This is a genomic window from Paludibaculum fermentans, from assembly GCF_015277775.1.
Classification (GTDB): domain Bacteria; phylum Acidobacteriota; class Terriglobia; order Bryobacterales; family Bryobacteraceae; genus Paludibaculum; species Paludibaculum fermentans.
The window spans coordinates 1,210,721-1,326,063 of record NZ_CP063849.1; the positions used below are offsets into that span (position 1 = coordinate 1,210,721).

General features: G+C 63.6%; 101 protein-coding genes and 2 tRNA genes (2 of these 103 running past the window's edge). 39 read left to right on the forward strand and 64 right to left on the reverse strand.

The features are described 5' to 3' along the window. A protein-coding gene (locus tag IRI77_RS04850; protein WP_194450951.1) for a serine/threonine-protein kinase crosses the window boundary here: on the forward strand, positions 1-1,162 show its 3' portion. Its footprint begins 1,406 nt before the window's first position; only the last 1,162 of its 2,568 coding nucleotides appear in the window; the start codon falls outside the window, past its left edge; the stop codon is at positions 1,160-1,162. Here IRI77_RS04850 and IRI77_RS04855 read toward each other — a convergent pair. Further along, entirely contained in the window at positions 1,159-1,395 is a 237-nt protein-coding gene (locus IRI77_RS04855; protein ID WP_194450952.1) for a hypothetical protein, read from the reverse strand. The genes IRI77_RS04850 and IRI77_RS04855 overlap by 4 nt on opposite strands. A 289-nt stretch (positions 1,396-1,684) precedes the next feature. Between IRI77_RS04855 and IRI77_RS04860 the strand changes: the two genes are divergently transcribed. The 5 genes from IRI77_RS04860 (at position 1,685) to IRI77_RS04880 (ending at position 8,118) form a co-directional block, all read left to right on the forward strand. After that, complete coding sequence (locus IRI77_RS04860; RefSeq protein ID WP_194450953.1) at positions 1,685-3,904, forward strand: acyl-CoA dehydrogenase family protein; 2,220 nt, start codon at positions 1,685-1,687, stop codon at positions 3,902-3,904. Positions 3,905-3,931: 27 nt separating this feature from the next. Beyond that, the gene (locus tag IRI77_RS04865; protein WP_194450954.1) at positions 3,932-5,707 is read left to right on the forward strand and encodes a 4Fe-4S binding protein; all 1,776 of its coding nucleotides are present in this window, start codon (positions 3,932-3,934) and stop codon (positions 5,705-5,707) included. Between the two features lie 24 nt (positions 5,708-5,731). Beyond that, the gene (locus IRI77_RS04870; protein ID WP_194450955.1) at positions 5,732-6,532 is read left to right on the forward strand and encodes an electron transfer flavoprotein subunit beta; all 801 of its coding nucleotides are present in this window, start codon (positions 5,732-5,734) and stop codon (positions 6,530-6,532) included. Positions 6,533-6,543: 11 nt separating this feature from the next. Further along, complete coding sequence (locus IRI77_RS04875; protein ID WP_194450956.1) at positions 6,544-7,527, forward strand: electron transfer flavoprotein subunit alpha; 984 nt, start codon at positions 6,544-6,546, stop codon at positions 7,525-7,527. An 87-nt stretch (positions 7,528-7,614) separates the two neighbouring features. After that, complete coding sequence (locus tag IRI77_RS04880) at positions 7,615-8,118, forward strand: transposase (RefSeq protein ID WP_194450957.1); 504 nt, start codon at positions 7,615-7,617, stop codon at positions 8,116-8,118. A gap of 124 nt (positions 8,119-8,242) precedes the next feature. Here IRI77_RS04880 and fabG read toward each other — a convergent pair whose 3' ends face one another. Continuing rightward, positions 8,243-8,977 carry a 3-oxoacyl-[acyl-carrier-protein] reductase gene (gene fabG / locus IRI77_RS04885; protein WP_194450958.1) on the reverse strand — a complete coding sequence of 245 codons (735 nt, stop codon included), beginning with the start codon at positions 8,975-8,977 and terminating at the stop codon, positions 8,243-8,245. Between the two features lie 59 nt (positions 8,978-9,036). Here fabG and IRI77_RS04890 point away from each other — a divergent pair, with 59 nt between their 5' ends. Together IRI77_RS04890 and IRI77_RS04895 are read left to right on the forward strand one after the other, a co-directional pair. Further along, positions 9,037-10,485, forward strand: a complete 1,449-nt coding sequence (locus IRI77_RS04890; protein ID WP_194450959.1) for a menaquinone biosynthesis decarboxylase — start codon at positions 9,037-9,039, stop codon at positions 10,483-10,485. 23 nt (positions 10,486-10,508) lie between these two features. Then, positions 10,509-10,585: transfer RNA gene (locus IRI77_RS04895), tRNA-His, on the forward strand. Between the two features lie 73 nt (positions 10,586-10,658). Here IRI77_RS04895 and IRI77_RS04900 read toward each other — a convergent pair. Next, a complete protein-coding gene (locus IRI77_RS04900; protein WP_228486603.1) occupies positions 10,659-12,008 on the reverse strand; it encodes an NTP/NDP exchange transporter in 1,350 nt (449 codons plus the stop codon). A 180-nt stretch (positions 12,009-12,188) separates the two neighbouring features. Here IRI77_RS04900 and IRI77_RS04905 point away from each other — a divergent pair, with 180 nt between their 5' ends. After that, positions 12,189-13,328 carry a metallophosphoesterase gene (locus IRI77_RS04905; protein ID WP_194450961.1) on the forward strand — a complete coding sequence of 380 codons (1,140 nt, stop codon included), beginning with the start codon at positions 12,189-12,191 and terminating at the stop codon, positions 13,326-13,328. Between the two features lie 78 nt (positions 13,329-13,406). On the opposite strand, the gene IRI77_RS04910 is transcribed toward IRI77_RS04905, so the two are convergent. The 21 genes from IRI77_RS04910 to IRI77_RS05010 all read right to left on the reverse strand — a co-directional run bounded on the left by IRI77_RS04910 (position 13,407) and on the right by IRI77_RS05010 (position 34,892). Then, positions 13,407-17,318 (reverse strand): phage tail protein, encoded by a 3,912-nt coding sequence (locus tag IRI77_RS04910; RefSeq protein ID WP_194450962.1) that lies wholly within the window; start codon positions 17,316-17,318, stop codon positions 13,407-13,409. A gap of 3 nt (positions 17,319-17,321) precedes the next feature. After that, positions 17,322-18,074, reverse strand: a complete 753-nt coding sequence (locus tag IRI77_RS04915; protein WP_194450963.1) for a hypothetical protein — start codon at positions 18,072-18,074, stop codon at positions 17,322-17,324. A gap of 1 nt (position 18,075) precedes the next feature. Continuing rightward, on the reverse strand, positions 18,076-18,432 hold the full coding sequence (locus tag IRI77_RS04920; RefSeq protein ID WP_194450964.1) for a hypothetical protein: 357 nt from the start codon (positions 18,430-18,432) through the stop codon (positions 18,076-18,078). Between the two features lie 10 nt (positions 18,433-18,442). Further along, entirely contained in the window at positions 18,443-18,994 is a 552-nt protein-coding gene (locus IRI77_RS04925; protein ID WP_194450965.1) for a hypothetical protein, read from the reverse strand. After that, entirely contained in the window at positions 18,972-19,223 is a 252-nt protein-coding gene (locus tag IRI77_RS04930; protein WP_194450966.1) for a hypothetical protein, read from the reverse strand. Before IRI77_RS04930 ends, IRI77_RS04925 begins: the two co-directional genes overlap by 23 nt. A gap of 68 nt (positions 19,224-19,291) precedes the next feature. Next, complete coding sequence (locus IRI77_RS04935) at positions 19,292-19,678, reverse strand: hypothetical protein (RefSeq protein WP_194450967.1); 387 nt, start codon at positions 19,676-19,678, stop codon at positions 19,292-19,294. After that, the gene (locus tag IRI77_RS04940; protein ID WP_194450968.1) at positions 19,662-20,831 is read right to left on the reverse strand and encodes a hypothetical protein; all 1,170 of its coding nucleotides are present in this window, start codon (positions 20,829-20,831) and stop codon (positions 19,662-19,664) included. Before IRI77_RS04940 ends, IRI77_RS04935 begins: the two co-directional genes overlap by 17 nt. Positions 20,832-20,879: 48 nt before the next feature. Next, positions 20,880-21,374 (reverse strand): hypothetical protein, encoded by a 495-nt coding sequence (locus IRI77_RS04945; protein WP_194450969.1) that lies wholly within the window; start codon positions 21,372-21,374, stop codon positions 20,880-20,882. A 2-nt stretch (positions 21,375-21,376) separates the two neighbouring features. Then, positions 21,377-22,114: a hypothetical protein gene (locus IRI77_RS04950; RefSeq protein WP_194450970.1), complete on the reverse strand. Its 738-nt coding sequence runs from the start codon at positions 22,112-22,114 to the stop codon at positions 21,377-21,379. A 5-nt stretch (positions 22,115-22,119) separates the two neighbouring features. Next, positions 22,120-22,443, reverse strand: a complete 324-nt coding sequence (locus IRI77_RS04955) for a hypothetical protein (RefSeq protein ID WP_194450971.1) — start codon at positions 22,441-22,443, stop codon at positions 22,120-22,122. Positions 22,444-22,909: 466 nt separating this feature from the next. Next, positions 22,910-23,821, reverse strand: coding sequence for a P22 phage major capsid protein family protein (locus tag IRI77_RS04960; protein WP_194450972.1), 912 nt, complete (start codon positions 23,819-23,821; stop codon positions 22,910-22,912). Between the two features lie 64 nt (positions 23,822-23,885). Next, positions 23,886-24,479, reverse strand: coding sequence for a hypothetical protein (locus IRI77_RS04965; RefSeq protein WP_194450973.1), 594 nt, complete (start codon positions 24,477-24,479; stop codon positions 23,886-23,888). 28 nt (positions 24,480-24,507) lie between these two features. Next, the gene (locus IRI77_RS04970) at positions 24,508-25,890 is read right to left on the reverse strand and encodes a hypothetical protein (RefSeq protein ID WP_194450974.1); all 1,383 of its coding nucleotides are present in this window, start codon (positions 25,888-25,890) and stop codon (positions 24,508-24,510) included. 13 nt (positions 25,891-25,903) lie between these two features. After that, positions 25,904-27,190, reverse strand: coding sequence for a terminase large subunit domain-containing protein (locus IRI77_RS04975; protein ID WP_194450975.1), 1,287 nt, complete (start codon positions 27,188-27,190; stop codon positions 25,904-25,906). Beyond that, complete coding sequence (locus IRI77_RS04980) at positions 27,187-27,504, reverse strand: hypothetical protein (RefSeq protein ID WP_194450976.1); 318 nt, start codon at positions 27,502-27,504, stop codon at positions 27,187-27,189. Before IRI77_RS04980 ends, IRI77_RS04975 begins: the two co-directional genes overlap by 4 nt. Before the next feature lie 186 nt (positions 27,505-27,690). Continuing rightward, a complete protein-coding gene (locus tag IRI77_RS04985; RefSeq protein ID WP_194450977.1) occupies positions 27,691-28,806 on the reverse strand; it encodes a DUF362 domain-containing protein in 1,116 nt (371 codons plus the stop codon). A gap of 5 nt (positions 28,807-28,811) precedes the next feature. Next, complete coding sequence (locus IRI77_RS04990) at positions 28,812-30,149, reverse strand: glycoside hydrolase family 28 protein (protein ID WP_194450978.1); 1,338 nt, start codon at positions 30,147-30,149, stop codon at positions 28,812-28,814. 21 nt (positions 30,150-30,170) lie between these two features. Beyond that, positions 30,171-31,319 carry an iron-containing alcohol dehydrogenase gene (locus tag IRI77_RS04995; protein ID WP_228486604.1) on the reverse strand — a complete coding sequence of 383 codons (1,149 nt, stop codon included), beginning with the start codon at positions 31,317-31,319 and terminating at the stop codon, positions 30,171-30,173. Beyond that, the gene (locus tag IRI77_RS05000; RefSeq protein ID WP_228486605.1) at positions 31,309-31,620 is read right to left on the reverse strand and encodes a putative quinol monooxygenase; all 312 of its coding nucleotides are present in this window, start codon (positions 31,618-31,620) and stop codon (positions 31,309-31,311) included. Before IRI77_RS05000 ends, IRI77_RS04995 begins: the two co-directional genes overlap by 11 nt. A gap of 17 nt (positions 31,621-31,637) precedes the next feature. Then, the gene (locus IRI77_RS05005) at positions 31,638-33,956 is read right to left on the reverse strand and encodes a hypothetical protein (protein ID WP_194450980.1); all 2,319 of its coding nucleotides are present in this window, start codon (positions 33,954-33,956) and stop codon (positions 31,638-31,640) included. An 81-nt stretch (positions 33,957-34,037) separates the two neighbouring features. Continuing rightward, positions 34,038-34,892, reverse strand: a complete 855-nt coding sequence (locus IRI77_RS05010; protein WP_194450981.1) for an energy transducer TonB — start codon at positions 34,890-34,892, stop codon at positions 34,038-34,040. Positions 34,893-35,182: 290 nt separating this feature from the next. Between IRI77_RS05010 and IRI77_RS05015 the strand changes: the two genes are divergently transcribed. From IRI77_RS05015 to rnk, 6 genes are all read left to right on the forward strand, one after another. After that, positions 35,183-35,521 carry a hypothetical protein gene (locus IRI77_RS05015; RefSeq protein WP_194450982.1) on the forward strand — a complete coding sequence of 113 codons (339 nt, stop codon included), beginning with the start codon at positions 35,183-35,185 and terminating at the stop codon, positions 35,519-35,521. A gap of 103 nt (positions 35,522-35,624) precedes the next feature. Beyond that, positions 35,625-37,364, forward strand: coding sequence for a TOMM precursor leader peptide-binding protein (locus IRI77_RS05020; RefSeq protein ID WP_194450983.1), 1,740 nt, complete (start codon positions 35,625-35,627; stop codon positions 37,362-37,364). Between the two features lie 51 nt (positions 37,365-37,415). Beyond that, positions 37,416-38,174, forward strand: coding sequence for a tRNA pseudouridine(38-40) synthase TruA (gene truA / locus IRI77_RS05025; RefSeq protein ID WP_194450984.1), 759 nt, complete (start codon positions 37,416-37,418; stop codon positions 38,172-38,174). A 35-nt stretch (positions 38,175-38,209) separates the two neighbouring features. After that, entirely contained in the window at positions 38,210-41,368 is a 3,159-nt protein-coding gene (locus tag IRI77_RS05030) for a glycoside hydrolase family 2 TIM barrel-domain containing protein (protein WP_194450985.1), read from the forward strand. A gap of 20 nt (positions 41,369-41,388) precedes the next feature. Beyond that, complete coding sequence (locus tag IRI77_RS05035) at positions 41,389-42,537, forward strand: aldose epimerase family protein (RefSeq protein ID WP_194450986.1); 1,149 nt, start codon at positions 41,389-41,391, stop codon at positions 42,535-42,537. 206 nt (positions 42,538-42,743) lie between these two features. Further along, the gene (gene rnk, locus IRI77_RS05040) at positions 42,744-43,145 is read left to right on the forward strand and encodes a nucleoside diphosphate kinase regulator (RefSeq protein WP_194450987.1); all 402 of its coding nucleotides are present in this window, start codon (positions 42,744-42,746) and stop codon (positions 43,143-43,145) included. Between the two features lie 468 nt (positions 43,146-43,613). Here the strand turns inward: rnk and IRI77_RS38305 are convergent, their stop codons facing one another. After that, positions 43,614-43,745 carry a hypothetical protein gene (locus tag IRI77_RS38305; protein WP_267239371.1) on the reverse strand — a complete coding sequence of 44 codons (132 nt, stop codon included), beginning with the start codon at positions 43,743-43,745 and terminating at the stop codon, positions 43,614-43,616. 344 nt (positions 43,746-44,089) lie between these two features. Here IRI77_RS38305 and IRI77_RS05045 point away from each other — a divergent pair, with 344 nt between their 5' ends. Then, positions 44,090-44,779 carry a hypothetical protein gene (locus IRI77_RS05045; RefSeq protein ID WP_194450988.1) on the forward strand — a complete coding sequence of 230 codons (690 nt, stop codon included), beginning with the start codon at positions 44,090-44,092 and terminating at the stop codon, positions 44,777-44,779. A 371-nt stretch (positions 44,780-45,150) separates the two neighbouring features. Here the strand turns inward: IRI77_RS05045 and IRI77_RS05050 are convergent. From IRI77_RS05050 to IRI77_RS05075, 6 genes are all read right to left on the reverse strand, one after another. Next, positions 45,151-45,227 (reverse strand) — tRNA-Arg (locus tag IRI77_RS05050). A gap of 21 nt (positions 45,228-45,248) precedes the next feature. Then, complete coding sequence (locus IRI77_RS05055; RefSeq protein WP_194450989.1) at positions 45,249-46,067, reverse strand: 3-keto-disaccharide hydrolase; 819 nt, start codon at positions 46,065-46,067, stop codon at positions 45,249-45,251. A gap of 5 nt (positions 46,068-46,072) precedes the next feature. Continuing rightward, positions 46,073-46,630, reverse strand: a complete 558-nt coding sequence (locus tag IRI77_RS05060; protein ID WP_194450990.1) for a TlpA disulfide reductase family protein — start codon at positions 46,628-46,630, stop codon at positions 46,073-46,075. Between the two features lie 5 nt (positions 46,631-46,635). Beyond that, complete coding sequence (locus tag IRI77_RS05065; protein ID WP_194450991.1) at positions 46,636-47,223, reverse strand: peroxiredoxin family protein; 588 nt, start codon at positions 47,221-47,223, stop codon at positions 46,636-46,638. Between the two features lie 32 nt (positions 47,224-47,255). Continuing rightward, positions 47,256-48,500 (reverse strand): hypothetical protein, encoded by a 1,245-nt coding sequence (locus tag IRI77_RS05070; protein ID WP_194450992.1) that lies wholly within the window; start codon positions 48,498-48,500, stop codon positions 47,256-47,258. Continuing rightward, entirely contained in the window at positions 48,485-49,702 is a 1,218-nt protein-coding gene (locus IRI77_RS05075; protein ID WP_194450993.1) for an MFS transporter, read from the reverse strand. Before IRI77_RS05075 ends, IRI77_RS05070 begins: the two co-directional genes overlap by 16 nt. A 63-nt stretch (positions 49,703-49,765) precedes the next feature. Here IRI77_RS05075 and IRI77_RS05080 point away from each other — a divergent pair, with 63 nt between their 5' ends. Further along, on the forward strand, positions 49,766-49,906 hold the full coding sequence (locus IRI77_RS05080) for a hypothetical protein (protein WP_194450994.1): 141 nt from the start codon (positions 49,766-49,768) through the stop codon (positions 49,904-49,906). An 83-nt stretch (positions 49,907-49,989) separates the two neighbouring features. Continuing rightward, complete coding sequence (locus IRI77_RS05085; protein ID WP_194450995.1) at positions 49,990-51,291, forward strand: enolase C-terminal domain-like protein; 1,302 nt, start codon at positions 49,990-49,992, stop codon at positions 51,289-51,291. Here IRI77_RS05085 and IRI77_RS05090 read toward each other — a convergent pair whose 3' ends face one another. The 3 genes from IRI77_RS05090 to IRI77_RS05100 form a co-directional block, all read right to left on the reverse strand. Next, complete coding sequence (locus IRI77_RS05090) at positions 51,292-53,076, reverse strand: TonB-dependent receptor (RefSeq protein WP_194450996.1); 1,785 nt, start codon at positions 53,074-53,076, stop codon at positions 51,292-51,294. 50 nt (positions 53,077-53,126) lie between these two features. Beyond that, on the reverse strand, positions 53,127-54,809 hold the full coding sequence (locus tag IRI77_RS05095) for a GWxTD domain-containing protein (protein ID WP_194450997.1): 1,683 nt from the start codon (positions 54,807-54,809) through the stop codon (positions 53,127-53,129). A 138-nt stretch (positions 54,810-54,947) separates the two neighbouring features. Beyond that, complete coding sequence (locus tag IRI77_RS05100) at positions 54,948-55,715, reverse strand: queuosine precursor transporter (protein ID WP_194450998.1); 768 nt, start codon at positions 55,713-55,715, stop codon at positions 54,948-54,950. 196 nt (positions 55,716-55,911) lie between these two features. Here IRI77_RS05100 and IRI77_RS05105 point away from each other — a divergent pair, with 196 nt between their 5' ends. After that, complete coding sequence (locus IRI77_RS05105) at positions 55,912-57,468, forward strand: Fic family protein (protein ID WP_194450999.1); 1,557 nt, start codon at positions 55,912-55,914, stop codon at positions 57,466-57,468. Here IRI77_RS05105 and IRI77_RS05110 read toward each other — a convergent pair. The 6 genes from IRI77_RS05110 to thiE all read right to left on the reverse strand — a co-directional run bounded on the left by IRI77_RS05110 (position 57,443) and on the right by thiE (position 64,058). Beyond that, positions 57,443-57,913: a hypothetical protein gene (locus IRI77_RS05110; RefSeq protein WP_194451000.1), complete on the reverse strand. Its 471-nt coding sequence runs from the start codon at positions 57,911-57,913 to the stop codon at positions 57,443-57,445. The genes IRI77_RS05105 and IRI77_RS05110 overlap by 26 nt on opposite strands. A gap of 105 nt (positions 57,914-58,018) precedes the next feature. After that, entirely contained in the window at positions 58,019-59,383 is a 1,365-nt protein-coding gene (locus tag IRI77_RS05115; RefSeq protein WP_194451001.1) for a M24 family metallopeptidase, read from the reverse strand. Next, on the reverse strand, positions 59,365-60,543 hold the full coding sequence (locus IRI77_RS05120) for an alginate lyase family protein (protein ID WP_194451002.1): 1,179 nt from the start codon (positions 60,541-60,543) through the stop codon (positions 59,365-59,367). The genes IRI77_RS05115 and IRI77_RS05120 overlap by 19 nt, the downstream gene beginning before the upstream one ends. A gap of 9 nt (positions 60,544-60,552) precedes the next feature. Next, a complete protein-coding gene (locus IRI77_RS05125; protein ID WP_194451003.1) occupies positions 60,553-61,989 on the reverse strand; it encodes an amino acid permease in 1,437 nt (478 codons plus the stop codon). Positions 61,990-62,052: 63 nt separating this feature from the next. Next, positions 62,053-63,447 (reverse strand): APC family permease, encoded by a 1,395-nt coding sequence (locus IRI77_RS05130; RefSeq protein ID WP_194451004.1) that lies wholly within the window; start codon positions 63,445-63,447, stop codon positions 62,053-62,055. After that, positions 63,429-64,058 (reverse strand): thiamine phosphate synthase, encoded by a 630-nt coding sequence (thiE, locus tag IRI77_RS05135; protein ID WP_194451005.1) that lies wholly within the window; start codon positions 64,056-64,058, stop codon positions 63,429-63,431. The genes IRI77_RS05130 and thiE overlap by 19 nt, the downstream gene beginning before the upstream one ends. A gap of 137 nt (positions 64,059-64,195) precedes the next feature. Here thiE and IRI77_RS05140 point away from each other — a divergent pair, with 137 nt between their 5' ends. Continuing rightward, positions 64,196-65,428, forward strand: a complete 1,233-nt coding sequence (locus IRI77_RS05140; RefSeq protein ID WP_194451006.1) for a glycosyltransferase family 39 protein — start codon at positions 64,196-64,198, stop codon at positions 65,426-65,428. A 2-nt stretch (positions 65,429-65,430) separates the two neighbouring features. Here IRI77_RS05140 and IRI77_RS05145 read toward each other — a convergent pair whose 3' ends face one another. The 7 genes from IRI77_RS05145 to IRI77_RS05175 form a co-directional block, all read right to left on the reverse strand. After that, positions 65,431-66,933, reverse strand: a complete 1,503-nt coding sequence (locus tag IRI77_RS05145; protein ID WP_194451007.1) for a sialate O-acetylesterase — start codon at positions 66,931-66,933, stop codon at positions 65,431-65,433. Positions 66,934-66,966: 33 nt separating this feature from the next. Then, complete coding sequence (locus IRI77_RS05150; RefSeq protein WP_194451008.1) at positions 66,967-67,428, reverse strand: peroxiredoxin family protein; 462 nt, start codon at positions 67,426-67,428, stop codon at positions 66,967-66,969. A gap of 7 nt (positions 67,429-67,435) precedes the next feature. Beyond that, positions 67,436-67,870 (reverse strand): arginine repressor, encoded by a 435-nt coding sequence (locus IRI77_RS05155; RefSeq protein ID WP_194451009.1) that lies wholly within the window; start codon positions 67,868-67,870, stop codon positions 67,436-67,438. Beyond that, positions 67,867-69,231, reverse strand: a complete 1,365-nt coding sequence (argH, locus tag IRI77_RS05160; RefSeq protein ID WP_194451010.1) for an argininosuccinate lyase — start codon at positions 69,229-69,231, stop codon at positions 67,867-67,869. The genes IRI77_RS05155 and argH overlap by 4 nt, the downstream gene beginning before the upstream one ends. A gap of 115 nt (positions 69,232-69,346) precedes the next feature. Next, positions 69,347-70,303: an ornithine carbamoyltransferase gene (gene argF / locus IRI77_RS05165; RefSeq protein WP_194451011.1), complete on the reverse strand. Its 957-nt coding sequence runs from the start codon at positions 70,301-70,303 to the stop codon at positions 69,347-69,349. A 133-nt stretch (positions 70,304-70,436) separates the two neighbouring features. After that, a complete protein-coding gene (locus IRI77_RS05170) occupies positions 70,437-72,947 on the reverse strand; it encodes a TonB-dependent receptor (RefSeq protein WP_194453574.1) in 2,511 nt (836 codons plus the stop codon). After that, on the reverse strand, positions 72,847-74,484 hold the full coding sequence (locus IRI77_RS05175; protein ID WP_194451012.1) for a glycosyltransferase family 39 protein: 1,638 nt from the start codon (positions 74,482-74,484) through the stop codon (positions 72,847-72,849). Before IRI77_RS05175 ends, IRI77_RS05170 begins: the two co-directional genes overlap by 101 nt. A gap of 279 nt (positions 74,485-74,763) precedes the next feature. Here IRI77_RS05175 and IRI77_RS05180 point away from each other — a divergent pair, with 279 nt between their 5' ends. The 4 genes from IRI77_RS05180 (at position 74,764) to IRI77_RS05195 (ending at position 80,267) form a co-directional block, all read left to right on the forward strand. Next, positions 74,764-75,432, forward strand: coding sequence for a DUF1345 domain-containing protein (locus IRI77_RS05180; RefSeq protein WP_194451013.1), 669 nt, complete (start codon positions 74,764-74,766; stop codon positions 75,430-75,432). Positions 75,433-75,565: 133 nt separating this feature from the next. Further along, positions 75,566-76,705 carry a c-type cytochrome gene (locus IRI77_RS05185; protein ID WP_194451014.1) on the forward strand — a complete coding sequence of 380 codons (1,140 nt, stop codon included), beginning with the start codon at positions 75,566-75,568 and terminating at the stop codon, positions 76,703-76,705. Continuing rightward, the gene (locus IRI77_RS05190; RefSeq protein ID WP_194451015.1) at positions 76,702-78,294 is read left to right on the forward strand and encodes an acido-empty-quinoprotein group A; all 1,593 of its coding nucleotides are present in this window, start codon (positions 76,702-76,704) and stop codon (positions 78,292-78,294) included. The genes IRI77_RS05185 and IRI77_RS05190 overlap by 4 nt, the downstream gene beginning before the upstream one ends. A 59-nt stretch (positions 78,295-78,353) precedes the next feature. Beyond that, complete coding sequence (locus IRI77_RS05195) at positions 78,354-80,267, forward strand: SIR2 family NAD-dependent protein deacylase (protein ID WP_194451016.1); 1,914 nt, start codon at positions 78,354-78,356, stop codon at positions 80,265-80,267. Positions 80,268-80,289: 22 nt separating this feature from the next. Here the strand turns inward: IRI77_RS05195 and IRI77_RS05200 are convergent, their stop codons facing one another. From IRI77_RS05200 to IRI77_RS05230, 7 genes are all read right to left on the reverse strand, one after another. Next, on the reverse strand, positions 80,290-81,411 hold the full coding sequence (locus IRI77_RS05200) for an AI-2E family transporter (RefSeq protein WP_194451017.1): 1,122 nt from the start codon (positions 81,409-81,411) through the stop codon (positions 80,290-80,292). Positions 81,412-81,532: 121 nt separating this feature from the next. Further along, positions 81,533-82,111 carry a DUF5655 domain-containing protein gene (locus IRI77_RS05205; protein WP_194451018.1) on the reverse strand — a complete coding sequence of 193 codons (579 nt, stop codon included), beginning with the start codon at positions 82,109-82,111 and terminating at the stop codon, positions 81,533-81,535. Between the two features lie 10 nt (positions 82,112-82,121). Beyond that, positions 82,122-82,871 (reverse strand): tetratricopeptide repeat protein, encoded by a 750-nt coding sequence (locus IRI77_RS05210; protein WP_194451019.1) that lies wholly within the window; start codon positions 82,869-82,871, stop codon positions 82,122-82,124. Beyond that, entirely contained in the window at positions 82,868-85,012 is a 2,145-nt protein-coding gene (locus IRI77_RS05215) for a hypothetical protein (protein ID WP_194451020.1), read from the reverse strand. The genes IRI77_RS05210 and IRI77_RS05215 overlap by 4 nt, the downstream gene beginning before the upstream one ends. Continuing rightward, positions 85,009-85,953: an amidohydrolase family protein gene (locus tag IRI77_RS05220; protein WP_194451021.1), complete on the reverse strand. Its 945-nt coding sequence runs from the start codon at positions 85,951-85,953 to the stop codon at positions 85,009-85,011. The genes IRI77_RS05215 and IRI77_RS05220 overlap by 4 nt, the downstream gene beginning before the upstream one ends. A 24-nt stretch (positions 85,954-85,977) precedes the next feature. Continuing rightward, positions 85,978-86,616: a methyltransferase domain-containing protein gene (locus IRI77_RS05225; RefSeq protein ID WP_194451022.1), complete on the reverse strand. Its 639-nt coding sequence runs from the start codon at positions 86,614-86,616 to the stop codon at positions 85,978-85,980. Further along, entirely contained in the window at positions 86,613-87,164 is a 552-nt protein-coding gene (locus tag IRI77_RS05230; RefSeq protein ID WP_194451023.1) for a bactofilin family protein, read from the reverse strand. The genes IRI77_RS05225 and IRI77_RS05230 overlap by 4 nt, the downstream gene beginning before the upstream one ends. A gap of 169 nt (positions 87,165-87,333) precedes the next feature. Between IRI77_RS05230 and IRI77_RS05235 the strand changes: the two genes are divergently transcribed. The 14 genes from IRI77_RS05235 to IRI77_RS05300 all read left to right on the forward strand — a co-directional run bounded on the left by IRI77_RS05235 (position 87,334) and on the right by IRI77_RS05300 (position 104,079). Beyond that, complete coding sequence (locus tag IRI77_RS05235; RefSeq protein WP_194451024.1) at positions 87,334-87,948, forward strand: GAF domain-containing protein; 615 nt, start codon at positions 87,334-87,336, stop codon at positions 87,946-87,948. Then, complete coding sequence (locus tag IRI77_RS05240; RefSeq protein ID WP_194451025.1) at positions 87,932-89,203, forward strand: WD40/YVTN/BNR-like repeat-containing protein; 1,272 nt, start codon at positions 87,932-87,934, stop codon at positions 89,201-89,203. The genes IRI77_RS05235 and IRI77_RS05240 overlap by 17 nt, the downstream gene beginning before the upstream one ends. 15 nt (positions 89,204-89,218) lie before the next feature. Continuing rightward, positions 89,219-90,136 carry a sugar phosphate isomerase/epimerase family protein gene (locus IRI77_RS05245; RefSeq protein WP_194451026.1) on the forward strand — a complete coding sequence of 306 codons (918 nt, stop codon included), beginning with the start codon at positions 89,219-89,221 and terminating at the stop codon, positions 90,134-90,136. Positions 90,137-90,337: 201 nt separating this feature from the next. Next, a complete protein-coding gene (locus IRI77_RS05250) occupies positions 90,338-91,849 on the forward strand; it encodes a methylmalonyl-CoA carboxytransferase subunit 5S (protein WP_194451027.1) in 1,512 nt (503 codons plus the stop codon). A 100-nt stretch (positions 91,850-91,949) separates the two neighbouring features. Next, entirely contained in the window at positions 91,950-93,503 is a 1,554-nt protein-coding gene (locus IRI77_RS05255) for an acyl-CoA carboxylase subunit beta (RefSeq protein ID WP_194451028.1), read from the forward strand. A gap of 13 nt (positions 93,504-93,516) precedes the next feature. After that, positions 93,517-93,864 carry a hypothetical protein gene (locus tag IRI77_RS05260; RefSeq protein WP_194451029.1) on the forward strand — a complete coding sequence of 116 codons (348 nt, stop codon included), beginning with the start codon at positions 93,517-93,519 and terminating at the stop codon, positions 93,862-93,864. A gap of 14 nt (positions 93,865-93,878) precedes the next feature. After that, on the forward strand, positions 93,879-94,265 hold the full coding sequence (locus tag IRI77_RS05265; RefSeq protein WP_194451030.1) for a biotin/lipoyl-containing protein: 387 nt from the start codon (positions 93,879-93,881) through the stop codon (positions 94,263-94,265). Positions 94,266-94,276: 11 nt separating this feature from the next. After that, the gene (locus IRI77_RS05270) at positions 94,277-94,726 is read left to right on the forward strand and encodes a VOC family protein (RefSeq protein ID WP_194451031.1); all 450 of its coding nucleotides are present in this window, start codon (positions 94,277-94,279) and stop codon (positions 94,724-94,726) included. After that, positions 94,719-96,074 (forward strand): methylmalonyl-CoA mutase family protein, encoded by a 1,356-nt coding sequence (locus IRI77_RS05275; protein ID WP_194451032.1) that lies wholly within the window; start codon positions 94,719-94,721, stop codon positions 96,072-96,074. Before IRI77_RS05270 ends, IRI77_RS05275 begins: the two co-directional genes overlap by 8 nt. A gap of 3 nt (positions 96,075-96,077) precedes the next feature. Then, entirely contained in the window at positions 96,078-98,219 is a 2,142-nt protein-coding gene (gene scpA, locus IRI77_RS05280) for a methylmalonyl-CoA mutase (RefSeq protein ID WP_194451033.1), read from the forward strand. Next, the gene (gene meaB, locus IRI77_RS05285; RefSeq protein WP_228486606.1) at positions 98,209-99,261 is read left to right on the forward strand and encodes a methylmalonyl Co-A mutase-associated GTPase MeaB; all 1,053 of its coding nucleotides are present in this window, start codon (positions 98,209-98,211) and stop codon (positions 99,259-99,261) included. The genes scpA and meaB overlap by 11 nt, the downstream gene beginning before the upstream one ends. Before the next feature lie 15 nt (positions 99,262-99,276). After that, on the forward strand, positions 99,277-100,779 hold the full coding sequence (locus tag IRI77_RS05290) for an acetyl-CoA hydrolase/transferase family protein (RefSeq protein ID WP_194451034.1): 1,503 nt from the start codon (positions 99,277-99,279) through the stop codon (positions 100,777-100,779). A gap of 368 nt (positions 100,780-101,147) precedes the next feature. Continuing rightward, positions 101,148-101,891 carry an SGNH/GDSL hydrolase family protein gene (locus IRI77_RS05295; RefSeq protein WP_194451035.1) on the forward strand — a complete coding sequence of 248 codons (744 nt, stop codon included), beginning with the start codon at positions 101,148-101,150 and terminating at the stop codon, positions 101,889-101,891. 7 nt (positions 101,892-101,898) lie between these two features. Further along, entirely contained in the window at positions 101,899-104,079 is a 2,181-nt protein-coding gene (locus tag IRI77_RS05300; protein ID WP_194451036.1) for an alpha/beta hydrolase family protein, read from the forward strand. 2 nt (positions 104,080-104,081) lie between these two features. Here IRI77_RS05300 and IRI77_RS05305 read toward each other — a convergent pair whose 3' ends face one another. Continuing rightward, the gene (locus IRI77_RS05305) at positions 104,082-104,996 is read right to left on the reverse strand and encodes a pseudouridine-5'-phosphate glycosidase (protein WP_194451037.1); all 915 of its coding nucleotides are present in this window, start codon (positions 104,994-104,996) and stop codon (positions 104,082-104,084) included. After that, positions 104,993-105,838 carry a tRNA glutamyl-Q(34) synthetase GluQRS gene (gene gluQRS, locus IRI77_RS05310; protein WP_194451038.1) on the reverse strand — a complete coding sequence of 282 codons (846 nt, stop codon included), beginning with the start codon at positions 105,836-105,838 and terminating at the stop codon, positions 104,993-104,995. Before gluQRS ends, IRI77_RS05305 begins: the two co-directional genes overlap by 4 nt. A 172-nt stretch (positions 105,839-106,010) precedes the next feature. On the opposite strand from gluQRS, the gene IRI77_RS05315 reads away from it, so the two are divergent. After that, the gene (locus IRI77_RS05315) at positions 106,011-108,665 is read left to right on the forward strand and encodes a M1 family aminopeptidase (protein ID WP_194451039.1); all 2,655 of its coding nucleotides are present in this window, start codon (positions 106,011-106,013) and stop codon (positions 108,663-108,665) included. A gap of 8 nt (positions 108,666-108,673) precedes the next feature. On the opposite strand, the gene IRI77_RS05320 is transcribed toward IRI77_RS05315, so the two are convergent. From IRI77_RS05320 to IRI77_RS05355, 8 genes are all read right to left on the reverse strand, one after another. Then, positions 108,674-109,429 (reverse strand): DeoR/GlpR family DNA-binding transcription regulator, encoded by a 756-nt coding sequence (locus IRI77_RS05320; protein WP_194451040.1) that lies wholly within the window; start codon positions 109,427-109,429, stop codon positions 108,674-108,676. 7 nt (positions 109,430-109,436) lie between these two features. Next, positions 109,437-110,516, reverse strand: coding sequence for a class II aldolase/adducin family protein (locus IRI77_RS05325; RefSeq protein WP_194451041.1), 1,080 nt, complete (start codon positions 110,514-110,516; stop codon positions 109,437-109,439). Between the two features lie 28 nt (positions 110,517-110,544). After that, positions 110,545-111,993 (reverse strand): aldehyde dehydrogenase, encoded by a 1,449-nt coding sequence (locus IRI77_RS05330; RefSeq protein WP_194451042.1) that lies wholly within the window; start codon positions 111,991-111,993, stop codon positions 110,545-110,547. Between the two features lie 23 nt (positions 111,994-112,016). Further along, entirely contained in the window at positions 112,017-112,292 is a 276-nt protein-coding gene (locus tag IRI77_RS05335; RefSeq protein WP_228486607.1) for a BMC domain-containing protein, read from the reverse strand. 21 nt (positions 112,293-112,313) lie between these two features. After that, complete coding sequence (locus tag IRI77_RS38465) at positions 112,314-112,889, reverse strand: BMC domain-containing protein (RefSeq protein WP_323745317.1); 576 nt, start codon at positions 112,887-112,889, stop codon at positions 112,314-112,316. Positions 112,890-113,039: 150 nt separating this feature from the next. Further along, entirely contained in the window at positions 113,040-113,774 is a 735-nt protein-coding gene (locus IRI77_RS05345) for a polysaccharide deacetylase family protein (protein WP_194451043.1), read from the reverse strand. Then, a complete protein-coding gene (locus IRI77_RS05350) occupies positions 113,761-115,104 on the reverse strand; it encodes a glycosyltransferase family 2 protein (protein ID WP_194451044.1) in 1,344 nt (447 codons plus the stop codon). The genes IRI77_RS05345 and IRI77_RS05350 overlap by 14 nt, the downstream gene beginning before the upstream one ends. 117 nt (positions 115,105-115,221) lie before the next feature. Continuing rightward, on the reverse strand, positions 115,222-115,343 hold the end of the coding sequence (locus IRI77_RS05355) for a glycoside hydrolase family 2 protein (RefSeq protein ID WP_194451045.1). The gene runs 2,539 nt beyond the window's last position; the window shows 122 of its 2,661 coding nt (coding positions 2,540-2,661); its start codon lies off the right edge, out of view; it ends in the stop codon at positions 115,222-115,224.

Here is a 115,343-nt window from a genome sequence, read left to right on the forward strand (position 1 = left end):
CTACGCCCAATACCTGCGAGGCCGCGGCTACCTGGCCCGCTACGACCTGCAGGGCAATGTCGATCGGGCCCTGGCGAGCTTGCAGGACGCCGTCAAACAGGATCCCAATTACGCCCTGGCCCATGCCGCCCTGGCCGAAGCCTATTGGTGGAAGGCCAAGATGACCAACGACCGCCATTGGGCCGACCGGGCCCTGGAGAGTGGCGAGAAGGCCGTGCAGCTCAATCCCACCCTGGTGGTCGCGCGCGTGAAGCTGGGCGAAATCTATAGCGACAGCGGCCGCGTCGACGACGCCATTCGCGAACATCTCAAGGCGTTGGAGATCTCGCCCGGCAATGCCGAGGCTTACCGCATGCTGGGCCTCGACTACTCCGCCGCCGGGCGCTACTCCGAAGCCGAAGCCGCCTTCCAGGAAGCCGTGAAACGCCGCCCCACTGACTGGGAGGGCCGCATGCTGCTGGGCATCTTCTATTACCAGCGCGGGCGCTACGCCGAGGCCAAGTCCGCTTACCTCAGCGCGCTGAAGCTCACGCCCGACAACGAGCTGCTGATCCGCAACCTGGCCGGAGTCCATATGCGGCTGGGCCAATATGCCGAAGCCTCCAGCCTGATCCAGAAGACGCTGGCCACCGGCTCCAGCACCCGCGGCTACAACATGCTGGGCATCGCCTATTACTATCAGCGGCGGTTCAGCGAGGCGGCGTCGGCCCTGGAGTCTTCCCTCGATATCGACAACAGCATCTACACGACGTGGGGGAATCTGGGTACGGTTTACCGGTGGGTTCCCGGCAGCGAGTCGAAGGCGCAGGCGGCCTTTCAACGCGCGATCGAGCTGGCCGAGAAGGCCCAGCGCATCACGCCGGCGGATAACAACATCCACGCCAATCTGGCGGAGTACCACGCCAAGCTGGGCGATCAGAAGAAAGCCCTGGCCGAGATTCAGGCGATCCCGGAAACCGCCCGCAGGCCATACATGGCGCGGATCGCGCTGGCCTATGAGATGCTGGGCGATCGCAAACACGCCATCGACACGGTCCGCACCCAGGCTGTCGATGCTTCCGCCTTGAGTGATCTGCGGAACGATCCCGACCTGGCCAAGCTATGGAAGGACCCGGAGTTCCAGTCGGCCATCCGGGCCTCCCAATCTACTGCGGCGCATTAACGGCCCGGCAGCCGGGTGCCGCCGCCGTCGTCCGGCCCCTGCGACTCGGGCGCGACAATCGGTACCAGCAGCCGCAAAGCCGCCCCGACCGACGCCCTGGCCCCCGCGGGATCGGAAGTCGTTTTGGCGGAAGCGTCCAGCAGGATGCGGATCGCGTCCAGAATCGTACTGTGCGTATCGACCGGCGTGGTAGGCGCGGCGGCGGCGGAGGCGTTTTTTCTTGAGGGCGGCAAGTGGGAACTCCTTCAGGACCAAACTAATCCTGACGAGTATATAAGCAATCCGCTGCGATGAGTACGCAAATTCTTCTCCCCGCGTTTGTGCTGCCCAGACAGTCCTCAAATAGGTGCAGATTCCCCTCCGCGCACTTTACCCCGAGGTGCAGATTCTAACCCTACTGGACTGCGCGTTATCCCGCAGGTAAAATGGACTGTCTGGTCTGAAACACTGAAATTGCGCGATGTCGCCCACTTCGTGGTCTTGGACCTCGAATTGCACAGCGACAGGGGAGAAGGAGAATCGATGCCGGCCACAAGTACTCTCAGTTCCGCCGAGTTTCTGAAAACACTGCCTGGGGATGACGTCCGGCAGATCCTGTGGCGCTTCCAGGACCGCTTCGACCTGCAAATGCTGGTGCAAAGCGTACGTGGCGTCGCGCGCGGACCCGTCGCCCGCCTCGTCGCCCAGGGCGGCCGCCTCACCCACGACTGGACACCCGAGAAGAACAGCCTCCTGCTGGAGTTCGACAACGCCGGCATCACGGCCGCGTTCATGGAACCGCACGAGGGCGGCTACATCGAAGGGCCCAAGAACCTCGCCCTCTCCCTCATTGCCTTCGAACTGGCCTGGGTCGACGGCGGCGCCGCTACCGCCTCCCTCGCTACCCACCTCGGCTTGGCCCCCATTCACGAAAAGGGTACGCCCGAGCAGCAGGCGTACTACATGAGCATCGCCGCGCCCCAGCCCGGCCGTCCGCCCAAGCGCGCCGCCTTCGCCCTCACTGAGCCTATCCCCTACGTCGGCGTCGAGACCGGCATCCTGTGCGGAAAAGTCCGCATTGCCGAGTGGCCTGAGGGCGGGGAACCTATCCTCGAAGTCTCCAAGCGCGGCCGTTTCATCACCAACATGGGCTTCGCCAACTTCGTCACGGCGGCGGTGGAATCCGACGACCCACGCCTGAAGGGCACCATGATGGTGATCCTGCACGAAGACGACCCCGGCATCTTCGATCGCGGCACGCCCACCCGCAAGCTGGTCCACCAGCTCTCCTCGACGGCAGACCCCGTCTTCCAGTTGAAGGTCCCGGCCAACCGTATCATCGGCGGCTACAAGGTCGTCGACGGCACGGTGATCCCGACCTACGACCACGGCAACGTCATTGAGGCCGTCTTCCGCCGCACGCGCGTTGGCGTCGGCCTGATGACCTCGGCCAAGCTCCTGTCAGCGATCGAGCCGCTCATCCGCTACCACCGCGACCGTTTCCGCGGCTCCGGCGCTGTCGCCCCCGGCTCCCCCCGTTACGAACTCGGCCTGCAGCAGAAGGAAGACGTCACCCATCGCCTGCTGGACGTCTGGGCCACCGGCGAGGCCGGCTCCTCCCTGGGCTTTGCCACGGCGCGCATCTTCGATGCCATCGACCCCGTCGAGAAGGCCAAGGACAAGGTCTTCGCGGAGCAGGGCATCGGCGGCGGCACCACCGCCTTGAAGGCCCTGCGCAAGCGGATCCCCGACGCCCTGGAGTTCATTGAACTCAACGGCAAGGGCGAGCTGGCCCGCCAGTCGGCCCGCTACGCTGAACTCGCGGCCGACCCCGTGGTCCAGTTCATGATCGTCGACGCCGAAGCCAGCGTCCTGTGCCCGGCCACCAAGCTCTGGAACACCGGCAACGGCTCGCGCGTCATGCGCGAAGCGGTCAGCCTGATGGGCGGCTACGGCATTACGGAAGACTGCCCCGGCTTCCTCGGCTACAAATGGATGGACACGCAGCTCGAAGCGACCTACGAAGGCCCCGAGGCCGTCCAGCGCCGCCAGCTCTCCGTCACCATGACCAGCGAGGTCTTCCTCGCCCAGTTCCGCCAGTGGACCCAGGAGATGCGCAAGGTCGCCGCCCAGGCCCCGGGCACCGGAGCCTGCACGCTCGCCTCCGCCATGAACCTCTGGGCCTGGACGCTCGACTACCTGCAGCACGGCAAGGACGCCTCCGGCCAGCGCCTCTACCAGGGCACCCGCCAGGGCGTCACGTTCCCCATGGCCGACGCGCTCTGCTGGCTGGTCTCTTCCCGCTGCCAGATCCTCGACGTCGAGAACCTGCGCAAGAATGCTGACCAGTTGCAGGACGGCGCCGAAGGCACCATTCAGTTCCTCACTGATCTCTGCCACATTCAGACGGCCCGCGCCGCCGGCGAAGTCGCCCGCATCTGCACGGAGCTCGTCTACGGCTACATGCTGCACCCCTCCTGGACCCGCCCTGAGGACTGCAACAACTGCTTCCGCGAGGAAGAGCTGCAGCAGATCGAAAGCATCATCCCCGGCTCCTCCGGCTTCGTGGTGGATGTCAGGAACGACGACGGCACGCACTCCCGGAAGGCGGGCCCCTGCGTCCACGCCAGCGGCCTGAACGACTTCACGCGCCTGCGCAACAAGCTCGACGGGTGCCTGGCCGGAGCCATGCTCGCCAAGGACCGCGCCGGAGAGTCCCTCCAGAAGGTGATGATTCCGGCCGCCCTGGACTACCCGCTCTAAACCGCGCCGCCGCGGAAAGGAACTCGCATGAATCCTCTGCCCAGCGACGAGCCCGAAGTCAAACCGCTTGACGCCGATATCGTGTGTGTCGGCTACGGTCCGGCGACAGCGGGCTTCCTCACCACGCTCACGCGCGGCCTGCAGGAAGAATCCGGCCAGGCCCTCGAGTCCCGAGCCATGCCCGGCCTGCCGCCGCAGGTCCTCTGCTATGAGCGCGCCGACGACATCGCCTTCGGAGTCTCCGGCGTCGTCACCCGGGGCCGCGCCATCCGCGCGACCTTTCCCGAACTGCCGCTGGAAGAGATCCCGATGGCCACGCGGGTCAGCGACGAGAAGCTCGTCTACCTGCTCGACCCCGTCGGCGCCAGCCGCCGCCCGGCACTGATGCAACTGGCCGACAAGGTGCTGCAGGCCTTCGGCGTGAAGCAGAGCGGTTGGGAGCTGCCCTACTGCCCGGACTTCCTCCACAAGCGCGACGGCTTCATCCTCTCCCTGGGCCAGTTCAATCAATGGACCGGCCAGCAGGTGATGATGTCCGGCCTGGCGCAGATCTGGCCGTCCACGCCCGTGTCGGAAGCGCTCATCGAGAACGACAAGGTCGCCGGCGTCGTCCTGGCCGGCGATGGGACGGAAGTGCGCGCCGAGCTCACGGTGGTCGGCGACGGCCCCGTCGGTCCGGTCGGCCGCCGTCTCGACGAAGTCATGGGTATGCCCGCCGGCCACGCCCGCGACGAGTGGGCCGTCGGCATGAAGATGGTCGTCGAGCTGCCTGAGTCCTGCACGCTGCCCGAAGGCACGGTCTTCCACACCATCGGCTATCCCGAACCCGAGATCTTCGGCTTCTTCTACGTCCATCCGGGCCGCGTCGCCTCGGTTGGCATCTTCGTCCCGTCGTGGCTCGAAACCCCGGCCCGCACGGCCTACCGCTACCTGCAGCACTTCGTCCAGCACCCCTACCTCTGGCAGCATCTCGAAGGCGGACGCATGCGCAGTTGGGGCGCCAAGTCCTTGCTGGAGAGCGGACGCCGCGGCGAACCGCATCTGTGCGGCGACGGCTATGCCCGCATCGGCGAAGGCTCCGGCTCGACCAACGTGCTCACCGGCTCCGGCGTCGACGAAGCCTGGCTCACCGGCACTCAACTAGCCGAGGCTGTGCTGGAGATCTACCGCGCCGGCCTGCCGTTCTCCCAGGAGAATCTGAAGACCCGCTACGAAGCGCGCCGCCGCCGTTCGTGGCTCGAAGAGGAATCGATCATCGCCGAGAGGGCCCGCAACGGCTTCCAGCGCGGAGTCCTCACCGGCTTCATCGGCATGGGGCTGGCCGGCCTCACCAAGGGCCGCGTCTACGTGCCTCGTCCGGTGGAGGACAAGAAAGCGGCGCGGTTGGAAGACTTCTATGTCGGCCGTGTGTCGCACTCCCAGATCGAGAAGATCCGCGAGCGCTGCGCCCGCGACGGCAAGCCGCTGCACGACGCCCTGATGGACGCCGCCGGCTGGCCGCCCATCCAGTTTGACGGCCAGTTGCTGGTCTCCCACCAGGACGCCCTGCTGATGGGCGGGAAGGTCCAGGCCCCGTCCGATACGCCCGACCACGTCGTGTTCCTGGAGCCGGATGTCTGCATCGCCTGCCACGACAAGATCTGCATCGAGATCTGCTCCGGCGAAGCGATCCACCCGGGCTCCGGCGTGCCCGCCTTCGACCACGAGAAGTGCGTCCACTGCGGCGCCTGCCTCTGGAACTGTCCCCTGGAAAACATCGAGTTCTGTGCCGCCCCCGGAGGCCTGCACAGCGCGGAGAACTGAGCCCCGCGCCCAAGCGAGTTACTTATGCCATACCAAATCATCGTTTGCGGAGGGCTCGCGCCCGATCCGCTACAAACCCTGGAACCGGTCACCACACCGGCGGGCCCGGGCCTGAAGAACGAGTTGATGCTGCCCGCGGTTTTCGATCCCTGGGCCGGCCACGCGCTCTATGAAGCCGCCAACCTGGCGAAGAACGTGCCCGGCTCCGTCATCAAAGTCGTGAGCATCGCCCCCAAAGCCAAGCTGCAGCAGGTAATGATGACCGTCGCGCAGAAGCTGCCCTTTGAACTCGTCCCGCTGGATGGACCCGGCGGCGGCTTCACTGATTCCGCTTCCGTTGCCACCGCCCTGGCCGACGCCATTGCGGCCATCCCCGGCCTCGACAAGTCCCAGATGCTGCTCTTCGGCGGCTGGGAATCGGCCACCCGCGGAGCCGGCGTCGTCATGCAGATGGTGGGCGAGAAGCTCGGCATCACTGAGCAGTTCCTGGCCGTCGACGAACTGAAGGTCGACGAATCCGGCGCGCTGATCATCAAGGAACGTGTGGAAGGCGGACGCCACCAGGTGTCGAAGTGCGCCGCGCCGCCGGCCGTCCTGGCCTGGGCCACCGGCAATCTGCCCGAGCCCTCCAACCACCCCCAGACCGGCATGGCCAACATGCGCGCCATGATGCCCGCCCTGCAGAAGGCCAAGGCCGCGGCTTTGACGTCGACCCTCAGCTACGCCTCGGTCGCCCTGCCCGCCGTCACCCGCCAGACGAAGATCGTGAAGGATGTTCCGGCCGCCCAGATCGCCCAGGAACTCGCCGACTGGATCAAGCAATAAGGAGCGCGCCCATGGAACCCATTCTCGTCCTACTTCACACCACCGACGAAGGCGCTCTGCCCAAAGCGGCCCTGGAGACCCTGGCCGTCGCCCAAACGCTCGGTACGTATCATCTGGCTGTCCTCGGCGCGAATGCCGCGGCCGCTGCCCAGTCCGTTTCCGCGGGCGCCCTCAGTGTACGCGCCATCGAAGGCGATGCCGTGGCGGTCTCCCGCTACGCCACCGACGCAGTCGCGGCCCAGGCCCTCGCCACGGCCAGCGGAGCCACGGTGATCCTCGCCCCGTGCACCCTGCGCTTCCAGCGCGCCCTGCCCGGCGTGGCCGCCCGCCTCAACGGAGCCTGCGACACCCACGTCGTCGCGGTCGACCCGGATCTCTCGATCCACCGCTGGTACTACCGACAGCGCATGGAAGCCACCCAGAGCCGCACGGCCCGTCCGTGGTTCGTCCTGATCGAGCCCGGAGCCGCCGACCCCTGTGCCGCCCAACCCGGAGCCGCCGCCGAAGTGCTGCCCTGCGCGGTGGAGACCCGAACCGAAGTCATCGGCTACCAGTCGCCCAACGCCGACCAGCAGACGATCCGTCCCGACGCGCAACTTCTCTTTGTGGCCGGAGCGGGCTGGACCAAGAAGCAGAAGGACGGCCAGACGCATACCGACGAAGCGGGTAGCCTGATCCTGAACTTCGTCCAGCACAACAAGACGTCCTTAGGCTCGTCGAAGTCGCTGGTGGATCTCTCCGGAGAAGGCCAGGCGGTGCTGCCGTTCCTGACGCATCTCCATCAGGTAGGCCAGACCGGCTCGACCCCCCGCCATCGCAAGGGCCTGTCGACCTGCTGCCACGGCGAGGAACCGCACGTAGTGGGCTGGCGCTTCATCAACGAGCGCCGGGCGATCAACTTGGACGCTGCCTGCGGCTGGGCAAGAGGCAAAGCCGATGTCCTGTATGTCGCCGACGCGTTTGAAGTGATGCGCGAGCTGGCCAAGTTGCTGTAGCTGCCCGTAAACGGAGCCGTGAGCGTAAGCGAGCGGATATCGACGCAATCGGCTCCCAGCCCTAAAACTAACTAAACAGCGCGAACCGTGACCTACCTGATCACCTTCGCCTGCTATGGATGCCATCTCCACGGCAGCGCCAGCGGCTCGGTCGACCGCAACCATAACAAACCCGGCACACCGGTCCTCCTGGCCAACGCCCTACGTCATTCCGCCGACGCGGCGCGCATGGAGCAGCCAGCCTACTTACTGGACGCAACGCGGCGGGAAGCAATCCTGGCGACGACGCGTGAAGTGTGCGCCTACCGAGGTTGGACTTTGCTCGCCGCCCAAGTCCGCACAACCCACGTCCACCTCGTCATCCGTGCGGAGGCGCCGCCGGAGCGGGTCATGAGAGACATCAAGGGCTACTCCAGCAGGCGTCTGAATGCTCTGGACCCGGACGAACCGGACCGCAAGCGCTGGGCCCGCCACGGCAGCACGCGTTGGCTGTGGAAGCCTCTGGAAGTGGTTGCCGCCATTCAGTACGTGGTGGAGGAGCAAGGTGCCCCGATGTCGGTCTATCGGGCAGACGAGGAAACAGAGGCGTGAGCGCAGGAGAGCGGCGGAACCCGCGAAGTACTTCGAAGTCCCACGAAGGAACTTGGGAGTTTGCGTGAAACTATCCGCTCTCTGACGATCGCGGCTCCGTTTAGGGCGGCTCCGCGCCGCCCCCCTACATATACATCCCGCCGTTCACCTTCAAAACCGACCCCGTAATATACCCGGCCTCCTCACTCGCCAGGAATTTCACTGCCGCCGCCACATCCTCCGCCGACCCAAGCCGTTTCAACGGGATAGACGCCAAAAGCTTCTGCTTTACTTCATCACTTAAAACAGCAGTCATGTCGGTAGCAATGAACCCCGGAGTCACGGCATTCACCGTCACGTTCCGGCTGCCCAGTTCGATGGCGAGCGACTTGGTCAACCCGATCAGCCCCGCCTTCGACGCCACATAATTCGCCTGTCCGGCGTTGCCCGATTCCCCCACCACCGACGCGATGTTGATGATCCGCCCCCAGCGTTCCTTCAACATTCCCTGCATCACGGCCTGGATGCACAGGAATCCGCCTGTCAGGTTCGTGTGCAGCACGGCATCCCAGTCGGCCCGCTTCATGCGCATGGCGAGCCCGTCCTTCGTGATTCCCGCGTTGTTGACGAGGATCGTGATGGGTCCGGCCTCCTGCACGGCCTGCGCGAACGCCGCCTTGATCGAATCTTCCGACGCCAGGTCGAGCGAGACGACCGACGCCGATCCGCCAGCGGCCTGGATCTCCTCCTTCACTGCTTCCAGCTTTTGAACATCACGAGCGGCCAGAACGACCTTGTGCCCGGCCGAGGCCAGGCTCAAAGCGCAGGCGCGGCCGATACCGCGGCTAGCGCCTGTGACAAATGCAATACGGGATGACATAAGAGTGCCTCAAAGCTCCGAAAAGATTCATCATAGTAGAACGAAGGTTTCATTCATACATGGCTTACGCGGATTTGCGCGAATTCGTTCGCACACTGGAAAAGGCGGGAGAGCTCAAACGCATCCCATTCGAGGTCGATCCCTATCTGGAGATCACTGAGTTTGCTGATCGCGCCGTCAAGACAGGCGGGCCCGCCCTCCTGTTTGAGAAGCCCAAAGGCTACTCGGCTCCGGTCCTCATCAACGCGTTCGCCAGCCACAAGCGCATGCGCCTGGCGCTGGAGTGCGACTCGCTGGACGACATCGCCGGCCGCATCTCCGAGATGCTGGAAATGCGCATGCCGCAGGGCCTCATCAACAAACTGAAGATGCTGCCCAAGCTCGCGGACATGGCGAACTTCTTCCCCAAGATGGTCGATCGTGGTCCCTGCAAACAGGTGATTCGCAAGGACAACTTCTCGCTGAAGGAACTGCCCGTCCTGCACTGCTGGCCCCAGGACGGCGGACCGTTCATCACGCTGCCCATGGTCTTCTCCCGCAACCCGGAGACCGGCAAGCGCAACTGCGGCATGTACCGCATGCAGGTCTACGATGACCGCACCACCGGCATGCATTGGCAGATTCACAAACAGGGCGCCGAACACTACCGCCGCCTCCTGCGCGAGGGGAAGACAAAGCGAATGCCGGTCTCCGTGGCCATCGGAGCCGATCCGGCCACCATGTACTCCGCCATCCTGCCCCTGCCGCCCGACCTCGACGAAATGATGATCGCCGGCTTCCTGCGCAACAAGCCCGTCGAAATGGTGCGCTGCGAGACCAACGACCTGGAAGTGCCCGCCAACGCCGAGTTTGTCCTCGAAGGCTACGTCGAGCTGGGCGAAACCCGCACCGAGGGCCCCTTCGGCGATCACACCGGCTTCTATTCGCTGGAGGACCCCTACCCGGTCTTCCACGTCGAATGCATGACCCATCGCAAGGACCCCATCTATCCGACCACCATCGTCGGTCCGCCCCCGATGGAGGACTTCTTCATGGGCAAGGCGATCGAACGCGTCTTCCTGCCCCTGATGCGCCTGCAATTGCCTGAGGTACGAGACATGTCGATGCCGCCCGAGGGCGTGTTTCACAACCTCATGCTGATCTCGATCCGGAAGTCTTACCCAGGCCACGCGCGCAAGGTGATGCACTCCATCTGGGGTCTGGGCCAGGCCATGTTTTCCAAGGTGATCGTGGTGGTCGACGAGGATGTGGACGTCCAGAACTACAGCGAAGTCGCCTGGCGCGCGCTGAACAACATCGATCCTCAACGCGACATCGAATTTGCCCTGGGACCTGTCGATTCGCTCGACCACGCCAGCCGCCTGCCCGACTTCGGCTCCAAGATGGGCATCGACGCCACCCGCAAATGGCCGCAGGAGGGCTTCACCCGCCGCTGGCCCGATGTGATCAAGATGGATCCGGCCGTCGTCCAACGTGTAAGCGACCTATGGAAGAAAGCCGGCCTTTGATGGTAAGATAAAGGGGTATTGCGGCGGGTGTAGCTCAGTTGGTAGTAGCGCCAGATTGTGGTTCTGGATGTCATGGGTTCGAATCCCATCACCCGCCCCAAAAGCCCTTCAGACCCCACCTTTCCACCAAACCGGCGGAATCCCTTCACAACCTGGCAGCCTTCCAACGTCCCCTAAACGGATGGCCCGTGAATCTTCCGCTGCCGTGCTTCCAGCGCCAGATGTTCCTTGAAGATCAGGCCCGCCACCGTCAGCCACAACACAGTCATCACCATCGTCACCGCCGCGAAGCTCTGCAGCCCTAGCGCGAACTTCGTACCCGTGAACACCAGCGCGGCCTGCAGCATGTCGCCCATGCGCACGACAAACGTGTCGATGGCCGTCTTCGCTTTGTACTTCGCCTCGCGGCTGGTCAACAGGAACAGCGCCTGTTTGGTCGTGCTCTGAATCGAATAGTCCGTACTGTTCTCCAGGATCTTGACCATGCGCACAACGGCGAGCGCCGGGTAGACCAGCAGCAGGCCGTACGCCCCAAACGCGATGATGGGCAGGATGAACAGCGCCCCGCGCACGCCCAGGTACTTCAGCACCCGCGAGGCCAGGAAGACTTGCATCAACAGGCCCAATAGGTTCACTGCTCCGAAAAACTCGCCATAGAACTGCCCGATGTACTTGCCGCGAGCGGCCGCCAGCGCCGCACCGGCTCCCACGTGCTTGATCGCCTCGGCCGTCACCAGTTTGCCCAGCAGGAATTCACCCGTGCTGTTGACGATGTTCAGCAGCAGCACCAGCGTCGCGATTAGCAGCAGATAGCGGTCGTGGAAAATCAGCTCGAAGCCCCCGTCGGAGCTCAGCGGCTTGGCCGCCGATCGCTGTTGCGCCGCGCTGCCGCTCACCGCCCAGTTGTTGCTGACCCGCGTCATCAGCACGCACAGCACCAGCACCACGGCCACCACCAGCATGGTCGGGTACGGGCCGAAGATCCCGATCGAGTACTTCGCCGCCTCCGCGCCCAGCCACGCGCCCAGCGAACTTCCAATCCCGATCACCGGGAACAGCCGCTTGCCCTGGTCCTCTGTGTAAATGTCATTGGCAAACGCCCAGAACTGGGCAATCACGAAATTGTTGTAGATGCCCAGCCAGAGGTAGAAAACCACGCCCTCGCGAATTCCGGCCTGACCAGCCAGGTAGAACAGCACCAGGTTGCCGGCGAAAAACAGCGAAGTCCAGGTGATAAGCTTGATGCGGTTCATCCGCGACGCCAGCGCGCCATAGGCGGGAATCACAAACAGCAGCAGCAGCGCCTGGCCGGCGGAAGCGTAGCTTTTTACCTCCGCGCCGCTTTCGCTGAGAATCAGCGCCTCGCGCACCGTTTTCAACAGGTAGTAGGAGCCCAGCAACAGGAATACGTTCAGCGCCAGCAGCAGCGCCGCGGCGCCTTCGCCGGCCCGTACCTCTGTCGCCAGCGCCATCAACCGGTCCACCCAGGACCGGCGTACCGCCGGGATTACCGCCGTACTCATCTCCGTCATTCTCGCCGATCTTCGCCTCTGTCCGCTGGGCCCCCGTTTTCGTTCACACTGGAATGGATGGGTGATTGCGCAAGCAGACTTCTAAACATTACCGTCTGGTCCATTATCCTCTCGGCAACGGCACCGGCGGCTCCCCAATTCGTGTATGTCGGACCTACCCAATCACGTAGCGTGCTCATCGCCTGGGGGACCACCGAAGGTGGCGGCCGCAACACCATAGGCCGGGGCTCCAAGCCGATGGGTAACGCCGTATTGCGGCTCAACGGCGACCACGCGGTCACCGGACGCAACTGGGAAGAGGTGGGCGGACTGACTCCGGACACCGCCTACCCCTACGAGGTCCTCATCAATGGCAAACGCATCGGCGGCGGCATGGTTCGCACCCTGCCCGAGCGGGCCACCGTCCTGAATTTCTTCGTCATCGGCGACTACGGCACCGGCGACCTGAATCAGTTGGAAGTAGCCAAAGTGATGTGGCGCGAATACCAGCGCCTGGACGCTGCCGGCAAGCACGTTCGGTTCGTCATCACCAACGGCGACAACATCTACGCCCGAAAAATGTTCGGCGTGCCGACGCGCCGCGGCACCGGCAACGACGACGCGCATTGGGAGAGCCGTTTCTTCCTTCCGTATAAGCCGCTGATCGAGAGCATCCCCTTCTACCCCAGCCTCGGCAACCACGACGGCAACGAATCGGAATCGACCCGCGACCTGCCCGTCTACCTCGACAACTTCTTCTTCCCCGGCAATGTCCCGGCGCGTTACTACACCTTTTCCGTACCCGGCCTGGCCGATTTCTTCGCCCTCGATACCACCCGCAGCGTCGCGCCCAACTGGCCTGTGCCGGGCTTTGACGTCCGCTCAGTCCAATACCAATGGTTGAAGAAGACCCTGGCGGCTTCCTCCGCGCCCTGGAAGATCGCCTACGGCCACCACCCGCCCTTCACCGCCGGCCCCAATCACCCGGCCTCCTACAACGACCTGCTGCCGTTCATGAACCTCTTCCGCGACAATCGCGTGGCGGCCTACTTCTGCGGGCACGAACACAACTTCCAACTCGCCACGCCCCACCCCGAAATGGGCAAGGCGATCATGATCCTCTCGGGAGCGGGCGGGGAACTCCGAGCCGGCGATGTCCGCAACCGCATGAAAGCCTCCGGCATCGCGGCCTGGGCCGATACCGTCCACTTCCTCAGCGTGGAAATCGAGGGAGACGAGATGCGCATCACCCCAATCTCCCCCTATCCCATGCAAATCAAGGACCCCGAAGGCCACGAAATCCCCCTGCCGATCCTAGTCCGCAAACCCTAACCCAACCCGGAATTGAGCCGCGCATGTTAGTGAGCGGGCACGACGCACTACCTCCGCACCACCATCCATCACCCCACCTCACACCCGTACCGTCACGGTCAAATCCCGTCCCGGATCACTCCCTCCATTCCGACCCACCGAAACAACATCCACTCTCAACTCATCCCCCTCACCCAGCGGAGCCCGGCCCCACCCGTCCACCACGTTCGATCTCCGGCTCCCGGCCGCCACCGTCAACTCGCAATAGATCGAGCCATTCACCAGCACGCGAGCCACCACCGGCTCCCCGATCGGAGCGATGCCCATTCTCGCGGTGACATCCCGCACGGCCGTCCGCCCATCCACCACCAGCGGAGGCGCCACCGAGGTCATCACCGCCGGAACCCCCTCATACTGCATCGTGTACTGCCCGCCCGACATCGTCCGCAGTCCACCCGCGATCAAACCCGCGAACGACAGCCCCGCTGCCGGCCCGTCCCCGCGCGAGTTCGTGAAATACAACTCCGCCGCCGCGATCCGCGTGTTCGGCAAGGCCACCCGTTGCGAGTACCCGGCCGCAATCGCACTCCCGAAGAACCCAATGGGGAAGGGCAGCACCACGGCCCTCTGCGTCAGCGGATAGACACTCTCCCCTGCCATTCGACCGGCCACGCCAGACTCGAAGCACCCCCGTTCCACTTCACAGGACATCCGGTCCCCGGCCACAGTCAACACCCGCATCAACTCATCGCCCACCTGCAGCAGTGTGCCCACCTCCACATCCGCCGGCCTGTTGAACGACACCGTCACCGCGTCCTCCGCCACATCCCCGGCCAGGGCCAGCAGACTCGGGCTCGCCAGTTCATCCCAATAGTGAACCCGCAAAGTCCCAGCCTGGATGCCGTGCGTATTCTCCAGGCTCTCAAACCCGATCCCCCCCACCTCAAACTCGCCGCGACCATCCGCCGACAACCCAAACGTGGCCAGTCCCGGCACATCCGGATCCCCACCTTCCGCCGAGCCGCCCACCTCAAACCGCGTGACAATCGCCTCGCGCAAGGCGCTCTCCACACCCAACGCATTGACGGCGACCCCCGTCACCTGCACCCACTGTCCTGCCAGGTTCGGAACCAGGAAATCGATCGAGTCCGTCTGCGTAATCCCGATCGGCTTCCACCCTGATTCCACAATCGTGAAGAAACTGGTCCCGTCGGGAACCACCACCCAATCCTCGGTCAGCGTCAGCACCTCAGCGGTATGCCCGGCGATCGTCCGCTCCTGCCCAGCCCCACGCCCCCGAGTAATCCGCACAACACAACCCGCCCATAGGTCCCCTTCCAACCCCAACCCGTCATGCCCGATCACCCGAGCCCCGTAAGTCGTCGCCGCCACCTCCGGACCCAGCTCAAACCGCCACTGGAACCGCGCATGGTCATAGTTCCCATCCGGAGCCGCGCTAGCCTGCGCCGCCAGTCCCGTATCCACAAACGACCCGTTCGCCGCCGCCTCCTCCGCGATCAAATCCAGGACCCCCGGCTTCGTCCCCCGGTACACTCGCATCCGCTCACTCCCCGCGGCAAACCGCAACCCCGTCAACTCCACCGAGTACGTCGCAGCGCCCGCCGGCACGGTAGCCCGCACCACAAACGACAACCCCGATTCATCCCCGTGTTCGTTCACCGCGCTCACCGCGTAGTAGTACGTTGCACCCGAGGCCAGGGTCCCGCCGCCCGCGTGTAGCGCGGCCGCCAACCCCACCACCGGAGCCGCTAGCCCCGTCAACGCTGGCCGCCGCGGCGGGCTGAACTTCGCCGTCAACTCCACGAAGGCGCCCACTCCCTCTTCGCTCTCCATCACGCCGAAGTCCTGCCCGCCATCCGCCCGCACCACCGTCCCGCACAACGGCCGTGGCGTCCCCAAGCCACCCTGCGGCTCGTTCCCTCGACCCTGCGCATCCTGTGGATCTCCGCCCGCCAGCGCATACCATTCATCCTCGTGCCGCTGCGCCGCAATCCTCACCCGCTCGAAGTTCACCGAGGGCGTCAGCCGCAGCACCCGGTACACTGCCCGATCCAGTCCCTCCTTCGCATGCGACAGCGCAATCAGGTCGCCCGGCCGCAGCCCAATCGCCTGCACACTCGTCTCGAACTCCACATAATGATTCCCCTGGATGTTCTTCGAGATCTGCAGCCGCATCACCCGAGCCGCCTGGTCGAAGTGCGGCAGCCCCATCGCCCCAAACGGAGCCGCCACTTCGCACCCCGACGCCGCCGCATCTTCAAAGTCCACCAGCGACAGGCTGTCCTGCTGATACTGATTGAACTCATCCTGGAACTCGACACTCAGCCGGTTCGGGCTCTCGCTCTGCCCCTTCCGCGTGATCCGGAACGTCGACCGGCCCCGCCCATCCCGGGCAATGCCCGAGAACCCGTTCAGCCCATCGCCAAACTCGTAAGCCGGCCACCCGCCCGCCAGCGGCGCAACCGAATTCGTCACCTCGCTCTGGACCCCCTGCTGCCGCGCCATGGTCGTCTCCGGCGACACCTGCACCTGCCCGCCTTCGTCCACCGTGATCATCAGCGCCGACGCCATCCGCAGCCCGCCAATGACATCGTTCAGACTCCGCCGCTGCGTCAGCAACAGATTCGTCTCAAACCGCGGCACCTGCACCTCCGCTCCTTCCGGAGTCCGCGCCGTCACAAACTCATCGCAATACGCCGCCGTCGCCGCGAAGCTCTTCAGGTTCAGTTCGCTCTTCGTCCACCCGCTGCGCCGCAGCAGATCCAGCAGCACCCACGCCGGATTCTTCGTGAACACCACATCCAGCGCCGCGCCCTCGGCGTCATACCGCCGCAGCTTCAGCCCATTCACCAGTACATCCACCTTGGGCAGTGCCCCCGTCTTCAACAGTGAGTTCGGCAACACTACTTCGAGACACGCCATACCCCCATGCGGATCGCCCAACGCCTGACCCTGCGCATCCGCGAAGCTCAGGTTGAAGCCGCCATTCCGCTCGCCCAGGCTCAATACGTTGTACCAGCCCGTCCCCGTCATGTCCTGGCCCGCCTGGCCCAACGGCAGCTCGACTCCATTCGCCACCACCTTCAGGACACCCTCCAACGGACCCGACCCCACCAGCACCTCGGCGTGTGTCAGATTCCCATCACTCCGCGCGAAGATCACCGGAGCCGCCAGCCACCCCGTCCCATACATAACCGGCACCGCGTCGTTCGCCCGAGCCCGCCCGTCCACCGCATCGGCGACCTTCGTCTGCTCTCCATGCGGCCGCACCGCAATACTCGGAGGGATAAACGCAAACCCGCCAAACCGCGCCGTAGCGTTGCCCGCCGCATCTTTCGAGAACATCCCCCGAGCCGCGCAATCCCCCCGCGTCCGGTTGCACCCCGTGAACGCCGCGCCATTCTCCAGATTCCCAACACCACCCTCGACCCCAGCCGAGTACCCGCAATGGAAGAACGGCGAGTAGCCCTCGCCACCCGCCGCCTCCGTCCGCTCCTCTTCACTGGAGGGAAACCGCCACGGGCAGCGCGCCTGAATCCGCAGCGTCGGCACCGCCAGCCGCTGCAGGCTCAGCCGGTTCGTAAAGCTCAGCCGCGCCGCCGTCTCGGTCAGCTCGTCCACCGGATTGGCGCTACCCAGAAACACACCCGTCAACTCCGACACCGGCGCACCCGCTTCAATGTCGAAGAACCCGAACCGCACCTTCAGCCGTGCGCCCTTCCAGCCAACACTCCGGTCGATCTGCGACACCACGCCGTCCACATTCGACAGCTCCAGCCAGAACCGCGACCCCGCGTCAATCGCGTCGTCCCCCGCCAGCCGCAGATCGAATCCACCATGCCGCAGCAGCCGCGGGGCATACTCCTCGCCCCCCACCGTCACCCGGTGCGTCGCCCACCGCTCCACGCGCCCTTCGGCCAGCGTGCAATCGAACACCAGCAGCGGAGTGTCCAGCACCTCCTGCCTCTTCCTGCTATGAATCGTCCCCATGGTTCACTCCGCCACCTTGCTCTTCAAAATCACGATCACCGCATTCCGGTTCGGACCCGTCGCCGAAACCTCCAAACCATCCGTCGCGAATCTTGTTTGTGGATACACGCCGCCCGGGCCGTACGTTGGCTTATAAGGCGACGGCGCGGCCTGCGCTTCCAACTGCAGGCCGCGCACCATCGCCTGGCCCCCGCCGTCCACGTCCAATCGCGCGGCGGTCCCTTCGCCAATCCCGAATCCGCTCACCCAAATCCGCCGCCAACCGCTCGCCGCAGCGAAATGCCGCGACACGCCACCCAGCGACAACGTCACACCCGCTCCCTTCACTTCCGCGCTGAGGCAGCAGGGGGCGCCCGCCGGCATCGCCACACCCTGCTGCACCCCTTGCGCCGCCAGGCTGCCGTTCGACAAGGCGAACTCGCCCGGCGCCGTGACGCTCACATTCAGCAGCGCGTCCCTGTTCCACCCGCCAGTGGTCAGGTCCTCGCTCGCCGCCAGCAGATTCGCCAGCGGATCCACAAATGTGAACGCCATCAACCCGCCCCGAGCCGCCGCATACAGCGCTTCAATCGCACCCGCTTCGCTGTCCGACAACTCGGCATATTCCAATCGCCAGGTCACCTCCGCCGGGCCGCCCGCCAACATCCGCGACACATGCCCGCCCGGACTCACCGTCTCCACTCTCTTCCTGCGCGCCGTCCGTACCATCGGATACTGCGCCACCGCGCCCGTCGTCAAAAATGGATAGACCAACATCTCAACCCACCTCCTCGGTCACCACCAGCGCGACCCCGCATTCCATCCGCGACACCGCCCTCACCGCGGCCTCGTCTCCCTCCAGGACGCATCTCTCCGACACCGCCCCATTCCACGGATCCGTAAATCGGAACGGCTCCAACGTGTTCAGGTACTGCTCCGCAAAGGCCGCCACGCGCAGCGCCTCGCCCTCGTCCAACTGCTCCATCCGCACCACCCACCGGCGCCTTATCCGCTGGGACGCAAACCGCTGCTCGCCCCCATCCAGGAACTCCACTACGGTCGTCCCCGTCCGGAGCCCCCGTCCCAGCGGATACTGCGCCACCGCCCCCGTCTTCAAACCTGGAAACTCCGGCATCGTCTTTCTCCTAGAACTCCTGCATCACTCCGCTCAACCCCTGGGACTCCAGCAGCGCCCGCTTCACCGCCTGCGCGATCTCCGGAGCCCGGTCCACAAACGACCGGCTGTCCATCGCCTCCACCTGCACCACCACATTCGCCCCCGCACTCCGCACCCGCCCGTCCTCGCCCCGGTCCAGCGGCATCATCAGATCTCCGCCATTCTCCGAAAACGCAACGTCATACTTCTGCTTCGCCGGCATCACAAACGGAGCCAACGCCGCCTGCGTGTCGTCCGAGCCTCCGTCGAACAGGCTCATCAGCCCGCCCACCAGCGGATTCACCCACGACACCCAACTCGCCGCCCCGCCACTACTGCTCTTCGAAACAACTGGGGCCAGGCTGCTCGAAACCATTGAGGACAGCAGCGAGGAAGAGAGCGGCGACCCGCCCGTCGCCATCGTCTCCTCCATCTGCCGCATCAGTGCCGGCCCGTCCAAATCGGACGACACCGGCACCGCCACCTCCTCCACCACCCGCCGCAAAACCTCCGACAAGTCACTTCCTGTGTTGTTGCTCATCTCGCGCCTTCTCCCATTCCCGGTCCAGCAGGATCATGGCTTCCACGTCCCGCGCCCACTCCACCGCTTCCTTCCGCGCCTGCCACACCGGATACAGCTCGAGCCACGCCAGGCTCTCCGCTGTGATCTCCGGCTTCGGACACGCAAACCGCACGACATCTCCGTGCGCCCACACGATCTTCGACCCCGGCTCGTGCCCCATCCAGGCACACCGCCGCCGCTTCTCCAAACCCTGCCGCCTGCACTCCCCGCACCTCCACCCGGCCGCATTCGCAAGATGGTAATGGAAGGCGAGGATCAGTTTTTTCTTTCTTCTCCGGTCAAGTGGCACTGCTGCCGCACGCACCCCGCGATCTCCCGGCACAGCGCCTCCGGACCCTTCTCCACCAAAGACTCCACCGTAGCTGCCGCCCCATCGATCGCCAGCCCCGTCACCTCCAGCAGCCCCCACTCGATGTACACGCGATCGATCCGCGCCTCCAACTCCGTCGCCGCCAGCCGGTCCGCCAGGCCCTCGCCCGCCGCGCGAAACTCCAACTCGTTCATCAGTTCGCGCATCCGCCTGCTGATCTCCGCCCGCCGCGCCAGCGAAATCTTTGCGACGGCGAAGTGGACCCCCGGCATCACCCGCGAATCCACCATTTCGCCGCTCGTCCACTCCACACGCTCATCCAAACGCGACATAGATCTCGTCCTCCCCGCTGCCCATTGCCTGCGACCCCTTCAGCCGCCACCGCATCCGCGAGTCCTCGCTATCGAACTCCGGCACCGCCGGCACGAAGCTCGGCAGGAACACCCCGCACAGCGCCCCTGCCTGCTCACCCAGTTGCAGCATCAGCGGGATCGGGCTCCTCTGCCGCGCCGCCTGGTAGATCTCCTCAAACACCGGCTGGTCCTGCCCGTACATCTCGAGATCCACCGTCACCTCACGCTGTCCCGACACCAGGCATCGCGGCGCCAGCGTCCCGAAGTCGCGCGTCCGGAACTCCATGTTGTTCTTCACCACCACCCGCGCATCGCTCAGCGTGAACAACCGGTTCGCGCCATTCCCAATCCACACCTGGCCCAGATGACCCGGCACCGGCATCTCGCTCAAGCCCTGCAGCGCCGGCTCCACCGGGAACTGCGTCAGCCCGCCCTCGCCGCTCTGGAAACTGGTGCTGTCGATCACATCCGCGGCCTCGCCCGAGAACCGGATCTCATGGAAATCCCCATTCACCCGGATCTCCATCTCATCCACAGCCGCACCACGCAGAATCCGCTGCACCGCCGTACCCGGAGTCCAGTAGTCGTGGACACTCACCGTAGGCAAGTCCACCGCCGGCGCATAGACAATCGAACCCCCGGCCACCGCCCCTGCGGCCTGCCCCTCAGTAAACGGAGCATTCACCACCACGTTCAACGCATCCGTCACGCCGCAAACAAACCGCAACTCGCTCCCGATCACAACAGCGGACCCCGGCTGCAGCCCATGCGCCTGCGCGAAAGTGATCACAGTCCCGTTGATCGCGCTCACCCCCAGCTCCATCGAAGCCACCGGAGCCGCGCCCAACGCCGCCTGCAGCAAGGCCCCATAACGGGGAGCCTCGCTACCCGATCCGCGCCCATACACATAGGTCCGCAGGTCGAATGGCGTCCGCCGCCGCAGTCCACCCTGGATCCCCTGAATCGTCCGCGACCCCGTCTTGTCCTTCCGCCGCGGAGTCTCCGTCTCCTGTCGCGCCGCCAGGCTCATCGCCGTGAACCGTTCGGCCGCCGTTACGCCCGCCACCACGCCAAAGCCACTCTCCAGCGCCGCATACAGGCGGTTGTTATTCGAACTGATATAGCAAGCCATCTCTTCATCGCCCTTTCAAATTCCAACCAAATCACCACCCACCCCGTCCTACCGGCTCACCCCCAGCCAGCAAACAACCCGCCCCACCTGCATGAAATTCAATCCGCCCTTCTTCACCGCATCGAAGCCCACCTCATACCCGGGCTCCAGAAACACGCCCTCCCCCAGGCACCCGGCATTCCGCTCCAACACATCCCGTACCGCATCTACATAGAAGTGCAGCTTCTCGCCGGTGCCCTCCAACCGGTCCGACGACACCCGTACCTCGGTCACCACCCGCATCCGCCCCGAGAACACCCGGAACTGCTCGCTCCGCTTGTTCTCGATCTGGTCGCAGTACGTCTGGATCACCGGATACCTCGTCGACCCCGCCTTCTCCTGCAACTCCGCCGGAGCCCGCGTCACCCCCACGCCCACACCCTCCACCACCTCCGGGCCCAGCCCGTAGTAGCCCTGCAGGGCCGTCATGCTCGGGCCCAGCCCCCACTCGCCCGCCAGCAAACCCCGCAGGCGCGACACCGCCTCCATCGTTGGGAACGTCATCGTCAGCCCCTCCTCAGCAGTCCGCTCCGGACGACCCGGAAATCCGCCGTCTGGCCGTTACCGGGAGGCCGGCCCGAAACCAATCCGCTCGCCGGCAACATCCATGTCTCGCCCACCGGCAACGGCTCGGCATTCTGCAACCCAACTGACGCTTCATCCGCCCCCGCATACAAATTCCAGTGCGTGGCATTCTCTTCCGGGAACAGCACCGAAACCAGCAGCGAATGCGGCACGGGCGAACTCACGGCCACAGCCGCGCTGGCCGCACTCTCGCGCCTCTCCGCATCCAGCAACGTCGCCTGCACCCAATAGGTCGCCGCGCCGGTCACCCCTTCGCCAATCTCCGCCGACACCCGCGAGGGCCGCCGCACCGGTTGCGCCGCCATCTGCACCCCGCTCTCGAAATACCGCCGCCGCTGCTCCTCCGCCAGCGCCTCGAAGTGCCGCCACTTCTGCCCGTACCGGTCGTTCAACTGGCTGAAATAGGCATCGCGGTAGACGGCCTCGAGGGTCTTCAACACGTGCCAGCGCTTCAGGCTGACACTGGCCACCACCTGGTCCACGCGACCCGTCTCCTCCCAGTCCAGAAACGCCTCCACCTCTTCCTGAATCTCTCCGGCCGCCAGATCCAACTTGGCCCGCGGATCAAGGCCCTCGCCGTTCGCCACGTCGAGTACGCCCGCATCCTGCGCCTTCAGATCGTCCAGGCGGCTCAAATCGCCGTCTACCAGCAATGCCATGACACTTACTCCTTTTCTGTCTCCGTACCGGTCCGCAGCAGGCCCATCGGATCCGAGATCACCTGTACCTGGATCCGGCTGACGGCCTCCTGTTTTTCGTGCGCCAAACGCCGCGCCGCGAGGTCCGCCACAAACTTGGCGATCTCGTCCTCGTCCGCTTCGCGCGCCTTGCCCTCGACAATCAACTGGCAACCCACCCGGCGCGAAACCTGCGTCAAAACGCCGGCCTTCCCGCCATCCTGGGTCGCCAGGCTCACGATGTAAAAATCCCGGGCCTGGATCTTCTTCTCCAGGTCCTTCACTTTCTTGAAATAGCCCTTCAAATCCATGCCAATTCCTTTCTCTCCGAAGCCAGAACCCTGGCTCGGCCCATCCATCCACCAACCCGAACCCAAGCAACGAACCACGGCCGCAAACCGAACCACGACCCCATTGCGCCGCGTCCGGAAACCGAGCCGCAACCGCAAATTGAGCCGCGACCGTAAGGGAGCGGTGGAGCCCGCAAACGACCCCACCCCAACCCAAAACGAAACACAACCCAGGAAGCCCGGCCCACCCCCACGCAGCGAACCCCGAATGGAAAGGAGCGGGCCACGGCCAATCAAGCGTTTCAACGCAGCGGGCCTCGGATCCGCCCGTCATCGACGGATCCGCGGCACCCCCCCAGTCCCGGAGCGTAAGCGACGGGCTAACCCGGCCCGCAAAGCACAGCCCCGACAGCCAGGACGGCGGACCCCCAAGTCCGCGCGGGGTCCCCTGACCCCGCCCGCGGCCAACCCGGGGAAACCCGCCCGCCTAGCTCCTCACCTGCACGCCATGAGCGTTCCTCAGAACACCCACCCCGTACAGCATGTCCACCGTGAACTGCTGCGCCAAAGTATTCGGCTGGTAGCTCATCGTGATGCGCATGCCCAGGTTGCCCAACTCGGCATACTCAGCAATCGCCCCCGTACCCGGCAGCGGCTTCGGCAGCCGGCGAATCGCCAGGCCCAGCGCATTCTTCGCGAACGCGATGTTATTGGTCGTCGTCGGACCCGTCCCCGTCTTCTTCACGAACTGCGAGCGGAACACATAGAAGTCCTTGATCCGCCCGATGCTGCCGTCGATCAAAGCGCGCAGCCCGGCATCGCCCGACGTCGCATACTCGCTGAACCGCGAAATCTGCCGCAGTTGCGAATACGCATTGCCGTCCACCACCAGGTACTTCTGCTCGCTCGCCGGAACCTTCGCATTGAACAAGGCCGTCTCGGCCGAATCCACCACCGACTCCAGCAGCGCCGTCCCACCCGTACCCAGCGGAGTGTTCGCCGTGAACTGGCTGTACAGGTTCAGCAGGTCGCTCTCCACCTTCTCGGCCAGTGCGATCATCGCCGGCTGCATGTACAACCGGAGCAGATCCGGCACCGCGATCACCTTCGTCACATCCGGAATCTGGAACGTCGCCTCGGCGTGCGTATTGAGCACGATCTGCGCATTCGCCACATCCGGATTCTGGCTCTGCACCGAGCCGCCTTCGGCGATGTTGTTCGCCACCATCGTCGGCGGAATCGGCACGTTCACCGTGTCGCCGGCCTGCGCCAGCGTCGGTTCGAAGTCCCGGTTCACCAGATTGCCCATCACCAGTTGGCCCGACAGGGCCGGCAGGGCGTCCACCGCCACAAGCTTCACAATCGCATTCGCCAGATTGGCTGAAGTAATAGCTGACATTTCTCTTTTCCTCTTTCTCTTTCTTCTGTCTCTCAACCGCGCCGCGTCTCTGCAGACCGCCGCGCTACTCGCCCCGCAGGCTCTGTGCCGCCACCTGCGAGATCTGCTCACGCACGCGCTGCAGCTCGTCCGCGCTCATGCCCGGATGAATCCGCTCCAGCTCCACGCCGTAGCTTCCACCACCCGCTCTCTGCGGGCTCAACGCACCCGAACCGCCGGCAATCCGCGCCGGCAGAAACTCGGGGTTCTCCTGTACGAACGACGTCAGGTGCTCGCGCAATCCGCGCTCACCCTCCGCCGTCTTCGCGATCAGCGCGCCTTCCGCCGTGCGGACAATCTCGTCCTTCACGATCTTGAAAGCCAGGTCGACCTTGGCCACGCCCAGCCGCTGCAACTCCGCGCGGATCTGCGAGCCACGGTCCGTCTCCTCCGCCGCCTGGCGGCTGCGCTTGTTCTCTTCCACCAGTTCGTTCACACGCCGTTCCAGCGACTCCCGCCGGCGGCGCTCTTCCACGAGCTCGTTCTTGTAGGCCGGCTCCGTCTGGCGCCGCTCCACCGTCACGTACTCCTGAATCACTGAACGCACCACGTTCTTCCAGTCCTCACCCTGTGTCTGTGGAGACACCTCGGGCGTCTGGTCTTGCGACTTCTGCTCCATTGCTGTCCTTCCTTGTTTGGTCGCGCGCCTAGGCGGTCGCCTGCGCGTCGATCTCTTGTGCGATGCGGTCCTTCACCTGTTGGCTCGCATCGCAGAGATACTTCATCGCCAGCTTCTTCTGGATCTGCGTCTCCAGGGTCTTCGAGGGAATCCCCAGCGACAACAGCCGCTGCGCATCTTCCAGCTCGCTGCTGAACTCACCGATGTCGAATTCGTCCAAACCCGACACCCCAATCTCGATCTCGTCCTGACGGGCCGCCGCCAGCGTGCGCAGCAGCTTCTTCAGCGTGTCCTTCACCTTGTCGCCGAAGCCGCGCAGTACCTCCTGGGTCACCAGGTAGTCCCTCTGCTTGCTCAGGCCCGTCAACGCCGAGTTCTTCGAGAGCGCGCCGCCGGCCTGGCTCATCATGTAGCAGATCCGGTAGATCTCCTCCTTCAGCCGGTCCGTGTTCTGCAGCGCAATCTCGAATACATGCCCCTCCGGCTCGGTCCAACCAAATCGGTCGTCCTTGCCGAGCTGCACGTAATAGCTCTCCCCCATCGTCTGCTTGAACTCTTTCTCCGAGTAGATCACCGGCATCGAGAACAAGCCCATCGTCAACGCCCAGGCCAGCGCGTTCGACTTGTTGAAGTGCTCCAGCTGCAGCGACGATGCTTTGTTCATCAGCCACATGCCGTCCCCCAACGTGAATTCGAACACCGGTACCTTGCCCAGGCCGGCCAGCCCATGCCGACCCTCGTCCACCTGCACAATCGCCGCCTGGCTGCCGTCCCGGTCGTCCTGCCGGAAAATCGTGAACCGCTCCCGGTCATACCGCACCCACTGCCGCTCAATGTGGCCCACTGCCTCGCCGCCGCTCACCAGCCGCTCGCCCCGCAGCACCACCCACTCATACTCCCCGCTCTCGTCCTTCTGCCAGTGGATCGCGCTCTGCGCCGGATACTGGCTGAAGTAGCCGCGCGACAAGCCCAGCGCGTCCTCCTCCGCCTTCGAGCCCGCCTGCACCCCCAGCCTCGGGAAGTCCAGCACGATGTAACTCCGCCCCATCACCAGGGCCTCAATCACCTGCTTGCGGAAGAAGTCGCTCAACGTCGACCCCTGCCGGTCACAGTCCTCCGCCAGCCCGTTGAAGAACTGCCGCGCCCCCTCATCACGCCCTTCCAGCGTCACCAGCGGTTCCCGCCGGAACAGCGTCGCCGCATACCAGTCGATGATCGAGCCGATGTAGTTCTCATAAAACGCCCGGCTCACTCGCTCCTGGTAAACCTCAGGCGGCTCCTTCTGCCTCGGAATCAGATAGCGGTCCGCGTTCGCCGTGAACTGCTCACCGCCCAGGTAGAGGTCGCGGTACCGCGGCCACACTCTCTTCCACGCCGTGTATTCGGGATGTTCCCGGTTAATATCGAACACTGCCTTTTCTCCCTTACCAAAACAGCCGTCTGTTTCTCTCCCCGACACCGTGTTCCGGCTGGCTGTCCTGCCACAGCAGGTAGCCCACCGCATCGCTCAGGTGCGTCCGCTTCAGGTCGCGAGCCTTGTCGATCTCGCCCGTCCCCTCCAGCCACCGCACCCGCTCGAAATCGAGCATCAGCTCCTTGCACCGCGCATCCACCACCAGCCCCGTCTCTCCGTTCGCCGATCGCAGCTTCGCGTTCACCAAACCCACCCGGTCCCGCACCGGCGGATTCCTCTTCGGAATTCGAAACACCGGTGCGGAACCCCCGTAGTCCTCGAAGAATCCCTGCAGAATCTCCCGGTCCGTCGTCCCCGCTGTCTGCAGGTGCGACGCACAGGCGTCCGCAAAGATCTCCAGCCCCGCCGGCCACTCCGGATACCGCCTGACAAACTCCAGGCACGCATCCCGCGTACTGGCCCGCGGCAGCACGATCTCGTCCAGCACCACCAGCCGCTCCGCCTGCTGCTGCGCCACAATCGAACTCATCGGATTCACGTTGAAGTCCAACGCCCACAGCACCGGCAGCTCCGGATCCCACTCCGCCGCCCCCACGTTCACCTTGCGGTCGAACGCGTGGTACACCAGGCCGTCCTTGGGGCTCACATACTGCCCCAGCACCTCCTGCGCGAAGAAGGCTTCGTCGTAGCTCCGCTTGAGCCGGTCATAAAAATCCGGCACCTGCTTCAACAGGTGCCGGTTCTCATTTGGCTCCGCTTGCACACACTCATACCCGTCTACCGGGTTCTGAATGAATCGTTCGTACACCCAATCGAACCCCTTCGGGGTCCATACCGCGAATCCGCACAGCCTCCTTGCCAGCGGATCTCGCAGGCGCCCTTCCAGCCGGATCCAAGCCTGCTCGGGCGAGTAGGTCAACTCGTCCACCCCGAACCAGGCAAGATTCGTCCCCCGCAGCCGCTCGAAATCATCGAGCGGGCGGAAAATGATCTTCGAACCCGTGTCCTTCAGCGTCAGCTGGTTCTCCGCCTTGTTGAAATCGAACGGCAACCCGTTGTCCCTCAAGACTTCGAACAGCGACGTTTGCGTCGCGTCCCGCAGCATCGGGTACGTCGGAGCCCCAATCAGCCCCGCCCGCCCCGGATTCAGATACGCCAGTTTGATCGCTTCATTGCACAGCGCCTGGCTCTTTCCTGACCCAATCGGGCCTGAAAATCCTTTAAATCGCGCCGCCGAGTCGTGAAAACGCAACTGCGACGGCAGAGGCTCGTATTGGATTTCGCGGCGGATCTTCATTTGTCCTTCCGCTCCACCCACTCCACCTTCACTGAACTCGGCTTCTCCGGCTCCACACTCTCCCTGAGCTGGATCAGCTTGAAAGCATCGTTCACTGAGAACGACATGCTCTCGTCTTCCACCTGCTCGGCAAACTGGACCAGCATCCGGTCCATCAGTTGCCGCATCTGCTTCGCCCGGAACCTTCGCTTCCGCGGCGTCTTCTGCGCCTCTTCCACTGGTTTCACCGCGACGGGGGCCACAGCCTCCGCCACCGGTTCGCCCGCTTTCAGGAAGCGCCCGTTCTTTGCCCGCCCAACCGTTCTCTGTTCCATCAGCCTTTCTCCGTGCGAGTTGCCTCGACGCAGAAATCCTACAGCACCCTAACCGGCGATTTTGAAGGGAATTCTCCTAAGTGATTGAAAACAAGCGTGCGATATTTTGCGAAATCCGGAACAGATTCTCGGGCGGGCTCCAAAAAGGCCGACTTCCGCCGTTTGTTCGCCTGTTTTAAAGGGGATTTACCCGAACTGGTAGGTCGCTTCGGACAGCTTCAGGCCCCGAATTTCGATCTGCTTCAGGTCCGCCGTCCCCAAACCCAGCCCTTCGGCCAGCAGCAGCATGTTGTCGCAGTTCTTGAACGGACCCGTGCCCTTCGGCGACCGTGGATCGTACCCCATCGCCGCCGTCCCCACCGTGTCCGTCGTCACGGCGTTCGTCCCCAGAATCAGCAGCCCCGGGTTCACGACCTTCAACCCGCGGATCCACGGTCCTTCGCCGCCGCTTACCGTCTCGATCCCGTCGATAAACGCGATGTCGATCGGCCGCGCCGCATTCAGCTCCGCCACAATCCTGGGCATGCGATGACCCGGAACCCGGCTCGACTTCACATCCAGTTCGCCTGCCGCCGCCGTCGCCGGCTGCCGCTTACCCTCGTGACACACGCTCACCCGGCCATTGCCCGGCTTCTCGTTGGGCTCGTCCTTGCCCGCGTCATCGCCATAGATCGACGCCGGAGTGATGCCGAACATGTTCTTCATCGCCAGCGTCACGCCGCACGTCTCGTGGTTCTTCAGCTTGGCCATCGAGACCATGACGTCGGTCTCTTCATAGGCCATGTTCAGGTCATAACTGGGGAAGATCAGCCCCCCGCCCGGCACCTTGAACCGCGCATACTTCCTGGCCGACCCCAGGGCATTCGTGTTCTCGAAAACCACATTCTGCGCGGCCGACTTCAGCGTCCGCACATTCCAGCCCGACTCCAGCAGGTACTCTTCCAACGGCCCCGACGACGCCCAGGCGCTCTCCACAAACCGGATCCGCTTCGCCCCGGCCCGTCCCAGCAGATGCGTCATCGCGCCCGCGGTCTTGGGGTGAGTGTAGTGCGTGACGCCCAACGGCCGGCCCTGGAACCGCAGGCCCGGGCTCCCGGTCAGGTTCAGCTTGATGGTGACGGTCTTGCCCTTCACCAGCCGTTCCAGTCCGCCCAACTGGTCGAACATCGTCCCCATGGTGGAGACCAGGTCTTCGTCGTAACTACGGCAGCGCGCCAGCGCAACCGGAGCAGTGGGAGGGGCGGCCTGCAAAGTGCCTGCGGCGGCCGTGCCCAGAACGGCGAGCAGTTCACGTCGGGTCATTGACCCTATTGTAAAGCTTTGCCGTTCACCTGGACGTTGGTCAGCTTCAGGCCCTCGACATGCTCCAGCGTGTCCGGCTTCGCCGCGCTCTCGAAGACGGAATCCTTCACCGTCAGGTCCTTGATCGGGGCATTGGCGTACCCCCGCAGGTACAGCACCGACCGCATTTTCTTCACCGTCAGCTTCTCGACGTGAATCCCCCGGATCACCGGTGGGAACTGGCCCTTGTCGCCCTCTTCGTACGTCAGGTCGACGTCGATGGCACCCCCCGCCACCTGGCCCACAGTGACATTCCGCAGGTAGATGTCTTCGATGAAGCCGCCGCGCACGGAGTTCGTCTTCAACCGCAGGACCCGGTCCAGATGGGGACTATCCATGCGGCAGTCCTCGATGAAGACATTCCGGCACCCGCCCGAGATCTCGCTGCCGATCGTCACTCCGCCGTGGCCGTCCTTCATGTCGCAATTCCGCACGATGATGTTCTCGCTGGGCACGTTGATCCGCCGCCCATCCCGGTTGCGGCCCGACTTGATCGCGATACAGTCGTCGCCCGTGTCGAACTGGCAGTTCTCGATCAACACGTCCGAGCAGCTCTCTGGATCGCAGCCGTCGTTGTTCGGACCATGGCTGTTGATCTTCACCCCGCGGACGATCACGTTCCTGCAGTGCAGCGGGTGGATCTCCCACATCGGCGACCCGATGATGGTCACGCCCTCGATCAGGACGTTCTGGCACTCGAACGGATGGATGAAGTTCGGGCGAAGATTCGAACCCTCGCCAAAGACCCGGTCCTTGGCGGGCACGTCCCGCTCCGCCATCTCGGCCAGGGCCAGCCTGGCCCTGTTCTGGTTGGGACCACCGCCGTTGCCCCGCGTGCCCTTCCACATCCACCAGTGCTGGGCGTCGGCCTGCCCGTCCAGCGTGCCTTCCCCTGTCACGGCGACGTTCTTCTGGCCGCGAGCGTAGATGAGGGGCGAGTAGTTCATGCACTCCAGCCCCTCCCAGCGCGTCAAGACCAGGGGCAGGTACTTCTTCGGATCCGTGTCGAACTTCAATGTCGCGCCCTTGGCCACGTACAGGTTCACGTTGCTCTTCAGGTGCACCGGCCCGGTCAGCCATTCCCCTGCCGGCACCACTACCCGTCCACCCCCAGCCTGGGCGCAGGCCTCGACCGCCTGGCTGACCGAGTTCCCATACTTCGTGATGACAAAGTCCTTTTTTGGAAACACCGGAGCCTTGATCCTGGCCAGGATCTGGTCGCGCAGCGCCCAGCCCTTGGCATCAGCGGAAAACAGCGGCAGCGCAGCCAGCGCGGCGGAAAAGCGGCGGCGGGTTACAGACATATCAGTCAGATCATACTGAAATCAAAGCGCCGCGGCGAGCGTGGCCCGCAATTCATCGGGCGTCAGCACAATCGGGTTCGCCTTCATGCTGCTCGCCTTGGCCGCCTTGTCGCAGACATCATCGACCTCAGCCGCTGACAGGCCATACGAGCCCAGCCCGGGAATCCGCAAGTCCTTGGTCAACGCCAACAGCCACGGCACGAGGTCGTCGGCCTTGGCTTGGTCGCCAATCAGGATCCGCGCAGCCTCGTCATAGCGAGCCAGGGCAGGACTATCGGCTTGCCTTGCACGCAGGGCGGCCAGATTCGTCGCAGTGCAATGCGGCAGCAGCGCGGCGCAGACAGCGCCATGCGGGGCAAGGAACATCCCCCCAATCGGAGCCGCGAAGCCATGCACCGCGCCCAGCCCGGAATTGGCCAGGCACAGCCCGCCCAGGACACTGGCATAGGCCATGGACGTACGGGCCTCCAGGTCCTTGCCATTGTCGTGGGCCCGTCTGAGTGCAGTAGCCTGGCGCAGTCCATCCCGAGCCCAGGCGTCGGTCATCGGATTCGCCCGGATCGACGTCAACGGTTCCAGCAACTGCGTCAAAGCGTCCAGGCCGGTGCTCGCCGTGACGCCGGCAGGCAAGTCCAGCGTCAACTCGGGATCGACCACAGCCAAGGTGGGCAGCATATGCGGACTGCGCAGGCTCGCCTTCACACGATGAGCCGGCGACGCCAGCACGGCATTCCGAGTCACTTCGCTGCCCGTCCCCGCTGTCGTGGGGACAGCGATAAACGGAGCCGAGGGATTGGGCAGGGCCTTGCCCTTGCCAACGACCTCCAGGTAGTCAAGGAGTTCGCCAGGATTGGCCATCAGTGCGGCAATGGCTTTGCCCGCGTCAATGGAACTGCCCCCGCCGCAGGCGATCACGAAATTGCATCGATCCCGTTTTGCTGCAGCGACCCCCGCCGAGACAACCTCCAGCGTCGGTTCCCCATCAATCGGGAAATGCGCGGCGCCAACGCCCACCGCGTGCAGTTCCACCACCAACCGGGCCGCATGGCGCGGGGTGCGGCCGCTGACGAGCAGCGCACGCGCACCCATCGCTTTCGCGGCCGGCGCTACCTCGCGCAGTGCCCCCGCACCGAAGACGATGCGGCGGGGCGTGGCAATGTCAAAGCGCATAGCCGTCATCGCCAGGGAAGCAGTTGGCGTACTTCACACTGGATCTCGGTTCGGCCATCATGTCGGCAACGGCATCCCGCCAGGTGGCGTAATGGGCCGTTTCCTTGTGAGCGGCCGCGGCCGCGGTGTCGCGATAGACCTCGACCAGCACGAAACGCGTCGGGTCATCCAGTTGCCGCAGGACATCGAATCGCGCGATGCCCGGCTCCTGGACGCTGTTCCTCGCATTCTCGAGACTGGCCTGGTGGAAGGCGTCAACGCACTCGGCCTTGACGTGGACATGCACATGAACGATGAACATTGCCTTCATTATGCCGCTTACGGCTGCCGGATGAGCCACACCTCCGCCACCTGCGTCCCCCGGCCGTTTCCAGGCAGGCCGGGCGTCTTCTCCCACCTCAGCCGCAGCGAACCGCTGGCCGTGGCCTGCTTCGGAATCTCGAACTCCACCGGTTCGGTGACGTTCTCGATCTTGCGGAACGGATGCAGCTCGAAACTGCCGTTGGCCGTCAACCGCAGGATGCGGCTGGACGACACTTCGCCGCCATAGATGATGCGTACCTTGTAGCTGGCCGTAGGGTCCAGGTGTGGGTAGAGCATCTCCATGGGACCGTCGTACATCACCTCGGCATGGCTCATCGTGGAGATGCGCCAGTCGACACCCGGAGCGGAAGTCCGGGCAAAGGCGTTGCGCGGTGACAGCAGGCTGCCAGGGTCTTCTTCGTAGGTCTTGGGCCGGACCAGGTGGGACTGGGCGGCCGGGTTGCCCAGGTCGTCGTAATAGCCGCCCGGACCCGGGTCCGTCCACTGCACGATTTCGCGCAGCGCGTTGCGGCGGCTGGGTTCGTCCGGCAGCGAGCGAATCGCGGCGAAGCGTTTGTCGAGCCAGTTGCGATTGTTGAAAGGCGTGTCGATGTTGTCGAGCGTGGCGCCGCGGTCGCGGCCGATCGCCTTGTAGCGCTCCACACTCAACTGCATCCGTACAGACTGATACAGCGCCTCGGCCAGTTCGAAGACCCGCTGGCGCAGGGGGGACACCTGGCCCGGTTCGTGCAGGATCCGCGAAGCAGCGTCCATCGCGGCGAGCGACCCGCTGCGCGAAGCGTCGCGCAAGGCGTTCATGGCCGACTCTTCGGTAGCCGTCTCGGCGAGCCAGCGGCGGCGGTTCAGGGCATCGTAGTACGCCCGGTAGAGCGCCTGCTGGAAGCGCCAGTTCAGCAGATCGGCCGGCGAGGCCTGCCGCTCCAGCGATTGAAACAGGTTGAAGGTGGGCTCGACGCTGGTGCTCGTCGCCAGCGCGCCCTGCCAGTTGCGTTCCAGCCCCTGCAGGCCTTCCGCGAAGGATTCGTCGAAGCGGGCGTCAATGAAGTAGCGCGCATACTCGCGCAGGGCCGTCGTCAGGTCGACGTCTGGGTTCCAGCCCATCTCGCTCCACAGGATCTTGTTGACGTCGTCGTTGCAGCCCTCCGAATAAGTCAGGAAGCCGATCGTCGACGGCTGCTGATCGCGGAAGATGGCCCGCATCTCGGTGGGCCTGGGGTTGATGCCTTCGCGAGCATGCGTGAACGCCTCGGGCGCGTCCCAGTTGGGCACGGCAAACTGGCACTGCACGCTGTGCGTGATGTCCGGATAGTTGCGGATGCCATAGCGCGCCGGAACGCGGCGGCGCAGTTCCTGAATGGAGACGCGTACCTGCGGCCCGTGCACGATGCCGGTGAGCCACGCGGGCTGCTTGTCGAGGATCGAGTAGAACTCGTCCATCCACTTCTGGTCGAAGCCCTGCGGCGAGACCCACATCTGGGCCTTGGGGTGGTACTTGCGGAGGCTGGCGGCCTGCTTCTCCAGCAGCGCCATCAGGGCGTCGGGCTTCGTGTGGCCGGGATCGCCGCCAGGCACCATCACGGCGTCAATACGGGGCAGCTTCTTGAAGACTTCAGCCCACTCGTCGATCGCCTTGGTCACCGTTGCCGGATCGTTGTAGTCGCGATCCATGGCCGGATACCACACCCAGACATCCATGCCGTACGAGTCGAGGATCCTCGACATCTCGACCATCATGGGCATCTGGGGGATGGGGAAGTGCGGGCTGTCGGAGTCGTCGTCGGAGCGCGGCGGAATCAGTTCGACGGCGTTCGTGCCGAAGATGGCGAGGTCCCGGATGTACTGGTCCCACATGGCCGCGGTCCAGGCGTCGTAGCTGTTGGTCTTGGGGCGGTAGCCCAACTGGTGGCCGCGCAGTTTGTATTTGGGCGCGGTAGTGATCTGAAAGCCATCGGGCAGGATGACGGAGTCGCGATACATGCGCAGTTCGCGCAGCAGGCGGCCGGCGCCGAAGAGCGTGCCGCGTTCATCATTGCCCAGGATCTCGATAGAGGCACCCGAAGTGCGGATAGTGAAGCCGTCAGCCGGACCACCGGCTGGATTGCGCCGCAGCGTGATGGAAGGCCGGCCGGTTGTGGGCGCGGCCACGATGGGCCATTGGAGGCGCGAGCGTTTGGCGACCTCCTCGACCAGGACCTGGGCGGCTTTCTTCTCGACAGGCGAGAGGGCGGATGGCGCAACAACAACGGCCTGGGAGAGATCGGCCGCTGTAAGCGTAGAGACAGTAAGAGCCAGAAGGGCGATGCGTTGGATCATGGGCTCCAATCATCATATGCAACGGCGGGGGCGGATGATGGTGGAGGCACGCATCGCGATCCTCAGGTTCGGGTGGCAGGACTACAGAAGCTGGAAAGTGACGACGATCTGGGCTTCGACGGGAATGGGGCGGCCGTTCTTGAGGCCGGGCCGGAAGCGCCACTTGCGGACCGCCTCCATCGCCTTCTCGTCGAGACCCATGCCCAGCGGGCGAACGACCTTCACATCCACCGTGCGGCCCACTTCGTCGACGATGATCGCCAGACGCACGGCGCCCTGGAACTTGGCTTTGCGCGCCTCTTCCGAGTACTCGGGTTCGACGCGGAAGATTGGCACGGGCGCACTGACTCCGCCTGTGCCGACGCGGGCAACGGTGCCGCCGAAGGGGTCGGGCCCCGGGCCGTAGCCGGGGCCGTGGGAGGGACCGACTCCGTTGTGGTCGCCGTCGCCGATGCCGCCGTACCTGCCTCGGCCATCGGAGGGGATGGTGGCTTTGCTGAACGGGTCGCCGAAGTTGGGTAGGACGATCTTAGGCAGCTCGGCGTCGGGCGCGGCAAGAATGGTGGCTTCCATCAACAGGCGCGGAGCCGGGTTGTTGTGTTCGGCTGAAGGCGGCACGAACTGGCGCGGTGCGGCTCGTGCCAGGCGGCCCACGCTGGCCGGAAGAGTGGAGCCCGCGCCGCCACCACCGCCAGCGAGGGTGTCGTGCTGGGGTGTGCGCGGCATCAGGTCCGGAGGCCAGTAGGGCGCGACCACGGGGACGAAGCTTTTCACGGCCTGCTGCATCTGGCGGCTGCTGCCGACAGTGAAGAGCAACGCGACGACGCCGACGTGCAAGGCGATGGAGAGCAGTTGCGAGGGGCCGCGCAGAGGATCGCGCGAGTGGAGTTCGGCCACCTGCACAGGCCGCGCGGTGACGGCCAGCGGAGGTAGCATCGCGGGGCAGAAGAGTTCCCTGCAGGACTCTCCGAAGCGCTGGTACCAGGGCTCCGGAGTGATATGGGCCGGCGAAAAGGATGTGGCGGAGTGGCGTTGATTCGAGGTCGGATCAGGGTCGGGCAAACGAGTGGCGGGCTGCTCGGGCATGCGGGACGGCGGTCCTTTCCGGCCACGCACTCCCTGCGCCAAGAGAGCGTCGGCTTCGAGTGGATGGACGCATGCCAAGGCACCCGGTTTCACGAAAGTGAACGTTGGTCCCGATACATTTCTCCTTGACATGATTTGAAATGGACTCCACAATCATCGAAGTTTCACACTTTTTTGGGGATTTCCCCTTGATTCACGGAGGTAGTGTAGTGCCTGGTCCAGATCCTAAAATTCTCAAGCCCAAAGTGGTTGCGCTACAGCGCGACACGGCTGCTCTTCTGAAGCTCCTGGGAGGCGACGGGGAAGACCGCCTGCGCTTCTGGGAGATCATTAAGGGCATTACGACGCCGGTACAGTTGGAGATGGCAAGCCACCAACTCGACGTCATGCAGAACATGCTCAAGCAAGTAGCCGCCAGCACCAAGGCCCTGGAAAAAGCGTCCAAGCCCGCAGCCAGAGCCGCCAAGGGTGGCGCGTAGAGACACTGTCTCCAACCGGCGGGCGAACCCTGGGGCTCGCCCGCCCCGGTTGGGCCGAACCAACATCTTTATCCTCGGACCTCCGACTGCAAGTGCAGTGGCCGTGTGCCTTCGCAGGGCCTTCGGCTCCGGTGTTGCCTATGGCGCCGAATGGCCGGATGCTGCGCCGCCAAAGCTGGTTGTGTGCCTGCGCGGCTGCGAGCAGCTAGCCTCACGGGCCGCGGCAGCGGGTGTCGTGTGCCTGGGCGCCGACTTTCGGAATGCGGAAGCGTTCCTTGGCCCGGTGGCAATTCCCGGCCGCGCTGGATGCCCGGCCTGCGCACAGGCCCGGTTGTATGCGGCTTCGCAGCAGGATCCGGTGGACGACGACGTGGAAGAGTCCGTGGCCGTGGCCGCGCCTGAATTGATCCGCGCCATCCGTTTGATTCTGCGCAAGGGCCCGCAAGCTTCGCCCCTCCTCGATCACATCCTGGCCATCGACACGAGAGCGTACACTTCGTCCCTGCATCGGGTGGTGCCGCTGCCGGTATGCGCGATGTGCGGAGGCGCTTCCGTGCATCCACGCTCCGCCTCGCGAAACAGCGGCGGCGACGTGATGCAGCAACTCTCAGGGGTGCTCGATTTCCGCACAGGAATTGTTTCCCGGCTGGTGATTGAGAGTCCCGCCGAGTTGGGGGTCAGCATGCCGATTGTCGCGACGGCCGCTCCGCCGCACGTGCTCAGTGCGGATGGAACCTTGCGCCAACTGCCCATCGGCTGGGGCAAAGGACTGGACTTGCCGGGCGCCATCTTCTCGGCGGTGGGCGAGGCAGTGGAACGCTATGCTCCTTCGATTCCGGAGCCCTGGTGCATTGTCTATGCCGCCGCTCAGGACTTGCCGGGTGACTGCCTGGATGGGCATCCGCTGTATTCGGACGAACAGTACACACGGCCCGGCTTTGCCTACGTGCGCTTCTCGAAAGAAGCCAAACAGCCCTGGGTCGCGGGCGAGTGGCTGGATACGCGGGAGCCTGTGTGGATCCCGGCAATTTCCGCGTACCTCGCCATGACGGTGACCGCGGAGCAGTTCCTTTGCCAGGGAACCTCGAACGGCCTGGCCTCGCATCCGGACCGCGAGGAGGCCGCGCTGCGAGCCGTGATGGAACTGGTGGAGCGCGACGCGTTCCTCGCCTGCTGGCTGACAGGCACGCCCGGCACCCGCATCGAATTGGATGCTGCGCTGGAGCCTGCTCTGGCAGAGGTGATCGAGGCGGTGCGGAGGCTGGGTGCGCAGGTGGAACTGTATCTCCTGGAGACCGCCGCCTGCGGGACCGCCGTGATGTGTCTCGCCCTGGGCGATGGATTGGAATACCCGGGCGCCACCATCTCTCTGGGTGCGGACCTGGATCCGGCGGGCGCCCTGCGGCAGGCGATTCTTGAGCTGGGGCAGACCGGTCCGCATCTGCGGAAGATGATGCGGGGGGGCGCCCTGGCGGTGCCGGCGAGACCGGAAGAGGTCCACGAGATGATGGACCACGCGGCCTGGTATTTTGATGCGGGCCGGTCTGGCGTGTTTGACCGGATGCGGGCCGGCGGTGCGATTCCGTTGCGGACTGTGCTGGAGCGGCGCTGCGAACGTTCGCTGGCCTCCTGCAGCGCGGAATTGGCGCGGGCCGGCGTGCGTGTGGCGCTGGTGGATGTCACGTCATCAGACATTGCGACGACGGGTTTGACAGTGATGCGGGCGGTCAGCATGGATCTGCAGCCACTCTGGTACGGCTACGGAATGGAGCGGAGCGTAGTGCCCCGGATCCAGCGGATGGGACTGCGCACGGACCTGCCCGCCGTACATCCCATCTGGTGATCGGTAGGGCAAAGATGCTGGAGATTCGCGGCTCCGGGGTAAGCTCAAGTAGTGAGAACGTGGAAGCTTTTTATTGAGTACGACGGCACGCAATACCGCGGCTGGGCGGAGCAGACGAATGCTCCCAAGACGGTGATGGGCGAGTTGCGCAAGGCGGCCGAGGAACTGTTTGCCGGGCCCGTGGAACTGATGGGGTCGGGCCGGACCGACGCCGGAGTGCATGCGGCCGAGCAGGTGGCGCATCTACGGGCGAATCCGAAGCGCGCCGTGTCGCCGGAACTGTTGGCCCGGAAACTGAACGAGGCCCTGCCCGCCGACATCGCCATCATTGCGGCGAAGGAGGCTCCGCCGAAGTTTCATGCGCGGCACGACGCGGTCTCGCGCAGCTATGTCTACCAGATCTCGAGGCGCAAGACGGCGTTCTCGAAGAAGTACGTCTGGTGGATCAAGGAGCCGTTGGACATCGAGCAGATGAAGGCGGCGGCGGCGTTGATTCCGGGGCGGCACGACTTTGCGCGGTTCCGGGCGAAGGATCCTTCGAAGCCGGGGGAGTCGAGCATCGTGGTGGTGGAGTCGGCCACGATCGAGGAACAGGACGACCTGATTCTGTTTCACATCGAGGCCTCGCACTTCCTGTGGAAGATGGTGAGAAGGCTTGCAGGAACCCTGGTGAAAGTGGGCAAGAGCGAAGTGACGGTGGCGCAGTTTCAGGACCTGATCGAAGCACGCGGGCCGCAGTTGGATGTCGCGGCATGGACAGCGCCGGCATCCGGTCTTTTCCTGGAGAAGATACGCTACCCGCAGGTGTGATATTTTCGGATGCGGTAGTCCCCGGAGCCTAATTCATGCGGAATGTACTGACCTCGTCTGTCTCACTAGTTTTACTTGTAAGCGCTTGCCTCGCGGCCGACCGGCCCGAGTGGGATAACCCCGCCATCTACAAGATCGGCGAGGAGAAGCCTCACACCACGATGATGGTGTATCCGACGGCCGATCTGGCCCGGACAGGCCAGATGGCGCAATCGCCGTGGTTCCAGTCGTTGAACGGCACCTGGAAGTTCGATGGCGTGCTGCGGCCCGCTGATCGTCCGCTGGATTTCTTCCGGACGGACTTCAACGACTCGGCCTGGCGCACGATGCCCGTGCCGGCGAACTGGCAATTGCACGGCTTCGACATTCCCATCTACACCAACCTAATCTACCCGTTCCCGCAGGATCCGAAGAAGATGCCGACGCCGCCCAAGGACTTTAATCCCGTGGGCAGCTACCGGCGCACGTTCAACGTCTCGCCGGCCTGGAAGGGCCGCGAGGTGTACCTGCACTTCGCCGGAGTCGACTCCGCCTTCTATGTGTGGGTGAACGGCGTGATGGTGGGCTACAACGAGGACAGCCGCACGCCGGCCGAGTTCAACATCACGAAGCACCTGAAGCCGGGCTCGAACGTGCTGGCGGTGCAGGTCTACCGTTTCGGCGACGGCGCCTACCTGGAAGACCAGGACATGTGGCGGCTGAGCGGCATCTACCGCGAGGTCTACCTGTGGTCGACGGCGCCGAGCCATGTGCGCGACTACGAAGTGCAGTCGCCGATGGACGGGTCGTTGAAGGTGAAGGCCGAGATCCTGAATCCGGAGAAGTGCACGCTGCAGGCGGACCTGTACGACGCGGCCGGGGCCGCTGTCGGCAAGGCGCAGGCGCCGTGCTCGGCCAATGCGGAACTGGCGCTGCAGGTGAACGCTCCGAAGCTGTGGTCGGCTGAGTCTCCGTACCTCTATAAGATGCTGCTGACGCTGAAGAGTGCGTCGGGCGCGGTGATCGAAGTGATCCCGCAACGAGTGGGCTTCCGCACGATCAAGATTGAGGGCGGCCGGTTGAAGGTGAACGGCCAGGTGATCCTCATCAAGGGCACGAACCGCCACGAGCATTCGCCGGAGACGGGCAAGGTGGTGGACCGGGCGCTGATGATCAAAGACATCGAGATGATGAAGCAGTACAACATCAACGCGGTGAGGACCTCGCACTACCCGAATCACCCCGACTGGTATGAGCTCTGCGACGAGTACGGCATCTATGTGATGGACGAGGCGAACATCGAGTGCCACCACTATGGCAACGACGGTCCGGGGAATCTGTTGACCGAATCGCCGGAGTGGACGGGCGCTTACCTGGATCGCGTGCAGCGCATGATCGAGCGCGACAAGAATCATCCGTCGATCTTCTCGTGGTCGATGGGCAATGAGAGCGGCGACGGGCTGAACGCGAAGGTGACATATGAATGGGCGAAGCAGCGAGATCCGTCGCGGCCCTGGCATTACGAGGGTTCGACGTCGCACGGCGGGTCGAATGCGGACATCAACTCCTTCATGTATCCGACGCCTGAGCGCGTGAAGGCGGCCGCGGCCAAGCGCCCCGACATGCCGCTGATCCTGTGCGAATACACGCACGCGATGGGCAACTCGAATGGCGGGTTGAAAGAGTATTGGGACATCTTCTACAGCGGCACGAATGCGCAGGGCGCGTTTGTGTGGGATTGGGTGGACCAGGGCCTGTGGGTGCCGACCCCGCAGGAGTACAAGCAGAACTGGCCGTCATCGCGCTTCCTGGCCTATGGCGGCTGGTGGGAAGACAAGACGGGCATCCGCAACGACAACAACTTCAACAACAATGGGCTGGTGTCGGCGGACCGCAAGGCGCATCCGGGCCTGTCGGCGATCAAGTATGTCTACCGCAACCTGCACACGTCGGCGGTGGACCTGGTGGACGGCCGGATCAAGGTGAAGAACTGGTTCAACTTCACGAACGCGCAGGACATCGCGGAGGCGACGTGGACCGTGTCGACGGCGAGCGGCGCGGTGCTGGCGTCGGGCCGGATCGCGGACCTGAACATTGCTCCGGGGGCGGAGCGCGAGTACGCCCTGGTGATCCCGAAGTTGAAGGCCGGGCCGGGCAACGAGTACTGGCTGAATGTCAGCTACAAGCTCAAGAGCGACCAGTCGTGGGCGAAGCGCGGGCACGAGATCTCGTACGATCAATTCCCGCTGCCGGGCAATGAAGACCGCAAGCCGGCCGATTTCACGAAGGCTCCGGCCTTGACGGTGACGGAGGAAGGCGAGTGGGTGGCGCTGAAGGGCGGCAGCTTCTCGATGATGTTCAGCAAGAAGGAAGGCGTGATCACGTCCTATAAGTACAAGGGCGTGTCGCTGCTGGACCGCGGGCCGCGTGTCGACTTCTGGCGCGCCGAAACGGACAACGACGTGGGCGGGCGGAAGGCCCTGGGCAAGCGCCCGGTGGAGTCGGATACCAAGGTCTGGCGCGACGCCGGGACGTGGTGGGATGTGCAGTCGGCGCAGGTCGACAAAGTGGATGACCGCACGGCGAAGATCACAGTGAAGGCCGAGCCGGCCAATGCGGGCGGGGCGGTGGTGACGATGACCTACACGGTGCATGGCAGCGGCGATGTGATCGTGGAGACGTCGTATCAGCCGGGCTCGCAGAAGCGGGCGATGATGGAGCGGTTTGGTACGGAACTGGTGGTGTCGCCGGGTTTGGAGAATCTGTCGTGGTACGGACGCGGTCCGGCCGAGACGTATATTGACCGGCCGTTCGAGCGTGTGGGGCTCTACAAGAGCACTGTGGCGAAGGAGTGGGTGGACTACTCGCGTCCGCAGGAGAACGGCAACAAGACCGACGTGCGCTGGGTGGCGCTGACGAACGCCCAGGGTGTCGGGTTGCTGGCTGTGGGGGCTCCGCAATTGGGCGTGGGCGCCAAACACTTCACGAAGGACGACCTGGAGCGGGCGGCGTATACGTTCATGATGCAGCCGCATCCGCAGGTCTTCCTGAACCTGGATTGGAAGCAGATGGGGGTGGGCGGCATCGATAGCTGGTCTCCGAATGCGCTGCCGATGCAGCCCTATCGCATCCCGTCCGATCAGTCATACTCATATCGATACAGACTGTCGCCGGTGGAAGGCGACTTCAGCGGCAAGACGCTGGAATCGTTCTGAACCGCTGCATTGGAGGCAAGATGCACTCGAAAATACTCACGCTGATGGTTGCAGTGACGGTGCTCGCCGGCTGCAAGAAAGTGGAACAAGGAGGGGTAGGGGCCGTGACAACGCAGGAATTTGGCAAGACGGAGAAGGGTGAAGTGGTGAACCTCTACACCCTGAGAAACAGGAACGGCGTCGAGATCGCCATCATCAACTACGGCGCGCGGGTGGTCACCTTGAAGACGCCCGATGCCCGGGGCCGGCTGGCGGACATCGCGCTCGGCTTCGACAGCCTGAAGGGCTATGAGGGCCCGAATCCCTACTTCGGCGCGATTGTGGGCCGCTACGGCAACCGCATCGCGAAGGGCAAGTTCACGCTGGACGGCAAGGAATACACGCTGGCCAAGAACAACGGCGAGAACAGCCTGCACGGCGGGCTGGTGGGCTTCGACCGTGTGATCTGGAGCGGGAAGACGGAAGAGTCGAACGGCGTCCAGAAGGCCATTTTCAGCTACACCAGCAAGGATGGCGAGGAAGGCTATCCGGGTACGCTGAATGTCACGGTCACCTATTCGCTGGGCAACAATGACGACGTGCAGATCGATTACCATGCGACGACGGACAAGGCGACGGTGTTGAACGTCACGAATCACACCTACTTCAATCTGGCCGGGCAGGGCAATGGCGACATCCTGAATCAGGTGATGCAGCTCAACGCGGACCGGTTCACTCCGGTGGACGCGGGTCTGATTCCCACCGGCGAGCTGAAGGATGTCACCGGTACGCCGTTTGATTTCCGCAAGCCGACAGTGATCGGGTCGCGCATAGGCGACAAGGACGAGCAGTTGACGCTTGGCAAGGGCTACGACCACAACTACGTGCTGAACCGTTCAGGCAGCGGGTTGGTGATGGCGGCCAAGGCCGTGGATCCGCCATCGGGCCGGGCGCTGGAAGTGTGGACGACCGAACCGGCCGTGCAGTTCTACACCGGCAACTTCCTGGATGGCACGGTGGTGGGCAAGAACGCGAACAACTACGCGCAGCGTACTGGCTTCTGCCTGGAGACGCAGCACTATCCGGATTCGCCGAACCATCCGGACTTCCCGACGACGGTGTTGAAGCCAGGGGAAGAGTACAAGACGACCACGGTTTGGAAGCTGCGGTTTGTGGACCCCGCGAAGTAAACAGAACCCTGCTGAAGAAAGTGGAAAGGGCTGCCCGTGTGGCGGCCCTTTTCATGTGTAACAGACAATTGTACGCCCGAAGTGCCTGATAGCGGCCGAATTGGCGGTTTTGAGGCACGCGGCGGCCGGGAACGCAAAACAAGTCCTTTGTTTTGAAGTGGGGCAGATGGCCAGCGAACTGCACTTAGGAAGGCTGGAGTCTCTCCATGCAAAAACACATATTCATGACGCAAAGCGACTATGAGCGGCTCAGCAGCATGCTCGCCGATCATGCGGCCGGCCGCCAGGACTTGAAGTTACTCGAAGAGGAACTGGACCGCGCCGATATCGTCGATGTGCGCGAGCTGCCGGCGGATGTCGTCACTATGCATTCCGTGGTGAGACTGCGCGACCTCGATTCCGGGGAACAGAAGACTTACCGGCTGGTCTATCCCAGTGAAGCGGGCCGGGGCGAGTCGTCCCTGTCCGTGCTGGCGCCCATTGGCACCGCGTTGTTGGGCTATCGGAGCGGAGACACGATCGAGTGGACCGTGCCACGGGGCGTGAAGCGCCTGCAGGTGCTGGAGGTCTTGTATCAGCCCGAGGCGGCGGGGGCTCCGCCGGTCTGAGATGGAATCGAGCGGCGCGGCCAGTGAAAGGGGCTGCGCCGCTCTCCGGGCCTTGTGGGGCAATGAAAGCCGGGCAATGAAAAAGGCTACTGTGCAGTAGCCCGGAATTCGCCAAGTTGTGTGGTACGCCCGAGAGGATTCGAACCTCTGACCTTTTGCTCCGGAGGTAGGCCGCCTCCTCTAGTAGGCACTGTTGAATCCATAAGTAACAGAAAGCAAAAGGACAATAAGAGGACAAAACGAAGGTCCTCGGAGGTCATTGGAGCACGATCTTTGATCCCATTTTGTCCAGGCCGATGAAACGGCTGTCGCCGCATTCCGGTGTAGAGGATAGAAGTTCAAACGTCTGAGTGGCCGGCCGTCGCCATACGATCCAACAGGGCGTGACGATTTCCTTGGCGAAGGTGGTCGTCGTCCGACGAAAGACGTGCCGGGAGAGATGGACTCCCACTTTCAATCCGACCGGCTTCAGAAACCGACGGGCGATGTTGTGCTCGTGATCCGCCCACTGCACTCATCCGATTCGGTGACCGCGCCGCCGAAGCTCTCTTCCAAACCGGCGAGGACACGCCGGTCCATCGGGTCGATCCTGGCAACCACCCCGACCTCCATGACTTCAAGCTGCTGCTTGGTGTCGTTGTAGATGAACGAAGTCTGCTACGCCAGGCTGGTAGTTCGAGGGAGCTGAACGAATCATCGATCTCGAACGCACACCGGATGGTTATGTTGCCAGGCGTTGCCTCTTCTCCCGTTCCGAAGTGCCCATCGGCCGGGTGTGATTCTGAGGGAATATTCCCCCGGCACATGGGACGCCTCACATCGCGAGACGACGCAACGGCTGTGATTTGAGAAGAAACTGGTGCCGGAATGCCTGGATCCGACCTGATAGATGCGAATTGAAGAGAGTAGTATCGGAGCTGAAGGTCGGAAAGGAGCGGTGTTCCATGTTCTCCTCTTTCAAGCGTACTCGCGCGTCGAGTCTATTGGTTGGTTGTGTGTTGCTCTTGCTCACTGCCTCGGTTAGCCTCGCCGCGAGATTGAATCCACTCTTGGTTAACGGCACGATGGTGGCCTATGGGTATGGTGGCGGCTTCAACGTCCTTGGATGTTCAGGTGCGGGCTATGTTGATTGTGTGGTGTCTGGGGTGGGTTATGATTTCCCATCTGATGGCCAGTATGAATATACTGGCACTGTCCGCGGTACCGCGCGGGTCTTAGTAACTCCCCGCATTCTCTATGCTTCCGCTCAGGTTTATGGGTATGTTTCCGCCTTGTGCCTGTTACCCGTTTGCCCATCTCCTCCACTAACGGGGGGTATTGCTTCGGCTGAGTTCTACGGCGATTTCTACGTGATCTCTCCCGGTGAGGGAATACTGACCTTCAAAATGTCGACCGATGGGCGACCGCCGGTCCGGATTGTGCTTCCCGTGTCCGAGGGCCTGCAAATGGTTATGCCGTTGGATGTCTACACCCAGATGCAGTTCTATATCGACTCGGGAACTTTCAAGTACGATTCCCTTGAACACTCAGTTCTGATCTCCGATATCCGGATCGTGCCAGAGCCGATGACGGCTTCGTTGGTATTCGCAGGACTCGCACTTGCGGTGGCCAAAGGGCGGAACTTCGTGAGGTGAGGTGGTATCCGGAGTTCCACACCCACAGAGTGATATCGACACCGACGTCCACCCCAAGCCTGCCGTAGGGGCTACGACTGTCGAGCCAGCAGTTGGTAGGACTTCCCGCTCTCTGGCCAGCCCGTTTGGGAGCTCCCGCCTCCTTGCACGGCACATAAAAGGACAATCGAAATCGGCGAGGACGTTAGGTGGACAAAAGAATGTCCCACGGAGGCGTTGAGCTGTGCGGGCGGGCGCTAGTGGGCGAGCCCTAAAGCATTGACGGGCCAGGGAATGGACACTAGAAGGACAGGATCGAGGGTGGGCTGGGGGGCAACAGCGTACTGGGCTGCCCATACGGTGCCAGTATGTTATTGATTTGAGGGGGAAAGTGGTACGCCCGAGAGGATTCGAACCTCTGACCTTTTGCTCCGGAGGCAAACGCTCTATCCAGCTGAGCTACGGGCGCACAGTTCACTACGATTATAGCTTAATTGGGCGGCGCTAGACGGCGAATCTTAATGTTCCGGAACCACGCCACGTCATTGTGGTGCTGCAACGCGACCGGAGTGATTTGTTTCGGCATCTTCTCGAGCATCTCGCGCACCGGATGGCCGGCGGCCCAGCGCTCTTCGATGTGCTTGCGTACTTCGGCCGTGTCCAGATCGGTATCGACGACCTTGACGCCGTTCAGCCAGTGCTCCACGTGCTTGCCGCGGACGACGATCTTGGCCTGGTTGAATTCGCCCACGGGCTTGGTGGCGTCCTTGGTGGCGGCGGCCATGCGGTAAAGCGATGCCGCGCGGCTCAGGGGGCTGTGCAAGGCGTCAGGATGGCGTTGGTTGTCGATCACCTGGTATTCGAAGGCCACCGGGTAGATCTGGGCGCCCGAGCCCGCCTTTACCTTGTCCAGGCGCGCCGAATGGTGTTCGAGCTCGTAGGCCACCTGCTGCTCGAAGGGCATCTTGGGATTCGGCAGTTGAGCCGCATCGATCAGGACGGCGTCCTGAATCTTGTACTTCACCCCGCTGTTTGAGCCCGGGGCGACCTTCCATTCGAAGGTCATCACGAAGTCACCGAAGGTGGCGGTGCTCAGCAGGTCTGCCCGCACTTTCGGGTTGGCCAGCGACTTGAGGCAGCCGTCCTCAATGCCCCACGCGTCCGCGCCGGCCTTGGTCCAGCCCTTCATCGACTTGCCGTCGAAGAGGAGCATCCAGCCCACCTGCTTCTCTTCTTTGGTAAGGGTGTTGGGCGGCTGCTGCCCAAAGAGGCTGGCGGCCAGGGTGAGGGCGACGACGGGGAGGCGCATGGGGACTAACTCTTCTTCTTGGGTGCGGGTTTGGCGGCCGGAGCCGGGCCGAGCAGACGGGTGATGTCGGCGCGCAGGTTGGCTTCGACGGCGGCGTCGGCCATCCATGGCTCCTCGGCGCCGTGGTGAACCTGGATCATGCCCTTGCGGTCAATGATGGCGATGTGCGGCATCGACATACGCATGACATCCGGGATTTGCAGGTAGGCGCGCGACTTCATGTAGTCGTAGACGCCGAGGGGGAAGTTCGCGCCGCTCTTGGCGACGAAGCCGGTGATGTTCTGGCCGGCGTTTTCATCGATGGCCAGGCCGATCACCTGCAGGCCCTTGGGACCGAACTCCTTTTGGAGGCCGGCCAGTTTGCGGGCGGTGTCCTGGCAATGCGGGCAGGTGGTGAGCAGGAACTCCAGTACCACGACTTTGCCCTTGAGGGCAGAGAGGGTAATGGTGTCGCCGGTATGGGCGATGAACTTGATTTCGCCGGCCGGGCGCGGCAGCGTTTCCGCCACGGCCGCCGATGACAGACACAACGCCGCAAGCAGCGTGGCGGAGAGCAAACGCATTTGGATCAGCCCTTCTTTGCCTGACTACGCAGTGCGGCGCCGGTGCCTTCCTTGACTAAACCTTCCACCACTTTGCGCACGTTGTTTTCTTCATCCTCGAAGAACTTCGTATCGGTGCCGGGGTGGTAGGCGCGAATCATCCCCTTGCGGTCAATGAAGACCAATTGTGGGAAATAGACCGGACCCTTGTTGGGGTCGGCGCCGAGCCATTGATAGGCCATCTCGCGCTTGGTGTAGCCCACGGGGAACTTCAGGCCGAGTTTGTAGATGTACTCGGGGATCACCATGCGGGCCTGGGTGAGATCGTCAGGATTCACCGCGGCTCCGAGCGCCGTGAAGGCCTTTTCTCCGCCCATGTCGTTGAGAACCTTCTGCATCACGGCCGAGCAGCGCTGGCAGTGGGGGCAGGTGGTGAGCAGGAATTCCAGGACAACGACTTTGCCCTTGAGCTTGCTCAGCAGGACCAATTCGCCGCTATTGAGGGTGATGACGAGCTCGGGCGCGGGTTTCGGGACCTGCAAATCGGCGAACAGGTTGAGACCGCCGAGCGATGCCGCCGCGCCAAGGCCTACGAAGTTTCTACGGTTGATCATAATCCAGCTTGCCTTTCAATATAACGCACCGGCTAAAGACCCGGACGGGCCGCGGCCGCGTCGGGTTTCAGCCCTTCCAGGCCAGTGACCTTGGCGCCTTCCGCCACCAGGCGAAAACCCCCATCGTCTCCTGTGCCCGCCAGTACGGTTTCGGTCTCTTCCTTGAGCTCGAGCTTCTTCCATTTGCCGGCCAGCACCTTGCGGTACATGCGCAGGAACTCCCGGGCAGATTCAGGGGAATCCCATTCAACGGACCACCGGAGGACGGTGTGCTTGTCGCGTTTGTGCTCCAGCAGGTCCAGGCTGGAGCCGCGCCACTTCTCGGCCTGTTTCGTCGCATCCTGCAGGTTGGTGTACTGCTGCAGCAGGATGCGGAAGTCGAGTTCGCCGATGCTGCCTTCGGTGAGGCTCTCATATTCCCTGCGGGCGGCGACCGCGGGCAGGGCCGGATGGGTGGGCTCGATATTTTGGATGTACTTGGCCGGATGGAGAATCTGCTGGGTGGAGACCGGCGGCTTGCGCAGGATCTCGGCGAACGACTCCTTGCCCGAACGCACGTAGATCGCCTGCTGGAACATCATCCCGCCGGAGTAGGGAAAGAGCAGCGTTTCCCTCAGATACAGCGGCGCGCTGCTGAAGATGGGGTAGGTTTCGGCGGCCATCTGGCCCATCGCGGGCAGCATCATTTCCAGCGTGCTGGGGCTGGTTTTGAGGCTCTGGCCCATCTTGCGCAATTGGGATTCCACCATGATCCACATCGCCTGGCCTTCCACCACGGCCATGCGGGCGGATTGAGCCTCGTCCGACTTGGGCCCTTTTTCCAGGAAGCGCTTCATGTCGAAGTGCTGGTCGGCGACGGCGTGGGATAGTTCATGAACGAGGACGGCTTCGGCCATGGCGTCGTCGGTGGCGCCGTCGACGAAGAGCATCTTCTTGCGGCGGTGGTCGTACACCGCGGCGGCCTGTTCGCCCAAAAGGTCGACTGTGGCGGACTTGAGGTCGAAGTTCTGCGGCACCAGGCCGAGTTTCTTGAGCAGCAGTTCCTCGGCGCGGATCTCAGCCGGTTTTACGCTGGCCTGGATCTCGTCGTGCACCCACTTTTTCCAGCCAGCCCGCGAGATGGCTTCGTAGGGGACGGGATGCTTGACCTCCAGGCCGGTGATGTCGGCGATCTCGGCGGTAACCCGCTGAATCTGCGCGGCATCCGGAACCTGGGCGCCGGACCGGCCCAGAAACGGCAGGGCGAGCACGGCGGTAAGGATCAGAGATCGAGCCAAGTTTGGAGAGTCCTCCTATGGAAATAGACGAAAGCGGCGGCGAAGAGACTCGCGAATCCGCCAATCGTTGTCGTCCAGCGTGAGCCGATAGCCGAGGCCATGGCTCCCGAGAGCAGGCTGCCCACCGGAAGCATGCCTATCACCATCATCGAATAAAGACCCATGACGCGTCCGCGAAAGTGATCCTCGACGTGGGTTTGGATGGCGGTATTGTTGGCGGCGTTCTGGCGGAAGATGCAGGTGCCGAGAAAGGTCATAATCCCCAGGGAGATGGGGAATGAGCTGGACCAGGAGTAGGCGATGAAGCCGCCGCCCATCCCGAGCGTGGAGAGCAGGATGACCCAGTGCAGGCCCTTGGCTCCGCGGCGTCCGGCCAGGCTGAGGGTGCCGAGGATCGCGCCTAACCCCAGGGCTCCGCTGAGCATGCCCAGGCCCTGGGCGCCGCGATGGAAGATCTCCTCGGCGAAGACCGGGGCCAGGGCGGAGGCGGGTGCGGCGGCCAGGCTGGCGGCCCCGGCGGTGACCAGCAGGACTCGAATGGCTTTGGTCCCCCAGGCATAGCGGAAGCCCTGGGCAATGCGCTCCAGCGGGGTTTCGGATGAGCCCTGGGGCGGCGGTTCGACGACGTCCATGGCGACGAGGCTGAAGATGACGGCCAGGAAGCTGAGGGCGTTCAGCGCGAAGCATGTGCCTTCGCCCAGTTTCGCGACGACGAAGCCGGCGATGGGCGGCCCGATGACCCGCGCCGAGTTGAAAACAGCGGAGTTGAGGCTGATCGCGTTGACCAGGTCCTCCTTGCCGACCAGGTGGACGAAGAGCGCCTGGCGGCCGGGAATGTCAAAGGCGCTGGCGATGCCGAGGACTACGGCCAAGCTGAGGACCTGCCAGACCTGAATGTGACCAGTCAGCGTCAGGATGGCCAGGATGACGGCTTGGATCATGGCCGCGGTCTGGGCGTAGAGCACGATGCGGCGGCGCGGATAGCGGTCGGCCACGAGTCCCGTGATGGGGCTGAGCAGGAGAATGGGGATGTTGGCGCAGAACCAGGTGAGGCCGAGCATCCATTCGGAATGGGTGAGGCGGTAGACGAGCCAGCTCTGGGCGAGCTGCTGCATCCAGGTGCCGGCCAGGGACACGGTCATGCCGCCGGCGTAGAGACGGAAGTTGCGATGCCCCAGCGCGCGGAAAGTGCCAGACCCCATCCTCTTTCAGGGTAGCGTGTTGCGGTACAATGAGGTGTTTAGTCAACGATCTTGGAGGTTCCCTTGGCGGAAAAAGTCAAAGAAAATCTGTATCAGGCCGAGTATCTGGGCAGCGGCACGTTTATCATCACGAAGCCGAAGCGCACGAAGCGGAAGCTGCGCCAGTTGCGGCTGAAGAGCCCCAACACGGGCATGCGCAAGTAGGGTACTCCCGCCTTATCAGGGCCGGTCAGTTCACCGGCTCACCCCCATACAATTCAATGCGCACGGCGTGATACGCTCACTCCGTGCGCATTAGTTCATTCTCCATTCATCCTGTCGCGGTGGCCGACCCTCCCATCCGTAGTTCCTACGGGCTCCACTCCCCTTACGCTCTCCGTACCATCCTGATTCTGAACACCGATGACGGCATCACCGGCATCGCCGAGGCGCATGGCGGAGACGGCTCCATTGCCGCGCTGAACGCCATCCAGCCCATGGTGTTGGGCATGGATCCTTTCCAGTTGCATGCGCTGTGGTCGAACTGGGGTAAGCCGGATACGAGCGGCGACCGGTCGCAGACCTGGATGGTGCCCGGCGAGAATCCGCGCGACGCCCGCACGCGGGCCTTTGCGGCGGTGGAAGCGGCCTGCCTGGACATCATCGGCAAGGCGGTTGGCAAGCCCGTCTGTGACTTATTGGGCGGCCGGGCGCGGGATGCGGCTCCGTTTTCGGCGTACCTGTTCTACAAGCACGCGGGCGGGGGCGGGGAAGGCGCCGATGCGCGAGAGGACGAGTATGGCGAATGCCTGTCACCGGAGACCATGGTCCGGCAGTGCCGCCAGATGATCGAGAAGTATGGCTACAAAGAGATCAAGTTAAAGGGCGGCGTGTTGGAGCCGGAGATCGAGATCGAGACGATCCGGGCGCTGCGGCGCGAGTTCGGGCCCGGGTACCCGCTGCGGATCGATCCGAACTGCGCGTGGTCGGTGGAGACGTCGGTCCACGTGGGCCGGTCGCTGCGGGAGGAGCTTTCGGGCGGCGGGTATCTGGAAGATCCCACGGCGTCGATGGAGGGCATGGCGGAGGTCCGGAAGCGGCTGCTGGCCGAAGGGATCGACACGCCATTGGCTTCGAACGTCGCGGTGACCGGTTTGGACGATGTGGTGCCTGCCTGGCGGACCGACGCGGTGCAGGTGGTGCTGTCGGATCCGCACTACTGGGGCGGGATCCGGAATGTCCAAAGGCTTTCGGATCTGTGCGATGCGCTGGGCGTGGGCGTCTCGATGCACTCGAACAATCACCTGGGCGTCAGCATGATGATTATGGCGCACGCCTGCTGTGTCTCGCCGGGCATGCACTTCGCGTGCGATACGCACTATCCCTGGCAGAGTGAGCAGGATGAGGTGATTGAGGGCGGCCGGGTGAAGTTCGTGGAAGGTGCCGTGGTGATTCCGGACAAGCCGGGCCTGGGTATCGAGCTGGATATGGACCAGGTGGGGCGTTTGGAAGAGCGCTATAACAAGCTGACCTACCGGAAGCGCGACGATGCGGCCGAGATGCGGAAACATGTCGACCCCGCGTGGCAGCGGATCCTGCCCAGATGGTAGCTAGAAGATGAAGCTGACGCCGCCGCGGAAGGAGCGTGGGAACTGGATCAACAGCAGCATGCTCCCGTCCGCGCTGGCGATGGGCACATAGCCCTGGGCCAGCAGGTTGCGGAGTTCGGCATTCATCTCCAGGCGGCCCGGAATGCCGCTGACGGCGGGGATGGGCTGGTGAACCTGGAAATTCAAACCCAGTTGCGGGGTATTGGTTTGCGTCAGGTAGGCGTGCGTCGGACCCAGCGTGCCGTCAGGGGTCCACACATAGGACGCCGTGAGCCGGGTGCCGGAGGCGGGCATCTGGCCCATGACGCGGGCTGAAGCCCAGGCCTTGCGCACCGGCCGCATGCTGTGACGCAGTTCCGAGCCCAGGTTCGTTTCCAGGCTGGAGACGCCCGGACTCATCATCCCCGTGGCGCCGGCCATGACGGTGGCGTTCCAGTTGCTGTGGAAGTTCTGCGTGACCGAGCCGGAGTAGCCGATGGTCTTGTAGTTCCCCATGTTGAAGATCGAGCTGCGCGACGCGAGGTCGGGCAGGCGATCGCCATCGCCGAAATCATTGTTGACGGAATCGAACGTGACAGCGGCGTCGCGGATGAAATCCTGGTAGACCGAGGCGGCGTAGGTGCGGGAGCCGGCGGCGCGGCGGTAACCCAGTTCAAAAGTCTCGTTGCGCTGGACTCGGGCGCGGCCGTTGTTCAGGGAGACGCGCGGGAACATGGCCAAGCCAAGCAGTTGTTCCTGCCCGCCGTCATCGCGGTTGTGGGCGATGAGGTCGAGCGCCGGAGCGCCGCTGGAGAAACCGGCCTCGATCTGGCCGATGCGGCCGAGGTCGTAAGTCATGCGGGCGAACGGACTAAAGAGGTTCAGGTGCTCAATGAAGACGACCGACTCCAGCACGGCGCCGTATTCCAGTGAGATCGCGTCGGTGATGGTAGTCTTCTCGCTCACCTTGACGGACATGGTGCGCAGGGTGGGCGTCGCGCCCTGGCCGGAGAAGAAGCCCTGTCCGGCGCGCTGGCGCATTGCCGCCTGGCGCACGGTGAGCTCGACGTTTGGCGCCGAGGCGGAGTCGTTGTGGCGGCTGTAGCTGGTGCGGAAGCCGGTGGTGGGCGTATTGGTGCCCGGAGCGTAGCCGAAATTGCCGCTGAACTTGACCACATTGCTGCCGAAGAGGGAAGTGGCGAGCGCAAAGGCGGTACCCAGATCCGCTTCCGATCCTAATGAGGACGAGAGGCCCTGGTCGCCGGCCGAAACCCGGACGAGCCCGGAGGTGGCGGCGAGGGGAGAACTCGACGGGGCAGGTGTGGCTCCGCCATTCAGCCACGGATCGTTGGGCGAGAAGCGCAGGACCGGGCGGGTGGCGGTGGAGCTGCGAAGGGTCCACTTCCAGTCGTCGCTGAGCAGGCCCGTCTGCGTGGGGTTCGAATAGACAAGCTCGATGGAGCTGAAGAGCGTGGCGAGCTGAATGTTCAGGAAGCTTTCGAAGCCGGCCCGCACGGGGATGTTGCTGCGCATGGCGGGGACGAAGCTGCTGAGCGAGACGCGAACGCTGTAGTTGTCGGGTGTGAGGGCGTCGAAGCGGAAGTGGCCGTCGGGCGCGGTGAGAACGCGCTGAACGATGCGTTCGTAGCGGTTCATCAGAAAGACCGACGCACCCATCTGGCCGACCCCGGCGCCGTTACGCACCTGTCCTTGTATAGAGCCGAACAGCTTGAGTTCGGCTCCTGACAGATTTCCAGTACCGCCCAGGAGGGCGGCGAAAAGAACAACCCCGGTGGTGCGAATCATCCGGTGTTGGCGGGCCTCCTCGTGCCCCTACACTCCTTCAGAACAACCTCTTATGTTATAGAGAACTGAGCCGACTGGGTCAAGGACTGATTCTTGAGCTTGTCGGTCACTTTCAAACGGATCGTGTACTGCCCGGGCGCCAGGTTGAGGTTCCCCAGCGGCAGCATCTTCTCAATGGTCATCTGCGAGGCCGAACCCTCGATCTGCGTGACATCCTCTGTGAATTCAAGCACTTTGGAGTTGTCGCTGGTCTTGACGATCTCGTATTCCACGGTGCCGGAGGGCTTGTTGGTCTTCTCGTCAGGCTGGAAGTTATAGAGCTTGACGTAGATGCCCATCTTCTCGCTGTTCTTGAAGTTGTCGCCCATGCGGGGGCGGACCTTCGAGGAGCCGATGACGAACTGGCCGGTGCCGATGCTGCGCGTCGGGACCTTCTCCAGGACGTCGGCCAGGATGAGCGAGCTGGCGAAGAGTTTGTCGTCGTCCATGCGAGGAACGTCGAGCGACATCTCGTAGTTGTTCATGTTGCCGCCGACGACATCCTTGGCGACGACATTCAGGCGGTATTTGCCTGGGGCGAGCGGGACCGACTTCTGATAGATGGAAGAGCCTTTGCTGCCTTCCTGGAGCATGTCGGTGGCGATGTCGACGGTGACGACGTCTTCAAAGACGTTGACGACGCGGCGGGCCATCGAGGTGATGCGGGCGTAGATATTGACGACGCCCTGGCTCACCGGGCCGTTCTGCTTGAATTGCAGGTCCTTGCGGTTGAACTGCAGGGTGATGTTGGTCATCACCGTGGTGCTGGTGGTGGGGAAGAAGTCAGCGCGAGCCTGCATGGGCAGCAGGTTGAACATGATACGCGAGTTCACCTGGGCTTCCAGGTCGGTGAATTTAACCTTGGGCGCCTTCTGCAGGTCAGCGAACTGTTGCAGGCGTTCAAACTGGTTCATGCGGGCGGACTGGGGCGTGTTGCCGGTGCCCAGGCGAGTGCCGTCCGTACGGTTGAAACGGTCGTTCTTGCTGGACATGCCCATCTGTTCCATCATCGTCAGGCCGGCGCCGGGCACCATGAGCAGGGCGTCCTTTTCAGACGGGTCCATGGTCATGCGGTACTCACCGGTCATGGTCTTGTCGACGAATTCGATGTTGATGTCGGTGCCGCTGCCGACGTTCGCCAGGTAGCGGTAGCGCCATTTCTCAAAGGGGTAAGTGGAAGTGGTACCGCCGCCCTCTTCGTAGGGGCGCTCATAGGTGCCGCCGGAGGGATGCGATTCGATTTCGTCAGGCGGGCCGAAGGTGATGTAGATCTGACCACGGTCAGTCTTCCAGCCGGGGATGCCGGACGCATAGCGCTCGTTGGCGTAAGCAATGCGTCGGTAGTGCTCTTCCTTGTACTCGTTCTCCTGCGAGTCCGGGGTGGGGTCGCGGCGGAGCCAGAACTGTTCGATGAACTGCTCCCGCTCCTCGTCGGTCGCCAGACGGGAAAAGGCTTTCTTTTCTTCGTCGGTGATGATGTAGATGACGTCCTCATTGAGCCACTTGCGGTAGGGAGTCATCAGCTCTTTCTTGAGCTTTTCCTCCGCTTTCCGCTTTTCTTTCTCAGTCTGAGGTTTGGCGACAGTTTCGCGGGCGGCGGAATCCTGCTTCTTCTTCTGCGCGGCCAAGGGCATGGTCGGGCAGATCATCAGCGTTCCGGTGAGGAAGACGGAGACCAGTTCTTTGCTCGTCATAAGCTTTACAAGGCTTTCCAGGGCGGCTCACCTTCCAGGGACCGTGGCGCCCGGCCATTGGGGGAGACACCCAGGACCGGCACCACCCATATTTTAACGCAAATCAAAGATGCTGACGTACAAAGACGGTTTGCGGTTTCAATCGGCTCCGCTGGATTCGTGCTGTGGCGTCAAGGCCACAAACTTCTCGCCCGAGGATCCCTTGGCAAACGGGCTGAAGTTCGTATCCGTGTCATACACATCCACGCCTTCCAGGCGCTTGAGCGTGTTCACGACGAGATAGGTGCCGGGTGTCGCGACGACCTCGTACAGTACCTTTCCGACATAGCCGGAGAAGATGAGGTTGAGGATGGTGCCCCAGGACTCCTTGAAGCCGAACGCGAGGGTCATGATCACGACGGAGTCGACAAACTGGCCGACGACGGTGGAGCCGATGGTGCGCATCCACAGGGCTTTGCCTTGGGTCCAGACCTTCATCTTGGCCATAACAAAGGAGTTGGCGAATTCGCCGGCCCAGTAGGCGCAGAGGCTGGCGGCGATCATGCGCGGGACGGCGCCGAAGACGGTGGCGAAGGCGGCCTGGTCCTTGAAGTCGGGGGCGGGCGGCAGCCAGACGACAACCAGGCCCATGACGGCCATGAGGGCGGAGCCAAAGAAGCCGAGCCAGATGGCGCGGCGCGAGCCAGCGTAGCCGTAAACCTCTGTAAACACATCACCAAAGATGTAGGTGATGGGGAAGAGCAGTTGGGCGCCGCTGATCCTGAACGGGCCGATGGCGCAGATCTTGGGACCGATGAGGTTCGAGATCAGCAGAATGGTGACGAAGATGACGACAAGACTGTCGAAGAACTTGAAACGGTGATCGGGCCGTTCCAGCGCGCTGAACGCGCGGGCCGAAGAGGTCATGAGATAAGAGATTACCGTATCCAGGCCCGCGCGTCAGGAATGCTGGGGCAGACGGAAGCCTAAACTTGAACCGAGTGAGGCGGTGCAGAATAAACTTGCGTTCGCACGACAGAATTGACTTGTATTGATACAACACAATAAACTTGTAATGGTACGACATGAAAGACTTGTATCGACTCAGACAGGTGACCAGAGGATGCCCACTCCAAGCGAAAAACTCGCATCGTCTCTGACTGTATTGCGAGCACTTCAGGATTCCGGTCAGCGTGTATTCCGTACCGGCGACTTCAGCCGCACTGACAGGCAACGGCTGCAGAAGAGCGGCTTCCTGGCGGAAGTGATGAAAGGTTGGCTAATCTCCTCGAGCCCGAACGCCAGAGAGGGTGACAGCACGCCCTGGTACGCCTCGTTTTGGGAGTTCTGCTCCCGCTACTGTCACGAGCGCTTTGGACCGGACTGGCACCTATCGCCGGAGCAGTCGCTCTTTCTCCATGCCGAGCAAACGGTGGTGCCATCCCAGGTGGTGGTTTACAGCCCACTGGGCAAGAACAACAAAACGGAGCTACCCAATGGAACTTCATTGTTCGACCTCAAGGCAGAGGGCATGCCGCCGGCGAGAGACATTGTGGAGCGCGAAGGGCTGCGCCTTTTTTCTGCCGCCGCTGCGCTGGTGAGAGTGCCGGAGCGCGTATTCCTGCGCCATGCGGTAGAGGCACGTGTCGTGTTGGCGGGTCTCCGGGAAGCCTCTGAAGTGCTGGATCCTCTGCTGGAAGGTGGGCAATCCGTCGTGGCGGGACGATTGGCCGCGGCTTTTCGGCGGATCGGCCGTCCTGCGATCGCCGACGAAATCGTGGCGACCATGAAGTCCGCGGGCTATGACGTCCGGGAGCACGATCCTTTTGCGGCGGAACAGGTGGTAGTGCCGTTATCGGCGGTGGCCCCAATAGCGGGACGGCTCGAGGCTCTTTGGGAGTTAATGCGCGGCAAAGTTGCGGCTCTGATGCCCCGGTTGCCTGGACTGCCGAGCGATGGCCGGGCCTACCTGCAGTCGGTGGACGAAACCTATCGCGAGGACGCGTATCATTCTCTCTCCATCGAGGGTTACCGCGTCACTCACGACCTCATCGAGCGGGTGAGGACCCGAGGATGGGATCCGGAGCACGATGCCTCCGACCGCCAAAGCCGGGACGCGCTTTCGGCTCGTGGGTATTGGCAGGCTTTTCAACTCGTGAAGGAAGACGTGACCCGGGTCATTGCCGGCGCGGACGCGGCGCAGCTGGTAAGCACGAGCCATCGCGCGTGGTATCGCGAACTGTTTCAGCCGTGCGTCCTGGCCGGGCTAATCCCTCCAGGGGCTTTGGCCGGATACCGGAACGATGCGGTTTACCTCAGGACTTCCCGGTATGTGCCCCCAAGATGGGAGGCCGTCCGCGACGCGATGCCGGTTCTGTTCCAACTGCTGGCAGCCGAAGAGAATTCTTACGTGCGTGCCGTGCTGGGACATTGGATGTTTGGATATATCCACCCATTCCCTGATGGGAACGGTCGAATGGCGCGTTTCCTGATGAACGCTATGTTAGCGTCAGGCGGCTATCCGTGGACCGTGATCCGCGTAGACGCTCGCGACTCGTACCTCTCCGCGCTGGATCGGGCGAGTATTGATATGGATATTGAGCCCTTCGCGACATTGATTGCCCGATGGGTCAACGATGCGATAGAGCGAACGGCTACTGCTTCTCGAAGAAGAACTTGAGGTCGAGTTCGCCCATGGGGGCTTTGATGTGGCTGACGGTGCTGAGGGTTTTGCCGTCCTCGCCCAGGGTCCAGGTCTCGACGGCCACGATTTCGTTGCCTTGAACGTTGCGAACCGATTTCACTTCGAGGTTCTTACCCTTCCAGGTGGCCGTGATCTGCGCTTCGCCCTGGCCGGATTTCACCGTGTGCTCAGCGCCGTCCGTGACGTAGACGACGTCGTTAGTGCGTTCCTGGCTCTGGAAGGACTGGACCGTGGTCATCTTGAGCTCAGGATCGTGGTGGACGATCTTGCGCTCAAACTTGTCGGGTCCCGGGCTGGGGCCGAACTCGCTCTTCTTGATGTTGAGCACCCAGGTTCCGGTGAGGTTGGGTTTGTCCGCCGAGAAGGCGGCCGGAGCGGTCAGGGCAGCGGCCAGCGCTAAAGTCCACAGTCTGCGGTTCATCGGGAGATGGTCCTTTCGTTGGTCCGGGGCCTCGGCCCTGAAGCACGTCCCCAGAATAACTCACGGATCCAGCGCGAAGGTTCGGGCTCTCGCGGGGGATTCGCCCTAGCCGGCGCAGGAAAGAACTTGATGGGGCGCCAGGAGATAGGGCGGGACGATGCCGCACAGGTTGCTCAGCGGGAGGACGTCATCGTGCACCGGCAAGCCCAGTTTGGTGCGCATGAAGTCGCGCCGGGCGCGGCAGCGGTCGAGCAGGGCCGGTTCCAGTTGCGCCTGGAGAGCTGCGTCCGCCATAAGGTAGCCATCCTCCATGCGTGAGGAGTAGTACTTCGGATTGGACGGGATTACATCCGATTGCATGACCATGCCGGAGCGCAGGGGGATGGTCGATCCGGCCCAGACGGGGGAACAAAGCCATTCGTCGAGGTGAATGAGGTGGCCGGCGTTCAGGAAGACGCGGAAGGTGTCCTGGTCGAGGCGGGTGTGGACGGCCTGGTGGAGGGCGCCGCCGGTGGCGCCGATGCGCAGGACGTCGAACCAGGCGGCCATGGCTTCGAAGTAGGGGATGGCGAAGTGGTCGAGGTAGCCTTCGGCGTCGGGCGGGAGGTCGCGCTCGGAGGCGGCAACCCAGCCGCAGCGGCAGACGTTGGCGCCCCAATAGGCGATGCCGCAGGAGAAGCGGCCGCCGACGGTGACGCGCTCGCCGCGGGCGCTGGCCAGGCTGACGCGGTTGGCTCCGCACTTCAGGGTCATGTGGGCGGAAAGCGGCACGCCGTTGAACCGGGCCTGCTCCAGCAGGTCGTAGTCTAGGGCGCCCTGGCGGATGGTGTGGATGACGCGGCGCATGCCTTCGGACGCCAGGCCGTTGGTCCATTCGAAGAAGGCGACTTCGTGCGGGTCGACGGTGGTGCGCAGGCCGCTCGTGTTGTCGATGAACAGGTGGGCGGCGTTGGTGACGTTCTCATAGCCGGCGGCGAAGCGGAGCTCGTCGACGAGGTAAGACGGCGCGTCGATGGAGCTCGGCTGGCTGTAGGACTTCCAGCCGGCGACGCCAACCTTGCAGTGGGCATCGAGGTCGAGGCCATCGAGCAGGTTTCCCGGCTGGCTGGGCTGGTCGGGCAGGGAGAACGGCGTATGGCGGCGTACTTCGATGTCACCCGCGGCGACAGGGGGTGAGGCGGGCAGGTAGCCCAGACACTCGTTACCAGCCAGCAGCAGCGGTTTGGCGCCGGGCCGGACGAAGCACAGGGCCTCTTCAAAGCGGGGATCGAAGCCGGTGAGCCAGGCGAGGTTGGCGAAGTGCTCGCGGTCGCCGTAGACTGCGAGGTGGGTGAGGCCTTCGCGGACCATCGCCTCTTCCAGTTGCGAGAGGCGGCGGCGGTAGACCTCGAGGGGCGCCCGCCAATCCGGGGTTTCGGCGGTGAGGCCGAACTCGGGCCAGGCGACCTCGATCAGGCGTGCGCGAGCCATTGATTCATCAGCATATCGAAGAGAATGCCCCAGGAGCCGCCGGGGTGGCCGGTCTTCTGCTGTAACTCTACCCAATCGCGGCGGTTGGTGGCCATGCCGGCGAGTCCCAGGAAATAGCCGCGGGTTTGGGTGATGGGCGTGATCTGCGGTTTCTTCCACCGGGAGGGCGCCGCGGCAAAGGGGGCCAGGTACTCGACGGAGGTGAGGACGCCCGCGCCTTCGGGGGTTTTGAAGGTCCAGAGATCGATGCCGCGCTGGGCAGCCAGGCGGCAAAGCAGGCTGAAGGCGTCGAGATTCATGATGGAGTAGCTGAGCGAGCGGGTGCGTGCTTCCTCGGCGGGGGCGCTGCCGTCGGGCCGCAACTGGCTGGGGATGAGCCGTGTACGGCAGAGTTCGTAGGCCTTCTGTTCAGATTTGGCATCGCCGCAGAAGGTGGAGTACGCCGCCACCTGGGTGGCCCACCAGGTGGAATGGTTATTGCCGTTGTCGCGCTCCTCGAGCCCCTTGGTGGAGGTGGTGAGCCACTGGACGTAGTCAGAGAACCAGCGGCGGAGCCCGGCGGAGAGTTTGGGATTGGGACAGCCGCGTTCCAGCAGGGCGATGCCCTGGACGCACCAGATGAGCGGGCGGGTGTCGATGATGCCGATGCCGCGGCCGGTGGTGATGCCGCGGATGGCCTGGCCGAACTCGAGGTTCGGATTCATATAGGTGTCGGGCTGGAGGAACCAGACGTCGAGCAGGCGCCAGGCGCGGTCAGCGGCCTCCTCGTCCTTCGTCAAAGTGGCCGAGAGGGCGAGGGCGAGGACGGTATTGGACATGCGGCCCAGGTGGATGTCGTGGTCGACGAAGCGATCGCGATTGACCTTGCCGTCCTTGCGGATGTAGGGACCGTTGGGGTTTTTGGGGTCGGGCCACCAGTAGGGGGCCTCGCTGAAGAAATCGTGCAGGCCGGCTTCGCTGAGACCTTCAGGGCGGGTGTAGGTGACGCTCCACGGGCCCTTGGTGATGCCGGTGTCTCGGGCCGTCTTCAATGCGGCAGAGGGCTGCAGGCCGCTGAGCTCGCTGGAGTGGACCAGCAGCGTGGGCGGCTCTTGCTGTGCGGCAAGCGGAAGGGCCGCGCCGGCTAGGGCGGCCCTTCTCAACAACTCTCTACGTGTCACCGAGGTAGTCTACTTCTTCCTCAAAAGTGCAAGCTGCAAGTGGCTGCGCGACTTGCTGTAGGTGAAATATATCACCAGACCGATGGCCATCCAGATGACGAAGGCGATTTTTGTCAGCGAATCGAGGCTGAACATGAGCAGCAGGTTGAAGCCGACGCCCAGGATGGGAACGAAGGGCACCAGCGGCGTCTTGAAGGGACGGGGCAGGTCCGGGCGGGTGCGGCGCATGATGATGACCGCGATGCAGACCAGGACGAAGGCGCAGAGGGTGCCGATGCTGGTGAGGTTGCCGAGCTGCGCGATGGGGGTGAAGGCGCCGAGGGCGGCCACGCCGACCAGCAGCATCAGGTTCGATTTCCAGGGGGTGTGAAACTTGGGGTGGACTTCGGAGAAGACGCCGGGCAGCAGGCCATCGCGGGACATTGAGTAGAACACGCGGCTTTGGCCGAGGAGCATGACGAGCATGACCGAGGTGAGGCCGGCCAGCGAGCCGAGCTTCATGACGAAGCCGAGCCAGCCGTACTTCATGGCGTCGACGGCGACGGCGAGCGGGGCGGTGACGTTCAGGTCCTTGTAGTTCACGACGCCGGTGAGCACCAGGGCGTACATGATGTACAGGATGGTACAGACGATGAGCGAGCCGACGATGCCGATAGGCATGTCGCGCTTGGGGTTCTTGGCTTCCTGGGCGGCGGTGGAGACAGCGTCGAAGCCGATGTAGGCGAAGAAGATCTGTCCGGCGGCCGCCAGCACACCTGTCACGCCGAATTCACCGAACTTGCCGGTGGTGTTCTCGGGCAGGAAGGGATGGTAGTTGTCGTGGTTGATGAAGAAGTAGCCAAGGCCGATAAAGAGGATCACGACGGCCACTTTGATGACGACAATGGTGGCGTTGAAGCGGGCCGATTCCTGGATGCCGATGATCAGGATCGTGGAGATGAGCACCAGGATCAGCACGGCCGGCAGGTTCATGATGCCGGGGTTGGGATCCCAGGGCGACGCAATGAAGGCCTGGGGCAGGTGGATGCCGAACGATTTGAAGATGGAATCGACGGTGCCGGACCAACTGACGGAGACGGTGGCCGCGCCGACGGCGTATTCGAGAACGAGGGCCCAGCCGATGATCCAGGCCAGCAGTTCGCCCATGGTGGCGTAGGCGTAAGTATACGCGCTGCCGGCGATGGGAATCATGGTGGAGAACTCGCTATAGCAGAGTCCGGCGAAGGCGCAACCGATGGCCGCGAGAATGAAGGCGTAGACGATGGCCGGCCCGGCGTGGTGGGCGGCGGCGACGCCGGTGAGCGTAAAGATGCCGGCGCCGATGATGGCGCCGATGCCCAGGGCTACCAGTTGACCGGCGCCGAGGGTGCGTGTCAGGGCATGGCCGCCCTTGCCCTCCGACTCCTCCAGCAACCGTTCAATGGACTTGGTCGCGAATAGACTCATGCGATGAACCTCTTAATCCTTTCCTGCAAACTCCACTGAGCGGCGCGCCGGACTTGCGCTGGCTCAGCCTGCCACGCTTTGTCTCTTCCAGAGGAAGTAGACGGGGATGCCCAACAGCACGAGAATCAACCCGGGCCAAGTGTAGTTAGGCTTGTAAATCAGCAGCAAACCCTCGATCACGCTACCGGCGACGATGTAGATAGCCGGCAGCAGCGGATAACCAATGGCCCGATACGGGCGGTCCATCGTGGGACGGGTGCGGCGGAGCACGAACAAACCCACGATCGTCAGAACGTAGAAAAGCAAAACAGCGAAGATAACATAGTCGAGGAGATCGTTGTAACGGCCCGTGAGCGTCAGCAGGCAGGCCCAGAAGCACTGGACCCACAGCGAGACGTATGGGGTGTGGTGGACGGGGTCGACGCGCTTCACCGCTTTGAAGAAGAGGCCGTCTTCGGCCATGGCGTAGTAGACGCGGGCTCCGCAGAGGACAAGGCCGTTGATGCAGCCGAAGGTGGAGACCATGACGGCCACGGCCATCACCTGGGTGGCGGCGGGGCCGAGGATCTGCGAAATCACGGCGGTGGCGACGCGATCTTCGGGTGCATTCATGATGGCGTTCAGCGGCAGGGCCATCAGGTAGACCAGGTTGCAGCCCATATACAGAATGCTCACCACACCCACGCCCAGGGCGAGGGAGAGAGGCAGGTCGCGTTTGGGATTGCGGATCTCGCCGGCGGCCAGGGTGACGCTGTGCCAGGAGTCGGAGGAGAATAGCGCGCCCACCATGGCGACGCCCAGAATGCGGATGATGTCCCAGGGCGAGCCGGAACTGCGCCAGAAGTCGGTGAAGTTGGCGGTGATGGCTTCGGGCCGGCGGCCGACCGTGACGCCGAGGGCGATGAGGCCGAGCAGGGCTCCGACTTTCGCGATGGTGAAGACGTTCTGGAGAATGGCGCCGGCGCGCAGGCCCTTGGTGTTGACCCAGGTGAGGAAGACGATGATCGAGATGGCGACGATCATCTGGGTGTTCAGGCCGACGGGTCCGATCTTGAAAAGCCAGTTGGTGGTGGAGACGGCGGGGACGAAGACGCCCAGGAACTTGGCGAAAGCGACGGCGACGGCGGCGATTGTGCCGGTTTGAATGACAGTAAAGAAAGTCCAGCCGTAGAGGAAGCCATAGAGGGGGCCGAAGGCTTCGCGAAGGTAGATGTACTGTCCGCCGGCCTGGGGCATGGCGGCCGAGAGTTCACCGTAACTGAGGGCGGCGATGATGGTGAGCACGGCGGTGATCACCCAGGTGAGCATCATCAGGCCCGGCGATTGCACCTGGCGCGAGATATCGGCGGCGACAATAAAAACGCCACTACCGATCATGGAACCCATGACCAGGGTAGTGGCGTCGAGCAGCCCCAGACCTTTGACGAGTGCTGGTGCCTTTACTTCAGTTTGAGCCATGCTTCCATTCGCTCCCGGACGGTCATCTTGGTAATCTCCTCAGGCATGAGGTCGCCGATCACGGCGATGGAGTCGGCGCCGGCGCTCCACACGGAGCGGGCGGTTTCGAGGGTGATGCCTCCAATGGCCACCAGGGGTTTTGTAGTCAGACGGCGCGCGCTGGACAATCGTTCCAATCCAACCGTGGGATCGGCGTTCTGCTTGGAGCCGGTATCGAAGATGGGTCCGAGGGCGAGGTAGTCGACGGGCTCGGCGTCGCCATCCTTGAGTTGCTGCTCGTTGTGCGTGGAGAAGCCTAGCATCAGTCTATCGCTGAGGACGCGGCGGACGAGGGCGGGCGGCAGATCCTGTTGTCCGACGTGGAGGCCGGCCTCCAGCAGGGCGGCGATGTCGGCACGGTCGTTGACGACGAAGGCGGCTCCAGCGGCGGCGCAGAGCGAAGCGAGGCGTGTGGCGGTTTCGAAGGTGGCCCGGCTATAGGAACCCTTGTGGCGGAACTGCAGGATGCGGGCTCCGCCTTCCAGCAAGGCGTCGGCAAAAAACAGGGGGTCGCGTCCCCTGCGAATCAGGGCCTGGGTGTCGACGATGGGGTAGATTGCTGGCAGCGGCATGCCGGTCCAAAGCGCAATTGAACTAGTGTAGTCGAATCGGGCGCGAGGCGCGCAGGCGTTGCGAGTGAAGCTGCACTAATGTTCACGAGAATCGCGTGGGATTGTAGTTGATTTGCGAGGCGGCGGGTCTTAGGAGCGTGCGTACCAAATGGGCCGCGGCGAGTGCCGCGCTGGTCATTATGGTCGCGCCTTTCTGGTTTGCCGGCGATGGTCTGCGGGCGTCCTATACGCCCGACGACCTGATGAATCTCTATCGATGCTGGGTCGATCCTTGGCGCGACGTACTCCTTGCGAATCTGAAGTTCTGGTCGCCCTACTACAGGCCGATGGGCGCCCTGGTCTACCGGATTCTTTATGGGCTGTTCGGGTTTCATCCCGAGCCGCTGCGAGTGCTGTGTTTTGCGCTCATCGTACTCAATAGCGGGCTGCTGTATCGCGTGACCACCGCGTTGACGGGGTCGAAGACAGCGGGCGCGCTGGCCGCGCTTTTGGGCGCTTTTCACGGAGAATTCGAGGATCTTTACTATAACGGCGGGACGATTTACGATCTGCTCTCCTTCACGTTCTATTTCGCGGCGTTGGGCTGTTATATCGAGGATCGCAAGGCGGGCCGGCCCATCCGCTGGTGGCTGCTGCTGCCGCTCTACGTTTGCGCTTTGAATTCGAAGGAATCGGCGGTGACCCTGCCGTTGGCGCTGCTGGCCTACGACGCGTTGTATGACCGCAGGTTCTCGTGGCCGGGCTTCCTCACGGGTCTGCTGACGGTTCCTTATGTGGTCTCGAAGCTGTCAAAGAAGAGCATCTTCACCGGCATTCCCGAATACCAGCAGCACATCAGTGTCCCGTACTACTTCCAGCATTACGCGCGCTATACGGATATGTTGTTCTATCAGCCGCCGGGCTGGTTCAACATCGCACAGTTCTGTGTGCTGCTGCTGATCCTGCTGGTGGTGGCGGTGAAGTCGAAGCGGCCGTGCCTGCAATTCAGCCTGGCGTTCCTGCTGTTCGCCGTGCTGCCGGTGATCTTCATCCCCTTACGCGGCAGCATGTTTGTCGTCTATATCCCGATCGCGGGCTGGTTCATGTATATGGCTGCGCTGCTGGACCGCCTGCCGCTGCGTCCGGCTTTGACCTTCACGCTGGCGGCGGTGTGTTTGTTTGTGCTGCACGATGCGCACATGCGCCAGGTGAAGCTGGACAGGAATATCGCACAGACGATCGAACGCGTACGGCGCGAGTGCCCGGTGGAACCGAAGGGCGCGGCGTTCCGGCTGCCGGGCCATCCGTTCCCGGCCGACTCCTGGAACCTTCTTTATATCGCGCGGCTCCACTTCGGCGACAAAAACCTGGACGTGGACCGCCGGCCGTGACCCTATTGCGCGGTCTGGAACGGCGTGGCGGGCAGGCCTTCCTTGTTGTAGAGGCTGGTCTCCGGATTGTCCTTCCAGGCGTAGCGGGCCGAGGCGGGATTGGCGATGGCCGGACTGGTCAAGACGACCGTGTTGCCGTCGATGCGGGCATCGGCCGGAACGTACTTGTGGTCGGCGCCGGCGAGCTCGAAGCCCTTGAGCGTTCCGCCATGGATGGCCAGTCCGGTGCCCGTGTGATCGAAGTAGAGGCGCAGGGCCTGACCTTCCACGACGGCCTGGCGGTACATGGGTCCTGAATACTCGATGGGCTCACCGTAGGCGATCGCGCGGGCAGCAAGGCCCAGGCGCAGGCCCACGTCCTGCTTGTTCTTCGGATGGATGTCCCTGGGATCGCCGATGTCGATGGCCGTGGCCATCGCCGTGTTGCGGAGGGCGAGGGTCTGGCGCTGCGCGTCGCGCAGTTCCGGCCAGCGGCTGTTGGAACCGGTGGTGTAGTTGGCGAGTTGCACGAAGAGGAACGGGAAGTCTTCGCCCCAGGCCTGGCGCCAGTCCTGGATCATCGTCTGGAAGAGGCGCGAGTAGGTGGAGACGCGCTCGACGCCGGCGTTGCTTTCGCCCTGGTACCAGATGGCTCCGCGAATGGGGAAGGGCGTGAGCGGAGCGATCATCGCATTGTAGAGGCCGGCGGGCGACCAGCAATCGTGCTCGTTCGGAGCCCAGGGGCGGTCGGGCGCCTTACGCCCATCGGCCTTCGCCTGGTCGACGGACTTCTGCCACTCCGCGAGTTGCTGGTCGCGGCGCAGGCGTGTGGCGATGGCGCCATCGTTCATCTTGGCCCACTCGGAGAAGACGGGCATGAGCGACGCGTCGGAGGAGAGGGCGCGCAGGCTGGTCCAGGCTTCGGCGGGTGTCCCGCCCCAGTTGGATTCGATCAGCCCGATGGGGACGCGCTGCTTCTCGCTGAGGTGGCGGCCGAAGAAGTAGGCCACGGCCGAGAAGCCGGCTACCGATTGCGGCGAGACGCGGGCCCATGGCTCTGCCGTGACGTCATCCAACGGGTGAGTCGCGACGTTGTTCTCCACGCGAAACAGGCGGATGTTGGGATAGTTGGCGGCGCTGATCTCCTTGGCTGCATCGACGGCGTCGCGGGTGGCGAACTCCATGTTCGACTGGCCGGAGGCCACCCAGACATCGCCGACCAGGACGTCGCGCAGCGTGATGGTGTTCGACGCCTTTACGGTGAGGTCGAGTGGCCCGCCTGCTTCGCCGGGCGGCAGCAGGATGCTCCACTGGCCCAGGGAGTTGGCGCGGCCGCTGACGGTGGCTCCGCGAAACGTGGCTGAAACCTCTTCGCCGGGTGTGGCGGTCCCCCAGACGTGGACGGGCCGATGGCGCTGGACCACCATGTGGTCAGTGAACAGGGCGGGGAGCTTCGCTTCTGCACAGAGCAGGGAAGCGAACAGAGGCAGAAGGCCGGCGGCGCGACGGAGGGGAAACGCGGTCATGCAGAACACAGTAGCACTGGCCGGGACAGCAGGTCAGGCAGCAGGCGGCTTGGCGGCGCCCAGCGCTTCCAGGATGCACTCCGGCGTAGGCTTGCCGCGCTCAGCGAACTCGATGCGGCCGTCGGCCCCGATGACGTAGACGGTGCGGCGCACCAGCAGCCACAAACCGCAGTTGTAGAGCTTGGCGATGCGGCCGCCACGGTCCACCAGCAACGGGAAGGGCAGGCAGAACTTCTGCACGAATTTCTGGTGGCTGACCTCTCCGGCCGGATTGACTCCGAACATCAGGATGCCGTGCGCCGCAAGTTCCCCTTGCACATCTCGTAACTCGCTCAACTGCAGGCTGCAGGTGGGCGTGTCGTCGCCGGGATAGAAGACCAGCATCACCCGCTGGCCGCGCAGGGACGAGAGGCGGACCTCCTGCCCCTGATGGTCTTTCAGAGTGAAGTCGGGGGCCGGGCTACCCACCGGCAGCGGCGCGCCGAAGATGCTCATCGCGGTCTCACTGGTTGACGTAGCCGAGCAGGCGCTCCTGCACGGTTTTGGCGCGCTGGTTGTCCCAGCAGACCACCAGCACGGTGTCGTCGCCGGCCACGGTGCCGGCCACTTCCGCCCAGTCTTCCTGGTCGAGCGCCACGGCCAGCGAGTTGGCGCTGCCCGTGGAGGTCTTGAGGATCACCATGTTCTGCGCGAGGCGCACATCGAGCAGGTATTCGGCCATCACCTGGGCCAAGCTGGGGCCGGTGGGATCGGGCAGGATCTCGCGGTAGCCGTCGGCGGTCTTGGCCAGGCCGAGCTCGCGGATGTCGCGCGACAGCGTCACCTGCGTGGTCTCGATGCCCTCTTCCTTCAGCTCTCGGGCAAGTTCTTCCTGCGTGCCGATCTTCTTCGTACGAATCAGCTTGAGGATCTGTCCTTGACGGTAGTTCTTGGTCATGACGACATGGACTCCAGCCGCTGGCGCGCTTCGGCCAGGGCAGTTCTGACTGTCGAGGGCGCCGTGCCCCCTTTGGAAGTGCGGGTTTTCATGCCTTCGGCCGGATTCATCAGGGCGGCCATTTCGGGCTTGAAGCGTTGATCGAAGGCGGTGAGGGCTTCGGCGGTCCACTCACTGGGTTTCTTGTTGGCCCGGACGCTTTCCAGCACCAGGCTGCCCACCAGTTGATGGGCCTGGTGGAAGGGCAAGCCGGAGCGGGAGAGAGCCTCGGCCAGGTCGGTTGCCACCAGCCAGCCTTCCTCGGCGGCCTGCAGGGCCGGCTCGGGATTCAGCTTGGTGGTCTGGACCACGACGGCGGCCATTTCCAGCGAAAGGGTGAGCTGATCGACGGCGTCGAACAGGGGCTCCTTGTCCTCCTGCATGTCGCGATTGTAGGTCATCGGCAGACCTTTCATCGTCATCATGAGCGAGGTGTAGGAGGCGAAGACGCGGCCGCATTTGCCGCGGATCAGCTCCAGCGAATCGGGGTTCTTCTTCTGCGGCATCAGCGACGACCCGCTGGTGACGCCGTCGCCCAACTGCAGCCAGCCGAACTCGTCGGAGCTGTAGAGGATCCAGTCCTCCGCCAGGCGCGACAGGTGCAGCATGCAGGTGCTGGCCGAAGAGAGGTAGTCGATGAGGAAGTCGCGGTCGGCGCTGACATCCATGCTGTTGTTGGTGACGCCCTGGAAGCCGAGTTCGGCGGCCAGTTCCTCGCGGTCGATGGGGAAGCCGGAGCCGGCCAACGCGCCGGAGCCCAGCGGCATGCGGTTGACGCGGGCGCGGGCCTGGGAGAACCGCTCATGGTCGCGGGCGAAGGCCTCGAAGTAGGCCAGCAGGTAGTGCGCCCAGGTCACGGGTTGCGCGCGGCGCATGTGCGTGTAGCCCGCCACCACCGTGTCGACATGCTTGGCCGCGAAGCCGAGCAGGTCGGACATGAGGGCGCGCAGCAGGCCGCGGGTCCGGTCGAGCTCTTCGCGCAGCCAGAAGCGCACGTCGAGCGAGACCTGCTCGTTGCGGCTGCGGCCGGTGTGCATCTTGTCCGCCACCACGCCCGCCTTTTCCTTCAGCATGCGAATGACGTACGTATGGATGTCTTCATCCGGAGCGTCGGGCGGAGGTTCCGGTATGGAGGCCAGGGCCTCGCACAGTGTGGAGCACTCCTCGTCGTTCAGGATGCCCACGCGCGTGAGAGCCCGCGCATAGGCGATGGAACCGAGGACGTCTACCCGGAAGAGCCGGCTATCGAAGTGCAATGACCACGAATAGCGCTGAAAGACTTCCGATGGACCGGATTCGAATCTGCCACCCCAGAGTTTCATTGGTTCTTACCCATTGGCGTTCCTCTGAATTACTGTAAAACTATTCTCGATCCACGGCTGGCCGGGCAAACTTCTCCTCTCGGGCTGTACCCGGAGAGGCGGACCGGCGTGTCAGCTAGCGGGCAGGCCCATCCAGCAGCATCAGCAGCAGTGCCTTCTGCGCGTGCAGCCGGTTTTCGGCCTCGTCAAAGACAACGGAAACGGAAGATTCGATGACTTCCGCGGTGACCTCTTCCTCGCGGTGGGCCGGCAGGCAGTGCAGGAAGAGGGCTCCGGGCGCGGCCTTGGCCAGCAGTTGGGTGTTCACCTGATAGGGCGCGAAGACGCGGGCGCGTTCGGCCGCCTCGTGCTCCTGGCCCATCGACGCCCAGACATCGGTATAGACGGCATTCGCGTTTTTGAGGCCTTCGTCGATGTCCGTGGTGACCTCGACGGTCGCGCCCGTCGCCTGGCCGAACTCGCGGGCCTGGGCCACGATGGTTTCGTTGGGTTCGTAGCCGGGCGGGATGATGCAGGCGAAGTTCAACCCCAGCCGGGCCGCGTTCAACATCAGGGAGTGGGCGACATTGTTGCCGTCCCCGACAAAGGCCAACTTGCGGCCGGCCACGCTGCCCCAATGCTCGCGCAGGGTGAGCATGTCGGCAAACACCTGGCAGGGGTGGTACATGTCGCTGAGCGCGTTGATCACCGGGATGCGGGCGAAGCGGGCGAGGTCGTCCACGGTCTTTTGGTCGAAGGTCCGGGCGACAATCAGGTCGGTCCAGCGTTCCAGGTTGCGTGCGACATCGGCTACGGGTTCCCGGCCGCCGATGGGGCCGATGTTCAGGATCGCATCGCCGCCGAGTTGTTTGGCTGCGACTTCAAATGTGATGCGGGTGCGGAGTGAGGGCTTTTCGAAAAGCAGGCTGATGATGCGCCCGCTGAGCGCCGAACGGTAATGGCCGGGGTGTCGCTTGACGTCAGCCGCGAGGTCGAGCAGCGTCTGAAGTTCTTCCACCGTAAGGTCGAAGTCGCTGGTGAGATCGCCCGCGGCGATACTCGGCAGCGAAAAAGCCGGCTGGGGCTTGGTCATTTCTGGACTCCCGGTCGTGGGGTGCATGGCGCGGAACACGTATGAATACTTATTCGCTCAAGTGAATAATTACACATTCCGAGCGTCCAGTCAACAAAACACCGCACCTGGGCGGGTGGGGTGCAACCGGTGGTTAGAAGTTGAAGCCGAGTTCAGCCTGGTAGGTGCGCGGGGCGACAAAGTGGGTCCCGCTGAAGGTGGAGAGAAAGTTGTACAGCGAGGCCTGATTGGTCATATTGAGCACCGTGAAGCGCAGGGAGGTCTTGAACTTCTCGCGGTGGAAGAGGTCGTCGGTGCCGGCGCTGATGTCGAACAGATGCCGGGGGGCGATGCGGGGCGGATTGTGGTCGTCGTTGGCGGTGCCGGGGGCGGGAATGTTGAGGCGCGTGGCGCCGTAATTCGAGCCGCCGCAGGAGGTAATGGGGTTGTTCAGCGAGGCGTAGGTGCCGCCGCAATAGAAGCCGATCGCCGACTGTTGCGCCGCGGTGAGGCCGAGGGCGCTTTCGAGGTCGGGCACTGCGCCGGAAACCATTCCGCTGTCATAGCGCCAGGTGAAGGCGACCCAGGGCGACTCCTTCTTCTTCTGGTAGCGAAGGTTCGTGGTCTGCTGCAGGGCCTGGTCGTGGTCGATGCGGAAGACGCTGGTGGACAGCGGCGAATTGAAGATCAGGCCGCCGTTCGAGGGTCCGAAGTACCGGGCGCGGGTATGGCCCATGGTGGTGTAGGCCTGGAAGCCGTGAATATTGACGGTGCTCACCTTCATCGAGACCCCATCGACGGCCGACCTGCGCCACGAGATGGGGAACTGGATGGGCGTGTTGAAGAGGGTATCGAAGTCGAAGGCGTTGCGGGTGTACTTCCAGAAGTAGTCGGCGTCGATGACGGCCCACTTGCCGATGGCCTGCTGGAAGCCGGCGTTGTACTGATTGCGATTGCCGGGCCGGAGCGGTTCCTGGGCATACGCTCCGAAGACGTTCGAAGCCAATCCGCCCGCGCCGGTGGCGCTGGAGATCAGCAGGTTTTCGTTATAGGGCGTCTCGAAAGTACGGGAGAAGGACGTACGGAAGACGGTGCCGGTGCGCTTGTTGTGGTACGAGACGCCGGCGCGGGGCTGGACGCCGGTGGCCGCGCTGAGGCCATTGTAGCTGTCGAGTCGCAGGCCGATGTTCACACTGAGATTCCCGAAGCTGATGGAATCCTGACCATAGAATGCGTATTGATTGACCTTGCCGCGATTGTTGTAGAAGAGCGGAGTACCGCCGCGGGTGAGATCGATGCCGACGAGGCCGGGGAGCAGGTTGGGGTTGGGGGTGGCGCCCGGCATGGCTCCGGCGCAGGCATTGGGATCGGTGACTGATGGCAGGGCCAGCGGATCTCCGCCGGCGGAGAGGCAGACCGGGTTGAAGGACGAGTCGGTAATGCCCAGGTGGAACTCCTCGCTCAAGCGCGTCTGCATGACCTGGGTGCCGAACTTCAGGTTGTGGCGGCCTTTGACATAGGCGACGTCGCCGCGGAAGCCGTAGTTCGTCAGGTAGCGCTCCTGCTGGACGGTGGCCGGGTTGTCGGCGAAGGCGTCGGAGCTGGGGTAGTAGTTCAGGTGATCGCGCCTGACGAACGGCGTGAAGGTGAGCAGGATGTCTGTGCCGATGGTGCGCTGATAGCCGCCTGAGATATTGAAAGTTGTGACCTTCTGGCGCTGGTCCTGCCCCGGCTGGTCGTACGTGATGGGTGTCTGGAACCAGTTGCGGGCGGCGAAGAGGTTCACGTGGAAGGAGTCGCGGGCGTTGGGCTTGTAATCGATGCGGTCGAACAGCGTGCCGTTGTTGCCGACGGCGTGCATGGGCCGGAACTCGGGGGTATCGAGGAATCGGCCGGACCGCATCGTGTTGAATGCCAGGAAGTTGCCGAACTTCGAGGTGCCCAGGGAGAGGCTGGCGTCCTCGGAGATGGTGCCGAAGGAGCCGTACTGCAGGCGGAGGCTGCCGTGGCCGTTCTGGTCGAGGCCGGAGCGCGTGACGGCGTTCACCACCAGGCTGGTTTTGTCGCCGAACTCGGCCGGCGGGGCGCCGGTGATGAGTTCCATGCTCTGGATGGCGTTGACCGGAATCTGGGTGGAGAACTGCTTGCTCTGCTGGTCGCTGATGGGCTGGCCGTCGATGGAGAAACTCGTCTGGGCATGGTCGCCCAGGGGATGGAAGAAGCCGTTCGAATCCGCCACAACACCCGGGGCGCTGAGGGTGATGGCGTCGCTCAGGCCGGCTCCGGGTGAGCCGGAAGGCAGCTTCATGAGGCTGCTGTGATCCACGTCGCTGTGTGCAAACGGCACGGTTTCCAGAACATCGGTGCTGTCGGCCTCGACGGTGACGGAGGAGGTGGAACCTTCCAACTTGAGTGACAAGGTCAGATTGATGGGGACTGAGGTCCGAACCACCACGTCCTGGTCCAGCTTGGAGAAACCCGGCGCTTCGGCGTTGAGGTGATAGGAGTTGGGCGGAACGTTGGAGAACCGGAAGTTGCCGGAAGGATCTGTCAGGACGAGGCGCCTATAGCCGGTGATCGGGTTGGAGATCTCGACCTTGGCGCCGGCGACTACTTCCTTTGACGGGTCCTGGAGGGTTCCGAAGATTGTCCCGGCGTTGCCCATCGACTGCGCGGCGAGCGGGAGCGAGATCAGGACGAGGGAGAGAGTAAGGCACAGCAAGGGTCTGCGGGACATGATTAGCTTCACTCGTCAGTATTGGGCGACTGGTGGTGAATGTCCGCAAAGGAACGGTGAACGGGCCCGGATTGGCGGCCAGCGGGCCGCGTTCGGTCGGCGAGCGGGACAGTGTTCCGGCCGCCTGACGGCGCAAAACGTAGATACTGGTGCCTCCCGCATGGGTCCGGTAACTGCGTTCGAAGCCCGCTCCGTACAACTGTCGCCAGAGATCGCGCGCCTCGGAGGGGGTCGTGTAAGGCGACGTGGCGGCAATCACGACGCTTTGCCGGGTGAGGTCGGTGGGGCACGTCCGTTGGAGGAGACCGGGTTGGAAATGGGTGTAGAGGTTCAAGTGGGCTTTGGGAGCGATCACCGCGCAGGCCTGGCTGCCGGTCGCAAGTTGGAGGACGGAGGCGGCGAGCGCCCAGTTTTCTCCCTTTGTTCGGATGTGCCGGTAGTTGTGGGCGGTAGCCGCGAGAAGTAGGGCCGCGAGGGCGGCAGTGCCCAACTGCCGGTTTTGTGCGCTGAGCAGCCGGGCGCCCTCCGCCGCCAGGATGACCAGGGCTGGCAGGATAAAGATGATTTGCCGGATCGCGAAGAAGTAGCCGAACCAGGCATCGGCAGCCAGAACAAGGACGGGTGGAACGAGAGCGGTGCAGGCCAGCATCCAGCGGTTTCCGGTAGTAAGGTTTCCGCGGAGTGCGCCCACAAGAGCCAGGGTGATGAGGGGGATTGAGACGGCGTAGCCTCCTCCTGAAATCTCACGGAAGGCCATCAGGAAGGTAGCCGGTTCCAGCTGGAAATGAACGCCCGAGGTCTGCACGGCCTCGAGCCAGAGGGGCCTGGCGTGGAGATACCAGGGCGCGAACGCCGCCAACGCGAGGGCGAGGGCGGCGGCGAGTTTCCATGCCAGGGCTCGCTTCTCCCGCAGCAGCCAGGGTACATGAGCGGCGAGCAGGAAGCCGGAATAGGGCTGGGTGTACAGCGCGCTGATGGCGGCGGCGAGGTACAGGGCAAAGTAGAGGACTCGCGGCTGCCTGCGCAGGTGGAGCGCCAGTTCCGTGGCGCACAGCGTGAACAGCAGAGCGAGGGAGTAGGGCCGGGCCTCCACGGCATAGCGCAACTGCAATGGCAGGATCAGGAACAGGATCAGGGCGATGGAGGGGCGGGGCAGCGCAATCAGGCGGCAGATCCTCATTAATAGGAAAGCAGAGAGCAGCGCCGCCAGCGCCGAGGGCAGGCGGGCGGCCAGGGAGGTGTCGCCCAGGAGACGGAGAGAGCCCCATTGAACGAGATAACCGAGGGGGACCCCGCCCGCATTCCGCGCAGCCCAGGCGACCGCCTGCTGAGGGTCCGGGGTGCTGGTGCCCAGCAGTTGGAGGACCTCGTCGAGCCACAGCGGGGTGCGCGTCATCAGCGCCACGAGGAGTGCGCAGTAAGCGAGCACCATCAGGGCGACGGGTCCAGGGCGGAATAAAGACACTACGGGCCGGTTTGCATTCATCGAATTGACACACTGCCCCTTACAGGAAGTAAAGGGTTTGGAAAAGAGAGGGGCCGGGCTGCGGAATGCGCGGCCCCCAAATCACGATGAGCCGAGTGAGCCTCACCGTCTCTACATACAAAGACGCGCAAAGCGGCATTTCAACGACAGCGGAAAAAGAGAATTGTTTCGGCTGTAACTTCTTGAGTATTTTGCCTGGAGGTGTAGTGAATTTCGACTCCGGAGCGGGGATCCAGCGTTTGTGCTACGAGTAAAGCAATGGCAGAAGGTGCTCAATCCGCTCAGCCGGCTTTTCCGCCGGAGCCCCGCTGGCCTTCGGCGATGGGTTTGATTGCTGTTGGCGGGCTGCAATTGGCGCTGCCGTCGCATTTGGTGTTCGGGCCGGCGTGGCTGGTTCTGACAATCGTATGCGTTCTGGCGGCGGCCACGACGACCCTGCACCACACGGGCCGGCACGATGCCAGCCGAATCGGCGGCTATCTTCTTTCCACAGTGGTCACCCTGGCGATGATTTCGTCACTGGGTTTGCTGGTGGCCGGATTGCCGTCGCATCGCGATTCGGCCCAGGATCTGCTCTATGCCGCGACGGGGCTTTGGATCAGCAACATCCTTGTCTTCGCGTCCTGGTATTGGCGGTTGGATGGGGGTGGGCCGAGCGAGCGGCACCGGCGGAAGACACACAACGCGGGTTCGTTCCTGTTTCCCCAGATGACGATGTCCCCGGAGTCGCGGGCGGCGGCCGGATTGAAATACTGGCGGCCTGGCTTCGTCGACTATCTGTTCCTGGCCTTCAACACCAGTACGGCGCTGTCGCCGACCGATGTGCCGGTGCTCTCGCGCTGGGCGAAAGGCATGATGATGGTGCAGGCCATGATTTCGCTGAGTACGATCGTGATTCTGGCCGGCCGGGCCGTCAACGTTCTCTAGGCGCTTGCTCCACGAATGTGGAAACAGGCCTTTTCGTCCCATATTTACAAGTGTGTAAGCGGTTCCATGATTTTGCGCATTGGGGGCGCGGTGGGCCCTCCGGCGGGCTGGCGACTTGATAGAATCGTCAGCAATGAAATTCCCCAAAGCTGGGGCCGTGCTGGCGCTCACGGCTGTCTCCTGGGCAAATCTCGTTGCGCAAGCGCCGCCCAACCGGTCCACTCGATCGCTGCCCGAAGGCGCGGGCAGGGAAGTGACCCAGCGAGTCTGCGGAGCGACGTGCCACGGTCCGGACACCATCATGGGCAAGGGCCGGTCGCGTGAACAATGGACCGCCGTGGTAAACGCCATGGTGGCGCGCGGCGCGAAGGCGACCGATGCGGAGTTGGTCCAGATTGCGGAGTATCTCACAGCGCGGCTGGGGCCGAACGCTGTGACGGAGGCGCCTCCGGCGCGAGGGAGCCGCAGTGCTCCGGTGGCGGGCCGGGGCCCGGGACCGCTGGGCGCGGGCGCCGCGAATTCGCATGTCGTGGATGACGCCGGCGCCGAGCGCGGCAAGGCGGTGTATACGGCCGAGTGCATCACCTGCCATGGGATGAACGGACGCGGCGGGAACGAGACGCTGCCGGCCGGGCAACGAGGTCCGGATCTGGTGCGGTCCGTGCTCGTGCTGCATGACCGTTATGGAAACGAGATCGGGCCTTTTCTGGCCAAGGACCATCCACTGCGCAGCGGGCGGAAGGGGTCGAGCTTAAGTAAGGAACAGGTGAGCGACCTGGCCCATTTCCTCCACCAGACGGTTTATTACACTTTGCGCAGCGGCCCAATGTTGAAGGTGCAAAACATCCTCACCGGGGATCCGAAGGCGGGCGCGGCCTATTTCAATGGCGAGGGTAAGTGCAATACGTGCCATTCGCCCAGCGGCGACCTGGCGGGGATCGGCAAGAAGTACGATCCGCCGACCTTGCAGACCAAGTTCCTATTCCCCCGCAGCGTAGGCTTTGGCCGGGCGGGCGCGAGAACGGCGGTAGCCAAACCGGTGACGGTGAGCGTCACCCTGGCGGACGGAAGCGTGACCGAGGGGGTCCTGGAACGCCTGGATGACTTCTACGTGTCGCTGCGCGACGCGCAGGGGCAGTACAAATCGTTCAAGATCACCCCGCAGGTGAAGGTGGTGAAGAACGATCCCTACGCCATGCATGTCACGATGCTGGACCAATATACGGACAAGAACATTCACGATATCGTTGCTTACCTGGAGTCGCTGCAATGAAATTGACGAAACTGGTCACGCAGCCGCTGCTCGGCCTGGCGGTGGTGGGCTCGGGACTCCTCTCACAGGCGATGGAACCCGCGAAGGTGTCGGGACCGCCCAAAGACGCCTGGCCCATGACGATTGGCGATTACTCCGGGCGCCGGTTCAGCACGCTGGCGCAGATCAACGACGCGAACGTGAACTCGCTGAGCTTGGCTTGGGTTTACCGGACGAACTCCGGTTCGGGGTTTACCTCTTCGATCAAGGCGACTCCGGTGCTGGTGGACGGGATTCTGTATTTCTCCGTACCCGACAAGGTTTGGGCCGTGGATGCGCGCACGGGGCACGAAGTCTGGAATTTCACCTGGACTTCGACGGGCGGCATCCACATCGGCAGCCGCGGCGTGGCGATCTCGGGCAACTCGCTGTACTTCGAGACTCCGGACTGCCACCTGGTCGCGCTGAATACGAAAGACGGCAAGGAGCGCTGGCGCAGTTCGATCTGCGATCTGGACCAGATGTACTTCGGCTCGGCTGCTCCTCTGGTGATCAACAATCACATCATTGCCGGTGTGAGTGGAGACGACCTGGATACGCCGGGCTATATTGAGTCGCACGATCCGGAGTCCGGCAAGCTGCAGTGGCGCTGGTATGCCCATCCGCAGCCCGGCGAACCGGAGGCGAAGACCTGGCCCAGCACGGAGGCGATGCTGCACGGCGGCGGGATGACGTGGGGCGCGTACGCCTATGATCCGGAGCTCAACCTGCTGTACTTCGGCACCGGGAATCCGCAGCCGGTGATTGCCGGCAAGGGGCGGGAAGGCGACAACCTCTATACGGAGAGCATCATTGCGCTGAATCCGGATACGGGCAAATTGGCCTGGTATTTCCAGGTATCGCCGCATGATACGCACGATTGGGACGGCGTCGAGGCTCCGGTGCTGATCGATGGCGAGATCGACGGGAAGCCCAGGAAGTTGCTCGCGCAGGCGAGCCGGAACGGGTATTTCTTCGTCCTGGACCGCACGAACGGAAAGAACATCCTCTCGAAGACGTTTGCGAAGGCGAATTGGGCGAAGGGCCTCGATGCCAAGGGGCAGCCGATTCCGAATCCCGATAAGATGCCGCAGATCGATGGCGTGCTGGTGTCACCGAACCAGGCGGGCGCGGCGAACTGGCCGCCGCCGAGTTTCAGTCCGCTCACCGGGCTGTTCTATGTGAATGCGACGGACGCCTACAGCGTCTATTACATCTACGACAACGACATCAAGCCCGAGGGCTGGGGCGGCAACGATCACGGCGGATGGTCGCAATCGGCCCTGCGCGCGATCGACTATAAAACCGGCGAGATCAAGTGGAGCCATACGTGGGAAGGGAGCGGCGGACCGCGTTCGGGTGTCCTCTCCACGGCGGGGAATCTGGTGTTCGCGGCCGATTCGTCGAGCAACTTTGTGGCGTTGGATGCTGTGAAGGGCCAGCCCCTGTGGCATACGAATCTGGGCGCGGGCATGAGCAACTCGCCCATGACGTATGAGCTTGACGGCACGCAGTTTCTGGTGGTGGCGGCGGGCGATACGCTGTTTGGCTTTGCCATGCTGGCGAAATAGAGGGGACGCCGCCGATTCCCGGATGGGTTCCGCGGAAATAGCAGTACAATTTACGAACGATGACACCGCCGGCCGATCTCATGAAGGCGATTGCGGATGATCGCGCCGTGGCCTTTCTGGGCTCGGGGCTCTCGCTGGCAGCCGGCCTGCCGGACTGGCCGGGCCTGCTCAAGGAGTTGGCGCAGCAGGCGCACGACAGCGGCCAGGTGACGGACCTGGAGCAGACGCAGTTGATTGAGTGGGCCGGACAATCGGATTTCCTGATGCTGGCCGATGCCCTGGTGAATAAGCTGGGCCGCGGCAACTTCATCCGGTTCATGAAGGAGAAATTCGGCGGAATCACGGCGCCGACCGAAGTCCATCGGGAACTGACGCGGGTCCCCTTCGCCGCCTACATCACGACGAACTACGACACGTTGCTGGAGGATGCCTGGAGCGAGGTCAACCGCAAGCGCCTGGAGGTCTTCACGCATGAGGACCAAAGCGAGTTGCGCGATCCGTTTCGCAATCGCCGGCCCTTCCTGGTGAAGGTTCATGGTGATATTCACGGACCGGACACGCTGGTGCTGGGGCTGCAGGATTTCCGGAAGGTGATCCACGAGAACCGGGCGTACAGCCGGTTCATGGAAGATGTGCTGAGCCGGTTCTCGCTCGTGTTTCTGGGCTACAGCCTGAGCGATCCGGATGTGCTGAATATCCTGGATGAACTGGTGACGGTGTTCGACAGCGTGCCAGGGCAGCACTTTGCGCTGGTGGACGAGGCGCGGATGACGAACCTGCGGGCGGGGGTCTTCCTGCGCAACTACGGCATTCAGGTGGTGACCTATAAGAAGTCGGCTCCGAATCACCCGGAGGTGCTGGAGTTCGTGAAGGCGTTGTCGGCGAAGGCTCCGGCGGAGAAGGTGAAGCAGTTGGGCACGATGCCGGTGATTGTCTCGAACGATGCGGCCACGGCTCCGCTGTACAAGGCCCTGAGCCCGCTGTTCCGCCTGAATCTGGCGCAGTGGTCGACGGCGGCGCTGCCGGTGTGTGTGCCGCGCGCCCCGATGCCGGTTCCCTCCCTGGAGACGCCGCTGCCTGTGGGCTCCTCCGGGATGCCTTGGGACCTGTTCCACTCGTTGCGCGCACCCTCGCCGGCCGCTGCTCCGCACGCAGAGGCGCCCGTGCTTCCGGCTGTGCCGCTGCGGGATTATTGTGTCGCGCAGCTTGGCGCCTCGGCCTGGGAGAAACTGTCCGGTTGGCACGAGGCGTTGAAAGCCACGCCGGCGGGCCAATTGCTGCGCGTCAACCTGGATCGTGAATGCCTGCGGAACGATCTCGACCGTGAACTATGGTCTGAGTTCCTGCAGCGCCTGGCCGAGTCTGGCCCCTCGCCCGAACTGCCGTTTGAGGCCCTGACAAAGTTGGCGCAGTCGTCTGGCAGCCGCTACCTGCTCCGTGGGCGGAAGCTTGAGACTCAGGAAGCGCTGTGCCGCTACATGCGGCTGCGGCACCTGCTGTCGATGGCGAAGGCGACCGGTGGGGCAACTGGCACGGCCGGTGCCAGCGTCGCGGTGAGTCAGGTGGCGGCGGAAGACAGCAACACGCTCCGTATCGGGGAAGTTCTGCTGGGCAGACCCGGCGGGCCTTCCTGGTGCACCACGGCGTCGTATGGCGCATTCCTGAATGCGGGCGCCTTGGCGGGCGATCTATGGGATGGCGCACCCGGCGAGGCGGTGGTAGAGATCCGGTACACAGCGGACACGCTGGCGCCGGAGGACTACCTGCGGATTGCGACGGTGCCCGATATCTACAGCGGCCGAGTGGAGGAAGCGAACATCCTGAAACCGGAACCAGGGCCAGGGGACTGGTGCTGGACCATCCACATTGATGACGCCCCCAACTGGAAGCCCCTGGCGCCGTGCGGGGTGCATCCTACGTTGAAGTTGTCGGGGGCGATGGGGCAGGCGTTGAAGTTGAGGGTGGTGACGTAGCACTTCGGCGTCCAGGGCGGAGCTAATCCCCCAGGATCCGCCCAATCCCGCGCAGGGACGGGATGTTTTCGAAGGCGGCTTTCAGTCCTGCCGTAATCGGGATTGCCAGGATCAGGCCGGCTCCGCCCCACAGGAGATACCAGAGCATCAGCGCCACGGTGACCACCAGCGGATTCAGGTGGACCCTGGCTCCGACGAGTTTGGGGTAGAGCAGGTTCAGGGCGATCAGATGGAACAACGCAGTGGTGGCTCCGATGATCAGGTACGCGCTCAGTCCCGAGTAGACCGGCAGTGCGGCGACAAACGGCGGGATCACCGCCAGCGGCATGCCGAGGTAGGGAATTAGGCTCAGGAAGCCGCTCAAGGGGCCGACTACCTGCCAGTAGGGTAGTTTCACAAACCAGAAGAAGACCGCACTGGCGGCGGCGAGCACCAAGCCCAGCAGGAAGTTGCCGACGAGGTAGGCGCGGGCCACATTCGCGATGCCGTCCCAGGCGCGCTGGATGTTCTCGCGCTTACTGTCGGTAGCGATGATCTGCAGGACGCTGCGGCGGAAGTGGTCGCGCCAGCTCAACAGGAAGTAGACGAGAAAGGGGACAAACGAAGCCATCAGCGCGGCGTCGTAGAAGTCGCTGAGGTGGGAGTAGATGACCGCGACGAGCTGGCTGTCGTCCTGGCGGATTCGCACTTCCTGGATGGGTGGTGGCTGGTCGGGCTGCGCCGGCGTGGTCCGGCGCTTCTTGCTGGCGGACTTGGGCTGCTCCGGTTGCGGCTGAGGCTGGGCCTCGCGCAGGCGCTTGGGCACCAGCAGTTCCTGCGCCGTCTTCTCGACCCCTTCCAGTTGTTGGGCGGCGGCATCCACCAGTTCCGTGACGCGCTTGCTGTAAGTGGGCAGGTCTTCCCACAGGCCCACCACCTGGGTCCACAGGCCCAGGCCCATCAGGTAGAGGATGCCCAGCATGAAGGTGCAGGCCAGGAAGCTGGAGGCGCCGCGCGGGATGCGGAAACGCATGCCGAGATTGACGATGGGCTCCAGCAGAAAGGCCAGCAGAATCGCCGAGATCAGGGTGATGAAAAAGACGCGGCCCAGATAGAGCAGCACCATGACCAGAAGCACGGTGGCCAGGACCACCGGGATCTGCATGGATTGCTTCTCAGTCTGTGCGCCGGAATGAGCCATCTTCGGAACTGCCCCAAGGATAGGAACGTGGAAGACCTAAGTGTATCGTGGGAAGGCGGTCGGGAGCGAACGGCATCCTGATGGGTCAGGCGGCTCCGTCGTAGGCCATGCGGAGCCAGCCAATCAGTTCGGAATCCACCTCCGCGGGATCCGTCACTTTGACCTTGTGGCTGCACATGCCCTTGGGCGGCTGCTGCTCCAGCCGAGCCGTGCCGGGCACGTCCTTCAGGTTCAGGCCGACCTCCACTCGTGTGTTGGTCGCCGGTCCGATCATGGCGAACTGCTTCTTGCGGCGCAGGCTGACATAGCCCTTCTTGGGGGCGATTTCGAAGTCGCCGAATTCATGGATTCTGGCCATCAGCTTGTCGTGGATGGGCCGCAGCGGCGCTTTGGGGCCGGTGTAGATCTCGTCCAGAACCGCATCGCCGCCTGTCGCCGCCGGTTTGGCCCCAGCGGGCGTAGTGGCGGCTTTCAGCGCAAAGTGGGCCACGGCGTTGGCGTCTCCGTGACCCAGGCCGAGCTCCTTCTTGAGCATGGCGAGGATCTCGCTGTGTTTGGCCAGGCCGCTGGCGGCGACCAGGGCTTTGAGCTCGTCCAATGTCTTGCCGGTCTTTGCCTGGATGTTCCGAAGCTGTGTCTGCTGCGCCTGATCGACGATGCTCATGGGGTCCCATTCAGGGTTTCCCACTGGAAACCCCGTCCAGAGTATCATCCCCTCGCCCCAGTGCATTCAAGACCTTTTGTTGACGTAGTTGAATCAGCCTGGGCGGGTGAGCGCCCTCCGGATTCAAGGCATGGTACTGCAACTCGGCATCGTCCAATACGGGCAGGGCCTCTTCCAGCCGGCCGGCGGCGATCAGCACGTCCGCCTTGCGGATGCGCGCGGCGAGATTGCCGGGCTGGAGCGTGATCAGCTCCTCGGCCTGTGCGAGGGCCTGGTCAAACTGGGCCTCGAGCTGCAGCCAATGGGACAGGATCAGATGCCGCAGGGCCTGGTGGTCGGCATCGTCGGCGGGGATGGATGCTTCGACCTTGATGCGGGCCTGGGCCGGGGGCTGGCCCTCGGTTTCCAGCCAGGCGAGATACTCGCCGGGTGCGAGGTTGGTGGTCACCTCGGGCGACACGGTCCAGACGCGGAGAACCAGTTCCTGGCCTTCCGTGAGGCTGACGGTGGATTCGCGCTCCCGCATGCCGTGCTCGATTTGCGTGCCGTCGGGCGTCCAGAGGGTGAGTGTCGCCGTGGCGGCACGCTCCCGCGTTTGTTCCGTCGAAAGGAACGTGGCGGCAGCGATCAGCGCCTCGCCCGGTTGGATGGTAGCGCCGTCCCGGCCGTTGAGGGAGAGCACAATCTCCAGCCGCGGCGGTTCCGCGGTTTGCGCCGCCAGCATGGCGGCAGTCATGAGTGAAAGAAGTAGCGGTTTCATCGTACGGGTGCCTGGACAGCGTCGTTGACCAGAATCTGGCCGGCGCAATTGCCGCGGTTGGGTGCGGCCGGGCCGAAGCGGGACTGCGGCTGCCGGCCTGGATCGTTCACTCCGGTGCCCTCCGTGCTTTGGCAGAGTTGGTGGCCGGCGGTTTCGTCAGTGCGGTAGCGGAGATCGGGATCGGTTTGCGAGGGGTACCCCTTGGCCGCGTCGTAGCGCATGATGCAGGTGTCGACGCCGGAGTACGGGCTGGCGTAGGGGCCGAGCAGGATGGGCCGCCCGGCGCCCAGGTCCTTCGTGTACGGGCTTCCGTTCTCATACTGGATCCGGATGGATTTCTTGGTGCCGTTCTCGGTTTCGAAGTACCCGTCTGCCGGGTTGCCGGACCAGGTGACGCTGCGCTCCCGCGCTTCGCCATGGTGGTAGACGTTCACGGTATGCAGCAACTCGTGCACCATGGAGTCGCCCAGATACTGGATCTCATCCGCGGCTTCGGCGCCGGTGAGCACAGGCAGCACCACCTTGGTGATGCGGGCGGGCGTGCCGGGCCCTCCACGGGCCTGTGCGTAGCCGTGAACCGAGGTGTCGGCTTCGAGAATGACGGCATGCTGATCGACGCGATGCGGGGCGGCGGCGTGGTTCGAGTTGATGACGCGGTTGGTGGGGAGTTCTGACGGCTGAAGGCGGCCGTGGACTTTCAGCCCGGTGAGGCCGCCAAAGGTACGCAGACCGGCCGTCACCACACCTCCGCCGCGATTGAGAGCGAAGTAGTCCTTGGTTTTGGGATCCCCCTCGATATGTGCGCCGTTCTCGATGAAGCCCCGGTACTCCTCGTAGAGCGTCAAGCCGTCCCCGTTGTTGCCGTCTCCGGCGGGCTGGTCTTCCTGGTCGGAAGAATCCGAGCTCGAGCCCACGCCCATCTGGTCGCGCCAGACTTTGGCGATTAGGTCTCCATCGGCGCGCTTGGGTAGGCGGACTTCGGTCTGCGACGGATCGCGCTCCAGGTAACCACGGATCTCGCGGCCATCCTCCATCACGGCGGTGACGGTGATGCGGCCGAAGGCGCCCCAGTCGTAGGAACCCACGACGGCGGAACTCTCGGTGTACTCGCCGGGCGGGGTTTGGGCGGACTGGCCCTCACCATCGGACACGATCACGTTGCCGCCTGGTTCGAAGCGCAGATCCGGATCCGTGCCGGGCTGTTGCAGCGGCGCATTCAGGGCGTAACCGGGTTCACGCGAAACCTGGGCAAACTGCCAGCGGAATTGAGTGGCCTTCTCCTTGAGGTCGCCGGTCTTCGCGTGAAGGCGGGCGTTCAGGGTGACATGGCTGCCAAGCCCTCCTCCGGCCCCAGCCGTCGGGCGGAACTGTTCGAAGTTGTCGCTGATCAGGACCTCGACGGTTTCCTGCATGCCGATGGGCTGGATGTTCCAGGTGACATCGAACGGGAAGCTGTTGGCCGGTTGCGAGCCGTCGAAGAGAATGCCCCAGCCGCCGTCGCTGCTTTCATCCACCCTGCCGCTGTAATTGAGGCGCCCTGCCTGGGCGGGAATGGGCTGGGGGACGCCGTTGCCGTGGAAATCGGGATACCAGGTCTCGGTGACCGTGCGCACTTCCGTAGCGCTGCCGAAGACGCACACGCCGACGGTGGTCTCTGTGGCGGGTGAGGACGCGTAGTTGATCTGGAAGTAGTAGGTCCCATCGTCTTCGAAAAAGAGGAGGGCTTGCATCGGGGTTGCATCCGGCGGGCGCACGAGCGGGCCGTTCGCGACGATGGTGACGTCGTTGCGGCAGGCCGTGTCGTCACGCATGATTGTGTTGTCGACACGGAAATTGCCGGTGATCGTACCGGTCCAGGCCTGCCGCTTTTTGTCCCAGCGGTTCAGCAGGATTTTTCCGGAGGCTTCCGTGAAGATCGAGTGGCTGCTCGTCATCTGGTTGCTGCCGCCGGATCCAGTGACTTTTCGATGAGTCGTGAAGGTGCCCTCGAAGCCTTCGACCTTGCTCCACCACTGCGATGCTTGCGCCTGGAGCAGAGACGGCGCCGCTTGGGCCAGGAGAATGACGGCAAGTCCTGTCCGGACCCGCGGGAGAAGATTGCGCACACTCAGGACGCGCAGAATTCCGGCGAAGGGGATCAATCCCCAGGCTGATCGTTACTTCGTTTCTTCCAGCGATAGGCGGTCTTGGAGTTTTTCCAGAAATACTTCGCGGCGGCTTCCGGGCCCTTCTTGCGGAAGTAATCGTCCACGATCCGGAACACCTGCGGGTATTCGGCCCAATGATCGCTATTGGGCCAGTCGCTGCCGTAGACCAGGCGGTCCTCGCCAAACTGCGCCCACAGTTCGTCGAGGCGCGGTTTGTAGAAGGCCGGATCCGTGGGGACCTTGCTGTCGACGCGGCGCAGAACGCTGGATACCTTTACGAAGACCTGGGGCCGCTGGGTGAGTTGCCGGACCGTTGCGTCGTACGCGCGGCGCTCCGCCGGTTTAGTGGGGCTGGCGAGTTGCGGCAGGTGATCGAGCATGACGCGCAGGTTCGGTACTGCGTCGGTGAGTCTGACGACATCGGCGAGCAGGGCGGGGGTCGGATTGGCGGTGTCGAGGATCAGGCCGGCGGCGGCCAGGCTTTTTACACCTGCAACGAAGTCCGGTTTCGCGAGAGAGGCGCCGAGATCGCGCGACCAGAGGTTGCCGTAGCGGATGCCGAGGAAGAGCGGGTTCCTGAGGTAAGTCTGCAGAGTGTGCGCGAAGCCGGGCTCGGCCGGCTCGAGGTTGCCAATGGTGCCGACGAACAGTGGTTCGTCCTGAATGGTCTCAAGAACCCAGTCGTTGTCCTCCCGCCGCGGGCTGGCTTCCACTTCAATGGCGCCTCGAATGCCGAAGGGTGTGGCAACGGCGCGGTAGCGGTCAGGCAGGGCGGGCTTATAGAGTGCCGTGTCGTCCTTGGCCGGCCAGGGGATACCGCCTGGACGGCGCGGATCGAACAGGTGCACGTGCGTGTCGATGATCGGGATGGACTGGGGCTGGGCGGGCAAGGTCTGCATCGTTGCGGCGGCGCCAAGGAACTGCCTGCGGTTCATCGTCGCATTGTATCGCGCGGATACTTAACGCTTGACGATGACTTCCTGCAGGTTCTCGCGCGTGAGGAAGAACTTGACTGCCGCGAACTGATGGAAGAAGCGTTCGATGGAGCGAGTCGTGTAGAGCTCTATGGTGCGGGCCGATTCGCGCGGCATGAACATCAGGTGTTTGGCATCGATGATGCGGCAGGAGTGCGGTTTGGCCGCCGGGCCGCCCGATTCCGGATGGAAGAAGGCCAGCAGGAAGGAATCCGGGGCGAGGATGCGGTAGAGGCGGTCCAGCACGGCCTGGGCGATGGGGTTCGGCAGAAACTGGAGCACGTCCCAGACGAGCGCGCCGTCAGAGGACTGATCGGGGAAGTCGAAGGTCTGGTCGATGAACTGCGCGATGCGGTGCGAGTCGAAGTGTTTGTTTGCGAACTCCTGCTTGGTGAAGAAGGAATCGCAGGCCTTCACGATATCTTCGGCGTATAAGCGGTGGCCCAGGCCAGTCACGAAATCGAGATTGGCCTGGTTCAGTCCGCCGAGATCGAGGATCTGGAGCCCTTCCTGCGTGCGCAGGAGATTAGTCAGGCTTTCCAGGGCGTAAGATCGCCGCGCTCCTGCCGGAACATTCGAAGAGGAGGTAGTGCTGGAAGATGGCGGCTGAGGGCGCCAGTTCATCCGCGCTTGATCTCCGGTTTGGTTTCAGGCGCGGCCTGCGCATCCACAATGGGCGGCGCGGGCTGTTGGGGTTTGGGTGCGGGCTTGGGCGTATCGATGCGGATGGTTTCGACGTTGCCCTTGAAGTAGGCTTCGTCCTCGATGACGGGCCGCTGGGCTTTGAGATCGCCAATCACGCGCGCGCCCTTTTTGATCTCGACGCGTTCGCTGGCTTCCATATTGCCCTGCACGGTGCCGACAACCACGATCTCGCGGGCGCGGATTCCACCCTGCACATGGCCGGTGGCGCCTACAGTGAGCCGGTTCTCCGGCAAGTCGACGTTGCCATCCAGGCGCCCGTCGATGACAAGGTCTTCCTTGCCCTGAATGTGCCCGTTGATCACGAGGCTCTTGCCGATGGAGGCGGTCACCCGGGCGGAACCGTATTCGGTTTGCCGCGTGGGATAGGCGCTCACCGGAATCGCCTCTCTGCTTTGCTCCGATGCAGAGGGCGCCGGCGACGAAGGCCGGTACTGGATGTCTTCTTCCTTTTTATTGCGGTTCCACATGTGTAACAGTCTCCTGTGTCCTTGGACCCCCAAGGCTGCAGCCGCAAATAGCGGCATAAATTGCTAAGGCCTGCCGGATTGTTCCTATGGTAGAGGTCCAAAGGCGGGAAACGCAATGCCCATCCAGGGGGTGGAAGCATCCGGGACCGTGAATTGGCATAATGGCAGCGTGTCAAAAGCGAAGGATCTGGAAGCGAGACTCGAACGGCTTGAGCAGCAGTTGGGCGTCTACCAGCGGGTAAGCCGTCTGATGGTGCGCGAATTGAGCCTGGCCGATACTCTGCAAGCCATCGTCAAGCTGGTCCACGATTTCACAGACTGTGATTCGTGCCTGCTGTATCTTCTGGACCGCGAAGAACTTGTTCTCTGCGCTACCTCCAGCCCGCATCCGTCGCAGATCGGAACGGTACGCTTGAAACTCAGCGAGGGTCTGACGGGGTGGGTCGCCCGCGAGCGCAAGTTGCTGGCTCTCGGCATGGAAGCCTATAAGGACGCTCGGTTTAAGGCGTTCTCGGAACTGCCGGAGGACACCTACGAGTCGTTTCTTTCTTCTCCGGTGATTGCCCGAAATCGAGTAGTGGGCGTGATCAACGTGCAGCACCGCACCCCGCACCGCCACACGGGCGCGGAGATGGAACTGCTTACGACAATTGGAGAACAGGTGGGGTGTCTGCTGGTGCTGGCGCGAATGTCGCCCAGCGCCATTGAAGATGCAAACCACGTGGAACTGGTCCGCTCTCATGGGCACATTGCACGGCGGGGGGAAGATGAAGAGAAAGGTTGAAGACCTCTCCCAGGCGAGCCGCCGGGCTTTCCTGGCGGGGGCCTGTGGATTCGGGATCGCGGCCGGCCAGGAGCCCAAGGCGCCGCCCAAGGCCGAGGCGAAAAAGGGGCCCGGTGATGTCGCGGAGGGCATGTACTCCGCGCGGCCGGGTGAACTGCCCGCGGGCCACATTGCGCGGGCCGACGCATCCACCAAACCTTACGGCGGCATGCGCTGGCGCATGCAGTATCAATTCGACCAGGATGATACCGATGTTGTCCTGAACGACCTGCGCTTCGCTTCCGCGGAACGCGGCATCGCCGTGGGCGGCATGGTGCGCAAGGGCAGGGATGAGAACTTTGCACTGGTCACCCGGGACGGAGGCCTGCACTGGACACAGGTCAAAATGAAGGACCTGCCCTACTCGCTGTTCCTTCTGGACGAGTCCAGGTACTTTTGCGTCTGCCAGGGTTCGCTCTGGTATTCAAACGAGAGCGGAGTCAGTTGGGAGAAGCGCAAGCTGCCCAAGGCCAAGAAGGGCTCCGAGGTGGCGCGGGTCCACTTTATTGACGATAAAAATGGCTGGGCCTTTGGGGCGGGGTTGGCCGTTTACCGTACTGTTGACGGAGGAATGAGCTGGACGGAAGTGCCCGAGGCGAACGAACTGAAGCTCAAGCCGGAGAATACGGAATGGGCCTGGATGAACTGGATCGGGCCGAAGACCGGAATCCTGGTGGGCACATCTTCGGCGCCTCCGCCGGAAGGCTCCCGGCTGCCGGATTGGATGATTCCGGAGCGCGCCATGCGCAGGCGGGCGATTCCCGGCTCCACGATTGTGTTGGAGACCCGGGACAGCGGCGCGACCTGGAAGGGGTCGATGGTGTCGTCCTTCGGCCATGTGGTGCGGATGCGGGGCGGCCTTCAGGCTATGACGCTCTTTCAATACGGCGAGAGCATGGACTTCTCCTCCGAAGTCTATGTGGTGAATCTGCGTGGCGGCTCAAACCGGCCGTACTTCCGGCGCAAGGATGTTTTCGTCTATGATGCGGTGCCGTTGGCACAGGGCGGCTCCCTGGTGGCCGCCATCGAAACCCGCGGCCGCATGCGCACCAGCCCGATCCCCGGCAAGTTGCGCATCTTCCAGGATACGGGTTCGGAATGGCGCGAGATGCGTGTAGACTACCACGCGTCTGGAGTCCGCGCGGTGCTGGCCTATGTCGACGACAATCACATTTGGGCCGCTACCAGCGAGGGGGTGATTCTGAAGCTCGGCTAGTGGTAGTCTTTCGGAATGTCACTGTCTCGCCGAAGCCTGCTCAGCGCCAGCGCCGCTGCCCTGGCTGCCGCTCCAGCGCACGTCGCCGCTCAGTCCAAAACGCAGCGCCGCATCCAGCTCGCTGTCTCCACTTATTCCTACTGGCACTTCAACCCCACGAAGTACCCGATCGAAGATGTGATCGAAGACGCTGCCCGGCTGGGCTTCGATGGCGTCGAGATCCTGCATCGCCAGATGACCGACGAGTCCCCCGCCTACATCAACGGTCTTAAGAAGCGCGCCTTCACGTTGGGTTTGAGCATGCCCATGCTCTCCATCCACCAGGACTTCGTTTCGCCGGCCGCCGACGAACGCGCGAAGATGATCGACCACACGGTCCGTTGCCTGGAACTCGCCGCCCGCATGGGCATCCCCTGCGTACGGCTGAATTCGGGGCGGTGGAAGACGATTCCGGATTTTAATGACCTGATGAAGGTGAAAGGCGACGAACCGCCACTGCCCGGCTACAAACTGGAGGACGCCATCGGCTGGTGCGTGTCGTCGATTGAGAAGTGCCTGCCAACCTGCGAGAAGCTGGGTGTCATGCTCGCCCTGGAGAATCATTGGGGCCTGACCACCAGCCTGGACAACCTGCTGAACATCCACCAGAAGGTGAACTCACCCTGGCTCGGCATCAACATGGATACGGGCAACTATCCGGGTGATGCGTACGCGGGCATTGAGCGGCTGGCTCCGCACGCGACCATCGTTCAAGCCAAGACTTACTATGGCGGCGGCGAGTGGTACACGCTCGACCTCGACTACAAACGCATTGCCGGCATTCTGCGCAAGGCCAACTACAACGGTTGGGTGAGCCTGGAGATGGAAGGCAAGGAAACTCCGAAGACAGCGGTAGCCAAGAGCTACGAAGTGCTGCGCCAAGCGTTTTCCTAAACTTGGGGCTCGCTCGCAAGGGCGAGCCTTCATTTCTTCGCGGCGTTGCCTCTGACTAGGGCGCGCCTTCGGCCAGTCTGGTTACCCAAGCCTCGCAAGTGTTGAGAATTCCCACAGGACATCAAGGTCTGATATTCTGAAGGAGACAGAGACCGCGCGAGGGTCATTTGGCGGTAAAACTGTCATAGAAGGTAATCATACATGCCTAAGACGATCGAAGTGACCGAGCTCATTCTGAGGGACGCGCATCAGAGCCTGATGGCGACCCGCATGGCGATGGAGGACATGGTTCCTGCGTGCGAAGACATCGACAAGGCCGGGTACTGGTCAGTTGAGTGTTGGGGCGGGGCCACGTTTGACTCCTGCATCCGTTTTCTTAATGAAGATCCCTGGGATCGCCTCCGCAAATTCCGCAAGCTTTTACCGAATTCCCGCCTGCAAATGCTGCTGCGCGGTCAGAATCTGTTGGGTTATCGCCACTACGAAGACGAGGTGGTCGACCGCTTTGTAGACAAGGCCGCCGAGAACGGCATGGACGTCTTCCGCGTGTTTGACGCGCTGAATGACATTCGCAATGTCCGCCAGGCCATCAAGGCCGTCAAGAAGGCCGGCAAACACGCACAGGGCACCATCTGTTACACCGTGAGCCCCCTGCATACTGTCACCGGGTATGTAGAGATGGCCGAACAGTTGGTCGACCTCGGGTGCGACTCCATCTGTATCAAAGACATGGCCGCGCTGCTGAAGCCGCAACCGGCCTACGACATCGTCAAGGCGATCAAGGAAGCCTGCGGCGAAGAGCTGCGGATCCATGTGCATGTGCATGCAACCACGGGCGTTACGATGGTCAGCCTGATGAAGGCGATCGAAGCGGGCGCCGATTGCGTCGATACCGCCATCTCGAGCCTCAGCCTGGGACCGGGCCACAACCCTACCGAGAGCTTGGTGGAGATGCTGGAAGGCACTCCGTACGTCACGAAACTGGATAAGAGCCGCCTGTTGAAGGTGAAGGAGTACTTCGCCGGCATCCGGCCGCGCTACAAAGAGTACTTGTCCAACATCACGGGCGTCGAAACCGAAATCTTTGACAGCCAGATCCCGGGCGGCATGATCTCCAACATGGAGAGCCAGTTGAAGCAGCAGGGTGCGGCGGACCGCCTGAAGGAAGTGCTGTGCGAGGTCCCGCGGGTCCGCAAGGACGCCGGCTATCCCCCGCTGGTCACGCCTTCCAGCCAAATCGTTGGAACGCAAGCTGTTTTCAACGTCATGATGGGCCGCTACAAGGTTCTGACGGGCGAGTTTGCTGACCTGATGCTGGGCTACTACGGCACCACGCTGGGACAGCGCGACCCCGAAGTCATCAACCTGGCCCACAAACAGGCCAGGAAGAATCCCATCACCTGCCGGCCGGCCGACCTGCTGAAGCCGGAATGGGACCAGCTCCGCTCCTCGGGTCTCGCGTTGAAGGGCTGCAACGGCTCCGATGAAGATGTCCTGACCTACGCCATGTTCCCCCAAGTGGCGCCTAAGTTCTTTTCCACCAGACAGGAGGGTCCGAAGAACCTCGGTAAGGACCCCTCGGCCAAGCCAGCCGCCGCTCCGGCGCCCGGCGGAAACGCCGAGACCGGCAAGGGGCCGGTGATGTCCACCATCTCCTATGACGTCAAGCTGAACGGCAAGACGCACAAGGTGACGGTGGCGCCTTCCGCCTGAAGCGGAAGTTGAGGTTCGATACGGCCCGGGCCGGGGCGCCAGTAACGGGAGTTCTCCGGCCTGGCAGGAATCTGGAAATTAAGAGTTTGAGGTAGGATTCATGTCGATTAAATCGATGGATATTCGGGTTGAAGAACTTCGCAAGAAACGCGAGCAGGTGATGCTTGGCGGCGGCGCGGACAAGCTGGAAAAGCACCGTGCCAGTGGCAAAATGACGGCGCGGGAACGGGTGGACGGGCTGGTGGACAAGGGTTCGTTCATGGAGACCGGCCTGTTTGCGCAGCACCGTGCGACGCTGTTCGGAATGGCCGGAAAAGAGACGGCGGCCGACGGTGTGATCACTGGTTCGGCGGCGATCCATGGGCGGCTGGTTCACGTGGCCAGCCAGGACTTCACGGTCCTGGGCGGCTCGGCCGGCGAACTGCACTCGATCAAAGTGTCGGAAGCGATGATGCAGTCGCTGAAGACCGGCTCCCCCTTCGTTTTCATCAACGACTCAGGCGGAGCGCGTGTGCAGGAAGGGATCGACTCGCTCTCCGGCTACGGTAAGGTTTTTTATACCAACGTGATGCTGAGCGGCGCGGTGCCCCAGATCTCTCTCATCTGCGGACCCTGCGCCGGCGGCGCGGCCTACTCCCCGGCGCTGACCGACTTCATCATCCAGACACGCAAGGCGCAGATGTTCATCACCGGTCCGCAGGTCATCAAACAGGTGACCGGCGAGACGGTGACGGCCGACGACCTGGGTGGACCCGACGCGCACATGGCGAAGTCGGGCGTGATTCACTTCATCGCCGAAGACGACAAAGACGCGCTGCTGCTGTGCCAGAAGCTGCTCAGCTTCCTGCCGTCGAACAACCTGGAAGATCCGCCCGAGATCCCGGGTGAGTATAGCTGCGAGCCGAATCCGGAACTGGCCGACATCGTGCCGGTGGACGGCAAGAAGGGCTACGACATCCGCGACGTGATCCTGCGGATCATCGACAACGGCGACTTCCTGGAAGTCCAGGCCGGCCACGCGCCGAATATCGTCATCGGCTTCGCCCGCATCTGCGGCCGCAGCATCGGCATCATTGCGAACCAGCCCGCGGTGCAGGCCGGTGTACTCGACATCGATGCCAGCAGCAAGGGTGCGCGCTTCATCCGCTTCTGCAACGCCTTCAACATCCCGTTGGTGACCCTGGTGGACGTGCCCGGCTTCCTGCCCGGCGTGCAGCAGGAATACGGCGGCATCATCCGCCACGGCGCCAAGATGTTGTTCGCTTACTCCGCCGCGACGGTGCCCAAGATCACCGTCATCCTGCGCAAAGCCTACGGCGGTGCCTATCTCGCCATGTGCTGCAAGGACCTGGGCGCGGACCGCAGCTATGCCTGGCCCACCGCCGAGATCGCCGTCATGGGCGCTGAAGGCGCGGCCGAGATCGTCTTCCGCAAAGAGATCAGCGAAGCCACCGATAAGGCGGCCAAGCGCAAGGAGATGATCGATCAGTACCGCGAAGCATTCTCCAATCCGTTCGTCGCCGCCGGCCGCCGGCTGGTCGACGACATCATCGAGCCGGCCGACACCCGCAAGGTGATCGCGCAGGCGCTGGAATACCTGCACACGAAGCGCGAACTCAGGCCTGGCAAGAAGCACGGTCTGATGCCGCTGTAGAGCGAGGCATTCAATGAGCAAAGTCACACTGAAGAGTCTCAGCGAGGAGTTGGACGCATTACGCCAGCACCTGGCGGCGTTGACGGCCAAGATCGGCGAACTGGAGGGAGTGGCGGCCTCCGCTCCTTCCGGCAGTGTCGAAGTGGAAGCCGAAGAGAAGGTGGTCCCGCAGGAGCCGGAAGTGATTTCGGATGAAATCATGCTGGCGATTTCCGCCGCGGTCGCTGCCTATCTCGGTACACGGGCTCCCATCCGCACCGTCCGTCTGCTGGGTTCCACGGCGTGGGCCCAGGAGGGTCGCGTCAGCATCCAGGCCTCGCACCGCTTGAACGTACAGCATCACACTCTGAGGGTCAGGTAAGCAGGAGAGCAGCCGTGAAATTGAAGATTACGATTGACCAGAAAGTCTATGAAGTCGAGGTGGAAGCCTCGGCGCCGGAGCAGCCCCAGTTGCCGCCGGTGGGCTACCTCATGCAGCCTGCCGCCGTGCGCGTGCCCGCCGCTCCTCAGGCGCCGGCCGCTGCCCATGGCGGCGCCCCGGTGAACGAAGATAAGGTTTGCCGCAGCCCCATCTCCGGCATCGTTGTGAAGATCTCGGCGCAGGAAGGCCAGAGCATCCAGACCGGCGACACCATCCTCGTACTGGAAGCCATGAAGATGGAGACCAATATCACCGCCCCCGTGGCCGGCAAGATCTCCAAGATCAACGTGAATCCGGGCGACGGCGTCCAGGCGGGCGTTGTCCTGGTGGAATTCGAGTAAGGAGGCACATCATGGTAAACGAACTGATTGCCGCCGGCTTCGAATTTGTCGACCACGTCGCCATCGCCGTGAAGCAGGGTGAACTCGACGCGCAGGTACTGAAGTACAAGGCTCTGGGCTTTACTGAGCTGCACCGGGAAGAAGTCTACGGCAAGCACCAGGTGCGCGAAGTCCTGCTGCAGATCGGCGCGGGTCCGAACCTGATCCAGTTGCTCGAGCCGCTGTCGCCGGAGTCGCCGGTGGCCAAGCAGATCGAAAAGAGCGGCGGGCGGGGCGGTTTCGCTCATCTCGCTTTCCGGGTGAAGGACATCAACGTCGCCTACGCCGTCATGAAAGAGAAGGGCTTCAACCTGACGCAGGAACCCGGCCCCGGCTCGCGCGGCACGATGATCTTCTTCGTCCATCCGAAGGATTTCAGCTACCTCATCGAAGTGGTCCAGGAGGGCACAACTCATGCCTGATGCATCACCGGGCACCGATACACTGCGCCTGAAGGAAGAGTTCCCGCCGGTCTCCACGGCCGACTGGGAAGCGACCATCATCGCCGACCTTAAGGGCGCGGACTACGACAAGCGGCTGGTTTGGAAGACGGAAGAGGGCATTGCCGTACGGCCCTACTACCGGAAGGAAAACCTGCCCGCGCAGACAGCGCGTGCGTTGAATGCCGGCCCGTGGGCGATTGCCCAGGGGCCCGCCCCGGAAGGCGCCATTCAGGCCGCCGCCCACCACGAAGCGGGCGCCACCGCCGTCCAGGAGTTGGCCTACGCCATCGCCGAAGGCGCTGATCGTCTCGCCGCCGGCGCGGATCCAGCCCAGTCGTTTGTCTTCGCTGTCGGCTCCAACTACTTCGTCGAAATCGCCAAGCTGCGCGCCGCCCGCCTCCTCTGGAAGCGGGTGGTTTCCGCGTTTGGCCTGGCGGATGCGCCAGTGAAGATCCACACCGTCACGGCGCTGGAGAACAAGAGCATCTACGACCCCTACACGAACCTGCTGCGGGTCACCACCGAGGCTCTTTCCGGCGTACTGGGCGGAGCGGACTCGTTGAACGTGCAGGCGACCGGATTCCCCGATCGCCTGGCAAAGAACGTTCAACTCGTCATCAAGGAAGAGGCGCACCTGGATAAGGTGGCCGATCCGGCCGGCGGGTCGTATTACATCGAGGCATTGACGGACGCCCTGGCCCAGGCTGCCTGGAAGCTCTTCCAGCAGATTGAAGCCGAGGGTGGCTTTGCCGCTGCCCAGGGCACCATCTCGGCGGCCATCGCGGTCTCTCGCGCGGCCAAGGAGAAGGCGATCGCTTCGCGCCGCCGCGTTCTCGTCGGTGTCAACAATTACCCGGACATTCACGAGAAGGAACTGGATCACGCCGGCGCCTTGAGCGGCTGGCATCTGGCCGAGCCCATCGAACACATCCGGCTGCGCACGGAACGGTATGCCAAGACGGCAGGCAGGACGCCAAAGGTCCTGCTGTTGAAGCGGGGCGACCTCAAGATGAAGATGGCCCGCGGCCAGTTCTGCCAGAACTTCTTCGGCTGCGCCGGCTTCGACATCGAAGAGAGCGAAAGCTACGAAGGAACGGACGCGGCGCTGATTGTGTTGTGCAGTTCCGATCCTGAGTACATCGAGTTCGCCCGCGAAGTCTGCTCCAATGTGAAGGTGCCGGTGGTGGTTGCCGGTAATCCGAAGGAGCAGATCGAGGAGCTGAAGGTTCTTGGTGTGGCCGGCTTCGTTCATGTCCTCTCGAACATGGTGGACACCCTGAACGAGTGGCAGGACAAGCTGGGTATCGGCGGAAAGGAGGAGAAGTAAGCCATGCGTCCGGATTTCACAAAGATTGACTATGCGGCTCCGGCCCCTGAGGCCGCTCCTGCGTCCGCTGCGGCCCAGAACTGGATCACGAACGAACAGATCGCGGTGAAGCCTTACTACACCGAGGCGGATCTGGCCGGGCTCGAGCATCTCGAGTACGCGGCCGGCCTGCCTCCGTATCTGCGCGGACCTTACTCCACGATGTACGTCATGCGGCCCTGGACCATCCGGCAGTATGCCGGGTTCTCCACCGCCGAAGAGTCCAACGCCTTCTACCGCCGCAATCTCGCAGCCGGCCAGAAGGGTCTCTCGGTCGCCTTCGACCTGGCGACGCACCGCGGCTACGACAGCGATCATGAACGGGTGACGGGCGATGTCGGCAAAGCCGGCGTGGCCATCGATTCCGTCGAGGACATGAAGATCCTCTTCAATCAGATCCCGCTGGACCAGATGTCGGTGTCGATGACCATGAATGGGGCCGTGCTGCCCATCATGGCATTCTACATTGTGGCCGCCGAAGAGCAGGGCGTGCCGACGCAGAAGCTGAGCGGAACCATTCAGAACGACATTCTGAAAGAGTTCATGGTCCGCAATACGTATATCTACCCGCCGGCCCCGTCGATGCACATCATTGGCGACATCTTCCGGTATTGCTCCGAGCGGATGCCCAAGTTCAACTGCATCTCGATCTCGGGCTACCACATGCAGGAAGCGGGCGCGACGGCCGATATCGAGCTGGCTTACACGCTGGCCGATGGGCTGGAGTACCTGCGTACCGGCATCAAGTCCGGTTTGAATGTGGACGAGTTCGCGCCGCGCCTGAGCTTCTTCTGGGCCATCGGCATGAACCACTTCATGGAGATCGCCAAGATGCGCGCGGCTCGCGTGCTGTGGGCGAAGATCGTGAAGTCGTTTAACCCGAAGAACCCGAAGTCGATGGCTTTGCGGACGCATTCCCAGACCTCGGGCTGGTCGCTGACGGCGCAGGACGTGTTCAACAACGTGGTGCGTACGGCTGTCGAAGCCACTGCCGCCGCGCTGGGGCACACCCAGTCTCTGCACACCAACGCACTGGACGAAGCCATCGCGCTGCCCACCGATTTCTCGGCGCGCATCGCCAGAAACACCCAGATCTACCTGCAGGAAGAGACCGGCATCTGCCGCGTGGTGGATCCCTGGGCCGGCAGCTACTACGTCGAATCGCTGACCAATGAGCTGATGCAGAAGGCGTGGCATCTAATCCAGGAAGTGGAAACCCTGGGCGGCATGACCAAAGCCATCGAAACCGGCCTGCCGAAGATGCGCATCGAAGAGGCGGCGGCCCGCCGTCAGGCGCGCATCGACTCCGGCAAGGAGACGATCGTCGGCATCAACAAATACCGGTTGGAGCAGGAAGAACAGCTCGACGTGCTGATGGTTGACAACCAGGCCGTCCGCGAGAGCCAGGTCCGCCGGCTGAACGAAGTGAAGGCCTCGCGCGATTCCGCCGCGGTCCAGGCCTCTCTCGACGCGCTGACCAAGTGCGCTGAGACGGGCGAAGGCAACGTGCTGGAACTCGCCGTCACCGCCGCCCGCCTACGGGCGACGCTGGGCGAGATCTCGATGGCGCTCGAGAAGGTGCATGGGCGGTATCAGGCCGTGAACCGCACGATCTCCGGTGTCTACTCCAGTGAGAGTCAGAGCGATCCTGAGTTCCAGAAGGCCAGCAAGGCCGCTGAGGACTTCTCCAAGCTCGAAGGCCGGCGTCCGCGCCTGCTGGTTGCCAAGATGGGCCAGGACGGGCACGACCGCGGAGCCAAAGTGGTGGCCACCGCCTTCGCCGATCTCGGCTTTGACGTCGACGTCGGTCCGCTGTTCGCCACCCCCAAGGAAGTGGCGCGCATGGCCGTCGAAAACGATGTGCATGCGGTGGGCGTCAGTTCGCTCGCCGGCGGTCACAAATCGCTGGTGCCTGAGCTGGTGGCTGAACTGAAGCGGCTGGGCCGTGAGGACATCGTGGTATTTGTGGGTGGCGTGATTCCTCCCCAGGACTACGACGAGCTCAAGGCGGCCGGCGCGATCGATGTGTTTGGACCGGGTTCGGTGATTCCTGTCTGCGCGCAGAAGGTGCTGGCGGCATTGATGGAGATGCCGAGTGCCGCCTGATCCCACGCCAGGCGCAACATCCGGCGGCGGGCGGCCTCGACGGGGCCGCCTGTCCGCTGAAGCATATGTGGACGGCGTCCTGCGCGGCGATCGAGTCGTGCTGGCGCGCGCCATTACCGTCATAGAAAGCGAACTCCCTTCAGACGGCGACCTGGCCGAACGGGTCCTGGAAGGCGTGCTGCCGAGGTCCGGCGGTTCGCGCCGCATCGGCATCACCGGAGTGCCCGGGGCAGGGAAGTCCACCTTCATCGATACCCTGGGCCTGCATCTTGTCCGTGAACACGGCGAGAAGGTGGCCGTTCTCAGTATCGATCCCTCCAGTCCGATCTCCGGCGGCAGCATTCTCGGTGACAAGACCCGCATGGAACGGTTGTCGATGGAGGAGGCCGCGTTCATCCGCCCCTCTCCGTCGAAGTGCCATCTCGGCGGCGTCGCGCGGCGCACACGCGAGACCATCCTGCTGTGCGAGGCGGCCGGCTTCCGGAATGTCATCGTCGAGACGGTAGGGGTCGGGCAGAGCGAGACCGCGGTCCGGTCAATGACCGATTACTTCCTGCTGCTGATGATCTCCGGAGCGGGCGACGAGTTGCAGGGCATCAAGCGCGGCATCATCGAGATGATCGACGGTATGGTCATCAACAAAGCGGACGGCGACAACAAGCCGCGAGCTGAGCGCGCCCGCGTCGAGTATTCGAACGCCCTGCACCTGTTTCCGATGAGCCCGGACGGGTGGTCGCCGAAGGTGCTGACCTGCTCGTCCCTCACCGGCGAAGGCGTGCCCGAGGTCTGGGAATCGGTGCTCGAGCATCGGGCGCAGATGAAGGCCAACGGCCATTTCCACGATCGCCGCCGCCGCCAGGCCCTCAACTGGATGCAGGAGTTGATCAGCCTCGGCCTGGAGGCACAGTTCAAGTCAGACCCCCAGGTGAGCGCTCGCCTGCCGTTGATGACGGAGGAAGTCCGCCGGGGTCACATGAGTTCATTCAGCGCCGCCCGCGAGCTGCTGGCGCTATTTCATCCGGCCCGCAAGGGCTCCGAATAGGAGTTAGGTTCTCGTATGTCACTACCGTTCCCCATTCTCACCGCGGAAGAGGCGGCTGAGCTGATTCATCATGGCTCCACTATCGGGTTTAGCGGATTTACTCCGGCGGGCGCGGCCAAGGCCATTCCCTTTGCGCTGGCCGAGAAGGCCAAGCGGGAACACGCCGCGGGACGCGAATTCAAAGTCGGCGTGCTGACGGGCGCCTCCACCGGCAAGTCGCTCGACGGCGCGCTGGCCGAAGCCGAGGCGATCAGCTTCCGTACGCCGTATCAGTCCAACGCGATCCTGCGCAAGCAGATCAACTCGGGCCAGGTGAAGTTCGTCGATATGCACCTGTCGCTGCTGCCGCAGAATGTGCGCTACGGCTTCCTGGGTCCAGTGCATTGGGCCGTGGTGGAAGCGTGCGACATTACGCCGGGCGGCGGCATCGTGTTGTCCACCTCAGTGGGTGCGGCGAACACCTACCTGCGCCTGGCGGACAAGGTCCTGATCGAATTGAACGCCAAGCACCCAGCCACCCTGCTGGGCATGCACGACATCTTCGAACCGCTGGATCCCCCGGCCCGCCAGGAGATTCCGGTCTACGCGTCGTCCGACCGCATCGGTTCGCCCATCTGCGTCGTCGATCCCAAGAAGATCGCCGGTGTTGTCCTGACGAACCAGGCCGACGAAACGGCCGGCTTTGACGAACCTACACCCGTGACCGACCAGATCGGGCAGAACGTGGCGGACTTCCTCGTCGCCGAAATGAAGGCCAATCGTATTCCGCCGCAGTTCCTGCCGCTGCAATCGGGCGTCGGCAACATCGCCAACGCGGTGCTGGGCGCCCTGGGCCGCAGCAAGGAAGTGCCGGCCTTCGAGATGTACACCGAAGTGTTGCAGGACTCCGTTGTGCCGCTGCTCGAAAGCGGCCGCTGCACCTTCGCTTCCACCTGCGCGCTGACCCTGTCGCCCGCGGCGATGAAGAACGTGACGTCGAACATCGAGTTCTTCAAGAGCCGCATTCTCATGCGTCCGCAGGAGATCTCGAATCACCCTGAGATCGTGCGGCGCCTGGGGATTGTGTCGATGAACACGGCCATCGAAGTCGACCTCGGCGGCAACGTCAATTCAACGCACGTCATGGGCAAGACGATGATGAACGGCATCGGCGGTTCGGGCGACTTCACCCGCAACGCCTACCTGTCGATCTTCTCCTGCCCGTCGACGGCCAAGGGCGGCAAGATCTCCGCCATCGTGCCGCTAGCTTCGCACATGGATCACAGCGAGCACTCGGTGCAGGTCATCATCACGGAACAGGGTGTCGCCGACCTGCGCGGCAAGGATCCGCGCGAGCGAGCCGAACTGATCATCAACCACTGCGCGCATCCGGACTATCGCCAGCAGTTGCGCGATTACCTGGCGTTCACCGCGCCGACGAGCCATGAGCCGCTGTCGCTGTCGCTGGGCCTGGCCATGCACCGCCAGTTCACGCGGAGCGGGGATATGCGGAACATTAATTGGGCGGATTACCGATAATAGTTGGATGAGTTCGAGAAAGCGCGGCAGGCCCACGTTCAACGGGCTTGCCGCGCATTCGTTTTTTTGTGGCATGCCTCCGAACCGGCTAGGCTGTCCCCTCCGGCTGCGGCACTGGCGCAGGGTCCTCAAGGCGATCCGTCGTGCGCGCCACCATTGGCCTGATCTGGCCAGTTCAGTGGAACACAAGATCAGGCAGGGCGCGGCCGTGGAGGCCACGCTATGCGCGGCAATCACAAACCCCTCGGCCGGCCATTTCTGGCGCGGCAGCTCAGCCCGGATCCTGGGGCCTGGGCGCGCAATGTGTAGCACCAATCCGTAACGGGCTCAGGCCGCCCCGCGGAATCGAATAGCATGGTGGAGGCACCATGAAACTCACATTCCTCCTGCTCGCCTGCGCCGCCGTACTTTCCGCCCAAACCCCCGCCGCCGAACCCACCGAACTCTCAAAGCTCAAGACCACCGTCGATCGCCAGGAGCGCACGCTCAAGGACTGGCCCAACCTCAATCGCTACCGGGCCGAAAACGCCACCGTCGTCGCGCCCGTGGCCGGTGAGGAGCGCGTCGTCTTCATGGGCGATTCCATCACCGATGGCTGGGGCCGCCGCTATGGCAAGTTCTTCCCCGGCAAGCCGTACATCAATCGCGGCATCAGCGGCCAGACCACTCCGCAGATGTTGCTGCGCTTCCGCGCCGATGTCATCGAGCTGCACCCGAAAGTCGTCGTGATTCTCGCCGGCACCAACGACATCTCCGGCAACACCGGTCCCATGACGCTGAAAGAAACCGAGGCCAACCTGATGTCGATGGCGGAACTCGCCCGCGCCAACGGCATCCGGGTCGTCCTCTCCGCCTTACTGCCCACCTGCGACTACATCCGCCCGCAGACGGATCGCCGGCCCAACGAGAAGATCCGCGAACTGAACATCTGGATGCGCGGCTACGCTGCCGGTACCGGCGCTGTCTTCCTCGACTACTTCACGCCCTCCCTCGACGACAAGCAGGTCCTCAAAAAGGAGCTCACCTACGATGGCCTGCACCCGAACGAGGCAGGCTACGAAGTGATGGGACCCCTGGCCCAGAAGGCCATCGACGTCGCCCTCGCGAAGTAGGCCATCCATGCGGTACACGCTGCTCGCGCTCATCGGCTCTCTGGCCACGGCCTCCGCCCAGCCGCAACAGGATCTCGACACCCTGCTGCGTCTGCTGCCCGCGTCCAATACCAAGATCACCGGCCGCATCAATGCCAGGGACAAGAGCTGGGAAGAGTGGCAGCGCCGCACCGGCGAATTGCCACCCGACTTCTCGAAACTGCCCAGGCGGCCGTTCCTGCCGGATCCGCTTGTTGACGTCAAGACGGGAGCCGCGATCCACACCCGGGCGGAGTGGGCTGCCCAGCGCGAGCACGTCCGGGCCCTCTACGAGCAGTGGGTCTTTGGCCGCATCCCACCCAAGCCCTCCAACCTGAAGGTCACAGTTCAGCGCGAGTCCAAGGACGGCGCGCTGACCATCCGCGAAGTCCTGCTGGAGTTTGGTCCGGAGCACAAGGCCCGGCTCCACGTGCAGCTCATCCTTCCGCCCGGCAAGGGGCCGTTCCCTGTCTTCCTGACGAATCATCCGCGCACCCGCGCTTGGGTGAACACAGCGGTGCGCCGCGGCTACATCGGAGCCATCTACCAGGCGATGGACCCGGTCTATGGCTTTGAGGACGACAGCGAGACGTTTATCGAGGCTTATCCCGACTACGACTTCTCCTGCCTCGCCCGCTGGGCCTGGGCCGGCATGCGCGCCGTCGATTTCCTGCAGACCGTGCCGGAGGTCGACAAGGCCCGCATCGCCATCAGCGGGCATTCGCGCAACGGCAAGCAGGCGCTGCTGGCCGCGGCTCTCGACGAACGCATCGGCGCCATTGCGCTCTCCAGCGGCAACACCGGGGAAGGGAATCCGTGGCGCTTCACTACCGACGCGTTCTACAACGAGAGCCTGGACGGCATCACCACCAACTTCCCGCACTGGTTCCACCCGCGCCTGCGCTTCTTCTCGGGCCGCGAGGATCAGCTGCCCATCGACCAGAATCTGCTGATGGCGATGGTGGCTCCCCGAGGCCTGCTGCTGGCGTCCGCCTATTCGGAAGGGCAGGGCGCTCCGTTTGGGTTTGAACAGGCCTACCGCAGCGTCAAGCGCGTGTACGATTGGTTCGGAACGCCCGGCAAGGTCGGCCTCTCCCTACGCGCGGGCGAGCACCCCACCACCGCGGAAGACATCGAGAAGTACGTCGACTTCTTCGACCTCGCCTTCGGCCGCACCAATGGCAAGCCGCCGGAGACGTGGGTGCTCGGCTACGATTTCGATACCTGGAAGCGGCTCAGCGGGGAAACCGCGGCCAAACCCGGTCCGGATCCCCTCCGCTACCTTCTCGGCGACGAGCCCGCCGGCCTCACTTACCCGGCCGCCAGCGCAGTCAAGGCTTCGGCGTTCTCCAGCGACGGCTGGCTCGCTGACCTCTACCACCGCCCCCTCCAGATCGCCGGAGCCAAATATGCGCCCATCGCGTTTGGCGATGATCTCAAGGCGGATCTCTACCTGCCTGCCTCCCGCGTGGCCCAGGGCCAGCGCGTACCCGTCGTCATCTGGCTGCACCCCTACAGCCACTCCACTGGCTACTCCCGGCAGGGCCGCCGCCCCATAGAGGAGTTCGTGAAGCGTGGCTTCGCCGTCCTGGCGTTCGACCAGATCGGCTTCGGTACCCGCATTCACCAGCAGCTCGACTTCTACCGACGCTACCCGCACTGGTCGCTGCTCGGCAAGATGGTGGCCGATACGCGCGCCGCCGTCGCCGCCATGCGCAGCCTGGATGTGATCGATCCCGGCAAAGTTTATCTGGCCGGATTCTCCCTGGGCGCCCGGGTCGCCTTGTGGACCGCCGCACAGGAGCCCGCCGTCACCGGCATTGCCATGGTGGGCGGCTTCCAACCCTTGAAGCTCTCCACGCCGGACGACGGCTCAGAGGGGATCCGCCACTTCTCCCACTTGCACGGCCTGATGCCGCGCATGGGCTTCTACCTCGGCAAAGAAGCGCAGTTGCCCGCCGACGAGAGCGACGTGCTGTCGCGCCTCGGCTCGCGCCCGGTCTTCCTGATCAGCGGCACTCTCGACCACTACGCGCCGGTCGATCAGGTGCGCCGCGGAGTGGCCGGCCGCTCGAATGTGAAGCTTCTGACCCCGGAAGACTTTCACCGTGACACGCCCGCCAGCATCACGGCCACGGCCGACTGGCTGGCGGCCCAGGCACAGAAATAGCTCTACGGCAAGTCCATCGAGCCAAGAGCCGCTGCGATCCGCGCCCCCACCCGGGCGTTGTTCTTGATCAGCGCGATGTTGCTTTCCAGGCTCCGCCCGCCTGTGAGTTCTTTGATCTTGGAGAGCAGGAACGGGGTCAGCGCCTTGCCCCTGATCCCCGCGGCCTCCGCCTGCTCCAGCGCTCCGTGAATGGCAGCCCGGGTCACTTCTTCCGGCAGGGCCTGCTCCTCCGGCAACGGCACAGCCACCAGCAGTCCGCCGTCCAGCCCCAACCTGCGCTTGGCTGCAAAGACGCTTGCCACCTCTTCCGCGTCATCCACTCGCCAGCCGCTGCTGAACCCACTGCGTCTCGAGTAGAACAGCGGAAACTGGTCACTGCCCCAGGTCGCCACCGGTACGCGCTGCGTCTCCAGCCATTCCAAGGTCGCGCCGATATCCATGAACGCCTTGGCGCCGGCGCACACCGTGATCACCGGGTAGCCGGCGATCGCAGGCAGATCCGCTGAGATATCGAAGTCCCTGGAAGCATGCGGACCCACTGCCCCGATTCCGCCCGTCACGAAAACCCGGATCCCCGCCGCCGCCGCGATGGCGATACTCGCACCGGCCGTGACCGCCGCATTTCGACCCTGCGCCACCGCCAGCGGGATATCCCGCTCGCACGCTTTCAACACGCCCGGCTCCGAACCCATCCGCCGGATCTCCGCCTCGCTCAAGCCCACGATGATGCGGCCATCCAGGATCCCCAGCGTCGCCGGAGTCGCGCCTTGCGCCGCGACAATCGACTCCACCTCCAGCGCCGTCTCCACATTCACGGGATACGGCATGCCATGCGCGATGATCGTGGACTCCAGCGCCACCACGGGCAGCTTCGCCCCCCGCACGCGCGGCGCAATCCACAGTTGATCGGACTTCATCCCCTCAGGATGGCCCATTTCAACAGTTCCGCGTGCGACAAGCCTTCCGGCGGATCCAGCCCCAGGAACCGCAGAGCCTCCTCGATGGCGGGCCCGGGCCGTGTCGAATCCACAGGGGCGGCCCCGGTCTGTTTACTCAGCTTCTCCCCGGCGGCGTTGCGAACCACCGGAACGTGCAGGTAGCGCGGCTCCGGATGTCCCAGCCGCCTCTGCAGGTAGATCTGCCGAGGAGTGGAGGCCAGCAGGTCCTCCCCGCGCACGACATCCGTAATCCCCTGGTCCGCGTCATCCACCACCACGGCGAGTTGATAGGCGAAGAACCCATCGGCCCGCCGCAGGACGAAGTCCCCCACCTCCGCCAGCAGATTCTGTTCCTGCGGACCCATTGCCCGGTCGGTAAACCTGACCGCCTCATCCGGCACCCGCACCCGCCACGCCCGCGCCGCGCGCCCTTCTGGCAGCCCGTTCCGGCACGTCCCCGGATACGGCTTCTCGCCACTGGCCGCAACCGTGATGGCCGAGTCCGCGATCTCCTTCCGCGTACATCCGCAAGGGAAGACCTGCCCGGCTGTCCGCAATCGCTCCAGCGCGGCGCGGTACAGCTCTTTCCGCTGGCTCTGGTACACCACCGGCCCGTCCCAGGTCAGCCCGAACGCCTCCAGCGTGCGCAGGATCTCGTCCGCCGCGCCGGGCACGCTGCGCGGCTCATCCACGTCCTCCATCCGCACCAGCCACGCGCCGCCTGCCCGGCGCGCGTCGACATAGCTGGCCACGGCCGCTACCAGCGATCCCTGGTGCAGCGGACCCGTCGGCGAAGGTGCGAATCGTCCTCGATACGGCATGCAGGGCGGCCCCGTTCCGGCCGCTCCCCACATTGTCCCAAAGCCCGCCCCGCAGCCGCGCGAAGCTCGTGGGAATGCCCCCGCCGCATGCTGTAAACTCGTCGGAAGTGGGTGCTTTCAGGCCGTCCAACCCGTGCACCCTCCACCCGTGCGTTGAAGGGAAGGGTCCGTCATGAAAGTCCGCTCCGCCTGTCTTGCCGCCGTCTGCCTGCTGGGCACGCTGCCCGTTGCCACCGCCCAACAGGAGGCGACACCCCCGGCCGGAAACTACAGCGCCGACCGTCCCGTCGACTTCCTCCACATGAAGCTCGAATACCGCTTCACCGCCAAGGAAATCGCTGAACGAGTCGCCGAAGGCCGCGTCACCTTCACCCTTACGCCGATCGCCCAACCGGTCCGCTCCCTGCGTCTCGATGCGGTGGACATGCGGATCCTCGACACCCAGGTCAACGGCGAGACCGTCACGTTCAGCTACGACGACAAGTCCCTCGAAATCCCCTTCGCCGCCCCGGTCGAGCCCGGCCGCAACGTCGATGTCACCGTGCACTTCCGCGTCGAGCGCCCCGATCGCGGTCTCCACTTCATCCTCCCCAACGCCAACGACCCCCAGAAACAGACCGTCGTCTACACCATGGGCGAAGGCATGGACGCCCGCCACTGGCTGCCCGCCCACGACTGGCCGAACGAGCGCTGGACCTCCGACCTGCTCATCACCGTGCCCAAGGGCTTCTCCGCCGTTTCCGTCGGCAAACTGGTAGGTTCCACTCCGGCCGGCGACGACGTCACATGGCACTGGAAAAGCGACCAGCCCACGGACCCGCACATGCTCGGCTTCGCCGTCGGCCGCTACGTCAAGCTCGAGAACACCTGGCGCGGGCGCCCGGTCCTCGCCTTCGTCCCCGCCGGCAAAGAGGCCGCGGGCCGTTACACCTTCCGCCGCGTGAACCAGATCCTCGACTTCTACTCCGAGCTCACGGGCGTCGAGTATCCTTACGACTCCTTCGCCCACGCCGCCGTCACCGACCATCATCACCGCGGCATGGAACACGCCGGCTTCTCCATGATCGATCCGGCCATGTTCAGCACCGGACCCAACGACGATGGCCTGGAGCCGCTGGAGCCCGGCTGGCCCGGTTACACCATCGAGACCAACCTCGTTGCCCACATGCTCGCCCATAGCTGGTTCGGCGGCATCGCCAGTTACCGCAACGCCTCCCAGGGCTGGCTGAACGAGGGCTTCGGAACCTACCTCCACATGCAATGGGCCGGCCACGCCGACAATGAGGCCGTCTTTCTCTCTCTCATGCGCGGAGCCGCCCAGGGCCTCTCCTTCACCGACTCCAGCGAAACCGGACGTCCCATGGTCTGGCGGCAGTTCAACCAACCCATGGAGGTTTTCCAGTACGATGGCGGCAAGATCTATTGGAAGGGTGCCTGGATCGTCCACATGCTGCGCAGCCAGCTCGGCGACAAGGTCTTCTGGGGCGCGGTCAAAAACTACTTGAACGATCATCGCTGGGGCAGCGTGGAAACGGCGGATCTGCGCCGCGCGTTGGAAAAGGAATCGGGCCGCGACCTCGAGCGCTTCTTCGATCAATGGGTCTACGGCAAGGGTATCCCGCGCCTCAAGGCCGCCTACCGCTGGGATCCCGTGAAGAAGTCCGCCACTCTCACCCTGCAGCAGACACAACGAATTGCCGCTGACAGTCCCGTCTTCAACCTCCCCATCGAGTTGTACTTCCGCGTCGCCGGCAAGGACGAGTGGCGCACTGTGGAACTGGACCGCGCTACGCAGGACTACCCGTTCTCCTTCGACTCCGCCCCCGAGGCCTTCGCCATCGACGCCCACGGCAAGCTGCTCTCCACTCTCACGGTGGAAACCCCGCGCGCCATGCTCGAATGGCTCGCCACCAGCGGACCCACGCCCCTGGCCCAGATCCGCGCAGCCGAGGCGCTCGGCACCCAGACGGCCAGTTCCTCCACCGCCGCCCTTTCCCGCCTGCTGCTCTCACCGACCGCCCTCTGGCCGGTCCGCCAGGTCGCGGCGACGGCCCTGGGCCGCCTCCAGATGCCCGAGGCCGCGCAGGCTCTCCTCGATGCGGAGAACTCCGGCATCGCCGATCCGAGAGTGCTCAGCGCCGTCCTGGCCGCGCTATCGGCCTATCCCTTCAACACGCCCGCCCACCAGGTTCTCCTCCGCTACGCCGCGGCCAGCCCGGTCGACAAGCTCCAGGCGATGGCCGCCCGCCAGTTGGGCCGCATGAAGGCCTCCCCTGAACTCCAGAAGGCTAGCCTGGCGCTGCTGGTGAACACGGCGAAGTCCTCGCCCCGGCCCATGGTCCGCGTCGCCGCCATCCAGTCGCTGGAACAGGCGGACGCCATCTCCGCCTACGACACTCTCTCAGACCTGGCTACCAAGCCGGGCGATCCCAACATCCGCAGCCGCGCCATCACGGCCCTGGGCGTGTTGGGCCGCGATGAGAAGCTCCGCGAGCGCACGTTCATCGCGCTCTGCGGGTGGCTCGACGATCCCGACTACGCTGTCCGTCCCTCGGCCGCCCGTGCCCTCGGCCGCCTGGGTGATGCACGAGCCCTGGGGCAGCTCACCACCGCGGCCGGCAGCCCGCGTACTGTGCTGGAGAAGGAAGCCCTGGAAGGCGCGCTCCGCAGCTTGCGCACTGCCCCCGATCCGCGCGTGTTGCCCGCGGGCGTGGTCGACCGCCTGGCCAGTATGGAGAAGGAGAATGCGCAGTTGAAAGAGCGTCTGGCGGATGTCACAAAGCGCCTGGGTGCGCTGGAATCGAAGAAAGAGACGCCCGCGAAGTAACGGGCTGCTTAGGCGAGCAGAACCCGCACGCCCTGGGCTTCCAGCATCTGCCGGTGCTCCAGGCTGAGCTCCGTATCGGAGATCACGATGTCGGCCACATCCAGCGGAGCCAGCGGCACCATCGCCGCCCGGCCGAACTTGGTATGATCGGCCACCAGGATGACGCGCCTTGAGGCTTCGATCATCTTGCGCTCCGATCCCACCAGCAGGGTGTTGTTGTTGCTGAATCCGGCCTCGGTGACGCCGCCGATGCCCATGATCAGGACATCCGCGCTCACGCTGGCCAGCATCTGCTCGCACAACTGGCCCAGCATCACACGCAACCTGGGGTACAGATACCCGCCTGTGAGCGTCAGCTCGATCTGCCGCGACTGTTCAAACACCTCGGCAATCGCCAGTGAATTCGTCAGCACGTGCAGCGAGCGCGAGACGAGCTCCCGCGCCACGGCTGCCGCCGTCGACCCGCCGTCCAGCAGGATGGTCTGCCCGTCTTCCACCAGGCCTGCCGTGACGCGCGCAATGCGGCGCTTCTCTTCGGCCATGCGGCCGCTTTGCCACGTGTAGTCGAGTAGTTGGTCGTGCGTCTGCAGCGCCAGCGCGCCGCCGTGCACCCGCTTCAGGACGCTGTCTTTTTCCAGCAGGCTGAGATCCCGCCGCACCGTCGATTCCGAGGCGTTGAGCAGGCTGCACAGCGTCTCGAGATCGACGAACTCCTGAGATTCAAGGATCTCCCGGATTTTCAGCAGGCGCCCAGCCGCTTTCATTGGGAGATCAGCTGGTCTTCTTGTTCAGTGCGGCGAGCACCGCATCGGCTACGCTCTGCACCAGCGACTCCATGTCGTCGGTCTGTGCGGCTGCTGGTTTCAGTCCACCCGCGCCGGGGCGCGGAGGCAGGGAAATGGGCGTTTCCGGACTCATCACGTCGCACACCTGGCATTCGTCCAGGCCAAAGCGGGCATCGGGGATCCCCAGCTTCTGCTTGATCGCCAGCAGGTCGGTCGCCTTCGCGCCCGGAATCTGCGAGATCGGCGCGCCCAACTGGCTCGCGATCAGCAACGTGTGGCAGTAGGTCTCCACCACCTCGGCATACCACTCGGCATGCGTCACCGTATCGGCCCAGCACACGATGCCGTGATTGCCCAGAAGCACGGTATTGTGCGTCCGCACATAGGGAATCACGGTCTCGGCGAACTTCTGCGTACCCGGAGTCTCGTACGGCGACACCGCAATGCTGCCCACGAACACTTCGTATTCAGGGATCACACAGTTCGGAGGCACGCGGCCCGTAATCGCATACGCGGTCGCATGCGGCGGATGGCAGTGCACCACACCCTTGGCGGCCGGCACGGCCTTGTAGATCTCCAGGTGCAGCAGGATCTCGCTGGTGCGCGGACGGGCGCCATACAACTGCGTACCCTTCAGGTCCACAATGCACAGGTCCGCCGGAGTCAGGTCGCCCTTGCTGATCAGCGTAGGCGTGCAGATCACCGCGTCCTCGCCAATCCGGTAGCTGATGTTGCCGCCGTTGCCGTCCACATACTGCCGGTGCCACAGCTTGTGTCCGGCATGCACGATTTCAGCCTTGATCGCTTCCGCTTCGGGCGAGTAGAACAGCTTCTCCCACTGCGTGCCCGCGCCCACCACATTCGCACCCGCTGCCGGAGCAGATGCCGCGGCAGCCGGACTGGAGCCGCTGTTCAGCTTCAACTGATTCGAAGCCACCAGATCCTGGGCGGCCGGCGTAAACACGGCGTTCTCGCGGACCAGCAGCTCTTTCGCGCCGCTGCGCACCGCTGCTTCCACGTCCTCGGCGCAGATCACCTTCAGGTCCTTCAGATCCGCACTCTTCATGCTCTTACCTCGAATTCCATATGTCCCGCTAGATGACCCGCAACGCCCCGCCGCCAATCGTCAGTTGGCGCTCCCGGGTAAATGTCAGCGGTGTCGTCACGCCCTCGCCCGTGGGCGTCGCAATGCTGAAGCTGAGATAGCCGGCGCCATCCGTACCCAGCGCCGCCGTACACGGGGCGTTGTGCACAAACAGCGTGGTGTTCATGGCCCTGGCCATCTTCGTCACGTTCTCGATGTTGCGCGAGTGGATCAGCGCCGTGTGCCGGTAGCCGTGCTCGGCCTTCACCGAGGCGGCGATGCCCGCATTCACGTCTTTCACCTTCACCAGCGGCAGGAACGGCATCATCTGCTCTTCCTGCACGAAGGCGTGATCCTCGTTCGTTTCACCGAACAACAGCGGAGTGCCCGCCGGCACCTTCACGCCGGCCGCCGCCGCCAGCACGGCCACGTCCTTGCCGATCAGTTCCTTGCGCACATGCGCATGGCCGCAGCCCTTGCCTTCGCCATCCCAGCGGAAAGCCGCTTCGGTCAGCCGCTCCACCGCCGCAAAGTCGAGTTCCACCGCGCCTGCGCGCTTCATGGCGGCAATGAACGCATCCCACACCTGCGCCACGACGAAGACTTCCTTCTCGCCGATGCACAGCAGGTTGTTGTCGAACGAAGCGCCCGCGATGATCGCCTTCGCCGCTTCATCCAACTGCGCGGTCTCGTCCACCACCACGGGAGGATTCCCGGGACCCGCTGCAATCACGCGCTTGCCGGACTTGCCCGCCGCGCGCACCACCGCCGGACCGCCCGTCACGCACAACAGCGCGATGCCCGGATGATGGAACATCTCTTCCGCCGCGCGGATGCTCGGATCCTGCATCGTCACCAGGGCATTCGTGATGCCTGTGGCCTTCTCGATCTCGCGGTTGAACACCTGCAGCGCCCGTGCCGCCACCTTGGCCGCGGCCGGATGCGGGCTGAAGACCGCCGTGTTGCCCGCCGCGATGATGTTGATCGCGTTGCTGGCCATGGTCGGCACGGAGTGCGTCGCCGGCAGCACCATCCCGATCACGCCCCACGGAGCGCGCTCAATGATGCACAGCCCCGAAGCATCGCTCCGCGACTGGCTGGTCATCGCTTCCACGCCCAGCACGTACTTGACGTTCTCGAGCTTCGCAATCTTGTGGTCCAGCCGGCCCAGGCCCGTCTCTTCCAACTCCAGCCGGGCCCACTCCTGCTTATTCTGTTCGCACAGCCGCCGGATGATGGTGATGATCTGCCCGCGTTGTTCCAAGCCCAGCGCCGCGACCTTTACCTGCGCCTCAGCCGCGGCCTTCACGGCGGCGTCCACTGAAGGCAATACACCGTCGCCCAGCGCAGCGACCGCCTTGGGCGAAACCTGTGCAGCCGCGGGCTTTGCCTGTTGCTGCAAGCGGAGCAATACCTGCTCGGCGATCTCGGCAACCAGTTGATCCCGATTCATGGTCATGATGTCTTAGCCTGCCCCGCTGCCTACTTCGGCAGGACGTTCTTTACATCACTGTGGGGCCGCGCAATCACGTGGACGCTGACCACTTCGCCCACCGGCCGTGCCGCCGCCGCGCCCGCTTCCACGGCCGCTTTCACCGACGCGACGTCGCCCGTCACAAACGCCGTGCACAGGCCGCTGCCCACTTTCTTCCAACCCTTGAATTCAACGGTCGCCGCCTTCAGCATCGCGTCCGTGGCGTACACCAGGGGCACCAGACCCTTGGTCTCGATCATTCCAATCGCTGCTGTGATTTCCATGTGAGTTTCCTTGTCCGGCGACTAGCGCAGAATCCCTTCCACCAGGCCGTCATGCGGCCGCGGAATCACGTGCGAGGCAACCAGTTCGCCTACGCGCCGGGCCGCATGCGCGCCGGCATCCACCGCCGCCCGTACACTGCCCACATCGCCGCGCACCACCGACGTGACGAAGCCGCCGCCAATCTCGATGCTGCGGATCAACTGCACGCTGGCCGCTTTGCACATCGCGTCGGAGGCTTCAATCAGGCCCACCAGGCCGCGCGTCTCAATCAGGCCCACCGCCAGTTGGCTGTCCGGTTCCGCCGCCGCGCCGTTGCCCTTGCGGGCCGCCTGCTGCAGGAACAGATCCAGACCGTCGTGCGGACGGGGGATGACTTGCACACAAGAGAGTTCGCCGACGCGGCGCGCCGCTGCCGCGCCCACATCCGTGGCCGCCTTTACCGCCGCCACATCACCTTCCACAAACGCCGTCACCAGGCCGCTGCCCACCGTTTCCCAGCCGACGAACGTCACGTTCGCCGCCTTCAACATGGCGTCCGAAGCCTCAAACAGGGCGACCAGGCCTTTGGTCTCGATCATGCCCAACGCTTGTCTCATCAGTCCTTTTCTCCTGTACGGCCGGCACCGGGGCCGCCGTCCGTCTTCCCGAAATCAAATCCTCGACCGGTGCTGCCGGACACTCCCGCTGCCATGGAGCTCGCGCACGAGTCTGCGCTTATCCTATCGACCTTTCCTTTTCAAAGTCAATCAGAAGCGAGCAAAAGGAATCATCGCTCGAATCCGCCGCAAAGACCGCCTCATGGCCACATACTGCTGCGCCTCGCCCGCGATCAAACCGGCAAAATGCTCCGCCGCCTGGAAGTAGTACATGTCCAGCCGCGGCAGGAACGCCGGATCGGCGCCGCTGCGTACAAAATCCAGCTCCACGCTGCAGCACCAGTCAAACCGCTCACCCGCCATCCGCCTGGCCTGGGCATCGGCGGCGCCATAGGGATAGGCGAACGTCCGCACTTTCCGGCCGGTCCGCTGCTCGATCTCGCAGCGGCTCTCGTCCAGTTCTTCCGCCACGCTGGCCGCAGTGAGGTTCCGCAGGTCAGCATGCGTCGCTGTATGCGCGCCGACACTCACGCGGTGGCTCCACAACTGCCGCAACTGATTCCAATCCATTAGCGGCCGACCAGGACCCGACCCCGCCCACGCCGATTGCTGCCCGCACAGTCGCGTCACGGCAAACACGGTGGACGGGAATCCGAAATCGTCCAGCACCGGCAGGGCGTGCTCAAAGAAGTTCACATAGCCATCGTCGAAAGTGATGGCCGCCGCATTCGACGTGGCCGCGATCAGTTCCAGCGGCACCACCTTCCGGCCGCTCGCGTTCAGGGCGGCCATCTGGCGCCGGAACAACTGGGGTGTGACGGAAATGACTGACCCGGATTCGTCCAGGGAGTGATAAGTCAGGATGAACGAATCAGCGCTGGCCATGGTCGGAAGTGGCCTGCACCGTGGATCGCTGGAACGCGTGCCGCCACGTATGCCGCACGAGCCCCATTGCGAACGACAGGCCGTTATAGAAGTGGTACAGCAGATGGAATGGAATCGCCGCCAGCGTGAACCACCGGCCGCGCTTTTCCGCCAGGAAAATGTAGAACTGCGAATTCAGCACCAGCACCAGCAGCAGAATCAAGGCCGCGGGCAGCGCCAGAGGGTGGTGGGGCAGGTACTTGCCGATCACCGCCAGCGCCAGCACGAAGTACAGCACCGTGACGATCTTCAACATCAGCCCGCGGGTTCCGTGCTTCAATTCGTAGCGGTGGCGCAACAGCAGGGCGGGGAACGTCAGCACCACCAATGGGATGATCCCCATCATGCGGTGCCACCAGGCCAGCCCCACAATCAGCAGGCCCGTCCCGAACATCGTCAGCAATACGGCCTTCGACCGTTTCGCCGCGCCATCCAGCCAGTAGCGGCCCAGCAGGAAAAAGACAAAGGCGAATAGCGGCGTCAGGAAGTAGCCCCGCCAGTAGATGGAGCACGCCATGCCGAACAGCGTCAGGACATACACCAGCGCCACGCTCACTCGCTGGCTCAACTGGATGTTGAGGTCGTTGGGCATGTGCTTGTCGCGCAGGATCAGTTCCGTCCACGGGATGCCGCGGTCGAAGATATCGGTCTTCAGCAGATTCCAGAAACTCCAGCGTTTCAGGTGCTTCACTTGCACATTGCGGTCCAGCACGATGCGCCGCCCTGCTTCGGTCAGCCGGTAGCCCAGTTCGATGTCTTCAATCGCGGGCCGGTCATAGCTTTCGTTGAAACCGCTATAAGCGAAGAACACTTCTCGCCGGATCGCGCCGCAACCGCTCCAGAACGTGCAGGCCTCGCTCCGCGAGGTGTGGTGCACAAAGCAGTGCATGAGATTCTTGTACTGCGACAGGAAGTCCGGCTCGGCGGGGTCGTCATCATACGATCCGATCAGGGCATCCAACCCCGCATCGGCAAAGGCGTCCGACACCAACTCCATCGTATTGGGATGCACGCAGACATCCGCGTCGAGAAAGAAGAGCACATCGCCCGTGGCGCTTTGAGCCCCGAGATTCCGGGCATGCGCGGGACCGGACTGTTTCTCGGTGTGGAGAACCCGCGCCCAGTACCGTTCCGCCACGGCGGCCGAATCGTCGGTGGAACCGTCATCCACCACCAGCAATTCGTACGGCTTCACCCGCGACGCGGTGAGCGCCGTCAATGCCTGTGTGAGGACAGCGCTGCCGTTGTAAACCGGGATGATGACCGTCAGCTTGGGAGCAATTGCGCTCATCTGGGAGACCGAATGAACTATCTTCACACACTCCGGCTGGATTATCGCCGCAATTGCAGCCTGGATGAAGGAACCGAAATGTTTGAGAAGCGGCCGGCGTCAGCGTCCGGGCGCGATTCAGTTCACCGCGTTGCCCTCTACGTTCCACCCGTCCACTGCCACCACGGGCTGCCCGTGCTTCACTTCCGTCAGCCGGTAGGACGCCGAAACCGTCCGCTTCTCCCCCGGCATCAGCACGA

Bases quoted from the DNA above. Each gene is read 5' to 3' on its own strand.
- IRI77_RS04860 (WP_194450953.1), top strand. From the start codon at position 1,685: ATGCCGGCCACAAGTACTCTCAGTTCCGCCGAGTTTCTGAAAACACTG.
- IRI77_RS04865 (WP_194450954.1), top strand. From the start codon at position 3,932: ATGAATCCTCTGCCCAGCGACGAGCCCGAAGTCAAACCGCTTGACGCC.
- IRI77_RS04870 (WP_194450955.1), top strand. From the start codon at position 5,732: ATGCCATACCAAATCATCGTTTGCGGAGGGCTCGCGCCCGATCCGCTA.
- IRI77_RS04875 (WP_194450956.1), top strand. From the start codon at position 6,544: ATGGAACCCATTCTCGTCCTACTTCACACCACCGACGAAGGCGCTCTG.
- fabG (WP_194450958.1), bottom strand. From the start codon at position 8,977: ATGTCATCCCGTATTGCATTTGTCACAGGCGCTAGCCGCGGTATCGGC.
- IRI77_RS04890 (WP_194450959.1), top strand. From the start codon at position 9,037: ATGGCTTACGCGGATTTGCGCGAATTCGTTCGCACACTGGAAAAGGCG.
- IRI77_RS04900 (WP_228486603.1), bottom strand. From the start codon at position 12,008: ATGAGTACGGCGGTAATCCCGGCGGTACGCCGGTCCTGGGTGGACCGG.
- IRI77_RS04910 (WP_194450962.1), bottom strand. From the start codon at position 17,318: ATGGGGACGATTCATAGCAGGAAGAGGCAGGAGGTGCTGGACACTCCG.
- IRI77_RS04915 (WP_194450963.1), bottom strand. From the start codon at position 18,074: ATGTTGGTCTATCCATTTTTGACGACGGGCGCGGTGGCGCAGTATCCG.
- IRI77_RS04920 (WP_194450964.1), bottom strand. From the start codon at position 18,432: ATGCCGGAGTTTCCAGGTTTGAAGACGGGGGCGGTGGCGCAGTATCCG.
- IRI77_RS04925 (WP_194450965.1), bottom strand. From the start codon at position 18,994: ATGAGCAACAACACAGGAAGTGACTTGTCGGAGGTTTTGCGGCGGGTG.
- IRI77_RS04935 (WP_194450967.1), bottom strand. From the start codon at position 19,678: ATGTCGCGTTTGGATGAGCGTGTGGAGTGGACGAGCGGCGAAATGGTG.
- IRI77_RS04940 (WP_194450968.1), bottom strand. From the start codon at position 20,831: ATGGCTTGCTATATCAGTTCGAATAACAACCGCCTGTATGCGGCGCTG.
- IRI77_RS04945 (WP_194450969.1), bottom strand. From the start codon at position 21,374: ATGACGTTCCCAACGATGGAGGCGGTGTCGCGCCTGCGGGGTTTGCTG.
- IRI77_RS04950 (WP_194450970.1), bottom strand. From the start codon at position 22,114: ATGGCATTGCTGGTAGACGGCGATTTGAGCCGCCTGGACGATCTGAAG.
- IRI77_RS04955 (WP_194450971.1), bottom strand. From the start codon at position 22,443: ATGGATTTGAAGGGCTATTTCAAGAAAGTGAAGGACCTGGAGAAGAAG.
- IRI77_RS04960 (WP_194450972.1), bottom strand. From the start codon at position 23,821: ATGTCAGCTATTACTTCAGCCAATCTGGCGAATGCGATTGTGAAGCTT.
- IRI77_RS04965 (WP_194450973.1), bottom strand. From the start codon at position 24,479: ATGGAGCAGAAGTCGCAAGACCAGACGCCCGAGGTGTCTCCACAGACA.
- IRI77_RS04975 (WP_194450975.1), bottom strand. From the start codon at position 27,190: ATGAAGATCCGCCGCGAAATCCAATACGAGCCTCTGCCGTCGCAGTTG.
- IRI77_RS04980 (WP_194450976.1), bottom strand. From the start codon at position 27,504: ATGGAACAGAGAACGGTTGGGCGGGCAAAGAACGGGCGCTTCCTGAAA.
- IRI77_RS04985 (WP_194450977.1), bottom strand. From the start codon at position 28,806: ATGACCCGACGTGAACTGCTCGCCGTTCTGGGCACGGCCGCCGCAGGC.
- IRI77_RS04990 (WP_194450978.1), bottom strand. From the start codon at position 30,149: ATGTCTGTAACCCGCCGCCGCTTTTCCGCCGCGCTGGCTGCGCTGCCG.
- IRI77_RS04995 (WP_228486604.1), bottom strand. From the start codon at position 31,319: ATGCGCTTTGACATTGCCACGCCCCGCCGCATCGTCTTCGGTGCGGGG.
- IRI77_RS05000 (WP_228486605.1), bottom strand. From the start codon at position 31,620: ATGTTCATCGTTCATGTGCATGTCCACGTCAAGGCCGAGTGCGTTGAC.
- IRI77_RS05005 (WP_194450980.1), bottom strand. From the start codon at position 33,956: ATGATCCAACGCATCGCCCTTCTGGCTCTTACTGTCTCTACGCTTACA.
- IRI77_RS05010 (WP_194450981.1), bottom strand. From the start codon at position 34,892: ATGCTACCTCCGCTGGCCGTCACCGCGCGGCCTGTGCAGGTGGCCGAA.
- IRI77_RS05015 (WP_194450982.1), top strand. From the start codon at position 35,183: ATGGACTCCACAATCATCGAAGTTTCACACTTTTTTGGGGATTTCCCC.
- IRI77_RS05030 (WP_194450985.1), top strand. From the start codon at position 38,210: ATGCGGAATGTACTGACCTCGTCTGTCTCACTAGTTTTACTTGTAAGC.
- IRI77_RS05035 (WP_194450986.1), top strand. From the start codon at position 41,389: ATGCACTCGAAAATACTCACGCTGATGGTTGCAGTGACGGTGCTCGCC.
- rnk (WP_194450987.1), top strand. From the start codon at position 42,744: ATGCAAAAACACATATTCATGACGCAAAGCGACTATGAGCGGCTCAGC.
- IRI77_RS05045 (WP_194450988.1), top strand. From the start codon at position 44,090: ATGTTCTCCTCTTTCAAGCGTACTCGCGCGTCGAGTCTATTGGTTGGT.
- IRI77_RS05055 (WP_194450989.1), bottom strand. From the start codon at position 46,067: ATGCGCCTCCCCGTCGTCGCCCTCACCCTGGCCGCCAGCCTCTTTGGG.
- IRI77_RS05060 (WP_194450990.1), bottom strand. From the start codon at position 46,630: ATGCGTTTGCTCTCCGCCACGCTGCTTGCGGCGTTGTGTCTGTCATCG.
- IRI77_RS05065 (WP_194450991.1), bottom strand. From the start codon at position 47,223: ATGATCAACCGTAGAAACTTCGTAGGCCTTGGCGCGGCGGCATCGCTC.
- IRI77_RS05075 (WP_194450993.1), bottom strand. From the start codon at position 49,702: ATGGGGTCTGGCACTTTCCGCGCGCTGGGGCATCGCAACTTCCGTCTC.
- IRI77_RS05090 (WP_194450996.1), bottom strand. From the start codon at position 53,076: ATGATTCGCACCACCGGGGTTGTTCTTTTCGCCGCCCTCCTGGGCGGT.
- IRI77_RS05095 (WP_194450997.1), bottom strand. From the start codon at position 54,809: ATGACGAGCAAAGAACTGGTCTCCGTCTTCCTCACCGGAACGCTGATG.
- IRI77_RS05100 (WP_194450998.1), bottom strand. From the start codon at position 55,715: ATGACCTCTTCGGCCCGCGCGTTCAGCGCGCTGGAACGGCCCGATCAC.
- IRI77_RS05105 (WP_194450999.1), top strand. From the start codon at position 55,912: ATGCCCACTCCAAGCGAAAAACTCGCATCGTCTCTGACTGTATTGCGA.
- IRI77_RS05110 (WP_194451000.1), bottom strand. From the start codon at position 57,913: ATGAACCGCAGACTGTGGACTTTAGCGCTGGCCGCTGCCCTGACCGCT.
- IRI77_RS05115 (WP_194451001.1), bottom strand. From the start codon at position 59,383: ATGGCTCGCGCACGCCTGATCGAGGTCGCCTGGCCCGAGTTCGGCCTC.
- IRI77_RS05125 (WP_194451003.1), bottom strand. From the start codon at position 61,989: ATGAGTCTATTCGCGACCAAGTCCATTGAACGGTTGCTGGAGGAGTCG.
- IRI77_RS05130 (WP_194451004.1), bottom strand. From the start codon at position 63,447: ATGGCTCAAACTGAAGTAAAGGCACCAGCACTCGTCAAAGGTCTGGGG.
- thiE (WP_194451005.1), bottom strand. From the start codon at position 64,058: ATGCCGCTGCCAGCAATCTACCCCATCGTCGACACCCAGGCCCTGATT.
- IRI77_RS05145 (WP_194451007.1), bottom strand. From the start codon at position 66,933: ATGACCGCGTTTCCCCTCCGTCGCGCCGCCGGCCTTCTGCCTCTGTTC.
- IRI77_RS05150 (WP_194451008.1), bottom strand. From the start codon at position 67,428: ATGAGCATCTTCGGCGCGCCGCTGCCGGTGGGTAGCCCGGCCCCCGAC.
- IRI77_RS05155 (WP_194451009.1), bottom strand. From the start codon at position 67,870: ATGACCAAGAACTACCGTCAAGGACAGATCCTCAAGCTGATTCGTACG.
- argH (WP_194451010.1), bottom strand. From the start codon at position 69,231: ATGAAACTCTGGGGTGGCAGATTCGAATCCGGTCCATCGGAAGTCTTT.
- argF (WP_194451011.1), bottom strand. From the start codon at position 70,303: ATGACCAAGCCCCAGCCGGCTTTTTCGCTGCCGAGTATCGCCGCGGGC.
- IRI77_RS05170 (WP_194453574.1), bottom strand. From the start codon at position 72,947: ATGGGCAACGCCGGGACAATCTTCGGAACCCTCCAGGACCCGTCAAAG.
- IRI77_RS05180 (WP_194451013.1), top strand. From the start codon at position 74,764: ATGGCAGAAGGTGCTCAATCCGCTCAGCCGGCTTTTCCGCCGGAGCCC.
- IRI77_RS05185 (WP_194451014.1), top strand. From the start codon at position 75,566: ATGAAATTCCCCAAAGCTGGGGCCGTGCTGGCGCTCACGGCTGTCTCC.
- IRI77_RS05190 (WP_194451015.1), top strand. From the start codon at position 76,702: ATGAAATTGACGAAACTGGTCACGCAGCCGCTGCTCGGCCTGGCGGTG.
- IRI77_RS05195 (WP_194451016.1), top strand. From the start codon at position 78,354: ATGACACCGCCGGCCGATCTCATGAAGGCGATTGCGGATGATCGCGCC.
- IRI77_RS05200 (WP_194451017.1), bottom strand. From the start codon at position 81,411: ATGCAGATCCCGGTGGTCCTGGCCACCGTGCTTCTGGTCATGGTGCTG.
- IRI77_RS05205 (WP_194451018.1), bottom strand. From the start codon at position 82,111: ATGAGCATCGTCGATCAGGCGCAGCAGACACAGCTTCGGAACATCCAG.
- IRI77_RS05210 (WP_194451019.1), bottom strand. From the start codon at position 82,871: ATGAAACCGCTACTTCTTTCACTCATGACTGCCGCCATGCTGGCGGCG.
- IRI77_RS05220 (WP_194451021.1), bottom strand. From the start codon at position 85,953: ATGAACCGCAGGCAGTTCCTTGGCGCCGCCGCAACGATGCAGACCTTG.
- IRI77_RS05225 (WP_194451022.1), bottom strand. From the start codon at position 86,616: ATGAACTGGCGCCCTCAGCCGCCATCTTCCAGCACTACCTCCTCTTCG.
- IRI77_RS05230 (WP_194451023.1), bottom strand. From the start codon at position 87,164: ATGTGGAACCGCAATAAAAAGGAAGAAGACATCCAGTACCGGCCTTCG.
- IRI77_RS05240 (WP_194451025.1), top strand. From the start codon at position 87,932: ATGAAGAGAAAGGTTGAAGACCTCTCCCAGGCGAGCCGCCGGGCTTTC.
- IRI77_RS05245 (WP_194451026.1), top strand. From the start codon at position 89,219: ATGTCACTGTCTCGCCGAAGCCTGCTCAGCGCCAGCGCCGCTGCCCTG.
- IRI77_RS05250 (WP_194451027.1), top strand. From the start codon at position 90,338: ATGCCTAAGACGATCGAAGTGACCGAGCTCATTCTGAGGGACGCGCAT.
- IRI77_RS05255 (WP_194451028.1), top strand. From the start codon at position 91,950: ATGTCGATTAAATCGATGGATATTCGGGTTGAAGAACTTCGCAAGAAA.
- IRI77_RS05260 (WP_194451029.1), top strand. From the start codon at position 93,517: ATGAGCAAAGTCACACTGAAGAGTCTCAGCGAGGAGTTGGACGCATTA.
- IRI77_RS05270 (WP_194451031.1), top strand. From the start codon at position 94,277: ATGGTAAACGAACTGATTGCCGCCGGCTTCGAATTTGTCGACCACGTC.
- IRI77_RS05275 (WP_194451032.1), top strand. From the start codon at position 94,719: ATGCCTGATGCATCACCGGGCACCGATACACTGCGCCTGAAGGAAGAG.
- scpA (WP_194451033.1), top strand. From the start codon at position 96,078: ATGCGTCCGGATTTCACAAAGATTGACTATGCGGCTCCGGCCCCTGAG.
- IRI77_RS05290 (WP_194451034.1), top strand. From the start codon at position 99,277: ATGTCACTACCGTTCCCCATTCTCACCGCGGAAGAGGCGGCTGAGCTG.
- IRI77_RS05295 (WP_194451035.1), top strand. From the start codon at position 101,148: ATGAAACTCACATTCCTCCTGCTCGCCTGCGCCGCCGTACTTTCCGCC.
- IRI77_RS05300 (WP_194451036.1), top strand. From the start codon at position 101,899: ATGCGGTACACGCTGCTCGCGCTCATCGGCTCTCTGGCCACGGCCTCC.
- IRI77_RS05305 (WP_194451037.1), bottom strand. From the start codon at position 104,996: ATGAAGTCCGATCAACTGTGGATTGCGCCGCGCGTGCGGGGGGCGAAG.
- gluQRS (WP_194451038.1), bottom strand. From the start codon at position 105,838: ATGCCGTATCGAGGACGATTCGCACCTTCGCCGACGGGTCCGCTGCAC.
- IRI77_RS05315 (WP_194451039.1), top strand. From the start codon at position 106,011: ATGAAAGTCCGCTCCGCCTGTCTTGCCGCCGTCTGCCTGCTGGGCACG.
- IRI77_RS05320 (WP_194451040.1), bottom strand. From the start codon at position 109,429: ATGAAAGCGGCTGGGCGCCTGCTGAAAATCCGGGAGATCCTTGAATCT.
- IRI77_RS05325 (WP_194451041.1), bottom strand. From the start codon at position 110,516: ATGAAGAGTGCGGATCTGAAGGACCTGAAGGTGATCTGCGCCGAGGAC.
- IRI77_RS05330 (WP_194451042.1), bottom strand. From the start codon at position 111,993: ATGACCATGAATCGGGATCAACTGGTTGCCGAGATCGCCGAGCAGGTA.
- IRI77_RS05335 (WP_228486607.1), bottom strand. From the start codon at position 112,292: ATGGAAATCACAGCAGCGATTGGAATGATCGAGACCAAGGGTCTGGTG.
- IRI77_RS38465 (WP_323745317.1), bottom strand. From the start codon at position 112,889: ATGAGACAAGCGTTGGGCATGATCGAGACCAAAGGCCTGGTCGCCCTG.
- IRI77_RS05345 (WP_194451043.1), bottom strand. From the start codon at position 113,774: ATGGCCAGCGCTGATTCGTTCATCCTGACTTATCACTCCCTGGACGAA.
- IRI77_RS05350 (WP_194451044.1), bottom strand. From the start codon at position 115,104: ATGAGCGCAATTGCTCCCAAGCTGACGGTCATCATCCCGGTTTACAAC.